Raw genomic sequence first — 115,343 nt, 5'->3', positions numbered from 1 at the left:
AACCCGTGCCAAGCTGGAATCTTTAGTGGAAGATTTAATTCAGCGCACTATCGAGCCGCTGAAGCAAGCGCTGAAAGATGCTGATTTAAGTGTCGGTGAAATTGACGATATCATCCTGGTTGGTGGTCAAACGCGGATGCCAAAAGTACAGGAAGCGGTAACGGCTTTCTTTGGCAAAGAGCCACGTAAAGATGTTAACCCGGACGAAGCGGTAGCAGTAGGTGCAGCAATTCAGGGCGCGGTACTGTCAGGTGATGTGAAAGACGTATTACTGCTTGACGTTACGCCATTGTCACTGGGTATTGAAACCATGGGCAGCGTAATGACGGCGCTGATCGAGAAAAACACCACTATTCCGACCAAGAAGTCACAGGTGTTCTCAACAGCAGAAGATAACCAGTCTGCGGTAACTATTCACGTGCTGCAGGGCGAGCGTAAGCGCGCGTCAGACAACAAGTCACTGGGTCAGTTTAACTTAGAAGGCATTCGTGCCGGTCGTCGTGGCGAGCCGCAAATTGAAGTGGTTTTCGATTTAGACGCCGACGGTATCTTGCATGTATCTGCTAAAGATAAAGATACCGGCAAAGAGCAAAAAATCACTATCAAGGCTAACTCTGGCTTAAGCGATGAAGAAATTCAGGCCATGGTACGTGATGCTGAAGCGCATGCTGAAGAAGACAAAAAGTTTGAAGAGCTGGTACAAACCCGCAACCAGGCTGATGCGATGGTACATGCTACCCGCAAACAACTGGAAGAAGTGGGCGACAGTCTGGCTGCCAACGACAAAGAAGCCATTGAAACTGCAATTAAAGAGCTGGAAGCTGTGTTAAAAGGCAGCGACAAAGCCGCGATTGATGAGAAGTCTCAGGCACTGATGCAGGCGTCACAAAAACTGATGGAAGCAGCACAGGCCAAGGCACAACAGGGCGGCGCTGATGCTGGCCAGCAAGCTGACAACAGCAACGACGATGTCGTTGACGCTGAGTTTGAAGAAGTGCAAGACGACAAGAAGTAATCTGGCTGAAGTATAAGGGCTGGCCTGGTGCCAGCCTTTTGGCATTAAGACATTTACTGAGCGGGAACTATGTCCAAGCGTGACTATTATGAAGTACTAGGTGTCGCCAAAGGCGCCGACGATAAAGACATCAAAAAGGCCTATAAACGCCTCGCCATGAAATTTCACCCGGATCGTACTCAGGGTGATAAGGCCATGGAAGAGAAGTTTAAAGAAGTGCAGGAAGCCTACGAGGTGTTGTCGGATGAACAAAAACGCGCCGCCTATGACCGTTTTGGCCATGCCGGGGTAGATCCGAACCGTGGTGGCGGTGGTGGTGCCGGCGGTGCTGATTTCGGTGATATATTCGGCGATGTGTTCGGCGATATCTTTGGGGGGGGTGGCCGCCGTGGTCAGTCACGGGCGCAGCGCGGTTCAGATTTGCGCTATAACCTGGAATTGAGCCTGGAAGAAGCGGTACGCGGCAAATCAGTCGACATTAAAGTACCGACTATGGTCGGTTGTGATAGCTGCGACGGCTCTGGTGCGAAAAAAGGCACTTCAGCCAAGAGTTGTCCTACTTGCCATGGTGCCGGCCAGGTAACCATGCGCCAGGGCTTTTTTGCGGTACAGCAAACCTGCCCAACCTGTAATGGCCGCGGTAAAATTATTCCGGATCCGTGCAGCAAATGCCATGGCGAAGGCCGCATAGAGAAAACCAAAACGCTGTCGGTGAAAATTCCGGCTGGTGTGGACACTGGTGATCGTATTCGTTTAACCGGCGAAGGCGAAGCGGGTATGCATGGTGCGCCGGCGGGCGATTTATATGTACAGGTACATGTAAAAGAGCACCCAATCTTTGTCCGCGATGGCAACAACCTGTACTGCGATGTACCACTGAGCTTTACTACTGCTGCCTTGGGCGGTGAAATTGATGTACCAACACTGGATGGCCGCGTTAAGCTGAAAATACCGGCAGAGACACAAACGGACAAAATGTTCCGTCTGCGTGGCAAAGGTGTGAAGTCTGTTCGGGGTGGCGGTATCGGTGATTTAGTCTGTAAAGTTGTAATTGAAACGCCGGTTAACCTGAGTGACAAGCAAAAAGAATTGTTACGCCAGTTGGACGACAGCATGGTGGGCGACGGTGAAGCTAAACACCGGCCGAAATCGAAAGGCTTCTTCGATGGTGTGAAAAAGTTTTTTGATGATTTAACCAGTTAATTCTGAATGAAAAACCACCTGCGGGTGGTTTTTTGTTTTTCAGCAGATACAATAAAACCTAAGCTTGATTTCTGCCGGCGCAACAAAAATAAGGATATACCGATGTTGAAGAAGTTGTTTGTTACCAGTGCCTGTATTTTATTAATGGCAGCCTGTGCCCAGTCACCTACCGGCCGGCGCCAGATCATGCTGTTTAGCGATGCGGAACTGGGCAAAATGGGCGCCCAGACGTTTGAAGCGATGAAAGCAGAAACGCCACTGGCAAAAGATGTTGAGCTTAACCGCTATGTAAAATGCGTTGCCAATAGCTTATTGGCGGTTACGCCGGATAATTTACGAGCCCAAAGCTGGGAAGTGGTGTTGTTTGATGCTGACCAGGTTAATGCTTTTGCGTTACCTGGCGGTAAAATAGGCGTTTATACCGGCTTGCTAAAAGTGGCACAAAATCAGGAGCAGCTGGCAGCAGTTGTCGGCCACGAGATTGCACATGTTATCGCCGGCCACAGTAATGAGCGGTTATCATCTAATCAGGGTATACAAACAATACTGGCATTAGGTGATGCAGGCATGAAAGCTTACGGTGTTAAATATCAGCAAGAGTTAATGACGGCGTTTGGCCTTGGAGCGCAGCTTGGTGTGGCGTTACCATTTAGCCGCGCACATGAAACCGAATCCGATATTATTGGTCTGGAGCTGATGGCAAAAGCCGGTTTTGAACCACGGCAGGCGGTCAATTTATGGCAAAATATGGCGGCATTGGGCGGTAGCGGCACACCGGAATTTATGTCTACCCACCCACTACCAGAAACGCGGATTAAAGAACTACGTGAAAAATTGCCAGCGGCAATGAAGTTGTATAACGAACGTAAGGCTGGTTCGGCGTTGCCGCAATGCAAGCGTTAGTTGTCAGCTTGTTTTACAAAATGCGCAGTTTGCTGCCGGTAGCAATATTAAAATATGCTTGAAATCATTGACTTGCTTTGATGGAGTGATTTTTGCATAATTTTGCTTAGGTAAACTGTAATCAGTCACAAAATTGTGTGCTTTGGGAACTGCTATGGAAATGGATGACAATAAGCAAGTAGAACAGACCAGCGGTAGCCGCAGAGACTTTTTAGTTAAAGCGGGTTTAGCCAGCGTGCCGTTATTGATGTCGTTTAAAAGTCGGGCAACCTGGGGCTCGTCAACGCTTAATTGTGGCTTAAGTGCTACTGCGTCACAAATTGCCTCGATGACGGCGCAAAGCGGAAAAAAATGTAAAGAGCACGTCTCGCACAAAATTTGCGATGTAGATTATTTTGGTAGCCCACACGGCTGCTTTAAAAAGCCGTCGCATACGGTATATAAATTTAATGGCAAACAAATACATCAGGATACCCGGTTTAAAGATGTTTTTGGTGGCGGCAAAACCAGGAAATTAAGCAGCTGTATTAATGACAGCCCGGATAATTTTGAGCGCAACATTAGTTATTGTTTTTTGTATGCCTTGTACATGGACAAGGTTGTGCGCAGATCGGGCGAATTTCCTTTACCCGATGACTTTGTATCAGCCTACAAGTATGCAGGTGGGCAGGCCAGAATAGATTTAATTAACTTGGTAGCTTTCTATGTAAATGGCTATTAAGCTGTTATGTCACTTTTAACCTGGCTTTGTTAACTTTGCAGTTATTAGATTTAATGCCTCCTGATGTAACCTCAAGCTATGCTGACTGGCTGCTGTGGTGTAATACCGCAGCAGCTGGTTATATTCAAAGTGAATTTGAAGTTGTTGCTGAAGATACAACACTAAGCTACGTGTTGATGTTTGACCCGGTAAGCCATGATACCACTTTGGCTAGCAAAGCCGATCTGCTGCAAAACGCTAAAGCCGGCGTATGAGTGCTTATAACTTTGCTATTCATTGCCAGCCGTTTTCGGTCGCTGTAGTTAATTCATCACGCTATTTATATCAGGCGATACAACAGCTCTATCCGGCAACGGTGTTTGGCCCGATTAACGCTAATCTGGTTTACGATTTTGATCTGACTGTAAAGCGTCGCTGGGCTGATCTGGCCGGCGAGTATCTGGTTGGCTCCGCGTCTGAGCATTTTCGCATGGCAGAGCAAGCGCATTTACCGGCTATTTTTGAATGGGCGTTTAACTGGAGCGTGGCGTCTTTTCAACATTATTATTTGGCTTTTCATGCCGCAGTGGTGCAAAAGGGTGATTTAACTCTGGTATTACCGGCTGAACCCGGTTCAGGTAAAAGCACGTTAAGTGCAATGTTAATGTTGCAGGGCTGGCGCCTGTTATCTGACGAAAGTTGTCTGCTGGATATGAATACCGGTATGGTGGTCCCTTGTGTCCGGCCTGTTAGTCTGAAAAATCAGTCACTGAGTGTTATTCGTCAACGTTATCCTGAGGCCGCATTACGGTTGCAAATTGACAACACTATTAAAGGCACCGTCGGTTATCTGTTACCGTCCGAGGCCAGCTGGCAGGGGTATGACGTGCCATGTTACGCCAGCCACATTATTTTCCCACAGTACTGCAGTACCCAGCCAAATACCGTGTTTGAACCAATTGCAGCAGAGCAGGGGATCTTGCGGCTGATACAAAATTCGTTTAATTATTCAGTGTTGGGCGCCGAAGGCTTTACCGCCCTTAGCCGTTTAGTGCGCAGCGTTAAACTGATGCAATTACAATACGCCGATACCGATGAGATGCTGTCACTTATGGAGCAGCTTAAGTGAGGTCGCAACTGCTGGCTTTGTTTCAGGCCCCGGCTGATTATGCCAGGCAGGCCACTGCGGCTGATTGGACCCTGCTGCTGGCTCAGCTGCGTAAACATGGCCTGCTGGCAAAAGCGTATTTTAAATTGCAGCAAACGGCTGAGCTTGACCGGGTGCCGCTGCAGGTTAGCCGTCAGCTGCAATCAGGGGCGAAATACGCCGCCAAGCAACAGCATTCATTGTTTTATGAGTTACAACAACTTGAGCCAATGCTGCAGCAACTGACTTGCCCGTGTTTGTTGCTTAAAGGCGCTGCCTACCGGGCGTTGGCACTGCCGGTAAGCCACGGCAGACTGTTTTCTGACATTGATATACTGGTGCCGGCATCCTCAGTTAGCGAGGTGAAAAACAAGCTGTTTTTTTGCGGCTTTTATGAGCCCGAAATGGCGGAGTATGACCGGCAGTATTATCTGCGCTGGTCACATCAGCAGCCACCGCTGCATCACTTTGAGCGCGACAGCGTAATTGACTTGCACCATCATATTTTTCCGCCAGCTTCGGCCAGACAGCTAAATATTGCCCCTTTGTTTGAACAGGCGGTGGCGATACCGGGCTCAGGCTTTAAAACGCCCTGCCTGCAGCATTTATTTGTGCATGCTGCAGTGCATTTGTTCTGGCAGGAAGAAACCCATCGCAGTTTAAAAGACATTATTGATCTGAATGACCAATTTTCGGTGTTAGCTGAGCAGGGCTTGCTGACGTCTTTGTCTGAGGAAGCAATAAAAATAGGCGCGGCACAAGCGGTAACCAATGTGGTGTATGTTCTGACGCAGTTATTCCCATCCGACTCAGCCCGCGCCTACTTACAGCAGGCTAGGGTAGCGGCACCGCAACGGCTGCTGTGCCACTGCTTTATTAACACCTTGCAAGACAAAGGCGTTATGCCGGCAATGTGCAAGGCCCTCTGGTTTGTCCGCGGCCACCGTCTGAAAATGCGCTGGTCTATTTTGCTGTACCATATGCTGGCTAAGCCTTTATCTTTGCTCAGGCGCTAGCGCTGGATGCTGTCTGTTTGGCTTGGATGATTCGGCCGGATGACAATAATGGTAATAGCCACCAGCAGCAAAATCAGACAGTAATAGCTTTGCGTTACCACCTGCCACGGCGAAATACCGAAGCTGGCTCCCAGCAACAAGGCCTGGGCACCATAAGGCACCAGCCCCTGGCTGATACAGGCAAAAATATCCAGCAGGCTGGCGCTGCGTCTGGCAGTGATGTGATGCTGCTGCGCCAGCGTTTTGCTGACGTCACCAGTTAGTACTATCGCCACCGTATTATTGGCAATACACAGGTTACTGATAAAGGCTAACGCCGCTATGGCCAGTTGCTGGGCTTTATTGCCGGCCAGCTTCAGACCGTTTGCGACATGCTGAATGTTACCGGCAATCCACTGCAAACCGCCTTGCTGTTTAATAAATTCACTTAAGGCACTCACCAGCATTGCCAGCAGGAAGATTTCCTGCACATTGGCAAAACCGCTGGCGATATCTTTACCCAAGTTGGCCATAGCGTAGTTGGCAAACACCGCGCCCTGCAATGCAGCCAGTACTATGCCCAGCAGCAACACCACAAAGACATTTAGTCCCAGTACTGCCAGCAGTAGGATCGCCGCATAAGGTACTACACCTGTCCAGTTGACGGCGTCAATTTGCACCGGCGCTCCCTCTGTCGCCAGCACGATATATAACAGCAGCGTGATCGCCGCTGCGGGCAGGGCAATTTTAATATTTTCACGGAATTTATCTGCCATTTGCGCGCCCTGAGTGCGGGTAGAGGCGATAGTCGTGTCAGAGATAATAGATAAGTTGTCACCAAACATGGCACCGCTTAGCAGCACACCAGCCACTAATGCCTGATCCAGCCCGGCCTGGTTGGCCAAACCAACGGCTATTGGCGCTAAGGCACCTATAGTGCCCATGGAAGTACCCATAGCGGTAGATACCAGAGCGGCAATAACAAACAAGCCCGGCAACAACCAGGGGGCAGGTACTAAGCTCAAACCGGCATTAACGGCGGCATCGACGCCGCCGGTGGCAGTAGCCACGCTGGCAAAAGCGCCGGCCAGCAGGTAAATAATGCACATGGTAATAATATTGCTGTTACCGGCGCCTTTGATCATTACGTCAATAGACTGCTGTAGCGGTGCTTTGTGCAACCAGATAGCCAGTACCAGTGCAGGAATGATGGCGACATGACCAGGCAATTGGTAAAACGCATAGGCCACATCCTGTTGATGTAAATACAGGCCTGTGCCAAGAAACAGTGCGACAAAAAATAACAACGGTAGCAGCGAGCGTTTAGCGCCGGGCGCGAATTCAGTCTGTTCGGTCATATCTCATCCTGTCGGGCCAACGGCGTTTGCTATGTCAGCTTGAGTTGGCAAATGGACGCGCACTATATAGATGGCTGGACGTCCTGTCAATTTGTCTAAGGTTAGTTTTCGTACTGGTATAAGCTACCTGAGTTTATTATGCTGGCAACTGTTTTTCTTGTTGTCTGATTTGCACGGAGTGCTGATGTCGCCACTTAAACTGATTGTATCGCGTCGTTTTTTGCCATTTTTTTTAACGCAGGCCAGCGGTGCCTTTAACGACAACGTGTTTAAAAATGCGCTGATGTTAATATTGGCTTTTACCGCGGCTAATGCATTGCCGTGGGATACCGATTTAACCATGAACCTGGCGGCAGGCTTGTTTATTTTGCCGTTTTTATTGTTTTCGGCCACTGCCGGCACCCTGGCCGATGCGGTGTGCAAAACCCGTCTGATCCGGGCGTTAAAACTGCTGGAAATTGGCCTGATGCTGTTAGCCGGCCTGGCGTTTTATTTCCAACAGTATCTGATGTTGCTGGGGTTGCTGTTTTTAATGGGCAGCCAGTCGGCGTTTTTTGGTCCGGTAAAATACGCTATTTTACCGCAGCTGTTAACCGACAAAGAGCTGCTGGCTGGCAATGCCTGGGTTGAAATGGGTACCTTTGTGGCTATTCTGCTCGGTACCATTACCGGAGGTTTATTGGTCGGGCTGGCCGATGCGCCACTGTGGATTGCTGGCGTCGTCGTGCTGTTTTCTGTGCTGGGTTATCTGGTAAGCCGGCATATTCCGGCAGTAGGGCAAGTGGGTAACGCTGACAGGTTTCGTTTTGCACCCTGGCAACAAACCAAAGCAACGATCAGTATCAGTTACGCTAACCGCACCCTGTACTTATCTATTATGGCCATTAGCTGGTTCTGGTTTTTAGGTGCCAGTTATTTAACCCAGTTTCCTAACTTCACCAAAACCGTGCTCGGCGGCGATAACACTGTTGTTACAGCGTTATTAGTGGCGTTTTCAGTGGGCGTAGGTATTGGCTCTATGTTGTGTGAACGCTTATCCGGTGACAGGGTTGAGCTGGGTATAGTGCCTATCGGCTCGGTTGGTTTAACGTTGTTTGGCGTCAGTTTGTATATTAGTAGCCCGGCAGAGCTGCCGGCGCAGCTACTAAATCTGCCGCAGTTTTTAGCAACCCCTTTTGGCTGGTGGGTGCTGACAGATTTAACATTGATTGGCGTATTTGGTGGTTTGTTTATTGTGCCGCTGTATGCCTTGTTACAACAACGGGCCGAGCCGCAGCAGCGGGCGCGGGTTATAGCCGCCAACAATATTTTTAATGCGCTGTTTATGGTGGTGAGCGCCATTGCCGGCATAGTGTTTTTAACCGTACTGGATTTAGCCATACCAGAGTATTTTCTAATTCTGGCGATTATGAATGCAGTGGTGGCATTGTATGTCTACAGCCAGTTACCGGAATTTGCCCTGCGTTTTGTTATTTACTTGCTTAGCCATACTATGTATCGCGTGAGCAGCCGTGGCCTGGAGCATATTCCACCAGAAGGTGCTGCAGTGCTGGTAGCCAATCATGTCAGCTATGTTGATGCTTTGCTGATTGCCGGTGCGGTGCGCCGGCCAGTGCGTTTTGTGATGGAAAAAGCCATCTATGATTTGCCGGTAGCCAATTGGCTGTTCAAAGCTGCCAGGACTATTCCGATTTGCTCAAAACAGAAAAACGAGCAGGTCTATGAAGCCGCTTTTGCTGCTATTAAGCGCGAGCTGGAGCAGGGCAATCTGGTGTGTATTTTTCCGGAGGGGCGTTTGACCAAAACCGGCGATATCGACAGTTTTCGCCCCGGTATAGAGCGTATTCTGGCGGAAACACCGGTGCCGGTGGTACCAATGGCGCTGCAGGGCCTGTGGGGATCATTCTTTAGTCACCATGGCAATGGTGCTTTTAAGTTTAAAGGCCGGTTGTGGTCTAAAATTAACCTGCACGCCAGCGAGGCATTGCCTGCAACTGCTACGGCGGCAGAGTTGGAGCGACAAGTCCGTCTGCTGCGTGGCGATTTGGCGTAAACATTGTGTGATTTAACGCAATAATGGCGGCCAGGCTTGAACCAGTATCAGGTTGGCCGCATAACACTTGTCTAATGTTGGCAAATGCCACTACTTTGGAGACAAGATGCTTAATTTTTCCTATCAAAACCCTACCCGTATTGTATTTGGCAAAGACCAATTGGCGCAGTTAACTAAACTTATTCCGCCTGGTAGTAAAGTACTACTGACTTACGGTGGTGGCTCTATCAAGCATAACGGTGTCTATCAGCAGGTGGTTAACGCCTTAGACGGTTTTGACTGGCAGGAATTTAGCGGTATTGAACCTAATCCAAGCTTTGAAACCCTGATGCGTGCGGCAGATCTGGTGCGGCGCGAGAAAATTGATTTCCTGTTACCGGTTGGCGGTGGCAGTGTTATAGATGGTACTAAGTTTATTGCCGCTGCCGCCATGTTTGCCGGTGATGCATGGGATATTCTGGCTAAAGGTGCCAAAATCAGCGCCGCTGTTCCACTGGGCTGTGTACTAACCTTACCGGCAACCGGCACCGAGAGTAATGGCAATTCAGTGGTTACCCGTTATGAAACACAGCAAAAGTTGGCATTCTCCAGTGCGTTGGTTTATCCGCAGTTTGCCATTTTAGACCCTACAGTCACCTTTAGCCTGCCGCCCAAACAGGCTGCAAATGGCGTGGTAGATGCCTTTGTGCATGTAATGGAACAGTACATGACGTATCCCGTTAATGCGCCGGTGCAAGACCGCTTTGCTGAGGGCTTGTTGCATACCCTGATTGAAGAAGGCCCAAAAGTACTAAATCAGCCGGATAACTATGATGTACGTGCTAACGTAATGTGGGCAGCGACCATGGCATTAAACGGCCTGATTGGCCAGGGCGTGCCGCAGGATTGGGCTACCCATATGATTGGCCATGAGATCACCGCACTGTATGGTTTAGATCATGCGCAAACTCTGGCAATAGTATTACCCTCCCTGTTACAACAACAACGCGGACCAAAGCGCGACAAGCTGCTGCAATATGGCCGCCGCGTCTGGCAATTACAGCATCAGGATGAAGAGCGCTTGATTGACGATGCTATTAATCATACCCGCGCTTTTTTTGAACAAATGGGTGTGCCAACCCGCTTAGCTGACTACGGTATTAAAGCGGATGCAGTCGATAAGCTGGTAGCGGCATTGCAAGCCAATGGTATGGTAAAACTGGGTGAGCATGGTGATATTAACCTGGATGTGTCGCGGCAGATTTTGCAACGCGCGGTGTAGTGATAAATATTAGCCATTAAGATGGCTATTTTGCTTCCCCCTGTCGGCGGCTTTTGCTCTAATAGCCGCCATTGTTAACGTTATCCTGAGCAAAAATATGTCAACTATCGGAATTTTTGGTGCTAACGGCCGGATGGGCCGGGCGTTAATTACCGTTGCAAAAGAGCAACAGCTAAAGCTTACCGCTGCTACTGTGCGCAGCAGCTCAGATCTTATCGGTGTCGATGCAGGTGAGTTAGCCGGTGTTGGCAGGCTTGGCTTACCACTGAGTGCCACCGGCACCGACAGTATCAATCAAGCCGGTATTTGGGTCGACTTTACTATGCCCGAAGCCATGCTGGCGCATCTTGAGCTGGCGGTTGCAGCCAAAAAAGCCATGGTGATAGGTGTTACCGGTTTAACCGATGCCCAGTACCAGCAAGTACAGCAAGCCAGTGCACATATTCCGATTGTTTGGGCACCGAATATGAGCGTAGGGGTAAACCTGCTGCTGCATTTGGTGCAAACCGCCGCCAAAGTAATGGGCCAGACGGCAGATATTGAAATTATTGAAGCGCATCACCGCTTTAAAAAAGATGCGCCATCGGGCACGGCTATGGCAATTGGAGCCAGCATCGCTAAAGCGTTGGAGCGTGATCTTTCTAAGGTTGCTGTCTATGGCCGTGAAGGCATTACCGGCGAACGGCAGCAGCAAACTATTGGCTTTGCTACCGTGCGTGGCGGAGACATTATTGGTGACCATACCGCCTTATTTGCCGATTTAGGTGAAAGGCTGGAAATTACTCACAAAGCTTCCAGCCGTAACACCTTTGCTCAAGGCGCACTGCGTGCTGCTCTGTGGTTGCAAAATAAACAGCCAGGACTTTATTCTATGCAACAAGTGTTAGGTTTGGCAGATTTAAGCTAGATTTTTGCGCTATTAAGGTTAAAAACAGGCTAAAGCAGCCATTTGTAATAAAAATCAAAAAAAGCATAGCTAATCCAGCGCTGATCGCCTAAAATAGTCAGGTTTGCCTAGCGCAAATCCGGGTATCACATTTTGGGTCAAAACGGGTTGTAAAACAGTGTCAGTTTTCACCCGTTTTTTGCTGTTTGGAGGTTATCTTGACTAAGTCCGCCCTGCTCGTACTGGAAGACGGCACCGTATTTCGCGGTACAGCCATTGGCGCTGAAGGAGTTTCTGTAGGTGAGGTAGTGTTTAACACTTCCATGACCGGGTATCAGGAAATATTAACTGATCCCTCATACGCAGAACAAATCGTTACTCTCACTTATCCACATATTGGCAATACCGGCACTAATGCCGAAGACGAAGAGTCTGGTCAGGTTTGGGCCCGCGGCCTTATCATTCGTGACCTTCCTCTCCTTGCCAGTAATTTCCGTAACCAACTCTCACTTAGTCAATATTTAACACAACATAATATTCTTGGCATCGCCGATATCGACACCCGCAAGTTAACCCGTATTTTACGCGAGAAAGGCGCGCAAAATGGCTGTTTAATGGCTGGCGATAATCTGGACGAAGCCAAGGCACTTGAGCTGGCAAAAGGCTTTCCGGGATTATCCGGCATGGATTTAGCCAAAGAAGTCACAGTAAAGACCGCTTATCAGTGGACTGAAGGCAGCTGGCAGCTGGGTGAAGGCCATCGTGCGGCAGCGCCACAGCAGTTTCATGTTGTTGCCTATGACTTCGGTGTAAAGCGCAATATTTTGCGCATGCTGGCCGATCGCGGCTGTAAGCTGACAGTAGTACCGGCACAAACGCCAGCTAGTGACGTACTGGCGATGAACCCGGACGGTATTTTCTTATCGAATGGCCCTGGCGATCCGGCACCTTGTACCTATGCTATTGCGGCCATTAAACGCTTTTTAGATACCGACATTCCTATCTTTGGTATTTGCTTAGGCCATCAGTTACTGGCACTGGCCAGTGGTGCACAAACGGTGAAGATGGTGGTTGGCCATCATGGTGGTAACCATCCGGTGCAAAACCTGGACACCAAACGAGTGTTAATCACTGCGCAAAACCACGGTTTTGCCGTCGATGAAGCCAGCTTACCGGCAAATTTACGTGCTACGCATAAATCGCTGTTTGACGGCACCTTACAGGGCATCCATCGTACCGATAAGCCGGCGTTTAGCTTTCAGGGCCATCCTGAAGCCAGCCCAGGCCCGCACGAAGCCTCTGAGCTGTTCGACCACTTTATCGAACTGATGCAACAAGCCAAAGCCTAAGCGACGAGAATTACGGAGATATAGCAGCAATGCCAAAACGTACCGATTTAAACAGTATTCTGATCTTAGGCGCCGGCCCTATCGTGATAGGCCAGGCCTGTGAGTTTGACTATTCAGGTGCCCAGGCCTGTAAAGCCTTAAAGGAAGAAGGCTTCCGCGTTATTCTGGTGAATTCGAACCCGGCCACCATTATGACCGATCCGGAAATGGCCGATGCTACCTACATTGAGCCAATTCATTGGCAGGTAGTAGAAAAAATTATCGAAAAAGAACGGCCTTGTGCTGTGTTACCCACCATGGGCGGCCAGACTGCACTGAACTGTGCGCTGGACTTAGAACGCCACGGCGTACTGGCGAAATACAATGTTGAGATGATTGGCGCTACTGCCGATGCCATTGATAAAGCTGAAGACCGTAGCCGCTTCGATAAAGCCATGCGCTCTATCGGCCTGGCCTGCCCACGCGCCGGTTTAGCCCACTCGATGGAAGAAGCCTACCAGGTGCTGGAAGACATTGGTTTTCCATGTATTATCCGACCGTCGTTCACTATGGGCGGCTCGGGCGGTGGTATAGCCTATAACCGCGAAGAATTCGAAGAAATCTGTACCCGCGGCCTGGATTTATCGCCGACCAAAGAGCTATTGATTGACGAGTCGTTAATCGGCTGGAAAGAATACGAGATGGAAGTGGTACGCGATAAAAACGATAACTGCATTATCGTGTGTGCCATTGAAAACTTCGACCCTATGGGCGTGCACACCGGCGATTCTATTACCGTGGCGCCAGCGCAAACCCTGACTGATAAAGAATACCAAATCATGCGTAATGCCTCTTTGGCGGTATTGCGTGAAATCGGCGTAGAAACCGGTGGCTCTAATGTGCAGTTTGGTATTAATCCGGTAGATGGCCGCATGGTAATCATTGAGATGAACCCACGCGTGTCGCGCTCATCGGCGCTGGCCTCTAAAGCCACCGGCTTCCCAATCGCCAAGGTAGCAGCCAAGCTGGCCATAGGTTATACGCTGGACGAGCTGGCGAACGATATTACCGGTGGCAAAACGCCGGCGTCGTTCGAGCCCAGCATCGATTATGTCGTTACCAAGGTGCCACGCTTTAACTTTGAAAAATTTGCCGGCGCCAATGACCGTCTGACCACCCAGATGAAATCGGTTGGTGAGGTGATGTCTATCGGTCGTAACCAGCAGGAGTCACTGCAAAAAGCGCTGCGCAGCCTCGAAATTGGTGTGTGCGGCTTAGATCCGGTTATTGATATAACGCTGCCTGAAGCGAACGATAAAATTGTTCGTGAGTTAAAAGAGCCGGGTTCACACCGTATATGGTACATCGCCGATGCCTTCCGCCTGGGCATGAGCATGGATGAGATTTTCAGCCTGACCAATATCGACCGCTGGTTCCTGGTGCAAATTGAAGATCTGGTAAAAGAAGAGCTTGCTCTAAGCAAAGACGGCTTTGCGGCGCTGGATAAGGCACGGATTGCCCGCTTAAAACGCAAAGGCTTTGCCGATAAACGTATTGCTGACGTGTTAGGCGTTAGCGAAAACGAAGTACGTAAAAAGCGTTACAGCTTTAATATTCACCCGGTTTACAAAAGGGTGGACACCTGTGCCGCCGAGTTTGCGTCTAATACGGCGTACATGTACAGCAGCTACGACGAAGAATGCGAAGCCATGCCGACCAACCGCGATAAAATTATGATTATCGGCGGCGGCCCGAACCGTATTGGTCAGGGTATCGAGTTCGACTATTGCTGTGTGCATGCGGCATTGGCGCTGCGCGAAGACGGTTATGAAACCATCATGGTAAACTGTAACCCGGAAACCGTATCGACCGATTACGACACATCAGACCGCTTATACTTCGAGCCCATTACGCTGGAAGATGTGCTGGAAATTGTACGCAAAGAGCAGCCTAAGGGCGTTATCGTGCAGTACGGCGGCCAGACGCCACTGAAATTAGCCCGCGCACTGGAAGCGAATGGCGTGCCAATTATTGGTACTTCACCAGACGCCATTGACCGCGCAGAAGACCGCGAGCGTTTTCAGCAAGCGGTTGAGCGTTTAGGCTTAAAGCAGCCGAAAAATGCCACGGTAACCAGTTTGGAAGAAGCCATTACCAAGGCGCCGGAAATCGGTTTCCCGATGGTCGTGCGGCCATCTTACGTGCTGGGCGGCCGGGCCATGGAAATTGTCTATGACGAGCAAGACTTACGCCGTTATATGACCGAAGCGGTAAGTGTCTCGAATGATTCTCCGGTACTGCTGGATAACTTCCTTGATGATGCGATTGAAGTCGATATCGATGCTATCTGTGATGGCAAAGAGGTGGTTATCGGCGGCATTATGGAGCATATCGAACAAGCCGGTGTGCACTCTGGTGACTCGGCCTGTTCACTGCCGCCACACAGCCTGGGTAAAGATATTCAGGATGTAATGCGCGAGCAGGTGCGTAAGCTGGCGCTGGAGCTGGGCGTAGTTGGTCTGATGAATACCCAGTTTGCGGTAAAAGACAACGAAGTTTACTTAATTGAAGTCAACCCACGTGCAGCCCGCACCGTGCCTTTTGTGTCTAAGGCAACCGGTATTGCTGTGGCCAAAGTTGGCGCGCGCTGCATGGCAGGTAAATCACTGGCAGAACAAGGCGTAACCAAAGAGATTATTCCACCGTTTTTCTCGGTAAAAGAAGTGGTGATCCCGTTTAACAAATTCCCGGGCGTTGATCCAATTTTAGGCCCTGAAATGCGTTCGACCGGTGAAGTGATGGGGGTAGGTGATACTTTCGAGCAAGCCTTTGCCAAAGGCCAGCTTGGCGCCAGCACGTTAATTCCTACCGGTGGCCGTGCCTTGCTTTCAGTGCGCGACAGCGATAAAGTGCGCGTAATTGAACTGGCAAAACGCATGGTTGACAAAGGTTTTGAACTGGATGCTACCGGCGGTACCGCTAAAGCATTACAGGCTGCCGGTATTGATTGTCGCAGAGTGAACAAGGTGTCAGAAGGCCGGCCGCATATCCTCGACCGCATTAAAAATGGTGAGTACAGTTACATTGTTAACACCACTGATGGTCGTCAGGCTATTGAGGATTCGAAAATTATCCGCCGCGGTGCGCTGCAGTATAAAGCTAACTACACCACGACATTAAATGCCGCTTTTGCTACGGTAATGTCAAACGCTGCCAGTGCTTTTGACAGCGTAGCCTCGGTGCAGGAACTACATAAGAGAGTAAACGGATGAGTGCAATACCGATGACAGTGCAGGGCGCAGAACGACTGCGTGCTGAACTGCATGAATTAAAATCAGTCAAGCGGCCGGCCATTATCCAGGCTATCGCGACGGCGCGTGAGCATGGCGATTTAAAAGAAAACGCCGAGTATCATGCCGCCCGCGAACAGCAGGGCTTTTGTGAAGGTCGCATTCAGGATATTGAAGCTAAGCTGTCTAATGCGCAGATTATCGATATCACTAAATTGCCCAATACCGGCAAAGTGATCTTTGGTAGCACGGTCACTATTCTGAATCTGGATACAGATGAAGCCGTGACCTATCGCATAGTGGGTGACGATGAAGCTGATATTAAAAATAATTTAATTTCGGTAAATTCACCTATTGCCCGCGGCTTAATCGGTAAGTCTGCCGATGATGTGGTTAATATCACCACACCAAAAGGCGTAGTAGAGTTTGAAATTACCGAAGTACAGTATCTGTAATCGGGGTTGAAGAAAAAGCAATGCCAGTCATCCGACTGGCATTTTTTTTGGCTGATCTGATATGGTTATAGCCTGGCAGTAAAAATAGCTGCTGTAATCAGCATCTAGAGGTGGATATGAAGCACAAAGCCGCATTTAGCCTTAACTTAAACCAGCAGGTTCTGCTGGTGACGGCGCTGGGCGTCTGGACTATAGCGGATGCAAAAGATTATGTACGCCAGCTCAGGGCTTTAGTTCAGCCAATAGTAGCGCAATCCTGGGCTATTATAATGGACACCACGTGCTGGAAAATGTGTCCGGCCGATGTATTTGCATTATTACAGGACAATACCCGCTGGTGTTTTGAACACAATTTGCTGATGGCGGTAACGATATTGCCAGACGATCAGTTATTGCAGTGGCAATTTAGCAAGGCTACAGCGATTGCCAAGCCTGAGGGGTTTATCAGCAAGACGGCTGCCGACTTGGTTACTGCCCGGCAGATGATCCGGGCAGCAGGCTATAGCTTGTCAGATTAGCCGCGTGGCAGGGTAATCTTTTTGTCTTCACCCTGACGGAATAACACCAGAGTTTTACCGATCACCTGAACTTTATCGGCTTTGGTTTCACGGATAATGGCATCCATGATCAACACCTTTTGTTCGCGATCTTCAGTTGGCACTTTTACCTTAATTAATTCATGAAAGTTAAGGGCATTATCTATTTCTGCTACTACACCTTCGGTCAGACCATTGCCACCTAGTAAAACCACCGGCTTTAATTCATGGGCTTTGGCTTTTAAAAATTGTTTCTGTTTGTTGGTTAAACTCATAAAATACTTATTTCCGCAGATAACGCTTGAATTTGCGTTATTGTAGCGCCATCTAACGCATAACACTAATCAAGAGTGACGGCATGACCAAGAAAAAGCGCTCGGCCAGTTCAACCCGCTGGTTGAAAGAGCATTTTGATGATCACTTTGTGCAAAAAGCACAAAAACTCGGTTTGCGTTCGCGCGCAGCCTTTAAACTGGAAGAGATTAATCAGAAAGACAAACTGATAAGAAACGGCATGACAGTGGTCGATTTAGGCTCTGCGCCAGGCAGTTGGTCGCAATTTTGTGTTGGCCAGGTCGGTGGCAGCGGTACCATTATTGCTTGCGATATATTACCAATGGATGCGATAAACGGCGTTAGCTTTTTACAGGGTGATTTTCGTGAAGAAGCCGTTTTAGAGGCGCTACTGAGCCGGATTGGCGGTCAGAACGTAGATGTAGTACTGTCGGACATGGCACCTAATATGAGCGGTAATGACACGACCGATCAGGCCCGCTCAATGTATCTGGTTGAGTTAGCCTTGGATATGTGTCACAAAGTGTTGAAGCAAAATGGCAGTTTTGTGGTCAAAGTATTTCAGGGCGAAGGCTTTGAGCAGTATGTAAAAGATGTGCGTGCGGCCTTTACGGCTGTAAAGATCCGCAAGCCAGATTCGTCCCGTGCCCGCTCTAGTGAGACATATATCGTGGCGACGGGCTTTAAAGTCTAGTAAAGTAGACAGATACTTATCTTATTATCGGTATGAAGAGGTTATAACCTTGAGTGACATGGCAAAGAATCTGATTGTCTGGTTAGTGATCGCCGTCGTATTAATGTCGGTGTTCAACAGCTTTGGTCCTGGTGACAACGTGGATCGGCAAACCAGTTACACTCAGTTTATCAAAGAGGTAAATCAGGGCCAGATCCGCGAAGTAAAAGTGGAACGTACTGGCGTTATTACCGGTGTAAAGCGCAGCGGTGAACGTTTTGAGACCGTGATCCCAACAGGTTATGACGAAAAGCTGCTGGACGACTTAATTAAAAACGAAGTCAGCTCCTATGGCAGCAAGCCGGAAGAAAGTAGCTGGCTAACCACTATCTTTATTTCCTGGTTCCCAATGTTGCTACTGATAGGCGTATGGATTTTCTTTATGCGTCAAATGCAGGGCGGCGGTGGCAAAGGTGCTATGTCGTTCGGTAAGAGCAAAGCCCGTTTAATGGGTGAAGATCAGATTAAAACCACTTTTGCTGATGTGGCCGGTTGTGATGAAGCCAAAGAAGAAGTGACTGAACTGGTAGATTATTTGCGCGACCCATCACGCTTTCAAAAATTGGGCGGTAAAATTCCAAAAGGCATTTTGATGGTAGGTCCACCGGGTACCGGTAAAACCTTGCTGGCTAAAGCCATTGCCGGTGAAGCCAAGGTACCGTTTTTTACTATCTCGGGTTCAGATTTCGTTGAAATGTTTGTCGGTGTCGGTGCCTCCAGGGTGCGCGATATGTTTGACCAGGCCAAAAAGGCCGCTCCTTGTATTATCTTTATCGACGAGATTGATGCGGTTGGTCGCCAGCGCGGCGCCGGTTTAGGCGGTGGTCATGATGAGCGCGAGCAAACGCTGAATCAGATGCTGGTAGAAATGGACGGTTTTGATGGTAACGAAGGCGTAATTATTATTGCGGCTACTAACCGTCCCGACGTATTGGATGCCGCCTTATTGCGCCCAGGCCGGTTTGACCGTCAGGTAGTGGTTGGTTTACCAGATGTACGTGGCCGTGAACAGATTCTTAAAGTGCATATGCGTAAAGTACCGCTGAGCGAAGATGTTAAAGCCAGTGTTATAGCACGCGGTACGCCGGGTTTTTCCGGTGCCGATTTAGCTAACCTGGTTAACGAAGCCGCATTATTTGCTGCGCGCGGTAATCGTCGTGTTGTGAGTATGGAAGAGTTTGAACGCGCCAAAGATAAAATCATGATGGGGGCAGAACGCCGCTCTATGGTGATGTCGGAAGCCGAAAAAGAAATGACAGCTTATCATGAGGCTGGCCATGCCATCGTTGGCTGTCTGGTGCCAGAACATGATCCTGTGCACAAGGTGACTATCATTCCTCGTGGCCGGGCGCTTGGGGTAACGTTCTTTTTGCCGGAAGCGGATGCGATAAGCGTCAGCCGGCGTAAGCTGGAAAGCAAAATTTCCGTCGCTTACGGTGGACGTTTGGCCGAAGAACTTATTTTTGGTACTGAGAGTATCTCCACCGGCGCGTCACAAGATATTAAGTATGCGACTGCAATAGCCCGCAACATGGTAACGCAGTGGGGCTTTTCCGATAAACTTGGCCCGCTGCTGTACGCAGACGAAGAGGGTGAAGTGTTTCTGGGCCGTAGTATGGGCAAATCGAAGCAGATGTCTGATGAAACTGCCAGCCTGATCGACACTGAAATTAAAACCATCATCGATCGCAACTACAGCAGAGCTAAAACTATGCTGGAAGAAAATATGGACATATTGCATGCGATGAAAGACGCATTAATGTTATATGAAACCATTGATTCTAAACAGATTGAAGATTTAATGGCTCGACGCGAAGTGCGTCAGCCAGACAACTGGGAGCCACGCGACAAGCCAGGTTCAGATGATAAGCCGGACGCTAAGACCAGCAAAGATGACAGTGTCGCATCGGCTAAGCCATCCGAAGGCAATTTGCACTAACACTCAGTTAAATGACTCATTCAAGCCCCGGTTCTGCCGGGGTTTATTTTTAGCGGCGCTAATCTGCCTGTCTTTACAGGAGCGACTATGTTGTTGTCTTTACCCCGTCAGCGTGAACTGGCTTTAACCCGGCCGGTGGTGATGGGTATTTTAAATGTGACACCAGATTCATTTTCTGATGGTGGACAATATAACCGGCTGGATGCGGCCTTGTATCAGGCCGAACAAATGCTGAATGACGGCGCTTTGATACTGGATATCGGTGGAGAATCGACCCGCCCCGGCGCGGCAGATGTTACTGAGCAGGAAGAGTTGAGCCGTGTTGTACCGGTCATTGCGGCAATTCGTCAGCGCTTTGACTGTGCAATATCAGTGGATACCAGTAAAGCCAGCGTGATGTCAGCCGCGGTTCAGGCTGGTGCTGACATGATCAATGATGTCAGGGCGCTGCAGGAGCCTGGAGCACTAGAGGTTGCCTTGGCTGCCAGGGTACCGGTGTGTCTGATGCATATGCAAGGCGCACCAAGAAGTATGCAGCATGCACCTGACTATCAAGATGTGGTGGCTGAGGTTAAACAGTTTTTGCTGCAGCGGGCACAGCTGTGTGAGCAAGGCGGTATGCGTAAGCAGGATATAATTCTTGATCCGGGCTTTGGCTTTGGCAAAAGTTTGTCGCACAACTATATGCTGTTACAACAGTTGCAACAGTTTGCCGATAGCGGCTATCCGCTGCTGGCAGGCATGTCACGTAAATCTATGGTTGGGCAGTTGCTCGATATTCCTGTCAGCGAGCGTTTGGCAGGCAGTCTGGCCTGCGCTACTATTGCAGCCATAAAAGGTGCCCGTATTATCCGGGTGCATGATGTTAAAGAAACCGTGCAAGCCGTCAGGGTAGTGACAGCCATGCAGTATGGAGTAGAAGGATGAGCAGAAAATATTTTGGTACCGATGGTGTACGTGGTCGGGTTGGTGATTTTCCGATAACGCCGGAATTCGCAATGAAGTTGGGCTGGGCAGCGGGCCGGGTGTTATCGCAGCGTGGTACCCGTAAAGTGTTAATTGGTAAGGATACGCGGATATCTGGCTATTTACTTGAAACCGCGTTGGAAGCCGGCTTAATTGCCGCTGGCATAGATGTGCGCTTGTTAGGGCCTATGCCGACACCTGCGGTAGCCTACTTAACCCGTACTTTTCGCGCTGAGGCCGGTATAGTAATCAGTGCATCGCATAACCCTTACTATGATAACGGCATTAAGTTTTTTTCCGCTGACGGCACTAAGTTACCAGACGAAGTAGAACTGGCGATTGAGTATGAGCTGGAACAGCCTATGCTGTGCCAGCCGTCAGACAAACTGGGTAAAGCCACCCGCATAGACGATGCTGCCGGACGCTATATAGAGTTTTGTAAAAGTCATCTGCCCAATCACATGTCGCTTAATGGCTTAAGCATCGTTATAGATTGTGCCCATGGCGCAACCTACCACATAGCACCGGCGGTATTTAAAGAGTTAGGGGCCGCTGTGACCGTAATAGGTGCTACACCAGATGGCTTTAATATTAATGATCACTGTGGTGCAACCCATACCGAGTTGTTACAAAAAACGGTGCTGGAAACCAAAGCAGACTTAGGTATTGCCTATGACGGCGATGGTGACCGGGTCATGATGGTAGACCACAGTGGCCGGGTGATAGATGGCGATGAAATTGTCTATGTTATTGCCCGCGCCGCGAAAGCGCAGCATAAGTTACAAGGTGGCGTCGTCGGCACCTTAATGAGTAATCTTGGCTTAGAATTGGCGTTAAAAGAGCTGGATATCCCATTCGCCCGCAGTGCTGTAGGCGATCGTTATGTGATGGAGCTGCTGCGGGAAAAAAATTGGCGCATTGGCGGTGAAAACTCAGGCCATGTACTGAACTTAGATCATACTTGTACCGGTGATGGCATTATTGCCTCACTGCAGGTGCTGACCGCGATGATTGAGGCTGGCCTCAGTCTGGCAGAATTCAGTCAAGGCATGCATAAACTGCCGCAAGTACTACTGAATGTTAAGTTTGAAAAAGGCACAGCACCGCTGGAGAAACAGCATGTTAAGCAGGTTATTGCCCAAGTTGAGGCCGAGTTAAACGGCAGCGGCAGAGTATTGATCCGTAAAAGTGGTACAGAGCCATTAATCCGGGTGATGGTAGAAGGCGAAGATGAAACACAGGTTCGACAATATGCTGAACGTATCGCTGCTGCGGTAAAAATAGCCAGTTGATTGTCCTGTTGCGCCATTTTTACTTGTTTGCATCGGCGCGGTTAGTTAATATCGCGCCGGACTTAAAACAGGAAGCTTCAGCATGCAACGTACTCCCCTGATCGCCGCCAACTGGAAAATGAACGGTTCGGCCGCTTTGGTTGAGGAGATGACATCAGCGCTGGCTGGCGTAGCAACTGAGCAGATACAAGTGCTGATTTGCCCACCGGCCACTTTATTGTGCCGCTTTACGGCGCCGATAAATTTTGCTTTGGGTGGCCAAACGTTAAGCCATGAAGTAAGCGGTGCCTTTACCGGTGAATTAAGCGCGGCCTTGCTCATTGAAGCCGGCGCCAGCTATGTTATCGTAGGCCATTCTGAGCGGCGCAGCCTTAACGCTGAATCGGATCAGCTGATTGCGGCTAAACTGATGCGTGCTGTGGTCTCTGGCCTGACACCGGTACTTTGCGTTGGCGAAACACTGCAGCAGCGACAACAAGAAAAAACGCAGCAGGTTATTGCACGGCAACTTGATGCGGTGTATGCTTCGCAGCCCGAATTGCTGGCGAAATCAGTGATTGCATACGAGCCTGTTTGGGCTATTGGTACTGGCGAATCTGCCACACCAGAGCAGGCGCAGCAAACACATGCTTTTATCCGCCAACATTTGGCACAATATGATGCCAAGGCGGCAGAAAAGGTTAAATTGTTATATGGCGGCAGCGTAAATGCAGACAATTGTGCTGCATTATTTAAGCAAGCTGACATAGATGGTGCTTTAGTTGGCGGTGCCAGCCTGAAAGCCGCAGAGTTTGCGCAAATTTGTAGCAGTGCAAAGGAATAACCATGTACGAGATTTTAATTGTAGTTTATTTATTAGTAGCATTGGCGCTGATTGGCCTGGTGCTGATCCAGCACGGCAAAGGTGCTGACATGGGTGCTGCTTTTGGTGCCGGTGCATCGGCAACAGTATTTGGTTCTTCAGGTACAGGAAATTTTCTTACTAAGACCACCACGATATTGGCAACGATATTTTTTGTTGTCAGCATCATACTGGGTAACTACAGCACTGGCCAAAGTAAAAAAGTTGACGAATGGCAGGACTTGTCAGTGCCGGTTACTGAGCAGGTTGAGCAGAAAAAAGACGAAACCAGCGATATCCCTGTAGGTAACTAATCCGCTTAATTCAGCCGAGGTGGTGAAATTGGTAGACACGCTATCTTGAGGGGGTAGTGTCTTCGGACGTGCGGGTTCAAGTCCCGCTCTCGGCACCAAATATATCAACAGTTTGCCTCGGCAATGCTTGCGATAAACCAGTCAGCGCTATATAATAAGCGCCAATTACGGACGCGGGATGGAGCAGCCTGGTAGCTCGTCGGGCTCATAACCCGAAGGTCGTCGGTTCAAATCCGGCTCCCGCAACCAACTTTGCAGTACAAAATAGTTTAATTTTGTTTTAGTACTGAAGGTTGTCGGTTCGCTCTCAAACTCTGGGGCTCCCGCAACCAAATTTAGTTTCAACTAACATTGGCGATATGTTAGTTGATTGGATGCCCATTCGCCCCGCTAGTTCGGGGCGTTTTCGTATCTGCAGACTCAGTTTTACGCAGTATTGGGCTAAGCAGCCCTTTTTTTATTTGCTGTTGTTGCCAGCGTTACCGGTGCGGTAGCAGGCGAAAACAGCTTTTCCGGAGGTCGCGTTGAACAAGCAAGAACAGAAACTGACAGAGCTATTACAGCCCACTGTTGAAGCCACCGGCTTTGAATTATTGGGTTTAGAGCTGGTACAGGCTGGTCGTCATTCAACATTACGTTTGTATATTGATCACGCTGATGGCGTCAATGTGGATAACTGTGCCTTGGTTAGCCGTGAAGTCAGTGCGATTTTAGATGTCGAAGATCCTATCACTAACGAATACCTGTTAGAGGTGTCGTCACCTGGTTTGGATCGGCCACTGTTTACCGCTGCACATTTTGCGGCGGTAGTCGGGCAAAAAATTGAAGTAAAGCTGGCTATCCCCCAGGATGGCCGGCGTAAGTTTAAAGGCGTGCTAACAGCTATTGAAGACGATATGTTGATAGTGGAAGTAGATGGCAAACCCTTTAGTTTGCTGATGGACAATGTAGATAAAGCAAACGTGGTACCGGTGTTTTAAGGTATCGGGGCAAAGCGAGGCAACACACAATGGCAAAAGAAATATTATTAGTTGTTGATGCGGTTTCAAACGAAAAGTCAGTACCACGGGAGAAAATCTTCCAGGCGCTTGAGTTTGCGTTGGCGGCAGCCACTAAAAAGAAAAACGAAGGCGATATTGAAGTTCGCGTCAACATTGACCGTAAAACCGGCTCTTATGAAACCTTCCGTCGCTGGCAGGTTATTCCGGATGATCAGGTGCAGGAGCATCCGTACCGTGAAATGACGTTATCTGCTGCCCAGTATGATGATCCGTCAGTTCAGGTTGGTGATTACTACGAAGAACAAATTGATTCGATCGAATTCGACCGTATTACAACCCAGATGGCCAAACAGGTTATTGTACAGAAAGTACGCGAAGCTGAGCGGTCACAGGTAGTTGAAGCTTACATCGATCAGGTGGGTGAGCTGGTTACCGGTGTGGTTAAAAAAGTTAACCGTGACAGCATTATTGTCGATTTGGGAAACAATGCTGAAGCCATGCTGGGACGCGATGAAATGTTACCCCGTGAAACTTATCGCCCGGGTGACCGTATTCGTGCATTGCTGTTTGAAGTAAAACCAGAAGCCCGCGGAGCCCAGCTGTTTTTAAGCCGCTCACGGCCGGAAATGCTGCTGGAATTGTTCCGCATTGAAGTGCCTGAAATCGGCGAAGAAATGATTGAACTGCGTGGAGCTGCGCGTGATCCGGGAGCCCGCGCCAAGATCGCGGTTAAAAGCAACGACCGCCGCATCGATCCGGTAGGTGCTTGTGTCGGTATGCGTGGCTCACGCGTACAGGCAGTATCGAACGAATTGGCTGGCGAGCGGGTAGATATCGTGTTGTATGACGATAACGACGCTCAGTTTGTGATTAACGCTATGGCGCCGGCCGAAGTGGCTTCTATCATCGTTGATGAAGACGCGCATTCCATGGATATCGCGGTAGAAGATGCCAACCTGGCAATGGCGATTGGCCGTAACGGTCAGAACGTGCGCCTGGCCAGCCAGCTTACCGGCTGGGAGCTGAACGTGATGTCAGTGTCAGCCATGAAGCAAAAACATCAGGAAGAAACGGCTAAGGTTCGTCAGGTGTTTGTTGATGCACTGGAAATAGACGAAGACTTCGCTGATGTGCTGGTTGATGAAGGTTTTGCCACACTGGAAGAAGTTGCCTATGTACCTATCAGCGAGCTGTTAAGCATCGATGGTTTGGACGAAGCAACAGTTGAAGAACTGCGTAGCCGGGCCAAAGCGGTACTTACTACCCGCGCCCTGGCCAGCGAAGAATCGCTGGAAGATGCGCAGCCAAGCGAAGCACTGTTGGCGCTGGAAGGATTAGATACCCACATGGCTTATGTACTGGCCAGCAAAGGGGTAACAACGTTAGACGACCTGGCTGAGCTGGGTGTCGATGATTTACTGGATATTGCCACCCTGTCGGAACAACAAGCCGCCGACCTGATCATGGCAGCCCGTAACATCGTTTGGTTTAGCGAAGAAAATAAGTAGTCAACGGAGGTAACAACACAAATGGCAGAAGTCACTATAGAAAAGCTAGCCAGTGATGTCGGTACTACTGTTGAACGGTTAGTGCAGCAATTCGCTGATGCCGGTATCAGTAAAACAGCCGGTCAGGTAGTCAGCGAAGATGAGAAAAAATCCCTGCTCGAGCATCTAAGCGCGCAGCATGGCGGCAAGACTGCAGAGCCTTCACGCTTAACATTAAAGCGTAAAGAAAAAACCACGCTGAGTGTTTCAGGTGGTGCAGGTCGTAACCGTGAAATTCAGGTAGAAGTGCGTAAGCAAAAAACTTACGTGAAAAAGCCAATGGTCGATGAAGCAACGTTAAAAGCGCAGGAAGAAGCCCGTTTGGCAGAAGAAAAAGCCCGGGCCGATGCTGAGGCTGCGCGTCAGGATGCTGATCGCAAAGCTAAAGAAATTGCTGCAGCTAAAGCCAAAGAAGAAGCCGAGCGTAAAGCGGCTGAAGCTAAGCGTCGTGAAGAAGCCAAGCAAGCACAGTTATTGAAAGACGATCCGGAAGAAGCGGCGCGCCGTGCGGCAAAAGAAGACGCGCGTAAAGAAGCAGAGCGGATCCGTCAGCAGCAGGAAGCTGAAGCATTACGTAAGCTGGAAGAAGAAGCGGCTAAGCAGGCTGAAGCAGCACGCAAACTGGCCGAAGAAAACAGCGAGCGTTGGGCGCAGGAAGAAAAAGCCAAGCCAGCTGACACCGATGACTATCACCTGACCAGCAATGAGTTTGCAAAACAGGCAGAAGACGAAGTCGACGCGAAAGAAGAGCGTGCCGGCCGTCGTGGTGCTGGTAAAAAAGCCCCTGTTGTTAAAGGCAAAAAGAAAGATGACGCCAATGACAAAGAAGCTTTTAACCGTGCCAACCGTCATGCGAAAAAGAAAAAAACGCCTACCAGTATGCAGCACGGCTTTAATAAGCCTGCTCAACCAGTAGAGCGCGAAGTTAAAATTGGCGAAACCATTACCGTGGCAGAATTAGCCGCTAAGATGGCAGTTAAGGCTTCAGAAGTTATTAAAACCATGATGAAAATGGGCGCTATGGCGACCATCAATCAGGTAATTGATCAGGAAACTGCGGCCATAGTTTGTGAAGAAATGGGCCACAAATTTACCCTGACCAAAGAAAACGAGCTAGAAGAAGCGGTAATGTCTGACCGTCAGGGTGAAGGCGAGCTGGAGCCACGCGCACCTGTTGTTACGGTAATGGGCCACGTTGACCACGGTAAAACCTCGTTACTGGATTACATCCGTAAAGCCAAGGTAGCGGCGGGTGAAGCGGGTGGTATTACCCAGCATATCGGTGCTTACCATGTTGATACTGACCGCGGTATGGTGACCTTCCTTGATACACCAGGCCACGCAGCCTTTACCTCAATGCGTGCGCGCGGTGCTAAAGCGACGGACATCGTTATTTTGGTGGTCGCGGCTGATGATGGCGTAATGCCACAAACCAAAGAGGCTATCCAGCACGCTAAAGCTGCCGGTGTACCGCTGGTGGTTGCTGTCAACAAAATGGATAAGCCGGAAGCTGATCCTGAGCGGGTACGTAACGAGCTGTCGCAGTACGATGTTATTTCGGAAGAGTGGGGCGGCGATGTGCAGTTTGTGCCGGTGTCAGCAAAATCAGGCATGGGTATCGATGACTTACTTGAAGCCATTTTGAACCAATCTGAATTGCTGGAGCTAAAAGCGGTGAAACAAGGCCTGGCTCGCGGTGTCGTGATTGAATCGCGCCTGGATAAAGGCCGCGGCCCGGTTGCGTCTATCCTGGTTCAGGAAGGCACGTTAAAGCAAGGCGAAATTGTACTTTGTGGTTTTGAATACGGCCGTGTACGGGCAATGCGCGACGAGAACGGTAAAGAAGTCAAAACTGCCGGTCCGTCTATTCCGGTTGAGATCTTAGGTTTATCCGGTGTACCACAGGCAGGTGACGAAGTCACAGTTGTTAAAGACGAGCGTAAAGCGCGTGAAGTAGCCTTGTACCGTCAGGGTAAATTCCGCGATATTAAACTGGCACGCCAGCAGAAGTCGAAGCTGGAAAACATGTTTGCTAACATGACTGATGGCGACGTATCAGAACTGAATATCGTACTGAAAGCTGACGTACAGGGTTCAGTTGAAGCGATAACCGAGTCGTTGATGAAGCTGTCGACAGACGAAGTGAAAGTGAAGATTGTTGGCTCAGGTGTAGGTGGTATCACTGAAACCGACGTAACATTAGCTGCAGCGTCATCGGCCATTGTTATCGGCTTTAACGTACGGGCGGATGGTACAGCGCGTAAACTGGTTGAAGACGAAGGCCTCGACTTACGTTACTACGGCATCATTTATGAGCTGTTAGACGAAGTGCGTGCTGCGATGACCGGTATGTTAGCGCCTGAATTTAAGCAACAGATCATTGGTCTGGCGCAGGTGCGTGACGTGTTCCGTTCACCTAAGTTTGGTGCGGTTGCCGGCTGTATGGTTACTGAAGGTGTTATCAAGCGTAACGCACCGATCCGGGTACTGCGTGACAACGTGGTAATTTTCGAAGGTGAACTGGAATCGCTGCGTCGCTTTAAAGATGACGTTAGTGAAGTCCGTAACGGTTTTGAATGTGGTATCGGCGTGAAGAACTACAACGATGTGCGCGAAGGCGATCAGATCGAAGTGTTCGAAGTGATACAGGTTGAACGTACCCTGTAACAGGCAACGCAATATTAAAACAGGGGCCTTGGGCCCCTGTTTTGTCTGCAATAGACAATGGAATTAGAATGATGAAAGAATTCTCGCGTGTCGACAGACTGTCGCAGCAAATGAAAAAAGAAATGGCCGTGATCCTGCAGCGTGAAATTAAAGATCCGCGCCTGCACAGTATGATCACGGTATCGGATGTGGAAGTATCCCGCGATCTGTCGCATGCCAAGGTGTTTGTCACCTTTTTGGGCCTGGCCGATGAAAAGGTAGAAGACAATTTAAAGATCCTCAATGATGCTTCCGGTTTTGTCCGCAGCTTAATTGGCAAGCGTATTCAGGCTCGCATTGTGCCGCACATCCGCTTTGTGTTTGACGAATCGCTCAATGAAGGCATCCGCATGGCTACTCTGGTTAGCAGCGCGCGGGCCGAAGATGACCGGCGCCGGCTTGAATCTGGCCAGGCACTGGATGAAGTTGCCAGTGACGATGCGGCAAACAGTGATACGAACGACAGCGACGAGCCGGCAAACTAATGGCGCGCAAAAACGCCCGGGCGGTTAATGGCATTTTGTTGTTGGATAAGCCACTGGAAGTAAGCAGTAACGGCATTTTACAGCGGGTGCGTTGGTTATATCAGGCGCAAAAAGCCGGCCATACCGGCGCACTGGATCCGATGGCATCGGGCTTGCTACCGATTTGCTTTGGCGAAGCGACTAAGTTTAGCCAGTTTTTGCTTGATACCGACAAAACCTATCTGGTAACAGCGGTGTTTGGCGTGCGTACCAGCACCAGTGATGCTGAAGGCGAGATTATAAGCGAAAAGCCGGTGCAATTTAGCCAGGCTGAACTGGAGCAGGCATTAACAGCATTTCGTGGTGATATTTTGCAGGTACCCACCATGTTTTCGGCGCTGAAATACCAGGGCCAGCCGCTATATCGCTATGCCCGTCAGGGCATTACCGTGCCGCGTGAAGCCCGGCCTATCAGTATTTTTCGCTTTGAGCTGCTCAAGTTTAACGGTGTGACGGCAGACTTTATTGTGCACTGTAGCAAAGGCACTTATATCCGCACCCTGATTGATGATTTAGGTGAGGCATTGGGTTGTGGTGCTCATGTCGGCGCCTTGCACCGCACCCAGGTAGGGCCCTTTTTGGCAGAGCAGATGATTACGCCACCACAACTGGATGCGCTGGCAGAACCTTGTCATGCAGCTAATGATTTTAGCGCTATGGATGCCCTGTTACTGCCGTTGGACGCCGGTATTGTTAGCATGCCTAAACTGCTGTTGACTGAGCAGGAACAACACCGTTTACAACATGGGCAGCATTGTCAGGTCAGTGCGGCAGATATCACTGCTATTAAACTGCATGGTCCGGATGACCGCTTCTTTGGCGTTGGTCAGGTAGAACAAGGTGTACTGAGTTCACGTCGTTTGCTCAATACCGCTGCTGTACAATAGCCCGACGCAGAAACGCCTTGTAAATCGGCTGGGAAATGCTATCATACCGCGGATTTTTTGGGGTCTGCTGGATGAGTGATCGGCGATACCCTTACCCTAGTTCACTCAGATTTGGAGCTAAATATGTCTTTAAGCGCTGCTGTAAAAGCAAAAATTGTTGCTGACTATGCTGTAAAGCAAGGCGACACAGGTTCACCAGAAGTACAGGTTGCCCTGTTAACTGCATCTATCAACCACCTGCAAGGCCACTTTGCCGAGCACAAGCATGACTTCCACTCACGTCGTGGTCTGCTGCGTATGGTTAGCCAGCGTCGTAAATTACTGGACTACTTAAAAGGCAAAGATCAGAGCCGTTATGCGACTCTGATTGAGCGTTTAGGTCTGCGTCGTTAAGATGCGAGACAAAAAAGGGGCTTAGCGCCCCTTTTTTTATGCCAAAGATTATTTTTAGCTTAAGTTCGCATTTGACTGAACTATCTTTTAGCTCTGGTTACAGAGTATACTAGCGCGGTATTAAATGAAGAAAATGTCATCGCAATCAGGCGATCAAGTTAAGGAAACAAACACGTGACTCCCATCGTAAAATCATTCCCATTCGGCCAACACACTTTTACTTTAGAGACCGGCGTAATAGCCCGTCAGGCAGACGCCGCAGTGCTGGCCAGCCTGGGTGATACCTCAGTTTTAGTAACGGTAGTAGGTAAGAAAGAAGCTAAGCCTGGTCAGGACTTCTTCCCGTTAACGGTAAATTACCAGGAAAAAATGTATGCAGCCGGCCGTATTCCGGGCGGTTTCTTTAAACGCGAAGGCCGCCCAAGTGAAGGCGAAACGTTAACTTCACGTTTAATCGACCGGCCAATTCGTCCGCTGTTCCCGGAAGGCTTCAACAATGAAGTTCAGGTTATTGCCACTGTAGTTTCAGTACAACCAGAAATTCAGCCAGACATCGTTGCTCTGATTGGTACTTCTGCGGCGCTGGCTTTATCTGGTATTCCGTTTGCCGGTCCTATCGGTGCGGCCCGCGTTGGTTATATCAATAACCAATACGTACTGAACCCGTCAGAAGAAGAGCTGAAGAGCTCTAAGCTGGACTTAGTGGTAGCCGGTACTGCCGGTGCGGTATTAATGGTTGAATCTGAAGCCGGTATTCTGTCTGAAGACGTAATGCTGGGTGCAGTAATGTATGGCCATGAGCAAATGCAAACGGCCATCAATGCCATTAACGAATTTGCTGCCGAAGGTGGCAAGCCGAAGTGGAACTGGCAGGCACCAGCGAAAAACGAGCCGTTAATTGCTAAAATTGACAGCCTGGCACGTGCGCAACTGGGCGAAGCTTATCAGATCACTGAAAAAGCCAAGCGCTATGAGCGTATCGGCGAGATTAAAGCGGCGTTAGTAGAACAACTGACTGCTGAGCTGGCTGAAGGCGAAGAGCTAAACAAGAACGAAGTCGGCGAGATTTTCCACGAGCTGGAATCTAAAGTAGTACGTGGTCGTATCACTAAAGGTGAACCGCGTATTGATGGCCGTGATCCGGAAATGATCCGTGGTTTAAGTGTAATGACCGGTGTACTGCCACGTACCCACGGTTCAGCACTGTTTACCCGCGGTGAAACTCAGGCGTTGGTTACTGCCACTTTAGGTACGGCGCGTGATGCACAAAACATCGATGACTTGTTAAGTGCTAAAACTGACACTTTCATGCTGCATTACAACTTCCCGCCGTACTGTGTTGGCGAAACAGGCATGGTGGGTTCACCTAAGCGTCGCGAAATCGGTCACGGCCGTTTAGCTAAGCGCGGTGTATTAGCGGTAATGCCGGATTTCAATGACTTCCCATACACAGTGCGTATCGTGTCAGAAATCACTGAGTCTAACGGTTCAAGCTCTATGGCATCAGTATGTGGCTCGTCTTTAGCCCTGATGGACGCCGGCGTACCTATTAAAGCCTCAGTGGCCGGTATCGCCATGGGTCTGGTTAAAGAAGGCGATGATTTCGTTGTACTGTCAGACATCTTAGGTGATGAAGATCACTTAGGCGATATGGACTTTAAAGTAGCAGGTACTACCGACGGTATTACTGCACTGCAAATGGACATTAAGATCGACGGTATCACCAAAGAAATTATGCAAATTGCCCTGAAGCAAGCTAAAGCAGCGCGTTTGCACATTCTGAACGTGATGGACCAAGCGATCAGCGGTCACCGCGAAGAAATGTCTGAGTACGCACCGCGTATTTACACTATGAAGATTAATCCGGAGAAAATCCGTGAAGTAATCGGTAAAGGTGGTGCGGTAATTCGTCAGATCACAGAAGAATCGGGTACTACTATTGAGCTGGAAGATGACGGCAGCATTAAAATTGCCGCTACTACGGCTAAAGCCGCACAAATTGCTATCGACAAGATCAACGCCATCACGGCAGAGATTGAAGTGGGTGCCATTTATGAAGGTGAAGTGGTGCGTATTGTTGACTTCGGTGCTTTTGTAAACGTATTGCCGGGTAAAGATGGTTTGGTACATATTTCACAAATTTCTGATGAGCGCGTGAATAACGTATCTGAGCACCTGACTTTAGGCCAGAAAGTATCGGTTAAGGTACTGGAAGTCGACAAGCAAGGCCGCGTGCGTTTAAGTATCAAAGAAGCTAACGCTAAACCTGCTGCAGAGTCTGCGAATGCTGAAGCAAATGCCTGATAGGCTATTACGTAAAGCAGCGCCTTTGGCGCTGCTTGCGCTAATGCTGGGTGGCTGTGCATCACAGTCACCATCAGCAGCCCTGTGGCTAACACCTGAGCCTCAGCCTGTTTCCTACCGTACTGAGCTGGCTATTGCCCGTTTAAGCGAAATTTTACATCGTGCCGAGTTATCAGAAGAGCAATCTGCTCAGCTGTACTATGATCGCGGCGTAATGTACGACAGCGTTGGTCTGCGCACGTTGGCCCGGCTCGATTTTATGCGTGCCTTGCGCTTAAAACCGGATATGGCCGATGCGTACAACTTTGTTGGTATTCATCATACCGTCAGCGGCGAGTTTGACGCTGCTTACGAAGCCTTCGATTCGGCCCTGGAACTGGCACCAGAGCATGAGTATGCTTATCTTAATCGCGGTATTGCGCTGTATTACGCCGACAAAACAGAACTGGCTACCCAGGATCTGCAGCGTTTTCTGGCGTTGAAACCGGCAGATGCGTACCGGATAGTTTGGTTGTATCTGGTGCAAAGTGAGCTGTCGCAACCTGTTGCCAAACAACAATTAATACAACAGCTGCAACTGTTAGATGCAAATGATTGGGCGACTAATCTGGTACTGTTTTTTGCTGGCCAGCTAAGCGAAAAAGCGTTACTTGACTCTGTGCTGGTTGATTTATCCAGCCCGCAGTTGTTAGCCGAGCGTTTATGCGAAGTCTATTTCTATCTGGCAAAGTGGCATGAAACTCAAAACCGGCCACAGCAAGCACTGAGTTACTATAAAAAAGTGCTGGCGACCAATGTGTACGAGTTTGTTGAGCATCGTTATGCCAGGCTGGAAATGGCCAGATTACGTGGCGAAACACCAATAGATGCTTATGTTGATGAACCCTGAGTTCACCTGCAAATTACCAAACAAAAGCCGCTTAGCCGGCTTTTTTGTTTTTGCGCTGTTAACTGCCTGCAATCAGGCACCATCGCAGGACGCGCTGATTGCCAGAGCCCAAACCGAGCCGGCAGTTGCCCTAAGCCTGGCGGCACAGCGCCTGGCAAGTGCGGAACCCGAAGCTGCATTGCAGTTTTTCCAACTGGCTGCCACAGCCGGTGATAGCACAGCGCTAAGCCATGCGCTGGCATTGCAGCAGCGTTTGCATGGACGTTCAAGCGCGGCAAGCTGGCTGGCACAGCAATGGCAGCTTGGCTTGATAACAGCAGATGCAGTAAGCCAGGCGCAGCGCGCAGAATTGGGCTTGTGGTCGCAGCACAAGCCAACAGTAGACGCTTATGCGTCTGCTGCCGGTTGCCAGTTAACATTGCAACCGGTTGCCAGCCAGCAACAGGGCGTAGCGCGTTGGCACACGCTATTGCAGGCATGGCAGCAAGACGGGCAATTAGCATCGTTACCGGTGTGTTTTAACGCCTTGCACGTGATTAACAGCACACAACTGCGTTGCTCCGAGCAGAGTAACAGCCGCATCAGTTGTCACTATCCGGCGTTGCAGTCTCTGGTTAGCACAGGTGACTTTAGCCAACTGCTGGTGGTGGCCGGGCGCGGCACAGCCAGCTACAACAACGGTATCCTACAACTGCCTGATACCGCCAGCCTGGCGCTATTGCGGCATGAGTTTATGCATATCCTTGGTTTTATCGACGAATATGCGCTAGCTGACACCACAGCCACTGAGGTATGCCAGCCGGACAAGATCTATCCTAACCTGCTGATCCAGGCCGGGGCCGATGCCTATCAGCAGCAGTGGCAATTGCCCGACGCACCGCAGCTAACGGCTGTTGATACCTGTCAGGCCATGGGTATACAAGCTTACAGGGTTATTGCACAAGATAATCTGATGCGGTTTTATGAGCTGGGTTTACCTGCAGAGTACTTTGCGCTGGCACAGCAAATTCTGGCACAGCCGGACAAACTGATGCCGGTGCAATATTATTTTGCTTATCTGGCGCGGCAGCAACAAAACTGGCCGTTATGGCAGCAACTTATGCAACAGGCCGCAGAGCGGGGTTACCCCGACGCCAGTGCGGCTCTGGCGCTTTAATTAAAGCCGTTGTGCTGGCTCACTAGGCTACCAGCCTGCAGCTGATTAAATATCAGATGTGCTGCATTGCAGCTTTTCAGGCTGCAATGACCAAACACTGCTGCTTTCGCTATTTAGCATGCGCTTTTTGCAGCGTCGGGCGGCATAAAAAAACACAGCAGCAAACAGCAATGCCATCAAATCGACCGCTGCAGTGGCAGCAGTACTGTACCAATCTGCCCTGTACCATTGCAGATACAACGTTGCCAGGGGTAAAGCGGCACAACAATACGACAATCCCAGTAGCCCATGCCAGGCCGCAAGAGCAGCACCGCGCCAAAAGCTGTAGCATATACAGGCAAAAAAGCTGATGTAGTAACAGTATAAGTAAGCATAATTAGCGTTATCCAGCACAGGCAGTAGCAATTTACCCAACAGCATAGTCAGCGCAACGGCCAGCATAGAGCCAAGGCAAACGCCAATGGTTAACGCTGCCATCAGGGTGCAGCTGCGACTGGGGCCTCCTTGCTTTTTCATCCGCTTATGCAGCCACAATAAATTGCCACTGTAAAATAAAAATGCGCCCAGTAACCCCATGACAAAATAGCCCCAGCGGCCAAAATCGCCGGCAAAGGTACCGTAGTGTAGTGCAAATAATCCCATGACAAACTTACTGTAGCTGGCACCGTCCTGCGTGCTGAAGCTAAACGGCAGAATGTCCAGCGTATAAGGTTGCATAAACAGATAATCGGCTTCAGGCCCCCGAACCATACCATCAGGATTTATCATCTGAATGATAGCAACCGGCGCTGTGTTATTCAGCCGCATAAAGCTTAGTTTTACCGGTTTATGCGAAGGACTGTATTGGCTGGCCGCAGCAAGGTGCTGCTCTAAGGCTGGTAAATTTTCAAGGTCATAAGTTTGCGAGTTGGCTGCTGGCCGTTGAAACACCGGTTGTTCGCCGTAAAATACGCTAAGACCGTCATATATCAGATCATGAAATGCAAAGCCCACTACGGTCCAGGCAATAATGAAATGAAAAGGCAGACTGGCGACACCAACCAGATTATGGCTATCCAGCCAAAATCTGCTGGCGCCTTTGTCTTTGCGCAGTGCAAAGAAGCTTTTCAGCAAAGTGGGCAACAAAACCACTATGCCAGATACCAGCGCCAGAAAATACGCCACAGCGGCTATACCAAGCAAATATACGCCTGCCTGGTCATGGCCAATTTCACCGCCAATACCGGCACTGCGATGCAGATAATCAATCAAATCAGCAAATTTGTTCTCGTAGTTTTCACTGACGGCAATAGCACCCTGTTGATCCAGTCTGAGCGCAATAATTTTGTTATCCATATGCAGATCACGGGCACTTCCTTGACTGTACCAACTTAACACCGGGCTGCGGCTGGTTAAATCTATGTCAAAACCCTTGGCTAATTCTGTCGGGTAAGTAGCTAATGCTTTATCCAGCAAAACCTGCCAGTCGGCTGATGGCAAGGCTGTTTGTTGTACCTGCGGTATAGCAACTGCCGGTGGCGCTATCCACTGCTGCAATTCAGCTTTAAACATCGTCAGGCTGCCGGCATAAAAACCAATGAATAGCAGTAGTCCTGCCGTGATGCCGGTCCAGGTATGCAGGCTTTGGTAAATACGCAAGATGTCAGCCCTGACTTTCATACAACTCTCCGCAATAAAAAGAAACTGCAATACAACAACGCTGTAACTACTCCTAACACCAGCCAGGCCTGGCGTGCACTGCGAAATAAGAACACCAGGCTTAAAATACCAAACCACAGCGGCATCAGTAGCCACATGTTAAATTGGCTTTTGTCTGCTGAACTGATACTGCCCGGGCCATACCAGGCATAGAAACCAACACAAACAAAAGCAATAGCTAAGCCCAGCACAATGCCCGCCAGTGTTTTTCCAAGCCAATCAGGCTGTATGGCTTTAAGTCGGCCGGTCATGGTGGATTTTTTCCTTTTTAAGCAGGGTAAGCAGCGGCAGCAGTATGCAGCTCAGCATGAGAAACAAAACCAAAAAGAACACCGTGGCCGACCAGGATAACTGTTGTACCGCTAAGACAGCTGCGGTAGCCAATAGTACAACCGACAGAATACGCCATTGTTTTGAAATAGCTTTGCTGAAAATGCGTTGATGTTTATTGCTGAAGTAACAAAGCGCAACAGCCAGAGTCAGCAACGACAGCGTAAGTAATAAATTCATGATTGCCTTGTTCCGTTAAATGCTCCGCCACTTTAATTTAAATAGAAATGATTATCAATTGAGTTGTGAATTTTTTTGTGCTAGTTTGCTGCCGCTTTTGTTAGTGATAGCAGGCGCGGGCTTTAACTTACTACTACGGGATTGAAAATAATGGAAAAGATCAGCATAAAAACCACACTGCTGACGCAGAGCTTGATGCTTGCGCTGGCCGGTGCCTCGATACAGCTGCAGGCAGAAGAAGATAAAGAGCAAAGCGCGCGCAAATCAATTGAAGTGATAGTGGTAACCGGCGAAAAAATTCAACGCTCTATCAAAGATACTGCCGCCTCGGTTGCCGTTATTAATCAGGCGCTGCTGGAAAGCGGCCAATTAGCGTCGATGTCGGATGCCTTGGCTGACATCTCGAACCTGGTAGTGCTAACAGGTGCAGTGCCGGATATACGCGGTGTGTCAGGCAACGGCTCTGCAACCGGCTTTAACTCTTTTACCGGCGGCGCCAGAGCTCGTGTCAGCAGTTTGGTTGATGGTGTCGCACAGCCTTTTGTGGCAGATCTAACCGGTGATACTGGCCTTTGGGATATCGAGCAGGTTGAAGTGTTTCGTGGCCCACAATCTACCAGTAATGGTCGCAACAGTATTGGTGGTGCTGTGTATATTAGCAGTAAAAACCCAGTAATGGACTGGGAAGGTGCCGTTCGCCTTGGCTATCGCAATCAGCATAATTTTTTTGACAGTGCAGCGGTGCTGTCCGGTCCGATAATTGATGATGAACTGGCTTTTCGTATTGCCAGCCAATGGATTGACGGTGAAACCTATTCAAATCCAATAAACTATCCTGCTAACCCGGCACAAAAAAGTTATAACGAGCTGGATACCAGTAATACCAGAGCAAAACTTCTCTGGACACCTAAGCAGTTTGCCGATTTGGCAGTACTGTTTAGCTATCAGCATTATCAGGAAGAAGGTAATGCCGGACGCTTATATTTTGATGCCAAAGATCCTGCCGCGCATCAACCTGTGCAGCAGCGCTATCTGACGACAAGGGCCGATACCAGCAGCGTCAAACTTGACTACCAACTGTCGCCGCAGTTTTCGTTACAAACGCTTGTTGCCTATATGGACTATCAGTGGGGCGCAGCAGGGTATGAAGCCACTGCTGCCGCCGAGTCTGATGTGTTGATGCAACAAACTGAACTGACATTTGACACTAAATTGAATTATGGCACGGCGGCATCTGAGTATGCCGGCTTTATCGGGCTGGCTTATTTTAAGCGTAGACAAGACTTCCAAAGCGTTGGCGCTACTCATTACTTCGGCGATGACGCCAGTGATTCGAAAGCTGTCTATGCTGAAAACAGGCTACGTTTGGATGATAACTGGAGTATCACCACAGGTGTACGAATAGAGCGTGAGCAGCAGCAACGTGATTTCAGTATGTTGATGCGGGGGGCCTGGGTTAATGCGCAGTTGGAGCAAGGCAAAACGTTCACGCTGCCAAAACTGGTGTTGCAATATCAACTGGCCGATCATACAACTTTGTCAATCAGCGCCAGACAAGGCTATAACGCCGGTGGTGGTGCTTTTAATGGTATGACTACGGCTTACTATTACTACGACTCTGAACAAGTGAATACTTATGAACTAAGTTCACGTAGCGTGTTGCAAAGTGGTAACACCAGTATCAGCGTTAATGTATTTTATAACGACTTCAGTGACTATCAGGCACTAAGCAGTACCCGTACCATCACAAATATCGAGCAGGCGCATAGCTATGGCCTGGAGTTGGAAGCTTACACGATGTTGGGCAATGATTGGCAGCTGCACAGCAGTCTTGGTTTATTGGAGTCTAAAATTGACAAGGCTGCAGCTGGGTTTGAACAAGCTGTTGGTAATGAGCTGAACTCGGCGCCGTCTGTAACTGCCTGTCTGGGGTTAAGTTACTGGTTAACCGAGCAGTGGAAACTGGATATTAGCAGCAATTATGTCGGCGAGTTTTATGGTGACTTGAACAACACGGCAGAACGCTCGGCGGGCGACTATGTGTTAACCCGGGCCTCGGTAAATTACAGTGCGGATAGCTGGATGCTCAGCGCCTACGTCAATAATGCTTTTGATGAGGCCGGTATGACAACCCGCGATCCAGCCAGTCCTGCGTATCCAAATGGCTATGTCGCTATGGTAAATCCGCGTACATTGGGGGCTTCGGTCACTTACCGTTTCTAATAGCGAACGGGAATATTGTTAAGTAGCCAGTGTCTGTTTACAGATGCTGGCTGCTGAGATGCGAGCCGATTATTCGTGCTCGCTAAGCTCGGTCAGCTCGCGGCTAAGTAGCTCGGCATCGCCAAGGTTTAGTTCCAGCAGGCGGCGCAGGTGCGATACGCTATCAATGTCAATTTTTTCACAGTGCAAGCCAACAGTCGTAGCTGACTGATGCGCTACACTGACTTCCATCACCAGTTCTACCGGAAAGTCGTTCAACGAAATACGTAATTCCATCACTTTTGGTAAAGAGCGCGGCCAGTCTGCAGGCTTTTTAATCAGCGCACCTTTCAGTGACAGATCTAATACTTCTGTCGCGCAGCTATGGCTGCCAATTTCAAGATGGGCCTTGCCTTTAAAACTCACCCGGCTAAATCGTCTGTGTTCCATCGCATCCCCCAATAGTGCTGTAAGAAGCATAGCGGTTTTTCGCAGAAAAAGCAGCTATGCTGCAAAGTGATCCAACAGCAATTGTGGGTTACCGCTATCCGAGCTATTGCTGAAGTTCGACGAGGCAACTAACGCTTGATGATAACTTTTTTATTAAACTAATTTTGCACTTTGCAAGTCATCCCATCTTTGGTTGCGCCACAAGTTACCCTCGGTGATGTTCCTCTTACTGAACGTCCACGCCCAAATACCTGAATAACAACAAAGCTTTGACGGTATGTTGTGCCGTTCATGCTCCACTGCACATCACCGCTTGATCTACCAAGTTCAGTTAGTGATCGGGCGATATCATAATCATAGATTAAGGGATCAAGTTCACCAGGGATTGTAATTACCAAGTCTTCTGATGTTGCCTCGGTTTGCAAAGACGGGACGCTGATGCTGTACTTTTTATTAAAGTACATCTGCTCATAAATATTGTATTCTGCCAGGCCAATGTTTAACGATGTTGCTACAGCCATCTTACGTAGTACAACCAGCTTCGCCTGTGCGTATTCTTCCTGGCGCATAGCTGCTTTAGCGTCTGCATCCAATAAGGTGTAGTCCTCCAAAAAGTCGTTATACGTTAAAACGGTATCAAGGCTAAAATAATTTACATCCTGATAAACTTCATCGGCAATTGCGGCAATCGCCTGCATAGTTTGCTCGGAGTAAAAGAAACAAGCTGTTGAGTAGCAATTGTCAATTTGTAAGGGCCAGGCTTGTGTTGAGGTATTGCTTGCCTGAAGTGGCAGAGAAAGCGTAGCCATAACAAAAGCCAACTTAAAACTTTTATATTTCATCGTGAATCCTTTTACTGATATGTTAAATAAATATTATTTATGTTGCATAAAAGACTTTATAGAGCGATATGTTCTAAGTCAATAGATAAGACGTATACGTGGTTTGTTTGATTTTTACGCAGGATCACCGCGATATAAATGCGAAAATAGCTTATGTGAATACTAAAAATGCGCCATAAGGCGCATTTTTCAAGTATGAACACATGGTAGCGTTGATTAGCCTACTTCTTCACCGGCGGCCTGACGGTCGGCGTGATAGCTGGAGCGCACGAAGGGCCCGCTGGCTACGTGTTTAAAGCCAAGCTCGTAAGCGATGCGTTTAATCTCGTCAAACTCGGCCGGTGGCATATAGCGTTTTACCGGTAAATGGTGTTTGCTTGGTTGCAAGTACTGGCCGACCGTTAGCATATCGACATCGTGCTCGCGTAGATCTTTTAATACTTCTATCAGCTCTTCGGTGGTTTCACCCAAGCCGACCATTAAACCCGATTTGGTGGCGACATTAGGGTGAGCGGCCTTGTAGCGTTTTAGCAGCTGCAGTGACCATTTGTAGTCGGCACCCGGCCGTGCCAGTTTGTATAGGCGTGGTGCAGTTTCCAGGTTGTGGTTAAACACATCTGGTGGCGTCTGTGTCAGGATATCCAGTGCTGTGTCCATCCGGCCACGAAAATCCGGCACCAGCACTTCAATTTTTATGCTGGGGTTGTGCTTGCGAATTTCGCTGATGCAGTCGGCAAAGTGCTGAGCGCCGCCATCACGCAAGTCATCGCGGTCAACCGAGGTTACTACCACATATTTTAGCTGCATATCGCGAATGGTCAGTGCCAGCTTTTCCGGCTCTTCGGCACTGGGGGGCAGTGGCCGGCCATGGGCAACGTCACAAAACGGGCAACGGCGGGTACAAATAGCGCCCAAAATCATAAAGGTAGCGGTGCCGTGGTTAAAACATTCGGTCAGGTTTGGGCAGGCAGCTTCTTCGCATACTGAGTGCAAGCCGTGTTTGCGCAATGCCCCTTTGATCTGGTCGATGCGTTCTGAGCTTTTTGGCAGTTTGATTTTCAACCATTCTGGCTTGCGCAGCATTTGCTCCGGTTCAGTTGGCAGAACTTTAATCGGAATTAACGCCATTTTTTCAGCGTCGCGCAGTTTAACGCCAGGTTCCATACGTGCAGTTTTAGTCATTTTGCCAATCTAACCCTGTTTTATGTTGCAGTGAACTTACTTTCAACGCCTGTTGAAAACACTGCAGTATTCGTTGTTTGGCCTCGGCAATACTTTGCGGGCCACCTACATCTTTGCTTTGGATCATTTGCATACCGGCATAACCACAAGGGTTAATACGCGAGAATGGTGCTAAATCCATATTGACGTTTAACGCCAGGCCATGAAAGGTGCAGCCTTTACGCACCCTTAAGCCTAATGAGGCGATTTTACTGCCGTCTACATAAACACCAGGCGCATCCGCCTTGGCATAGGCAGTAATGCCGTAGTCTGTCAGCAAGTCGACCAGCACTTGCTCAATAAGTGTTACCAGTGTTCTTACGCCCAGATCGCGCCGTTTTAAATCCAGCAGCACATATACCACCAACTGGCCCGGACCATGATAGGTAACCTGGCCGCCGCGATCGACTTTCACCACAGGTATATCACCGGGAAACAGCAAATGCTCTTCTTTACCGGCCTGGCCTTGGGTAAACACGCTGTGGTGCTCCAGCAGCCAGAGCTCGTCAGCGGTATCACTGTGACGCAGATCGGTAAACTGCTGCATGGCATGCCACACGCTGGTGTAATCCTGTACACCCAGATCGCGGATAATAAGTTGTTGTGTAATGGCTGTTGGCACCTGTAATCCGGCTTGCTGAGAAACGCTGTACATTATACCGCCCTTTACATCGAATACGACAGGCTAAACTGCAGGTACTACCTCAGAGTACGTAGCGTACCAGCTCAATTTTGCCAAGCTCAGTGTACAGCAACTCAATATGCTGCTTGCTGGTGACGGTGACACTGACCGAAACGGAGTGATAATTACCTTTGCTGCTTGGTTTTACCGCCGGGCTGTAGTCGCCGGCGTCGGTATGCTGGCGCACAACTGTCATGACCTGATCAACCAGATCGTCATGTGCCAAACCCAGCACTTTAAAGCTGAACTGGCAGGGAAACTCCAGATACTCATCAAATTTGGTGTTTTTTACTTCGTTTACCATTGTTGTCTCACTGCGCTGTTAGCGGGCCTTAACCGTTAATATGGCAATTGTAACAAAAAGTCCCGGACTTTGCCGGGACTTGCTGCGTTAAAACTACACGGTTGCCGGTTATATAAATTTCATTTTAATGTAGTCGACCATCCGGCTGAAAAAGCCACCTTCGGCTACATCTTCCAGCGCTACCATTGGGTAGCTGGCAATGTCTTCGCCATGCAATTTCAGGTACACGGTGCCAACTTGCTGGCCTTTCGAGATGGGGGCGATAAGCTGCTGATTCAAGGTGAAGTCAGCTTGCAGGTTTTTTTGCTGGCCACGCGGTATGGTGACTTGTACAGCGTTTAAAATACCCAGCTGTACATTGTCTTTATCACCTTGCCAGATACGCTGTTCAGCAAATTTTTCACCGGCCTGATAAGGGGTAATGGTTTCAAAAAAGCGAAAGCCGTACGTTAATAATTTTTTGTTTTCTGCGCTACGTGCCTGCTCACTGGCTGTGCCCATAACCACAGAAATTAACCGCATATTATCGCGGCTGGCTGAGGTAACTAAACTGAAGCCGGCTTCGTCAGTATGGCCGGTTTTAATACCATCGACGTCCAGGCTGCGATCCCACAGCAAAGAATTACGGTTGTATTGGCGGATATTATTGTAGCTGAACTCTTTTTCGGCATAGAGGGCGTATTCTTCCGGCACATCACGGATCAGCGCGGCAGACAAGGTAGCCATATCGCGTGGCGTGGTATAGTTTTCAGCGCTGGGTAAGCCGTGGCTGTTACCAAAACGGCTGTTATGCATACCAAGGCGCTGGGCATGGGCGTTCATCAGGTCAACAAAAGCGCCTTCGCTGCCGGCTATGTGTTCTGCCAAAGCGACACAGGCATCATTGCCCGATTGAATAATAATGCCCTTGTTTAAATCAGCTACCGATACTTTAGTGCCTACTTCGATAAACATCAGTGATGAGCCGGGAAAGTTTTTCGCCCAGGCTTTTTCACTAATGGTGACCATGTCGTCGTTTTTAATATTGCCGTTTTTCAGCTCAGTACCAATAACGTAGCTTGTCATCATTTTGGTTAGGCTGGCCGGTGCCAGTGACATATCGGCGTTGTTTTCAGCCAGCACTTTACCGGTATCAAAATCAATAAGAATATGGCCTTTAGCGGCAACGGTTGGGGCTTGTGGCATAACCGTTTGTGCCTGAGCTGTCAGGCTGATACTGGCAACGGAAAGGGCGGCGATAGAAAAAATATGACAATACGTATTCATAAGACCTGTTCTTTTATTTTAGTAATGAGTGAAAGTACCACGTTAACTACATAACTGGCTGTTGGCATAAAAAGCCGCTGGAAAATTACCGCTGCGCAACTGCTGTAACCACTGCTGCGCCTGTCGTTTATCCCGGGTTGGACCAACCCGCAACCGGAAAATTCCGCTGCCGGAGTGAATTTCTGCCGGAAGGGCCTGTTGCTGCTGCAATTGTTGCAGTAACTGCCGCGCTTTGTTGTCGTCCGCGCTGGCAAATACCTGTATATAGCAATCTGCAGGTTGCTGTTGCGCCAGCATCGCCGGCGACTGTAACAACTCTAACTGAACTCTGGCTGTACCCTGTTGCAACATGCCAATTTTACTGGCGGCAGAGTACGACAAATCAATAATGCGATCGCGGTGAAAAGGGCCGCGGTCATTTACCCTGACTATAGCCGCTTTGCCATTGTCCAGATTAGTTACTTTAACATAAGACGGTAGCGGCAGGGTTTTATGTGCCGCCGTCATGGCAAACATGTTGTAGGTTTCACCATTGGACGTCAGATGGCCATGAAATTTATTACCATACCAGGACGCTATGCCCATTTCGGTATGCACAGTGGCATCGGTCAGTGGCGTATAAGATTGGCCAAACAGCCGGTAGGGGCGATTGCCTCCCGGACTTAAAGGTTCGGCTTTCGGTGCCGGATCTGTCATCTCCAGTAAGGTAGGCAAGCGCGCCGGCGTGCTATCTTTTGTCTGGCTGTAACGTCCGGCATTCGGTTGCACCTCAATGCTGCTGCAACTGCTTAGCACTACAAGACTACTGAGAAGTAAAGCTCTTATCATGGCGTTGCCAGGATCCTCTTATGGGTACCGACTGACATTATTACACCAAAAGCCGCCATCAGTGTCACCATCGAAGTACCACCATAACTGACTAAAGGTAAGGGCACACCCACCACAGGTAACAGGCCAGACACCATACCAATATTAACAAACACATAAACAAAAAAAGTGAGGGTAAAGCTGCCGGCGACCAGTTTACTGTAGTTATCCTGCGCCTGGGTGGCGATGTGCATACAACGGCCAATGATAAACAAATACAGCCCAAGTAAAATAAGCACCCCCATCAGGCCCAGCTCTTCACTTATTACGGCGAAAATAAAGTCAGTATGGCGTTCAGGCAAAAATTCCAATTGAGATTGAGTGCCATGCAAATAACCTTTACCTTCCAGGCCGCCAGAGCCAATGGCAATTTTTGACTGGATAATATGGTAGCCGGCGCCGAGCGGATCGCTTTCCGGGTTTAAAAAGGTCAGTACGCGCTGACGTTGGTAGTCGCGCATTAAAAACAGCCACAATACCGGTAAAAAGGCTGATACCGCTGCAGCAACAAAGGCAATAATGCGCCAGCTCATGCCGGACATAAACAACACAAAGACGCCGGCCGTCAGGATCAGGATTGAAGTGCCCAAATCAGGCTGTTTGGCAATGAGCAAGGTTGGAATGATACAGGCGAGAAAGCCCAGCAACAGATGCCATAACCTGGGCGGCAAACTATGTTGGGCAATGATCCAGGCAACCGTCATCGGCACTGCCAGCTTCATTACCTCAGATGGCTGAAACTTCATAAAACCTAAATCTAACCAGCGCTGCGCACCTTTGCCGACGTGGCCGACCAATAGCACGGCAATCAGCATAACCAGGCCGGCCAGAAACACTGGCAGTGACCAGCGTCGCAAGGTTTGGGGCGTAATTTGGGCTACCGCGACCATGACCGCCAGTGCAACGCCCAGGCGCACAAGTTGCGCTTTCATCATAGCCGGGCTTTGGCCCGAGGCACTGTATAAAATAAACAAACCAAAGATCAGCAGTGCTAACAGGCCTAACAGCAAAGGGCCATCAATGTGGAAGAAGTTCAGCCGGCTACGCCGGGTGTGGCCGCTAAAATGCTCATTCATGCTGGTTTACTCCTGCGGCAAAATAGTAATCCATCATTTGCCGGGCTATAGGCGCGGCATTGGCGCTGCCACCGCCGGCATTTTCCAGCGCCACAGCGATTAAAATGCTTGGCTTGTCATAAGGGGCATACCCTATATACATTGCATTGTCGCGCAGCCGCTCGTCTACTTTTTCAGCGACGTATTTTTCTTCCTGGCCAATAGCGAATAACTGCGCCGTGCCGGTTTTACCGGCAGAGTCATAGCTTGCACCGACAAAGGCGTTGCGTGCTGTGCCACCAATTTCTTTTACCGTGCGGTGCATGCTATCCATTACCGTATCCCAGTTGGCCGGGTTTACCACTTCAATGGCCTGGCTTATTTGCGGTTCCAGTGCTGTTTTGCCGTGCTCGTCACTAAAATGGGTCACTAAATGCGGTTTAGCCAGCCGGCCCTGATTTAGCAGTACTGCTGTTGCTGCTACCAACTGCAATGGCGTTGTTGTCCAATAGCTTTGGCCAATACTTAATGGCACAGTGTCGCCCTGATACCAGGGTTGGTTATGCCGCGCTCTTTTCCAGCCACGCGATGGCATAATGCCGCTGCTTTCTTCCACAATATCAATGCCGGTTTTTTCACCAAAACCCATTTTGCTCATGTAGTCAGAAATGCGATCTATGCCCAGCTTAACACCCAGCTCATAAAAGTAGGTATCGCAGCTTTTCATCATGGCGGTATACAGATTTATCCAGCCATGGCCAAAACGATAGTGATCACGATAGCGGTGATCGACATTAGGCAACATAAAATAGCCCGGATCCCAAATTTTGGTCTCAGCGGTAATGGTATTGGTTTCGAGGCCGAGTAGGGCCAGATGCGGCTTAATGGTTGACGCCGGCGGGTAGGTGCCTTGTGTGACACGGTTAATCAGCGGCTTATCACGCGAATTAAGCAACGCATTGTAATTGACTGAACTGATACCATGCACAAACAGGTTAGGGTCGTAGCTGGGGTTGCTGTAAAACGCCAATACAGCGCCATCGCGCGGGTCTATTGCCACTATAGCGCCGCGTTGTTGTTGCAGCACTTGTTGAGCGGTGAGTTGTAATCCGACATCCAGTCCCAGATGTAAATTCTGGCCGGATACTGCCGGCACCGAGCGTAACACGCGGATAGAGCGGCCACGGTTGTTAACCTCAACTTCCTGATAGCCCATGGTGCCGTGCAACTGCTGCTGATAGAAGCGCTCCAGGCCTATTTTGCCGATATCACGGCTGGCGGCATAATTGGCCAGTTCACCGTCTTGTTCTAACTGCTGCAATTCGCGGCTGTTGATCCGGCCGATATAACCCAGCGCATGGGTAAATAAATCGGCAAAGGGGTAGTGCCGGCTCAGTCGTGCCTCAACAGTAACACCGGGAAATCTGTGCTGATTGGTCGCCAGTATGGCCACTTCAGTGTCATCCAGCTGCTCTTTCAGCGCTATGCTGTTAAAGCGCCGCTGCGTTTTAACCTGAGCTAAAAAGCTGTCCTGTTGCTCCGGCGTAATTGTAATAAGTTGCGCCAGCTGCCCCAGTGTTTGTGTCATATCCTGCACTTGCTCTGGGATCAGCTCAAGTGAAAATACCGGCCGGTTTTCGGCCAGCAAAATGCCGTTGCGATCAAAAATAAGCCCGCGATTGGGCGCGACCGGCACCACTTTAATCCGGTTGCCTTCTGAGCGGGTGCGGTAATCCTGATACGACACCACCTGCAGTTGATACTGGTTGTAAATAATTAAACAAAACAGCAGTGCTACCCCGGCCAGCGCTACCACAGCCCGCTGGTTAAACAGTCGGGATTCTGCGGCAAAGTCCTGAATAGCAACGCGTTTTTTTAACATCTTTACTCGCGGTGATAAGGATGGTTAGTACAAATACTCCAGGCGCGGTACAGGCTTTCAGCCAGCACTACCCGTACCATAGGATGCGGCAGTGTCAGCGCTGATAGCGACCACTTGGCTTCACTGGCTGCAATGCAGGCCGGCGCTAAACCTTCAGGCCCACCAACTAATAAGCAAACGTCACGGCCATCCCGCTGCCAGTCGGTTAGCCGGGCAGCCAGCTGTGGGCTGCTCCAGTTGGCACCGGTAACTTCCAGCGTGACTATGCGGCTGCCTTTAGGTACCGCGGCCAGCATCTTTTCGCCTTCAAGCTCCAGAATACGCTTAATATCGGCGTTTTTGCCGCGTTTGCCAGCAGGTATCTCAACCAGTTCCAGCGCTAAGTCACGCGGAAAACGCCGGGCATACTCGTCATAGCCACTTTGTACCCAGGCCGGCATCTTACTGCCCACGGCGATAAGAATTAACTTCATCGCGGCTCAGGCGCTCCAGAGCTTTTCCAGCTGATAGAAACCACGGGTTTCTTCCAGCATTACATGCACTACTACGTCGTTAAGATCCAGCAGCACCCACTCGCCTGACGCCTGGCCTTCTATGCCCAGAGTTTCAATGCCGGCTTTTTTTACTTCAGCAGCGACATAGTCGGCAATAGATTTGGTATGTCGGTTAGAGGTACCAGAGCAGATCACCATAAATTGGGTGATGCTGGATTTGCCACGCACATCCAAGGTTACGATATCGCGGCCTTTTAAATCGTCAATTTTGTCCTGAATAAAACTTACCAGCTCGGTTGTTTGCACCCTAAGTCCTCTGCACCTGAAAAAAGCAGCATTTTAGCATAGTTTAGCCCTGGTGTTAGCTATAACGCCTGATAGAGTCTGTGAGTTTGAATATAGTTCAATACGGCTGGATCTAAACTGTCTGCCGCCAGTGTATGCTGCTGTAATTGTTGCCGAATCGCCGTGGCGCTGATGCCGGTTAACGGATTGGGTAGCAGCAGAATGCCACCGCTGTCTGACTGGCGCAAACTGGCAAGATCTGGCTGGCCAAACTGGCGCAAGAGTTCAGGTGCATCGCCGCTTTGCTCACTGTAACCGGGACGCTGGCAAACTAGGATATGCGCCAGCTGTAAAATCTGTTGCCAATCTTTCCAGCTTTTAAAATAACCCAGCGAGTCCATGCCAATAATAAAATACCACTGCACTTCTGGTTCACGCTGGCGCAGCAATGTCAGGCTGTCGACGGTATAAGACGGGCTGGTTTTTTCCAGCTCCAGCGCTTCCAGTGCCAGCCCGTTATGGCCAGCAATTGCCAGTTGTACCATAGCAGCACGGTGCTGTGCACTTACACCTGGGCTGGCCCGGTGCGCCGGCAGATGGCAAGGCATTAGTCTGACACTGTCAAGCTGACAATATTGCCGCACAAAACTGGCGCAGCGGATATGGCCCGGATGTACCGGGTCAAAAGTGCCACCGAAAATACCGATATGTTTAGTCATGGCTAAGTTGATGGAGTGAAAATACCTTGCCAACCGGGTGCATAAACAAGGTCACTAAATGGGCTAGCGCCAGCACGCTATTGTCAAGTTGGCCGCTTTTGTACAGGCGGTCGAAGGCGGCCAGCTCTGCCAGCAGATAATCCAGCCAGGCCAGATTTAACCGTTTAAGCGCCTGTTGGTAAAGCGGTTGACGTTTAGGCCAGATTGCCAGACGTTTAAACACGTCTGAAAGTGGCTGATTATCCTGCTGTGCCTGTGCCATTTCGCGCAGTGCTAACGCTTCTTTTTGCAGTTGCCAGGCAATAATTACCGGCTCGGTATCCTGCTGACACAGCCGTTGTAGTCGATGTAATGCGTCGTCGCTGTGGGCGGCTAATATCGCATCCAGCAGTTGAAACACGGTAAAACTGGAATGATCAGCCAAAAACTGGCTGAGCGCATTGGCATCCAGTGCGGTCTGTATATTGCTCAGCGCCAGTTTTTCCAGCTCTTGCCGTGCGGCCAGTAAGTTACCGGCGCAATGCTGCTGCAGCAAGGCCAATGCATCACTGCTCAGTTGCAGCTTTAGCTGACGCGACCGTTCACGCAACCATTGCAGACTCTGGCGTTCATCCAGCGGGTACACCGGTATTTGCACCGCCTGGGTTTGCAGTTGTTTAAACCAGGCCAGTTTGCTGACGTCGCTGTGGCTGCGCTCGCCATGGATTAACAAAATCACATCGCTGTGTAATTGTTGCGGCAATGCTTTTAGCTGATCATTGGCTTGGGCCGACAGCTTTTGTTGCACCAGCTCCAGTTCAATCAGGCGCTTGTCGGCAAACAACGACATGGCATTCAGTTCGTTGCTTAATTCCTGCCAGTCAAACTGGGCGTCGGCACTAAAGCTGAGGCGCTCGTTGTAACCCTGTGCTTTTGCTGCCAGCCGTATGGCGTCTATCGCTTCGAGTTTTTGCAGCGGCTCTTCGCCAAACAGCAGGTAACAGGGTGCAAGCTGAGTTGCCAGGTGTTGTGCCAGCTGATTGGCATAGAGTTTTTGCATCAGGGGTGCCGGTCGTGCATCAGTGCAGTCTGGCCAGCTGGCGAAGTATGCGGTTGGCTGCCTGCTGGCGCAGCTCATCCAACATCAGCTCCAGTTCTTTGGCTTTGGCCAGGGCCTGGTTCGGGTCATCCTGGTAATCGCGGTATAGCTCAAACTGATAGGGCTGGGGTTCACTGCCGGGCATACTCACCTGATAGCGGACTTTATAAATCAATTCGTACTCGGCGACCTGGCCATTAGGAAACAGTGACAACGTGCGCCGCTCTAACGAGTCGCTTAGCAGTTGCAGCGCCGGTGCCTCGCTTTGATAACTGGACAGCACCTCAACCTTGTTATAGCTAAGGCGCTCACTGACCAGGGCCGCTAACTCAGAGTGGCGCTCACTTTGAATATACATTGCCGGAAAGTGGCTCAGCGGCAAATCGCCGCGCAATTGAAAGCCACAGCTGCTTAGCAGTAAGCAGCTAAGCAGCAATACTACAGCGCGGCGGGCCATCTTAGCCCACCACCAGGTTTAGCAATTTGCCCGGCACATAAATCACTTTGCGCAAGGCCAGACCTTCAAGATGGCGGTTAACGTTGTCGTCAGTTTTTGCTGCAGCCAAAACGCTGTCCTGATCAGCATCAGCGGCTACGGTTACCTTACCGCGCACCTTGCCATTTACCTGTACTACCACCAGTTTTTCGTCTTCAACCATGGCGGCAGCATCGGCTTGTGGCCAAGGCGTCTGTTCAATAGTCTGGCTCTGGCCCAGTTGTGTCCACAGATACTGGGCCACATGCGGTGTTATCGGGTTTAGCATCTGCAGCAGTGCCAGTACGGCTTCCTGCATCACGGCCCGGTCCAGCTCAGTAGCCAGGCTGGCTTTTTGCAGCTTATTGCTCAGTTCCATAATGGCGGCAATGGCAGTGTTGAAGGTGTAACGCCGGCCAATATCGTCAGATACCTTGGCGATAGTTTTGTGCAGCTCACGGCGCAGGGTTTTCTGCTCGTTGTTAAGCTGCGCAATATCAAGTTGGCCAATAGTACCTGCTGCCGAGAAATCGCTGACCAAAGTGTAAATGCGCTTAATAAAGCGGTGCGCGCCTTCTACTGCCGAGTCAGACCATTCCAGGGTTTGCTCCGGTGGTGCGGTAAACATCATAAATAACCGTACCGTGTCGGCACCGTACTGATCGATAACTTTTTGCGGGTCGATACCGTTGTTTTTCGACTTGGACATTTTGCTCATGCCGGATGACACCACCGGCAGGCCGTCGCTGTTTAGCACGGCACTGACAATACGGCCTTTTTCATCGCGTTGCACGCTGACATCGGCCGGCGAAAACCACACTTTGCCGCCGTTGTCGCTATCGCGGTAGAAGGTTTCAGCCAGAACCATGCCCTGACACAATAAGCGTTTAAATGGCTCGTCAGATTGTACCAAACCAACATCACGCAGTAATTTGTGGAAAAACCGGCTGTACAGCAGGTGCAAAATAGCGTGCTCAATACCGCCAATATACTGATCTACCGGCAGCCAGTAATTGGCTTTGGCCGGGTCCAGCATGGCTTTGTCGTAATCCGGACTGCAGTAGCGGGCATAGTACCAGCTTGACTCCATAAAGGTGTCAAAGGTGTCGGTTTCGTGGAAAGCTTCGCTGCCGTTGTAAGTGGTTTTTGCCCACTCCGGATCGGCTTTAATTGGCGAGGTGACGCCATCCATTACCACATCTTCCGGCAGGCGCACCGGCAGTTGATCTTCGGGTACCGGTACCTGGCTACCGTCAGCCAGGTTCAGCATAGGAATAGGGGTGCCCCAGTAGCGTTGGCGCGATACGCCCCAATCACGCAGGCGGTAGTTTACTTTTACCTCACCGCGGCCGATAGCCGCCAGCTTGCCGGCAATGGCGCTAAAGGCGGCATCAAAGTCTAAACCGTCAAATTCAGCCGAGTTAACCAATACACCTTTTTCGGTATAAGCGGCCTGTTCCAGCGTTACTGCACTGCCGTCTGCAGCGCTTACTACCTGTTTAATTGGCAGCTGATACTTAGTAGCAAATTCGTAATCGCGCTGATCATGGCCAGGAACCGCCATAACCGCACCTGAGCCGTAATCCATCAGCACGAAATTGGCTACCCATACCGGTACCTGTTCGCCGGTTAACGGATGCACGGCAAAGATGCCGGTGGCGCAACCTTTTTTCTCCATGGTGGCCAGCTCAGCTTCGGCCATTTTGCCGCCTTTGCAGTCGTCAATAAAGGCTGCCAGTGCCGGGTTAGTGGCTGCGGCTTGCTGTGCCAGCGGGTGTTGTGCGGCCACGGCAACATAGGTTACACCGTAAAGTGTATCCGGCCTGGTGGTGTATACGCTTAAGCTGTCAGCTGCGCCGGCAATATCAAACCGGATTTCGACGCCTTCTGAGCGGCCAATCCAGTTTTTCTGCATGGTTTTTACTTGCTCCGGCCAGCCGTCTAACTGGTCTAAATCGGCCAGTAGCTCTTCAGCATAGGCGGTAATTTTAATAAACCATTGCGCCAGTTCACGTTGTTCTATCAGCGCGCCCGAGCGCCAGCCGCGGCCATCAATAACTTGTTCATTGGCCAGCACGCACTGATCGACCGGATCCCAGTTTACGGTGGCCATTTTTTTGTACACCAGGCCTTTTTCGTACAGCTTGGTAAAAAACCATTGTTCCCAGCGGTAGTATTCCGGCTTACAGGTGGCCACTTCACGGCTCCAGTCGTAACCAAAGCCTAAGCGCTTTAACTGGTTTTTCATGTAGTCGATGTTTTCGTAAGTCCACTTTGCCGGGGCGGTTTTATGGTTTATCGCGGCATTTTCTGCCGGTAAACCAAAGGCATCCCACCCCATAGGCTGCATAACATTTTTACCCTGCATGCGCTGAAAACGGCTGACTACGTCGCCAATGGTGTAGTTGCGCACATGGCCCATATGCAAGCGCCCGCTCGGGTACGGAAACATCGACAGGCAGTAAAATTTTTCTTTGCTGGCGTCTTCTGTCACTTTAAAGGCGTTGGTGTGTTCCCATTGCTGCTGCAGTGCAGTTTCAATCTGCTGCGGGTTGTATTGTTCTTGCATTAAGGTCTTCCGAAAAGGAGGTTAGTACAGCTGCCGGTAAGCAGGCAAAAAAGTGGCTATAGCATACCGCAGAGCGGTTTTGACAACAACAAGCAGCGCATTGTCTATACTGGTTTTACACTCGAGGAGACGTTATGGCAGATTTTCTGAAGAAGTATCAACAGTGGTTGGCTGATTTTAACCGCAGCCTTGAGCAATCGGAGCGGCGTCAACTGGATAATATAGTAAGTTTTGTCGAGCAATTGCAGGCTTATCTCAAAGCGGGTAAAGAGCTGAGCGCCTATGAAACGGCGTTGTTTATCGAGACATTAAAACGCCAATGGCAGGATCAGCAAGCGCAGCAGCAGGCAGATGACGAGGCGGCAGCGCCGTCATTATGGCCGGAAGCCTTGTGGCAGCAGCTTAGTAGTCTCACTGATAAAAGCCAACTGGAATGGCAGGAACTGACCGCCGATTTTAAACACCAGGGCATCTATTTTCAGGGCGAAGTGGTGGGCATGGGCCGCTACCGCTGCAGCCAGTGTTTGCAACATATCGATTATACCCACCCGTCCGAGTTACTGGCGTGCAGCCATTGTGGCGCCGTGCAGTTTTTCCGTGAGGGCCTGCCGGTGTAAATAATGGCGGTTTAAAGGCTGTAACGTGCTTTAACTTTTTGTTAGAATCCAACACCGCCCAGAGTCGCCTGCCGCTTGCACCTATACCACTAAGGTTGAATAGCGCTTTTGCTGCTTTTCGCTAAGCTGTGCCCGCTGCTGCAGATACAAGACTTAACGGGTAAATCAGGCCGGCAACCAAAGATGAGAACAACATGACAACGCAAGTACTAGCCTGTATTGATGCATCACCTTATGCCGAAGCCATTTGCGATTATGCAGCCTGGGCGGCCAGACAACTGTCAGCACCCATCACCCTGTTGCATGCGCTGGACAAGGCTCAGCACACCCAGACCCCCGATTTAAGTGGCAGCATTGGTTTAGGCTCGCAGGAGCTGTTGTTGCAACAGTTAGCCGAGCTGGACGAAAAACACAGTAAGCTGGCGCTGCAACGTGGGCGCAGTATTTTAACCGCAGCTAAAGAGCGCGCAGAGCAAGCCGGCGTGACAGCTGTCGATACCTGCATGCAACATGGCCCGTTACCACAGATCCTGGCCGGGCTGGCTGAAACCAGCCGTTTGCTGGTGCTGGGCAAACGCGGCTTTAGCAGTGCTGATGCCCATGGTCATATGGGCGTGCACGTTGAACGGGTTATTCGTACTGTACAGCGGCCGGTGTTATTAACCCAGCAGCATTATAAAACGCCACAACGCATTATGCTGGCCTATGACGGTAGCGCCACCGCGCAAAAAAGCTTGCAAATGCTGGCTGCCAGCCCGTTGTGCAGCGGTTTGCCAGTGCATTTAGTGATGGCCGCTGCCGACAGCGAAAGCAGCCGCGGCGAACTAAATAACGCCGCTGAGATAATGCGCAGCGCTGGTTTTGATACTAAAACCGCGATAGTAGACGGTGAGCCTGAGGTAGTATTGCATCAATACCAGCAGGAGCATGTTATAGACTTACTGGTGATGGGCGCCTATGGCCACTCCCGTATCCGGCAATTTATTGTTGGCAGCACCACGACTGCCATGATCTGCAAAGCCAAGTGCTCATTGCTGATCTTACGCTAAACCCAAAACCCGGCCAGTGGCCGGGTTTTTTGTACCCGTAACGTTAACCAGGAAGTGTTGTTACTATCATGCAAAAACAAAAAATGTTGCTCTGGCCAGGCTTGTTGCTGGCTATGTTCGCACCAGCAGCCCATGCTGCAGTGGGTGCGGTGGATTTAACCACCAGTGTTACCGGCTTTGTCGCTATCGGTATTTTTGTGCTGGCTTATGCGCTGGTGATGGCGGAAGAAAAAATTCACCTGCGCAAGTCTAAACCGGTGCTGGTCGCTGCCGGTATTATCTGGGCGCTGATCGGCTGGCAGTATGTGCAGGCCGGTATGCCGGAGCAATCGGAAGCGGCGTTTCGCCATACTTTGCTCGAATTTGCCGAGCTGATGCTGTTTTTGCTGGTAGCCATGACCTATATCAATGCGCTGGAAGAGCGCCGGCTGTTTGATGTGCTGCGTAGCTGGCTGGTACGCAAAGGCTTTAGTTATAAGCAGTTATTCTGGATCACCGGCATCTTGTCATTTTTTATTTCGCCGGTTGCCGACAACCTTACCACGGCGCTGTTAATGTGTGCTGTGGTGATGAAGGTCGCCGAGGGCGACAAAAAGTTTATAAACCTCTGTTGTATTAATATTGTGGTAGCCGCCAATGCCGGCGGTGCCTTCAGTCCGTTTGGCGACATTACCACCTTAATGGTATGGCAGGCCGGCTTGCTTAATTTTGCTGAGTTTTTGGTGTTGTTTGTTCCGTCGCTGGTTAACTATCTGATCCCGGCTGTGATCATGAGCTGTTTTGTTGAAAAACGTAAACCGGCGGCACTACAAGATGATATCGAGTTAAAACGCGGAGCACTGCGTATTTTAACGCTGTTTTTATTAACCATTGCCACAGCAGTTGCCTTTCATACCGTGCTGCATTTACCGCCGGTACTGGGCATGATGACCGGCCTTGGGTATTTACAGTTTTTTGGTTATTTCCTGCGGGTTACGCTGCCGGGGTCACTGGCGCGCAAAAGGGCGATGGCCGAGCGCGAAGGCGATCAGGAACGGATCCGGGCGCTGGGGCAGGTAGTACCCTTCGATGTATTCAGCCGGGTATCGCGGGCTGAGTGGGACACCTTATTGTTTTTCTACGGCGTAGTGATGTGTGTCGGTGGCCTGGGTTTCATCGGTTATTTAGCACAGATGTCAGACGTGCTGTACACCCAATGGGATGCTACCTGGGCCAATGTGGCCTTAGGCATTATTTCTGCAGTAATAGATAATATTCCGGTGATGTTTGCGGTATTAACCATGCAGCCAGACATGTCGCACGGCCATTGGTTGTTAATTACCTTAACCGCCGGCGTCGGTGGCAGCTTGTTGTCTATCGGCTCTGCTGCCGGTGTGGCTTTAATGGGCCAGGCCCGGGGTTATTACACCTTTGCCGGCCACTTAAAATGGGCGCCGGCAATAATGCTGGGCTATATCGCCAGCGTGCTGACACATTTATGGCTAAATAAAGCCAGTTTTAGTGTTTTTGGCGTAAGCTGAGTAAATATTCTAATCAACTTGCTTTATACTGTGCGCCCGGTGTCCGCCGGGTGACACTCTCTGTTAACTGAGGACAAAATTGTGAAGCAGTCTTTGCTGGTGCTGTTGTGCCTGTTGTTTTCTCCTGCTGTGTTTGCCGCTACCGGCAATTTAAATTTAACTCTGTCTCCTGTTGGTATTATTGCTCTGCTGCTGTTTGCACTGGCCTATGTGCTGGTAATGGCGGAAGAAAAAATTCATCTGCGTAAATCTAAACCAGTGTTGGTTGCCGCCGGTGTGATCTGGGCACTTATCGCCTGGCGCTACATGCAGGATGGCATTACTGGTGTAACTGCTGAGGCGTTTCGCCATACCTTGCTTGAATTTGCCGAGCTAATGCTGTTTTTGCTGGTGGCAATGACGTACATCAGCGCACTGGAAGAGCGCCGGCTATTTGATGCGCTGCGCGCCTGGATGATCCGCAAAGGTTTTAGCTACCGTAGCTTATTTTGGATCAGTGGTGTGCTGGCGTTTTTTATCTCGTCTTTTGCCAACAATATGACCACCGCTATGCTGATGTGCGCTGTGGTAATGAAGGTAGCCGAAGGCGACAAACGCTTTATCAATTTGACCTGCGTTAATATCGTGGTGGCGGCCAATGCCGGTGGCGCTTTTATACCCTTTGGCGACATTACTACGTTAATGGTATGGCAGGCCGGTATCATTACCTTTAACGATTTCTTTACCTTGTTTATCCCGGCGGTAGTTAATTACCTGGTGCCCGCCATTATTATGAGCCTGTTTGTTGAACGGCGTTACCCGGCAGCCCTGCAGGAAGATGTTGAGCTGAAACGCGGCGCACTGCGTATTCTTACCCTGTTTTTAGCCACCATAGCACTGGCGGTGTTGTATCACTCCTGGCTGGATTTACCGCCGGTACTGGGCATGATGACGGGCCTTGGCCTGCTGCAGTTTTTCGGTTTCTTCCTGCGTAAAACCCTGCCCGGCTCGCTGGCCCGTAAAAGGGCAATGGCCGAACGTGAAGGCGACATCGAGCGGGTGCGGGCACTGGGCCAAATTGTACCCTTTGACGTATTTAACCGTATTGCCCGCGCCGAGTGGGACACCTTATTGTTTTTCTACGGCGTGGTAATGTGCGTTGGCGGCCTTGGCTATATTGGCTATCTGGAAATGCTGTCAGCCAGCTTGTACGGCAACGGTAACCCCACTATTGCCAACGTGGTATTGGGCCTGATGTCGGCGGTAGTGGATAACATACCGGTAATGTTCGCCGTGCTAACCATGCAACCGGAGATGTCGCACGGCCAGTGGTTGCTTATTACCTTAACGGCCGGTGTTGGTGGTAGCTTGTTGTCGATAGGCTCCGCCGCGGGTGTGGCCTTAATGGGCCAGGCCCGTGGTTACTATACCTTTGCCGGCCATTTAAAATGGGCGCCGGTAATACTGCTGGGATACGCTGCCAGCGTGGTGACGCATTTATATTTAAACGCAGAGCTGTTTCAGATTTTCGGCAGCCCGGCTGCTCACTAAACCGCTGGGTATTAAGGAAGTATTATGTCTAAAAAAGTGTATTGCATTGCGCAGTTTCAACCCAAGCCGGGTAAGGCCGATGAATTATTCAAAGTGCTGCAAAGCCTAGAGCCAAACAGCAACCGTGAAGACGGCTGCCTGCAGTATATCGTTACGCGGCAACTAGCCAGCCCCTTTGCTGAAGGTAAAAGTTTCCCCATTGCCTTTAATGAAATCTGGGCCGACCTGGCAAGCTTTGAAGCGCACTGCCAGCGTGCAGAAATTAAGCAGTTCTTTGAAACTTACTGTTTAGCCGAAGACGGCTTAGCCGCCGACTGGAATGTATGTATTTACACCGACGAGCCAGCCAATTTCGACGCACCCGTCGTAGGCTGATTCAGCCGGTGACTTAAAAAGCCCTGTTTATCAGGGCTTTTTACATTCTAATGGTTTGTTTTGTGTATTCCGGGGCGTCATACAACGCTATAGCCTGCTAAACCGTCACTATAAGCCGTTGAAAATAGGCTTAAATCGATGTAGTGTCATCAACGCAAAATTTACAAAAGCGCAAAGTCTTTGTTTAAATACAGCTTTTCTGCCGAATAAGCGTGAGGCATTAAATAGGAAGTCGCCATGGATGAAAAGTTTAAGTTCGCTGAATCTGTAGAGATTGAAAAGCGCAGCCGGGAAGTACAGCTACTGGTAAACATTGTAGAGCCAGATCCTGAATATCAGCCGTTCTTTCTTTCCGATGATTCTAATTTTTATGATGTTAGCGGTAAAGATGGAAGTGAAATAGAAGCGGATATCAGGCATTATTTTAACGGTGATTTGCCCGGCAAACTTGGCATGCCCTTATGGCAGTTTATCGACCTCGTCAAACAACGTTATCCCGGCTGGCCTGATGACTGGCCCCCTGAGCACTGAATATGGTTACATTTAGACCGGCTGAAGATTTAGCAAAAGCAGCACATTTTACGTTGTCGAATATGCGGCCGTATTACCAACAATACTCGGTAGATTGGGATCAAACCCAGATTGAGAAAATGACGCAAGGTCTTGTTAACTTAGATATTTTGCTTCAGGGAATGCTGGTTGGTGTAATGAGGTTATCTTTTGACTCTGCAGAGTGCTGGTTACGTGATTTGCAAGTTGCGCCGGGTTATCAGAATCAAGGTATTGGCGCAATTGCTCTGGCTGAGGCAGAGCGATGTGCTAAAGAGCGCTGTTGTCAGAATTTAAAGCTTCGAGTGTTTAAAAATAGCCCGGCTGTTCATTTATACCAGCGGCAAGGCTTTGGTTTAACCAGTGAAGACGAGCGGTTTTACTACATGAGCCGTGCCGTTTCCTGATCATTGACTATTATCGCCAGTAAACAGCATCGGCTTTGGCGCTGCCACGTCCGGGCCTATTGGCTGGATTTTTTGTTATCAGCGTATTGACGCTAGCAAGTGCGCTTAATGGTTAGCGAGGTTTGATATGAATTGTATTTTTTGCGACATAGTTGCCGGGCAATCACCCTGCCATAAGGTTTGGGAAGATGACGAGCATCTGGCGTTTTTGTCTATTTTCCCAAATACCAAAGGCTTCACGGTGGTGATCCCGAAACAGCATTACTCCAGCTATGTTTTTGCTCAGGATGACAACGTTGTTGCCAAACTTACCCTCGCCAGCAAGAAGGTTGCCTTGCTACTTGATAAAGCCTTGGATGGCGTAGCACGAACAGGTTTAGTGTATGAAGGTTACGAAGTTGACCACTTACACAGCAAACTTATTCCTATGCATGGAACCGGCAATGATTCTACCTTCCGGGCGATTGACGGTACTTCCGGCCCCTTTATTTTAAAATATGAAGGTTTTTTATCTACCCATGATTGCGAGCGGGCAAATGACGCTGAACTTGCAAAACTGGCGGCTCACATAAGAGCTTGTGCATAACAACCCATTTTACTGTGGTATAGCTGCCAGAGTGGCTTGCCGCCGGTAACATTCTGCAAAGCATTCGAGGAAAAAATGAATTCTAGCAACAATAAATACCTTTGGGCGGCGGCAATCTGCTGTGCTGCAGCAGCGCTGGCCCATCTTGGCTGTATCGTGTTCGGGGCAGACTGGTATCGCTTTTTTGGTGCTGGCGAACAAATGGCCCGGATGGCAGAGCAGGGGCTGTGGTATCCCACTGTTATGACGTCAGTTATTGTTGTACTGCTGGTTATCTGGGCGTTGTATGCGCTGTCCGGCGCCGGCGCTATTAAGCGTTTGCCGCTAACAAAGTTGGCGTTGCTGATTATCAGTGGGATCTTTATTCTTCGTGGCGTTTCCTTTGTAGGTTTAATGCCGATGTTCCCCGAGAATAGCCTGACATTTTGGTTAGTGAGTTCAGGTATTTGTTTGGTTATCGGCAGCCTGTTTGCTACGGGTTTGTATCAGCAATGGTCTGAATTGGGTGGTAAATTACCAAACAGGCGGTGACGCTGATCTTCTAAACGACATTTTTTCCGCTACATTTTAGCGCTGTAGATAATTGGGGTTATATGCATATTTGGCACACGGACGTCATTGCGAAAAAGTTGGCACGCGACGAAATCGATCAGCGTCAGAAAACGAAGTATTTTATTGCGTTATTTTACTTGCAGGTGTTCGGCACTGTACTGCCGATGTTTCTGTTGGGGCTAACCTTTTCAATTAGCTTGTTTACTTTTGCTTCTTATGTGACCACATTATTTATATATCACCTGGGCGCAGTTAAAGTGTATCGGGCTTGTGCCGTGCATAAAAAGGCCAGTGTATTAGATACACTTGTGGTTATCAGCCTGCCGATTTGTTTGAAAATTCAACTAGGCTATTGGGCGTCCTTTGTGTTGCTCAATTGGCCAATGCAAGCAATGCAAGTGTCTGTCTATTCCTGGGTTATTTATGGGTTTATTACGCTGCCTATTATGGTTTGGCTGCAGTTTCATTTAATTAAACGGGCGGTAGACAACAATTATGTTTAGCAAACTAAAGCAGCGAAGTTATACAGCAATTGGGTTATATCAATGAAAGACGCAGTTTTGGTTGGTCTTGGTGGCGCTTCAGGTTCGGCTGCTTATCAAATATTAGTGCATGGATTTGGCCAAACAGAATGGCATAGAGCTATATTGGTTGGTGCCTTTACGATGGTTTTTTACCAGCTGTTCGACGCAATCAGGCGCCGTTTCTTACAACACAACCAAAAGTAAGTTTATAGCGACTGGATTAGATACATTGAGTTTTGGCATCTTGCCTAATGGCAGAATGGATTTTAGGTTTTTTGTGATTGTAAAATATATAGTCAACCGTCAACAGGGTTGGCTGGTATCTAGTTTAAAGTCTGCCACGCTTACGCTAAGCGTAGCCATTCCGCTTGCGATCATGTTAGGCAGCCTATTCCCCGGCGCTCAAACCTTTGACGTAAATCCGCTGAACGATTGGTTCTTCTTGGTGTTTTTCGGGCCTCTTGTAGAGACATTCATACTGACCGGTATCATGCTATTGCTTAAGTTGGTTAGTAAAGATCCGATGACTAAATGCCTGATAAGCGTCGTTATTTGGGCAGTAATACATGGTGTTTCTTTTCCAATCCAAGGCGTGGTTAACTTTTTTAACTTTCTGATGTTCTCAATTGTGTTTCTTGTGTGGCAGGAAAAGTCATTTTGGACTGGCTTTAATATGACACTGTTAGTACATGTGCTTCACAATTCCGGGGTTTTTGTTGTGGTAATGGCAAGTGAGAGTTTTTTTTGATACAAAACCCTCTTACTAAGGTTTTGCCAATGGTGCTGTAAAACGGAGCGAAGCGCAGGCGCTGGAAAAATATGAACCTGAATAAGCAAGGTTACCTACGAGGTAGTGTTTTGCTTTTGGCAGGTTAAACAATTGCAGACGAAGTGCTTTTACGCCATGTTAGCTATCTGGCAACTATACGGAGTCCAAAGATGAAAACCATTGGCCTGATTGGCGGTATGAGCTGGGAGTCAACTATCCCGTACTACCGCTATTTAAATGAAGGGGTTAAAAGCCAGCTGGGTGGTTTGCACTCTGCCAAATGCATTTTAGTCAGTGTCGATTTTTATGAAATTGAGCGCCTGCAGCAGGCTGGCGACTGGGATGCTGCCGGTGCAGTGCTTGGCCGTGCGGCGCGCACGCTTGAGGTTGCCGGTGCCGATTTTATTGTGCTGTGTACCAACACTATGCATAAAGTGGCCCCGGCAATTGAGACGGCAGTGGCTATTCCGCTGCTGCATATCGCCGATGCCACTGCGGCAGCGATAAAGCAGGCCGGTGGCTGCCGTGTAGGGCTGCTTGGCACCAAATTTACCATGCAGCAGCCGTTTTACCGTGAGCGGTTAAGCGAGACCCACGGCATAGAAGTGTTGCTGCCGAATGAAACGGAACAAGACAGCCTGCATCAGATTATTTATCAGGAGTTGTGTCAGGGCATAATTAATCCCGAGTCTAAGCAAGCCGTACGCAAAATGATGGCAGGCCTTGCCTGGCAAGGTATAGATGGCATTATTCTCGGCTGCACCGAAATTGGTCTGCTGGTGGGTAAAGCCGATGCGGCTGTGCCGCTATTTGATACCACGCTTATTCATGCCAAAGCGGCGGTTGAGCTGGCGCTGGATGGCAGTAAATGATATTAACCGAACAATCTGCAGCGCCAGCCATTTTGCTGATTTACGATAAAGACTGTCCGGCGTGCAATGCCTATTGCCAGCTGGTGCGTATTCGTCAAAGCGTGGGTGAATTGCAGCTGATTAATGCCCGTGAAGACAGTGTTGTAATGCAGGAAATTACTGCTCTGGGGTTGGATATTGATCAGGGTATGGTGCTGAAAATGGGCACCAGTCTGTATTATGGTAGTGATGCAATTTATATGTTGTCTTTGCTCAGTAGCCGCAGTGGCGTATTCAACCGGTTGAATTATCATCTGTTTAAATCGCGCCGGCTGGCAAAATGGTTGTACCCGCTGTTGCGGGCTTGTCGCAATGCGCTGTTAAAGCTGTTTAGAAAGCGCAAAATTAATAATCTTGGCATCAGCGGTAATGACCGTTTTTAGCCGCAGAGACGTAATATGAACCCGAGCTATCTGGAATATGCCGCTAACGGCTTTTATTTGTTGGCGGTGTTTTTGGCCGCCCGTAACAGCATCCATACCTGGTGGCTGGGCATTATTGGTTGTGCGCTATTTGCGCTGCTGTTTTATCAGGTACAGCTATATGCCGAAGTGCTGCTGATGCTGTTTTTTATTGCCACTAACGTTATTGGTTGGTATCAGTGGGGCAGAGCCAGTGGTATTAAGCAGGTAAGCAGTACGCCTTTACCGAGGTTGGCCGGTTACGGCGCGTTGGCGCTGCTGGTAACAGTGCTGTACGGTTACATGCTGCACCGTTTAACCGATGCGTATGCACCCTTTGTTGACTCCGCCATTTTAATGTTCAGTGTTATTGCCCAGTTTTTACTGATGAACCGCAAGCTGGAAACCTGGTGGTTCTGGCTAATTGTAAACACCCTGGCGGTACCGCTGTATCTGTCGCGCGAGTTACAGCTTACCGCCCTGGTATATACCGGTTTTTGGTTTAACGCCTGGTATGGCCTGTACCTGTGGCGTAAATTAACTGCCGCTAAACCCGGCATTGTCTAAATTGCAGCAGTTAGTCAGACGTCAGTTGCGGTTGAAATTGAAAACCTGCCGCGATGCGGTTCCAGGCGTTCATGGTGACAATTACCGCGCTTAGGTTAACAATCTCCTGCTGACTAAACTGTGCTGCCAGTTCGCTGTATACCGCATCTGACACCGGCTGGCTGGCCAGCAATGTCAGTGCTTCGGCCCAGCGCAGAGCCGCGCGCTCACGGGCAGAGAAAAAGGTGGTTTCCTGCCAGGCGGCCAGCACGTCCAGCCGTTGCTGTTGCTCTCCGTCTTGGCGGGCCTCGGCTGCGTGCATATGCTGACAAAAGGCACAGCCGTTAAGCTGCGATATGCGCAGGTGCAACAAATGCACCAGCGGTGCTTCTATGATCTGTGCGGCAGCTTCGCCCAGGTTACTCAGCGCTGTGACTAAGCCAGGCTGCAGTTTAAACACAGCAGTACGATCTATACGTGGCGACATCTTGTGCTCCTTGTAGTGGTGGAGCCGCTATGGTGCCGTTTAGCGTTAAAACAGAATTGTATTTTTACGACATGGCCGGTTGAATTTGTTTACGGCGACGATACTGACCCGGCGTCTGGCCGGTAACACGCTGAAACTGGCGGATAAAATGCGCCTGATCATAAAAACCGCTACACAGGGCAATATCAGTTAATGCTTGCTGCGGCGCCAGGTTAATTAACTGCCTGGCATGGCGCACCCGTTGCAGCAATTTTAGCTGGCCCGGTGTCAGACCCACCTGTTGTATAAATATACGTTCAAACTGGCGCCGGCTCAGGTTAACGGCTGTGCTTAGCGCGTCAACTGTCGGTGTAACCAGCTGTTGTTGCAGCAACAGCGGCAGGACTTGTTGCACGTGGCCGCGCTTAGCATCATGCTGCTGCACTTGCTGTAGTAACCACTGCTGCAGATATTGCAAGCGTGTCACGCTATGCTGTGTTGTAGCAAGTTGTTGTTGCAACTGCGCCAGGCTGCGCAGGCCTAAATCAGCAGCGTCAACGGCATCGTGTTGCAATAGCGGGATGTCAGCACCAAGCAGCTGAAAAGCACCGCCGGGATAAAAGCGGACACCCATCACATCTTGTGCGCCCCTTAGCAGTATGCTGCTGCGGCTTTGGCTGTTGCTAAATTGGCAAAGTGGTGGCTGGCCGGGCTGAAAATAAAAATTCAGGCTGCTGCCGCCGTCCGGATACAGGCTTTGTTGGTAGCCAGCTGCGGGTAACGTTGTTTGCCGCATGATCCAGTAACACTGCACCCAGGGCGTCAGGCCAGGGGGCGGCATAAAGGCCTGCAAACCCAAATGCTGCAGATTGCCAACCGGCGCTATCGCAGCGGCGGCAAGTTCGGGCTGCATAAGTGTCTGCATTCAGGCGGAAAAGATCAGCTTATCGCTGAGCTTTTGTGGCAATTGCTGCAAATCGCTGGCATTGTCGCTGACGATAATCACATTAGCCTTTGCCATTGCCAGGGTTAAGCCGCGGTAGCGGCTGTCGGCAAAGTCACTGACAAATTGCAGCCCGGCATCTTTTGGCACGACAAACACCGTGGCATAACCGCTGGTGGTTTTTACTGCCAGGTGCAGTGAGCGCACGCCCTGAAAGGTGCAATAACGGGCGTAGATAATCTCATCCTGCCAGTCTTGCAGGCTGGCGCTGAAGTCAGCCAGTTTCAGATTTACCTCGTGCAGTGGCTGCAGCTGTGCATGTTGTTGCAAATAGTCATGCTCATGATAGACATGGGCCAGCGCATGGCTGCCAAGATCGGTGGCGAAACTGCTTTGATACAGCTGTACACCCAGTACCGATACCAGCGCAATGCTGGCCGCCAGAGCCAAAGGGGTAAACCAGCGCCGGCGCGATGGGGCCGCGTGTTGTGGGATCTGCAGCAATTGCTCGGCCAGCATAGGGGGCACCGGTACGTGCAGGGCGTCGTCCAGTTCGCGCTGCTGTTGCTGCAACTGGTAAGCAAATTGCTGTAAATCAGGGTCTTGAGCTAACGCCGTCAGCAGTGCCGGATGCTGGCTAAACGGATCGGCCAGCAAGATGCGTTCTAATTCAGTGTTATCCATGGCGGGGCTCCCCCAGTACTTCAAGGTGGTTACGCAACAGTTTACGGGCCCGAAACAGCCGGGTATTGACGGTATTGACATTAAGTTGCAGCAGGCTGGCAATTTCATCGCTGTTAAAGCCGCCCAATGCCTGCAGCACTAAAGGCTCACGGTATTCAGCCGGCAGAGCCGCTATCTGTGCACGCAGCTTGTCATTGTCACAGTCTTGTTCGGCGCTGGTCTGGCTGGTGTCGGCCAGGCTGTCCTGTTCGGTAGCGTCATCATAATCAAACTGTTTACGTTCAAAACGGCGGGCATTTTCGCGGCGTAATATGGTTATAAGCCAGGCTTTGGCTGCATTGGCATCCAGCAGGCTGTCCAAATGTTTCCAGGCGCGTAAAAAGGTTTCCTGTACCAGATCCTGCGCGATGTCGGCATCTTTACACAACCAGTAGCCATAGCGGTACACGTCGGCGTGGTAATGCTTAACCAATTGCTCATAGCGTCGGGTTTTACTGTCGCTAAGTTGAAACACTGCGGCAGCTGGCGGCGTTGGTGTGGCATTAGCAGGCGCAGTTTCGGCTTCGGGCATCAGGCTGGTTTGGCTGGTGGCTAAATTGCTGCTTAGCCTAGCGCGATTTGGCGGCGTTGGCAAAATATGAATATTGCTCATGCTGCGACACCCTGGGCGCGTTGCCGCCACAGCCAGAAATCCAGGCTGGTGTAGCGACCACCACCGCTAAAAAGCAGGCTAAGCAACATAACAAAATAGGTGGCGGCAAACTCTATACCGTTATTGAGTACAACAAAATTGCCATTGCTGGTTAGCCAGTCGTAGTTACCGTGTTGCTGTAACAGACTTTTGGCCGCGTTTAGCTGCTGTGCTGAGTTAACAACCCGCTCATTGGCCAGCCAGCTGCTGCTATCGGCAATTGCCAGCCAGCCATTGGGGCAGTGCACAGCAAAAATTGCCACCAGCATGGTGATAAGCAGAGGAATACAAATCAGCCGGGTTAACAGGCCCAGTGCTAACAGCACAGCTCCGCCAAGCTCGGCAGCTATCGCCAGCCCCGCCATTAATGATGGCAGCGGCAGGCCCAGGCCCCAGTCAGCATTGCCAAACCAGGCGACTGTGTTGTCAAAGTGCAGGTATTTGTTCCAGCCAGCTTGTGCCAGCACCGGTGCAAGATAAAGCCGCAGTAATAAAGGGGCGATACCGGAAAATGACTGGCTGCGTACAACCGCAGAGTGATAACAGGAAAACATAGCTTGCATTTGACTGCCCGAAACAATGAGATATTGGGCAATAAGAACGGTGAGACGGTAAAAATATTTCAACGCAGCGTTAAAACGCCGCGCTGAAGCAATGCAGGACAGTGATAACGCTTAATGAACCCGGTAAAACCGACAGAAGAAATCGATCACCGCGTCGGCGTCCAGGCTGGAGAAGCGTACTTTACGTTGTTCTACAATCGCCTGACCCAGGGTTTTTAATGTGTGCTCCAGCGGTAAACCGGCCGGGCGTGCCAGCTGATAATCGGCAAACAAAAAATTCAGTGCGGCGCTGGTGTAGGATACTCCCGGTGTAATAGACAGCAGCTCCAGCTCTTGCAGGCGTACACCCAGGTTACGGATTTTCTGTAAGCGGTAAGTTTCGTTCATATCTGGCCCCGGTACTGTTTTGTTGCATAGCCTTGTATCGGCGTTGCGGCAAAAATCTTTAGCCGGTTCACTAAAATTGACCAGTACAGCAGCGGCGCTTTTTTGCTAGTATAGCGCCAATAACCGCTGTTTAAGCCAAGGCAATACATGACATCACACCCACATCCACTGGCGCTGACTGTACAGCAACTGGGGCCGCAACCTGATAGCAAACTGATTAAACAGGCGCTGGAGCAAACGACATTGATCCCGGCTTTTATTGGCCAGGACAGGGCTAAATCGGCACTGGCCTTTGCCATAGGCATGGATATGCCCGGTTACAATCTGTATGTCGCCGGAGAGCCGGCGCTGGGCCGCTTTACGCTGGTACAGGATATACTGCAACTGGCTGCCAGTGAGAAGGCGACACCGCAAGAGTGGTGTTATCTGAATAACTTTGATGATGAGCGGGTACCAAACACGCTGCGTCTGCTGCCGGGTGAAGGCAAAATTCTGGTGAAGAAAATCGAGGCGCTGATTGACGAGCTGCTGGATACTTTTCCGGCTGCTTTTGATAACCCGGGTTATCAGCGCAAGAAAAAAGCCATAGCGCGTGAATTTGATGACAAATACGAACATGCTATCGAGCTGGTAGAGAAAAAAGCGCTGGAAAAAAATGTCGTACTGTATGAAGAAAACGGCGCAGTGAGTTTTTCGCCGATTATTGACGGCAAGCCACTGGATGATCAGGAGTTTAGCAAGCTAACTGAAGAGCAGCGGCAGTATTTTTATGGCCTGGTCAGTGAGTTGGAAACGGTACTGAACGAGCAATTGCTGGAGCTGCCACAGTGGAAGCGTGAGCTGTCGGAAAGCCTGCGCGCGCTGCGCAAAGACACCATAGAGCAGGCGATTAAGCCGCTGCTAAAACAACTGGAGCACGACTACGCCGCCGAGCTTGGTGTGCAGCGTTACATCCGTGAAATGCGCAGCCATTTAATTAAAGCCGTGCTGGAGCTAATGCCGGATGAGTCGGACGGCGAAAAGCAGGAAGAGAACGACAACCGCGAAATTTTTATCGAAGAGTTTGTGCCCAATGTGCTGGTGCATTACGAAAGCATGTCGGGCGCACCTATTATTTTTGAACCCAACCCCAGTTATGGCAACTTGTTTGGCCGGGTAGAGTACAACTCGGCCAGTGGCTCGCTGTATACCAACTACCGCATGATCCGCCCCGGCGCTCTGCACCGGGCCAACGGTGGTTACCTGATTTTAGATGCCGACCGTTTACTGACCCAGCCGGCGCTGTGGGATGCGCTGAAGCTGGCGCTGAAATCCGGTGAGTTGCAAATAGACACCTTGTCTGAGCATGCGGTAACCAACTCCACCATTATTACGCCTAAAGCGATACCACTGAATGTCAAAGTGGTGCTGCTGGGCTCGCGCGATCTGTATTACCTGATCCAGGATGTCGACGATGAGTTTAACGAGCTGTTTCGCGTACTGGCAGACTTTGAGCATTACCTGCCGTACAGCACTGAAACAGTGAGCTATATGGCGATGCAGGTGCGGGAACAAATGCGGCTGCTTAATATCCATGAGCTGACAACGGCTGGTTTTAAGCAGTTGTTATTATTTAGCTTTCGCCAGGCTGAGCATCAGCGCAAGCTCTCAGCCCGCTTTGCCGATGTGTTAGAGCTGGTGCGTGAGGCGTGTTTTTATGCTTCGCAACAGTTAAGTGACAGCCTGGGTGCCGAGCATGTGCAACTGGCCTTAAAGGGCAAACAACACCGTACCGGCCGCATAAGTGAGAGCTTTCTGGAGGATATTCAGGAAGGCCAGATTTTAATTGATACTGACGGCCTGGCGGTGGGCAAAATTAACGGTTTAACAGTACTGGAAATTGGTGACACGGCCTTTGGTACGCCGGCTCGCATTAGTGCTACGGTATTTGCCGGCAGCAGTGGTGTGATTGATATTGAGCGTGAAGTGGAACTGGGCAAAGCCATTCACTCCAAAGGGGTGTTATTACTGACCGGCTATCTGGGGGCTAAGTACGCCCGTGAGTTTCCACTGACGTTGTCGGCCAATATCGCTATGGAGCAAAGCTACGGCCATATCGACGGCGACAGCGCCTCACTGGCGGAAGTGTGTGCTTTGTTATCGGCTATTACTGATATTCCAATCCGGCAAAGCCTGGCAGTAACCGGCTCTATCAACCAGCATGGCCAGGTACAGGCTATAGGTGGTGTAAACGAGAAGATAGAAGGCTATTTTCGCTTGTGTCAAAGCCGCGGCTTAACCGGTGAGCAAGGCGTTATTATCCCGGCCAGTAATCAGTTAAATCTGGTGCTGAATGATGAGGTGGTTAATGCGGTTAAACAGCATAAATTCCATATTTATGTGGTGAAAACCGTTGATGACGCCCTGGCACTGTTAACCGGTGTTGAAGCCGGTGCCAAAAACAGCCGTGGCCAATACCCGAAAAAATCCATTAATGGCCGCGCTATGGCCAGACTTGCCGACATCGCCGAAATAGTTAATGGCGCGATGGATGAAGACTAGTAGCTTGTGAGGCCATGGCCAGGTAGCTATAGCCGCCTGGCCAGTGGGAGCGCAAATGTTGATTAAAACTCAGATAATTTCCTGCACACCAGGCAGGACCTCGTCTGAGGTTATATGAAAATCAAAACCGTCGTAGCGCTCGGTACAAAACTCGATACGGCACAATGATAACCTGCTGACGCAGATATACACTTTAAATTTTTTGTGTGGAAAACTCAGCCGCAACTCGGTTTTAAGTTTAGTAGCCAGTGCCCTTGCAATGCCCGGTAGCAGGTCAAGTTTCATCGGCTTTAAGCCATGAATGCCAGCTAACTTTTGATACAACTCGTCATAATGCTCGGACGGCTTAAGCATTTCCCATAGTGATAATCTGTTATACAGCGCTTCCTGCTCTGAATCAGTGTACAGCGGTAACCGGCGTTCAGACTTAAGATAGATACCACCGTCTTTTTCAACAAATTCAGGGCTAAAGCCATTAATTATCTGCTCAAAGTCGGCAATGGACAGTGTCGTTGCCTGCTGTTGCAGTAGCTGTTCTTCTGTCAGTGCCTGTCGCATTGCTTGCTCTTTTTCATACAGCTCATTGGCCAGGCTTAGTTCATGCTCAACACGTTTTTGCGCTGCCTCGCCCATAATGGCGCTAACGTCGGCCAGAAAATCTTCATGGCTGCTATCTCCGGCCTGCAACGTGATTAAACCGCCTTGGGCGATATAGTCGTGCATGGCGGGGTGGCTTACCGCCTTTTTAAGCTCGTTGATAACACAGGCGTGAATATTATGCTGGATGTGTTCGATCTCGGCATCGGACTGGTCGAAATTGTCATTGTCAAAGTCGTATAGATCATCACAGTATTCGGCTAACGCTTCCAGCGCTTCTTGTGTCTCTGGCATCATGTATTCCAGTGCTTCATCACTGTGATGAGGTGAGTCACAAGGGCTCCAGCGCAATTGCTGCTTAATGTCTGCAACAGCTAACATAGAATGAACAGCATAAGCCTCGGCAGCACGGGCTAACCCCGCTTCACTGGCGAGAGTCGGGAGGCAATAAGACCAGCTACCGGCAGCGTAATATAGCCCGATATTGTAGATCCGGTGCTGATGGTTTTCTTTAAGCAGTGTGCTCAATGCCGCTGGCACTTCTTGCGCCAGAGTACTGCTTAGCCTCTCAAGTAACATGGCTAAGGTGGTTTCGGTTTTTGTTTGCATTATTGTTATATCACTTCAACGTTATAGACAGAGCACTGTTAATTGATCGGGAGCTGATAGCTGGCTTAGCTGCTGATGTGCAATGCAGGCTTTGCTGCAAACCTCTGTTCCGGTTTAACCAGCACCTGCAGGCTTTTACCCTATCGCTGGTTATGCATGCTGCAGCTTGATATCTAAAGGTTAACAAGTGGAAAAATAATGGTGAATTTTCGTGGCTAATACAAAATTTGTCAACCGGAAATAGTACTGCAGATTGCATGCTATTACGGCAGAGAGGTATTACAGCGCTGCAAAAGCAGGGTGATACAACACCTGGCCACTTTGGCCACTTAGCGCAGCAGGGTTAAGAGGCAGCAGCATAAAGGCGTTATCCGGTACCTGCCAGGGACAGCGGATATTAAAAACACTGGCCGGGGTAAAGCCAAAACGCGGGTAGTAAGCCGGATGCCCCAGCACCACCACTGCCGCTATACCGCGCTTTTGGCACAACTCTAAACCGGCGCGCACCAGCGCCGAGCCAATACCCTGATGTTGTAAAACATTGCGCACTGCCATTGGCGCTAACGCCATTAGCTGAACGCCTGCTGCGTTATCCAGTGTTGCCGGCGAAAACATAATATGGCCGGCTATCTGGCCATGTTGCTCGGCCACCAGCGAAATATAGTCGTGACACTGCTGGCGCAGGCTGGCTATCAGTTGTGCTTCGGCAGTATTGTTAAAGGCGGTTTGCGTCAGTTCGGTTATAGCGGCGTAATCAGCAGCGGTTTCAGCGCGCACTGTGGTGTCATATCCCAGAGCATGCCAGGTACTGTTGCGCCGCCGCTGCAGGGTGCGGGCAATATTATGCAGTAAAGTCATCACAACTCACTGGTAACCTGAATAGATGTTAACAGTGTAACTGAGCGACGCTGTCAATCAAGCCTTAGTTTGCCACAAACGCTTTTGTAATTGCAGGCCGGCACTGAATAGCAATACCGCAGTGCTGAGCAGCCACAGCCACAGATCGCCAAAGCGGGCATAAGGGGTTTGGCCAGAACTTAGCTGCACGGTATCCTGCAATACGGTTTCGCTAAATTGTGCCGCTATTTTGCTAATTCTGCCATCGGGTTTGACCACAGCAGTAATACCGGTGTTAGTGGCGCGCAGCAGCGGCCGGCCAAATTCCAGCGCGCGCATTTGCGCGATCTGTAAATGCTGGTGCGGGCCTATACTGTCGCCAAACCAGGCGTCGTTGCTAACCGTTAGCAGTAATTGGGTATCTGTGGTCATATTGGCGGCGATTTGCGCCGGAAAAGCAATTTCAAAACAAATCGCCGGCAGCAGGTGGTAACCATTGGCAACCAGATTGGGCTGTACATAGGCGCCGCGGCTGAACGAGCTCATCGGTAAGTCAAAAATTGGTGCCAGTTTTCTCAGCCAGCTTTCAAACGGCACAAATTCACCAATCGGCAGCAGCTGGTGTTTGCTGTAGCGGTTGCCATGGCCATAAAAATAATCGCCATCGCTCGAGTCGGCGTAGCGTTTACCCAGCACGATCAGGTTATTCCAGGCTTGTTGGGTTTTAACGTTGTAATCTAAAATACCGCTGATGATTGCGGTATCAGCATACAACGCCGCGCGGTTTAAGTTATCCAGATAGCTTTCTGCCAGTGGCTCTAACTGCGGAATGGCAGCTTCCGGCCAGATAACTAAATCGGTTTGAAAATGCGGCCGGGTCAGGTCCAGATATTTCAGCATGGTGGGCCATTCCTGCTCCGGTGCCCAGCGCAATTCCTGCTTAACATTTCCCTGTACCAGCAGCACGTCTAAGCTGTTGTCGGTGTAGTTCCAGCCTTTTAGCGCGTTGAGCTGAGGTGCAATGACAAACAGCAATCCGGCTATCAGCACATAACCATAGCGGGCTAATGCAGCTTGTGGGCGAGCCAACTGCGCCAGTGCCGCAGCGCTAAACACCAGCACAAAACTGATGCCGGTTTCGCCAATCAGTGGGGCAAAATTGTGCAGGCCGTACTCTGTTTGGCTGTAGCCCAACGACAGCCAGGGAAAGCCGGTAAGCATGACACTGCGCAGCCATTCCGCCAGTATCCAGCAACTGGCAAACACCAGCGGTAGCAATGCAGGCCGGGTTAAACGGAATGTCAGGTATGCCGCCAGTGCAGGGTACAGTGCCAGATAGCCTACCAGCAAAGCCATCAGGCCTAAACTGCCAGCCAGTGGCAGGCCGCCAAATTGGGCAATGCTGACATGCACCCAGCTGACGCCAACGCCAAACCAGCCCAAGCCAAAGCTAAAGCCGGCCAACAGTGCCTGGCGGGCGCTGCTGGCACGCTGTACGGCCATTACCAACAACGCGACGCTCAGTAGCGGCAACCACCACAATGTATAAGGTGCGTACGCCAGTGTGGTCAAGCCACCGGCCAGCAACAGCGGCAGTTGCTTTAGTAACGGACGAAAGCGGGACAATACAGCGCGCACCGGTTTAGCTGGCGTCCACGCTAACCGGCTCTTTAGCCCGGATCACCTGCAGCTGCACCAGGCGACGACTGTTGGCTTTGCTGACTTTAAACGTCAGGCCCTTCAGTTCAATGCTTTCACCGCGCGCCGGCATATGGCCAAAGGCATGCAGCACTATGCCGCCGATAGTGTCAGCGTCTTCTTCATCAAAGTCGGTATCGAAGCTTTCGTTAAATTCGTCAAGCGGTGTCAGTGCGCTGACCTGAAACACCCGTGACGCCATTTTTTTGATGTCGTGTTCTTCTTCATCGTCGTGTTCATCTTCAATTTCACCGACGATCTGCTCGAGAATATCTTCAATGGTAACCAGGCCGGATACACCACCATATTCATCCACCACCACGGCCATATGATAGCGTTTCTGGCGGAATTCTTTTAACAGCGCATCGACGCGTTTACTCTCGGGAATAATCACCGCCGGGCGCAATAGATCGCGCAGGTGCCAGTCGCTGACATTGGGGTCAAGCGCATATTGCAGCAAGTCTTTTACCAGCAGGATGCCTTCGATATGGTCTTTGTCTTCATTAACGACCGGATAGCGGCTGTGGTTGTTTTCCAGCAGTATTGGCAGCATGTCGGCCACGCTGTCGTCGATATCTATGGTAGCCATTTGTGAACGGGGCACCATAATGTCGCGGGCCCGCATACTGGACACTTCCAACACGCCCTGCAGCATGCTTTGCGTATCGGCATCAATCAGTTGCCGGTTTTGCGCTTCGTTAATGATGTCCTGTAAATCTGAGAGGTCTTGTGGCTCTGCGTTAAAAATACTGGCTATTTTTTCCAGCCAGGATTTACCGGCAGAACCGCTTCTAGAGTGGGGATGGTCGTCACTCATAGGTGAACTGGTGCTCCATAAAAATAAAAAAACCTATTCGTTATCCAACAAATAGGGGTTAGTGAAGCCGAGTTGCTGCAAAATGGTGATCTCTTCGGCTTCCATTTGCTCGGCATCGTCGTCATTTATATGGTCAAATCCCAATAAATGCAAGCTTCCGTGTACAACCATATGTGCCCAGTGCGCGCTAAGCGTTTTGCCTTGCTCTGCCGCTTCAGCCTGTACTACCGGCGCACAGATGACTAAATCGCCCAATAACGGCAACGTTATACCCGGTGGGCACTGAAACGGAAAACTCAGCACATTGGTCGGCTTGTCTTTACTGCGGTAGTCAAAGTTAAGCTGCTGGCTTTCGCTGTTATCAACAATCCGCACGGTCACTTCAGCTTCTGCCTGAAACGGCAAGATGGCCGCTTCCAGCCATTGTTGGAATTGCTCTGCAGTGGGTAAGTTGTCTGCGCTGCTGGCCAGCTGTAAATCAAGAATAATCGCCATTACTGGCCCTTAGCCGCGCTATCAGCGGCCAGTTTCGCCGCTTCAAAGGCTTCATAGGCCATAACAATACGCTGTACTATCGGGTGGCGCACGACGTCTTTGGCGGTAAAGTGATTAAAGCTGATTTCATTCACGTCGCTTAATACGTCTATGGCATGTTTTAAGCCGGAATACTGGCCGCGGGGTAAGTCTACCTGGGTGATATCACCGGTGATCACCGCTTTTGAGCTAAAGCCAATCCGGGTTAAAAACATTTTCATTTGTTCAACGGTGGTGTTTTGGCTTTCATCGAGAATGATAAAGGCATCGTTCAGTGTGCGGCCACGCATATAGGCCAGTGGCGCGATTTCAATAATGCCGCGTTCGAGGTATTTCTCGACCTTTTCAAAGCCAAGCATTTCAAACAGAGCGTCGTATAAAGGGCGCAGATAAGGGTCTACTTTTTGTGCTAAATCACCGGGTAAAAAACCGAGTTTTTCACCGGCTTCTACCGCTGGCCGCGTCAGTACGATGCGGCGCACCAGATTGCGCTCCAGCGCATCAACAGCGCAGGCCACCGCCAGATAGGTTTTACCGGTACCGGCCGGGCCAATGCCAAAGCAGACATCGTGGTTAAGCACGTTTCTAACATAGCTGGCCTGGTTCGGGTTGCGCGGTTTAATTAAACCCTTTTTGGTTTTCAGGCTGAAATCGCGCGGCTCGCCATCGGCTTGCTGGTATTGAATGTCATAGTTTTCACTGATCAGCAAATGTACCTGCTCCGGTGTCAGTTCCGCATTAGGTGCAGCGGTCAGGGCGTACAGTTGTTGCACTATATCCAGCGCAGCGGCGACATTGTCTGCCGGGCCGGCCACTTTCAGCTGATTGTCGCGCTGGCTGATATCAACCAGTAAGCGGCGCTCCAGATGCTTCAGGTTATCGTCGAACGGGCCGCAAAGCAGGGTTAGCCGGCGGTTATCTGCCCCTTCCAAAGTTATATCTGCAGTATGTAACGGAGTGCTCAAATGCCTGCCTCAGTGCAACGGGGCCTTTGGGCCCCCGGGTTTAATTACGGAATATAACTGGTTACACCCAGTGCGTCTGGTGCCGGTTCAGCTTTTTGCCGTGCCAGGATTTGTTGCGGCGCTGTATCGCGGCGCAGCCCCATATCGCGTTCGGTGCGCAGTAAAGTACCGCGTAAAGAATTGCTGAATACATCAGTGATTTTGACATCAACAAACTGGCCGATCATATCCGGCGTGCCTTCAAAATTGACTACCCGGTTGTTTTCTGTACGGCCGGTCAGCTCCATAATATCTTTCTTTGATGGGCCTTCAACCAGAATGCGTTGTTCGGTGTCCAGCATACCGCGGGCAATCTTCAGTGCCTGTTGGTTAATCCTATCCTGCAGGATATATAAACGCTGCTTTTTCGCTTCTTCGCTGACGTCATCCGGCAAATCGGCGGCTGGCGTACCGGGGCGGGCACTGTATATAAAGCTGAAGCTCATATCAAAGTTAATGGCGGCAATTAAATCCATTGTTGCCTGAAAGTCGCTGTCGTCTTCACCGGGGAAACCGATTATAAAATCGGACGACATGCTTAAATTCGGCCGGATTTTTTTCAGCTTGCGAATTTGCGCTTTGTATTCCAGCGCGGTGTGGCCGCGTTTCATCAGGTTCAAAATGCGATCTGAACCGCTTTGTACCGGCAGGTGCAGGTGATCAACCAACTCGGGTACGTCACGGTAAACTTCAATAATATCGTCGGTAAACTCAACCGGGTGCGACGTGGTGTAGCGAATACGGTCAATGCCATCGATAGCGGCAACTAAGCGTAATAACTCGGAAAAATGACAGATACTGCCATCAAATTTTTCACCACGGTACGCATTTACGTTTTGTCCCAGCAGGTTTACTTCGCGTACCCCTTGCTCGGCCAGCTGGGCAATTTCAAACAGCACGTCATCTAACGGCCGGCTGACTTCTTCACCGCGGGTGTAAGGCACCACACAGAAGGTGCAGTATTTTGAACAGCCTTCCATAATAGAAACAAAGGCCGTCGGGCCTTCAGCGCGTGGCTCCGGCATACGGTCAAATTTTTCAATTTCCGGGAACGATACATCCACTACCGGCGACTTATTGCCGTGAACTGAGTTGATCATCTCTGGCAGGCGATGCAAGGTTTGCGGGCCAAAGACGATGTCGACGTAAGGCGCGCGCTCGCGAATAGCCGCACCTTCCTGTGAGGCAACGCAGCCACCGACACCAATGACTAAATTAGGATTTTTTTCCTTTAGTGGACGCCAGCGACCCAGCTGATGGAATACCTTCTCCTGGGCTTTTTCACGAATAGAGCAGGTATTTAGCAAGATTACGTCTGCATCTTCTGCTTCTTCGGTCAAGGTATAGCCATGAGTGGCGTCCAGCAGGTCGGCCATTTTTGATGAATCATATTCGTTCATCTGGCAGCCCCAGGTTTTAATGTGCAGCTTTTTGCCCATTGCGTGTTGTTACCTGTATTGTCACTTGGAAAAAAGGGAGCGTATTTTAGCCTGTTCGGGCCTGCGTTGCCAGCACTGGCTGCAATTGACTAAAGTAGCCTTTGTCGGGTAGTAATATAGCCGGCGTAGAAAATCACCAGCACGCCGCCAAACCAGGCCAGCGTTACCGGTTCCTGCCAGAACAGATAACCAAATAAGCCGGCAAAAATCACGCTGCTGTATGTCCACATACCAATATCACTGGCCGGCGCTATGGCGTAGGCGCGGGTCATGGCTAACTGGCCGATAGCTGCCAGCACGCCCATAGCAATAAAGGCCAGCCAAACCTCGTTGTTAAGCGGTTGCCAGTAAAATGGCACCGGTATTGCCGATAACACTGCGGTTAGCAAAGAAAAATAAAACACAATACGCACCGCCGGCTCGGTGTCAGACATATAGCGGATAGTGGTTTTGGTTACTGCTACCAACACCGCTGATAGCAGCGCTACCAGCATCACTGCCTGAAAACCACCGCCGGAGGGCAACGCCAGCATCACGCCAATAAAACCTAATAAAATACCAAACAGGGTTAAGCGGCTGGGCCGCTCTTTTAACCAGAAACGGGCAATAACCGGCACAATAAACGGCGATAACAACAACACCAGCATACCTTGTGCTAGCGGCAACCTGGCCAGCACATAGAAAAAGCAGTACATGGAGATAATGCCGGTTAAGGCGCGGCTTAGGTGCAAATACCAACGCTTGGTTTTTAGCAGGCTAAAGCCATGGCGGTATAAAAACGGCAGCATGAGCAATAAGGCAAAGAAATTGCGGAAAAATACCACCTGCACTTCTGAAGCGGTGGCGCTGGTAAACTTAACGATAGCACCAATACCGGCAAAGCAGGCTTCTGCTAACAGCAGTAATAACGCACCTTTAACAAGAGGTGATAGCATAATAACTCGGCGCAGAGCGTGGACGCGCTAGTATAACAGAGAGCCCGCTGTCAGGTTGGCGTAACCTGTCGCAGCGCAGCTTGTTTCTGACGAGGTTGGGTCTGGATTTAGTGCTCTTGTAATAAAAATTCGGCCATTTGCGCTGCTGGCATTGGCCGGCCAAACAGGTAGCCCTGGATCAGATAGCATTGGCGGCGGCTAAAAAATGCCAGCTGTTGTTCAGTTTCTACGCCCTCGGCGATGCAGTACATGCCCAGACTGTTAGCCATCGACAGCATGGCTTCAATAATGGTTTCATCGCTGCTGTCGATACCTATGTCCTGTACAAAGCTGCGGTCAATCTTGATGCCATCTATCGGCAGCTCTTTAAGGTATTTTAACGATGAGTAACCGGTGCCAAAGTCATCCAGTGCCAGCTGCACGCCCAAAAAGCTTAGCGACAACATGGTTTCTATAGCGCTTTCATGATCGCGCATCAGACCGTTTTCAGTAACTTCAAAGCGTAGGTAGCTGGCTGGGATATCGTATTTTTTCAGCAACTGGCGGGTATGTTCGGCCAGCGACAGCTGTTCAAGGTGTTGCGGCGATATGTTCACCGACAAGTAAATTAAATGGCCGTTTTTATGCCAGTGCTGCAAGTCACGTAACGCCCGCTCTAACAGCAGATTGGTCATATTAATAATTAACCGTAGCTCTTCCGCCAGGGGGATAAACTCGGCCGGCGAGATTAAGCCGTCTGCACTTTGCCAGCGTAACAGCACTTCAGCGCCAACCACTTGCCGGGTCAGGCTGTTGACAATAGGTTGATAGTAATTAATAAACTCGTCGTTTTTCAGCGCACTGCGCAGCCGGGTTTCGCGTGCCAGCCGCATATGGGCTTTTTCGTTCATTTCGGCTGTGAAAAACTGAAAATTATTCCGCCCGGCTTCTTTGGCGTGGTACATGGCGACGTCGGCATGTTTTAACAGTTCAGTGGCGTTGAGTGCATCTTCGGGGAAGACTGCTATACCAATACTGGGTGAAATGCCGACGGTATGGGTACCAAACTGCATTGGCTCACTGACAACAGTTAACATTTTACGCGCAACATGGCTGATATTGTCCTGCGCTTTATAGCCTTCCAGTAATACCACAAATTCGTCGCCACCCAGCCGGGCTACCGTGTCGCTGTCGCGTAAGGTTAACGTCAGGCGACGGGCGACTTCTTTTAACAGTAAGTCGCCAATGTCGTGGCCCAGCGAGTCATTAATTTGTTTAAACTTGTCCAGGTCGATAAAACACAGCGCCAGCGAGCGTTTATCGCGCCTGGCCTGATCAATGCCATGATAAATACGGTCCATCAGTAAGGCGCGGTTTGGCAGGCCGGTTAGCGCATCGTAATTGGCCAGATAGCGCAATTCGTCTTCGGCCAGTTTTTGCGCGGTAATATCGGTAAAAACCAGCACATAAAAGGTCGGTTGGTCTGGTTCAGCAATAGCGCTGATATTGATCAGTGTCGGGCGCTCACGGCCATCGGGAGTGATCACCAGCTCTTCACCCTGCCAGTGCTCGCCGGGTGCCATATCTCTGAGCAAGCCGGTATAAAAACGCCGCCGCACCAGACTAATACCCAGATGATGAGTACGCGGCTGGTCAAGATACAGCTCCATATTGGCAAAAGCGCTGCAAAACGATTGGTTGGCGGTCATAACGCGCTGCTGGGTATCGAGTATGACCACCCAGTCGCGGGTTTGCTGAAAGGCTTCGCCAAACAGCCGGGCTTTTTCCTGATTGGCACGGGTTTCAGTGATATTGCTGTAGGTACCAATCATCTGCAACGGCCGGTTAGCACTGTCAAGGCTGGTGGCTTTGCCCTGATCTCTGAACCAGAGCCAGTGGTCTTCACGGTGCTTTAAGCGGTAGGTACAGTCAAAGCCTTGCTGTGGATCCTGCATAAAACGCTGCCAGCGGCTGTGATAGCTGTCGACATCGTCCGGGTGAATAAGGCTGATATGCTGTTGCATGGTTAACATATTCATATTTTCGGCATAGCCGAGCATATTGTGCATGCGGACTGCAAACAGGCTGTTGTGCTGCGCTTGCCATTCAAAGGCTCCACTGTCTACCGACGCCAGTGCTTGTTTTAAGCGCTGTGCGCTTTGTTTAACTTTGTCATGTGCTGCTTTTATTTCACGCTGTTGCCGTTGCCTGAAGCGATAAAAGCGGAACACTATCAGTGACGATACCAACAGATACAACGCTATAGCCCAACCTGACAGCCAGGGCGCCGGTTTTATGGTTAACGTCAAACTGGCTACCGGGCTTTCCTCACCGGTTTCGGGTGAGACTGACACCACATTAAATTGATAACTGCCGCTGTCTAATTGCGGAAACACCACAGTGCCGCTGCGCTGCGTTGGATAGGTCAGGTCGCTGCTGCCGGTTAACCAGTAGCGATATCTGAGCTTGTGGTTGCGACTGAAGTTCATCGCGCTAAATTGCAACGTGATGCCCTGATCCTGATGTGACAAGCTAAGATGGCGGTTATTCAGCTTGGTATGCAGGGGTTTAAACTGACCGTTCAGTACGGAAATTCCGGTAATAATGACCGGGTTATCATTGCGTTGTGGTTGTAATTTATCGGCGCTGACAAAGGTCAGGCCACGCATTGAGCCATAAACCAGCTGACCGTTGTGATGGATGGCAGCGGCGCCGCTATTGTATTCGTGAGTGTCCAGGCCGTCATCCCGGCTAAACAGTTCAATTTGCAGCGTCTGCGGGTTTAACCGGCCCAGGCCCTGATGCGACGAGAACCACAGGTCGCCATTGGCCGCAGCCTGCAGATCATAGATGGCGTCGGGTACCTGTTGCTGGCCCGGCAGCAATTGGTGTTGTAGCTGCAGTGTGGTTAGATCAAACCCGAGCAAGCCGACACCGGGCATACCAAGCCACAGCCTGTTGTATTTGTCTGTCACTGCCGTATCGGTAAGCCGGTTCAGGTGCGGCTGATAATCGTTGTGGCGGTAAAGTAAACGGCTACGCTGGCTGTCGGGCTGCCATAACCATATTTCGTCGGGTTTGCTTAACAACAAACCACCGCCTGGCCCGGCCAACTGATGAAAAATCAGAGTGTTGCTGTCAATGGCAACATCTGGCAAAGCGGCTGTGATCTGACTGATCTGATAAGTGCCGGTATGGTAGCGATACACCTGGCCCTGACGAAAAAAGTACAGCTGCTGACCGTATAAAAAGTACGAGTAACTAAAATGGTCTAACAAAGTCTGGTTAGCGCTATCGTGCAGCGGCGGGGCAGACTGGGTAAGAGTTTGCTTGTCAAAATAGCGCAAACCAATGCCGGTGTGCAGCCACAAACCGTGCTCGCCTGCAGGCAAAATAAGATAAATAGCGCCCTGATGTTGTAGCGATTTAGGATCGTCAGACACAAAAAACGCCGAATTGCTGTCTGGTTGTGCTGGCAGCCGGTTTAAACCGTTGGCGGTAGCAACCCATAATACCGCACCATCCTGATACAGACTGTAGACTTTATCGCTGCTGAGCACGGCCGGATCAAGCCGCCGGCTTAACTGGCGAAAGGCTTCACTTTGCGGATGCCAGTAATACATACCGTCGTCGCGGGAGGCCAGCCAGAAACCGCCATCTTTATCGGCAACAACATCTATTATGCTGTCTTCGAATAAGCCCAGCCCGGCCTTACTAAATTGCAGTAAGGTTGTCACTTCACCGCTTTGTGGCACGTAACGCAACAAACCACGCTCGCTGGGTATTAATACTGTATCGCCTTGCCACAGCAGCTTCCAGACATTTGGCTCGGCCAGTTCAGTTTTTATGGCATAAGATCTGCCGTGCTGCAGGTAAGCTTCTACGTCGGCCAGGTTGATGCTGTATAATCCGGCCACAGTACCAACCCAGAGCCGGTCCTGATGCAGGTTTAGCACTTTAACGTGGCTGCTGTCGGCATTTTCGCTGCCGGCCGGTAAATGTGGCAGGTACTGCTGATGGCCACTTTGCGTATCGTAAACAATAATACCGTTAAATGCTGCCAGCATTACATAATGTTGCCAGACCAAGAGCCCGCGCAGCCAACCCTCAGGATGGCCCAATTCCGCTAAGCTAAAGTGTTTTACCGCCTGTCCGGTTTGGCTGGATACCTGATACAGTGTATTTCGGGTAGCGACCAAAAAACTGCTGTCGTCATACTGCACCATGGCACTGATAAAGGGGTGTAGTAAGTTTTCATCCTGCTGTTTTAATTGACTAAAAAGCTCCATCTTACCGTCCAGCTCCTGGTAACGGTAAATGTCGCCCCCGGCGGTAGCGGCAAAAATTTGTTGATTGTTGTCAAGTAACAGGCGGGTAAAGCTAACTGCATGCAAATTATGCTTGGCGGTGCCGGGCTGGGTTACCCGGGTGCCATCAAAACGGTTCAGGCCGCCGGCTGTGGCAACCCAGAGAAAACCATCCTGATCCAGCAGTACATCATAAATGCTGCCTTGTGACAGCCCCAGATCCGGGGTTAGCGGCCGCAATAATGGTGCAGCTGGCACGGAAATGCTCAGCCAGAGCAAAAAAAACGCCGCATAACGCCATAATTGTGGCAGAAAGTTCACTACATCTCCCATCCGGTAGCTTTGTTAATATTTTTGGTGCTACGCCAAGTTTGCTGAAAAACATATAACGAGAACCGTTCAGAGTCCAGCCTTGTGTTAAAAATTAGCTAAGTTAGTAACTAAGTAACCAGGTCAGTTGCAGCAGCACTATGACTGCGGCCAGCGTCAGCACGGCCAGATGGTTTTGCCGGGTTAATTTAAGCGTTCTGGTTATGTCGGCGGCGGCGGGTTCTTGTATTAGTGTTATCCGGCTGCGGCTGAGTTTTACCTCGTCATAATACACCGGCCCGCCCAGACTGCGGCGCAAAGCCGCAGCGGCACAACACAGCAAGCAGTATGGCAGGGCGCCAAAGTTTCGCCGCTGCTGTTTAATGCGCCACTCAGCTGTGCGGTATAGTCGCCAGCAACGTCTGATACCGTAATGTAATGCCAGGCTGATGCAGCTAAATAGCAGTGCCGGGGCTGACAATAACTGCACTAACAACGATACCGGCCGGCCAAAGTGGCGGCCGGCAATGGTTTTGCTATTCCACTGTTGCTGCAACACCAACAACAAGCGATAGCTGAGCGCAGCCAGACCGCCGCCGACCAAAAACCACAGCAAGGTGGCTATCACTTCACTGCTGCTGCGCAGTATTAACGACTCGCACAGCGCTTTGCTAAGCCCCATGCTGGTTAAATTATCGCGCCGGCGCAGTAGCAAAGCTGCGGCTTGCTCCCGTGCCAGCGCCAGTTGGTTACGCTGCAGTGTTTGCTGTATCTGAAGTGCAGTACTGCGTCGCTGTTGCCAGTCGAGGCAGGCAAACAACAACAGCGCATCAAACAGTTGCGGTAATTCGGAAAACTGCAGCAGACTGTAAACTAAAGCCAGTAACGGCACGGTAGCAACCAGTAGCGCCAGCGTACCGGAGATATACAGTTGTTGGCGTGGCCGGTTCGGATCCGGATTAACTTTGTGGCCCAGTGCGCGGGCGAAATAGCGGTATAAGGTTAGCGGGTGATACTCTGCAGGCAGCGGCAGCAGCACACTGGCTAACACCACCACCAGTAACAGCAGTGGGTTGAGCCAGAGTTCTTGTGGCCAGTGCAGGTTATAAAGCAACGCTGGCCAGACGGGTTAACAGCTGCTGTACCATGGCAGAGCTGTGCTTTGACGCTACCTCAAGATACGCCTCAAATGATTGCGGCGACTCTTTACCGGCGATATCGCTCAGGCTGCGGATCACCACGAAAGGTGTCTTTAACATAAAGCAAACCTGGGCAATGGCGGCGCCTTCCATTTCAACCGCTAACATTGTCGGAAACTGTTGGCGGATCACAGCAATACGGGCCGGATCGCAAATAAAGCTGTCGCCGGTGGCTATTAAGCCCTTCTTGGTTTTGCAGTAACCCAGCGCCTGAATACTTTGTTCGGCTGCAGCCACCAGTGCCGGGTGTGCGCTAAACGCGGCCGGCATTTGTGGCACCTGGCCGATTTCATAACCGAATGCGGTGACATCGACATCATGGTGGCGCACCTCGGTGCTGATCACCACATCACCCACTTCCAGCTCCGGGTCAAAACCACCGGCCGAGCCGGTGTTGATAATAGCATCAGGTTTAAACTGCTGAATAAGTAATGCTGTGGCCAGGGCGGAAGCCACCTTGCCGATACCAGATTGCACCAGCACCACTGACATACCTGACAGCTTGCCGCTGTAGAAGGTGTAGCCACCCAGTTCTGTGGTGCTGACATCATTGATTTGCTGGCGCAACAGCGCCACTTCTGGCTCCATGGCGCCGATAATACCGATTAATTGCATGCGGATACTCTGTACTGACAACAAAGCCGTCAGTATAAAACGCTGCGACAGGAAAATCCCGTTTTTATTGCGCCAGTGCTATGCTGCCTGCCGGCTGATCAGACGTCAGCTTGCCTTGCTGATAGTCGCTGATGGCTTGCTCAATCTCCGCTACGCTGTTCATCACAAAGGGACCGTATTGCACTACGGGCTCGGCAATAGCGGCAGCCGCCAGTACCAGTAAGCGACAAGGCTGTAAAGCGTGCAGGGTCAGGCTGTTGCCGTGGGTTAATACCGCGGCATGATGTTCTGGCACTGTTCGGATATCGGCGTCATCCACTACCTGAACTGCAGCGCTATAAGGATACACCAGCGCATTATGGGTTGGTGGCAATTGCAATGTCAGCGTTTGGCCAGCATGCAGGCTGATATCGTAGTAGTGCGGATCGGTACTCAGGCCCTGGATGGGGCCGCCCAGTTCCAGGTCAGCTGTACGCAACATACCGGCAATCACTTTGATGCTGCCTTGTTCCAGCTGCTGCAGCGGAATATGCTCCGGCGCGATATCGACATAAGCGGCCGGTTTCATTTTCTCCGCTGCGGGCAAATTAAGCCATAACTGAAACCCCTGCATCAGGCCTTGCTCTTGTTGTGGCATTTCTGAGTGGATAATGCCGCGGCCGGCTGTCATCCACTGTACGCCGCCCGTTTTTAAATGCCCTTTGTTGCCCAAATGATCTTCGTGCAGCATATGGCCTTCCAGCATATAGGTTACGGTTTCAAAACCGCGATGCGGGTGCGGCGGAAAGCCTTTAATGTAGTCATCGGCTTTATCAGAACCAAAAAAATCCAGCATTAAAAACGGATCCAGCCGGGTATGCTGGTTTTGTCCCAGGCTACGGCGGATACTGACGCCGGCACCATCAGAGGTGCTTACTGAGGGAATTAAGCGTTGTACATTGCGTGCGGTCATACAGGCCTCCATTAAGCTTTTGCTTATTAAATGTCAGAAGCAATGGCAAGAAAAGGGCGAAATTTGCTACTAAACAACACATAAAATCGAATGGTTAGCTGTCGTTTCAGTTCAGCCGCAGTTAAGACGTGGCAGCTAAGCTGGCCACATCTTTTTAGCATAAAGCCGGCCCGGCGCAATAGTGCAGGCCGACAAGGAGTAGCTCTGATGAAAAAATCTGTTTTAACCTTAACCACCATAGCACTGGCGTTTGCTGCCGGAGCTCAGGCTAATGTGCGTTGGGACTATGTCGGCGCGGGCTATACCGATGCTGCCGGCGATGGCCCTTACATTGAAGGCTCTTACCGGCTGGATGGTAACTGGGTGGTAGATGGCTCTTTTGCCCGTTTGTCTGACGGACCTTTCGACGTCAATTTGCTGCGCGGCGGAGTAAAATATCTGACTGGTTTTAAACTGGATTTCTCGCCAGTAACACAGACGTATATTCTGGCTGGTTTTGAGCATGCATCAGCCGATGCTGACGACAGCGGTGGCTATGCCGGTTTAGGTGTGCGCCATCCATTGACACCGCAGGTAGAATTGTATTCAGAGGCTAGTTATCATTCTATCGGCGATGATCACGGCAGTTTCTCTGGCGGTATTGCGTATTACCTCAGCCCGGATTGGGCCATCCGCAGTAATATTGCGTTAAACAGCGGCGACACCAAAAACGAATTCCGCTTCGGTGTCAGCTATCAGTTCTAAGCTGTTGAACAACGATCTCAGAACAGCGCCTGTTGGCGCTGTTCGTGTTGTAGCAACCAGGCTTTTTTATCCAGGCCCCCGGCATAGCCGGTTAAAGTGCCATTAGCGCCAATTACCCGATGGCAAGGCACCACTATGGCAATAGGGTTACGGCCGTTAGCGGCGCCAACCGCGCGTACAGCTTTGTTATTGCCAATACGCCCGGCGATGTCGGCATAACTGCAGGTCGCGCCAAAGGGCAGGGCAGACAACGCCTGCCACACCTGCTGCTGAAATGGCGTGCCGCAGGCGGCCAGGGGTAAATTAAATTGCCGCAGGCTGCCGTTAAAATAGGCCTGCAGCTGCTGCGCTGCCAGTTCTGTTAACGGGGATGGGGCATTTTCACCTGGCGTATCGCCAAACAAAATTTCACTGATACCAAAAGGCGAGGCACTGATTTTGATTGCTCCTAATGGACTATCGATAAACTGCACAAACATTTTAGCCTCCTAAACTAAACCATAACTGAAAAGTGGCGTAACTGCGCCATGGCGACAAACTGTCGATATTGGCGCTGGTTCCGGCTTTGGCTAATGCTTTTTGCACGCCTAAATCTCCGCCAAGCCAGATATCGCTGTCGGATAAGCCGCGCAAACAGGCATAGTTAACTGTCCAGGGGCCAATACCTTTAATTGCCAGCCAATGTTGTGGCGGTGCATCAGGCTGCGCCATGACATATTGTGCCAATGCCGTTAACGTCGCCCGTCTGGCCTGTGGCACTTTGATCATTTGTAAATCACTTTGCGCCACCGCCTGCGGGGTGGGAAATAAACGTTTATGCTCTGACAGCGGCTGGCCTAACGCCTGTACCAGACGGTTTAGCTGAGTTCGGGCTCCGGCGACACTGACTTGCTGGCCCAGTATGGCCCGGACACCTGCTTCCCAGGCATTCCAAACGCCGGGAATACGCAAGCCACTGACAATACCGGCGTTAAACAGCGGATGGGCGCTCAACTGCTGTTCAATCTGCAGCATATTGGCGTCCAGATCCAACAAACGCCGCAAATGACGAATCAGGCTGAACAAGCCTTGTTTAGCCGGCCAGTGCAATTGCAGCGTTAAATTATTATCCGCCGCCGGTGCTACTTCAAACCAGCCATCTTGCTGCATAAAGCTAAAACTGCGGCCATAACGTTGCCCGTTTACCCAGTCGATGCCGTCCAGCGTACGGGCGCGCCAAAAGTCCAGCATTTGCGTCCAGGCCAGTGGCGGGCGGTAACTCAGTGTTAGCTGCAACATAGCGCCGCTGTCTTTAGGGTGGCGGCGTATATCACCGGGGCACAGTTTAAGCTGTTGTTTAAACGCATCATTAAAGCGTCGTACACTGTTAAAACCGGCATGAAACGCAATGCTGCTAATGGGCAAGCGGGTTTCGTGCAGCAGCTTTTTGGCAAACAACACTTGTTGTGCTAACGCATACTGTTTTGGTGCTAAGCCCAGTTGTTGCTGAAATAATTTACGTAAATAGCGCTCGCTGATACCCAGCCGGCTGGCCAGTTCAGCCTGTGTTTGCTGTTGTAACACGCCATCGTCTATCAGTCTCAATGCGCGCTGTACTGTGGTATCTGTGCCTTGCCAGGCGGCTGAACCAGGAGCACTGTCCGGCCGGCAGCGCAAACAGGGCCGGTAGCCGGCGGCGCTGGCTTCGGCTGCAGACTGGTAATAGCTTACTTGCTGCTCAGCTGGCGGCCGGGCCGGACAAATGGGCCGGCAATAGATGCCGGTGCTTTTTACGGCGGTAAAAAATAAGCCGTCAAAGCGGGCATCGCGGGCCAGCCGCGCTTGCTGGCAGGTTTCTGCATTAATCATTTCGTGCTCCGCTAGCTTGGTATGGCCAGAGTATATCAGCGCACAGCGGCACAATTAGCCGGATCCGGCACTGAATAACAAATTTGTCATGGCCGACCTTGGTCTTATTGCGTCATCAGGCCGGCAGGGCGTAGTATTAAAGCATTCATACAAGGTAGTTAAATGGTCACAAGCCGGAGTTATTATGTTGGAGCAGTTTTTTATTCAGTTAAGTACTGAGCCCGAAACCATCAGTTTTGAGCAAAGCATCGCGCTGATTGATGCGCTTTATCAGTTTAGCCCCAGCGCATTTCACAATGGCGAATTATACAATGCTGCCGGTGAAAACTCTGGATCCTGTAAAATACTGGCGTTTGGTTTATTACATCAGTTATCGGCGCCGCAAACTTTGTTTTTATTCGGTGACTATTATCGAATGGTGCTGGATAACCCCAAAGGCACAGATCATCAGAATATCCGTAATTTTATCCGCTCCGGCTGGGATGGTGTCAGCTTTGAACAGCCGGCACTGACGGCTAAACCGCTTTAAAGTCTGTTAGCTTAGCGCTGCCAACGCAGCTTGCATGCTGCTTATCCTGCCTTACTTTGCACTGCTGCTGCCCTGTGTTATTTTGATGCCTGCTTAAATGTCGTAATAATCTTAATTCAGGGCGTCCTATGCAAGAAAGCAGTGTACTGATCACCAATGATGCGGTGGTGCTGGGGTTAATGGCCATCATTCTTGGTGCCGTATTTTACACCAGCCACAGCGACAACCCGTTTTTCAAAAAGTTTTACACCTATGTGCCAGCCTTGCTGCTGTGTTATTTCATTCCTTCTCTGTTTAATACCTTTGGTGTTATCGACGGCGAAGGCTCGTCGCTGTATAAAATGGCGTCGCGTTATTTGCTGCCGGCAAGTTTGGTGTTACTGACGCTAAGTGTGGATTTTAAAGCCATATTAGGCCTTGGCCCCAAGGCGTTGATTATGTTTTTAACCGGTACCGCCGGTATTGTTATCGGTGGCCCGATAGCATTGGTCAGCATGGGCTATTTTTTTCCCGAACAGCTCGGCGGCGATGTCTGGCGCGGTATGACCACTATTGCCGGTAGCTGGATTGGCGGCGGTGCCAACCAGGCGGCAATGAAAGAAGTGTTTAATGTCGATGGCAGTATTTTTTCAGTCATGATTACCGTCGATGTGCTGGTGGCCAACGTCTGGATGGCGGTACTGCTGTTTATTGCCAGCCGCGCTGAGTTTTTCGATCGCAAAAATGGCGCCGATACCCGTGGTATTGTCAATTTACGGCAAAAAATGGAGCAGTACGAAGCGGAAAACGCCCGTATCCCCAAGTTAAATGACATTATGCTGATTGTGGCAGTGGCCTTTGGTGTCACCGGGTTTTCGCATCTGCTGGCGGATATTGTTGCGCCCTGGATTGCGCAGGTTGCCCCACAGCTAGCGATGTACAGCTTAACCAGCACCTTTTTCTGGCTGGTGGTCACCGCGACGACGATAGGTTTATTTTTGTCGACCACCAAAGTACGTAAACTTGAAGCCGTAGGCGCGTCCAAAGTGGGCTCGGCGTTTTTGTATATCTTAGTTGCAACTATTGGTATGCATATGGATGTGACTGCGATTCTTGATTATCCGCTGATGTTTTTAGTCGGTATCGTCTGGATGCTGATACACGCCGGATTATTGTTAGTGGTAGCGAAACTGATTAAAGCGCCAATGTTTTATATGGCAGTAGGCAGCCAGGCTAATGTCGGTGGTGCAGCGTCAGCACCTGTAGTGGCGGCGGCGTTTCATCCGTCTCTGGCACCGGTTGGTGTGTTGTTGGCGGTGCTCGGCTATGGTTTAGGTACTTATGGTGCCTATATTTGCGGCTTAATTTTACAGCAGGTTGCACCTTAAACTGTCGGACAAGGAGTGGGTGATATGAATGGATTTAAGACAGAATCGCGTCACTATGTGCTGATAGGGGCTTTATTGCTGGCGCTGTATGCCAGCTACTTGCTGGTGGCGCCTTATGTCGGCGCCATAGTGCTGGCATTTGTGCTGTCGCTGCTGTGTTTTCCGGTGCATCAGTTTATTGAACAAAAGATGCCGGGCCGGCCAAATTTGGTGGCGAGCATTTCCTGTTTGTTGCTGGTAGTGGTGATCCTGGTGCCGGTATCGCTGGTGTTTATGGCGATAGTGCAGCAGGGCATCGCCTTTACCAAACAAAGTTATATCTGGTTAAACAATGGCGGTGCTGAACAACTGATCCAGCATCCGTTATTGCAAACTGCACTGGAAAAAGTCAACCAGGTGCTGCCTTCAGCCGAGATCAGCGGTCAGAGTCTGGTACAGCAACTGACAGAATTTGCTGCCGGTTTTGGCAAAGAATTGCTGAATTTAAGTACTAAGGTTGTTGGCGATGTCACCGGCCTGGTATTCAGCTTTATCTTAATGCTGTTTATTCTGTTTTTCTTACTGCGCGATCATGAAAAAGTGGTCAATACGCTGCACTGGGTGCTGCCCTTGTCACGTTCACAGGAAGAAGCGCTGCTGGATGAAGCGAAAAAAGTGGCGCGCTCTGCGGTGATGGGCTCGTTTTTAACTGCACTTGCCCAGGGCATTGTAGGTGGTATTGCGATGGCGATTGTCGGTTTACCGGGCTTGTTCTGGGGCACCATGATGGCATTTGCGTCTTTTATCCCGGTAGTAGGCACGGCGTTAATCTGGGTTCCGGCCAGCTTGTATTTACTGTTGATTGGTGACTGGCCCTGGGCGCTGTTTATGGCACTGTGGGGCGCGATAGTGGTTGGCTCTATCGATAACTTCCTGCGGCCGTTATTAATGCAGGGCAGCGCAGGCATGAATACGCTGCTGATTTTTCTGTCGTTAATTGGTGGTATTCAGTTATTTGGCTTAATTGGTGTGATTTACGGCCCGATTATTTTTGCCCTGACGCTGGTGCTGTTAAAGCTGTACACCATTGAATTTCAGGACTTTTTAGAAAAGCAGGATAAAAGCTAATCCAAAGCTCGCTTTGAAAACGAGGTAAGAACCGGTTTACCCTAAACCAACCGTTGAAGGCATGGATGCCTGAATCGAGCCTACATGGACGTATTCACGGCGTGTTGGTGTGGGTAAGCCGGTTCTTGCGTTAATTCATGACAGAGCTAAACCACCAAATCAATTTGCTGCACCAGTACCGGCTTGGCGTCGTCAGTAAACGCCAGGCCGCTGCGCTGAATTTCGCCGGTTTTTTGCTGCTGTTTATCCAGCAGTGGCATTGGCGTGGCGGCAGAACTCACCGAAAACGCGCCCAGTTTGGCGTCAGTCATGCTAAGCAGCTGCTGTTTTGGCCGCCATAAATACAGGTACTGCCAGATATCATCGCCCGGATCGATAAAACCATTGCCATTGTCATCAAACTCAGCCAGCTCAGCAAAACCCTGGCCGCTTTGGGGGCCAAACAGCTCAGTACCGTTGTTTACCTGTTTATCGTTGTTGCGATCGTAGGCCAGATAAAACTGCTGTGCCGCCAGTTGTGGCAGCTGCACGCTGCTGCCATTGCTAAGCAAATCAAACTCAGTGTGGCTGTCGGTCAGTTGCGCCGGCTGGTTGTCCAGGCTAACAATTAACGGGTCCTGCAGCGGCTGCTCGGTGTAGCTGTAGCGGGCCCAGCTTACCTGCATGCTAAATTCAAAGGCAAAGTTGATACTGCTGCCATCCTGCATTTGCAACTGGCCGCTAAAGCTGGCCTGCACTGCCTGATAACCCAGTTCCCACTCGGTGGTTGCCAACCGTTGCCCCGCCGTACTTTGTTGCTGGCTTGCACTGATAAACAGGCTTTCACTGCTAAAGCTGGCGGCAAAAGTGGCGCTTTCAACTGAGCTGTTGATACGACTGTTGCTGTGCCCGGGTGGGGTAGCGTTGGCTGGGAGTTGCCAATCACTGTGATGCTGGCCCAGTTTTGCCAGCAGGTGTTTTACCATGCCGAAGGTTTGATAGGCATTAAACAGGGTGCCATCGTCGGCAGTAAAGTCGTCTTCGGTCAAGGCTGCACTCTGCGCTGGCGCGGGTACAACTGGCGTTTGGCTGGGCTCGTTGCTTATTAACTGCTGTTTGCGACCATAAGCAAGCTGTTTTTGTTCGGCAACCGCAAACTGTTGCGAAGCAGATGTAATATTCATCTTAGGCTCCACAAAGGTATTTCAGTTAAACGGTTATCGGTAAGGTTTGATTAAAACTTGAGCACTTTTTTCGGCCGGGCCATTAACACGTTGATCCGGCTGAAATTAAAGTTTTATTAATTGTCAGCGTTGAGGCTAAATTGATAACTGTGACGCTGAAGCGGCGTGGCAATACCGGTTTGGTAGGTATCTACCTGCATTATGCCATCGTTGCTTAGGCTAAACAGGCGGAACATAGCAGTATGCTGGGTTTCATCCGGAATTTTAGTGCGCTCCAGGGCCGGTATATGCAGATAATGCACCTTGCCCAGCTGTTTTGAATGTACAACGCGGTCCATATCCATATGTAAATCGCCGGATATCACCGCAGCCAGATTAGGTTGTGCAATCACATCGGCAAAGCCCGGATGGCTAATACCTTTGTCAGCGTTTTCCGGATAAACGCCGGTTTGGGCGCCATGCACAATTAACAGTACCGGTTTGGGCGCTAACTGAGTCAGCTGACTCAGCATCCAGGCGATACCGCTGTCATTAAAGTCGCGGCCATGATCGGGTGAGGCAAATACCAGTGCTACCGTATCAAACTCCAGCACATAGCTGGGAGCATCCAGCATTATTTTACCGGCGTTCCAGCTATTGGCGTACTGCATAAAGCGCTCAACGGTACTGCCGTGTTCTTCATTTCCCATAATTGGATAGAACGGCAGCGTTAGTTGCTGCAATACCGGCGTGACATTGTCGTATTGCACTAAAGCGCCTTTGTGGGCAATGTCACCAACGCCGACAACGAAATCCAGCTTGGTTTGTGTTGCCAGACGATTGACATCGGCCACTGCTGCAGCCAGATGCGGAAACTGGGGCTCAGGTTTGGGCTCGGCATCGCCCAGCACAGCAAAGCGCAGCACTACTTTGTCGGGTGATGTTTTCGATTGTGCGGTTTTCGCCGGCTCAGCCGGTGAGCATGCGGCCAGCGCAATGCTAAGTAGCAGCGTCAGGCTGACAGGGATAATCAGTTTCATCAGGTGTCCTTGTTAGATATTGTAGGGTTAATTGCAATGAAATAAGCCTTTAAAGTCGCTGGGGATCAGTCCGGTCCAGCGCTTAAAAGCACGGCGAAAGTTATGCTCGTCTGAATAGCCCAGTTTCTGTGCTAATTGACGGTTGGAGTAAAGGCCCTGTTGCAGCAAGGTGCGGGCGGCATCGCGGCGCACCTCGTCAAGCAGCGTGGCAAAGTTAGTGTTATGTTGGCTTAGTTGGCGTTTTAAGCTGCTGCTGCTCAGGCCGAGGGCGGCGGCAACCTGGTCCTGATTCAGCAGTTGTGGCAGCGCGCGGCGCTGCAGCCGGCAAATGCTTTCCGGTAAAGCACGTTGTTTAGGTAGTACCCGGTTTAGCTGACGACAGGTGCGGCGTGCGGCGTTAAACCGGCTTGCATCGGCATCAATAAAGCTTTGTTGCCATAACGACTGCGCAATACTTATGCTGTCACAAGGTTGATTAAAGCTGACATCACAGCCCCAGTACAGTTGATGTTGCAGCGGCTGACCACTGGCGTTTTGTTGCAACTGTATGCTTACGCCGTGACTGTCGCCCAGTTGCTGCTTGATTAAACTCAGCAGCAATGAACACAGCATACTCAGCATAAAGCCGTGCTGAGCCCCCAGGCCCAGCGCCGGTTTAACTTCAATAAGGATACGTTGCTGCTGTTGATACAAGCGCGCATAGAGGCCGGGAAACAGCTGATGGCGAAAGTACAGCAACTGTTGCAGTGCCTGGCGCAGGTTTTGTGCGTACTGCAGGCTTTGGCACAGTGAAATATAACGGTTGTTCAGTAACGCTGTGCCCAATAGAAACGGCAATTCCGGGCTGTTTAACTGTTGCTGGCAATTTTGCAGCAGTTTTAACCAGTCGCTGTGGTGCAGGCGGCCATGTGGTTTAGTTAAATCCTGCTCAAATATAGCGGTGCCGCTTAACAGCTTGTGCAGTAAGGCTCCGCGGCGCTGCGCTAAGGCCAGCAGTTCGGTGCTGCCATGTTGCAGCAACAGCACCTTATCCTGGTAACCGAAGCAGCGCCTATTCATCAGACGTGCTGCAAATTGAGTGCAGCGGTTTGCTTGGCTAACGCCAGCGCCGCATCTGCCGCTTGCAGTGCGCTATCGGCGCTGTCTTGTTGCACGGCGATGTTTGCCACAGTTAATTGCGGTTGGTCGTGTGCGCCATCGGGGGCGCAAAGCTGTTGGCGTAACTGCTGGCGTAAATGCTGCGCCATGATCTGTGCCTGCGGTAAGGCGGTATTGGGCAGTAGCGCAATAAAACGGTCACCGGCATAGCGGCATACCACATCACTGTGCCGTAGCTGGTTGCTGAGTAATTCACTTACCCGGCTAAGGTAAGCGTCACCGGCTGCCATGCCGAAACGACGGTTAAAACCGGCAAAATTATCAATATCTAACACCAGTAAGCTCAGGGCTTTATGCTGACTTTTATGCAATTCAATTTCGCGCTGCAATACCGCTCGCAGGTAGTCCATGCCGTAAAGTTGTGTCAGCGGGTCAATCAGCTGGTGATCGCGTAAAAACAGCTCCCGGCCACGTAACTGGCGGTTAATGGCCCGTTGTTCGCGGTGCCAACCAACCAGGCCATAGGTTAGCACCAGCATGCCAACCGGTGCGGGTAAGGATTCCAGCCAGCTCATAAGCCGGACATGTTCCGGATAGCGGATAAACTCATCGAGCAAATCAAGAAAATAAGAAAATACCAGCAGTAAGCTGCCGTAATACAACCACTCGGTTACCCGGCCGGCAGGGCGGCTACTGATGATCAACCCCAGCCAGCCGCACGCGACCAGCAGGGTCGTGCCTTCCCCCAGTATATCCAGTGCGTCAAGTTCAATCTGGGGTTTAGCATCGCCGGCATTAATGGCCAGCAGCAAGCCGCCAGCCAGCAGTAGCAGGCTCAGCAGTATTTTATAGCGGTGTTGTCGCCACATAGTCAGGTAATTCCGGCAAATAAAGGCAATTTTCCGCTGGCTGTATGACAGCTACATGACAGGCTTTGGCCTTTCTGCCAGAGCGCTGCGCTGTTAAGACCCGGGTCAGAACAGCGCAACGGCTGTTGTTAACAAACGGCGTTTTGTCACAGAAGCACGGCAGACTTTGCTGCAACTATTCGTATTGACGAGAGAGCCAGCAATGAAAAAAAACACAACTAAACCTTGTTCCCTGAGCCGTGTTGCCTGTGCTGTCAGCCTGGCATTTAGCAGCGTTGTTACGCCGGTGTTGGCGGAGGCTGATGTGCAAGAGTATATTGAGCATATCGAAGTCGTGGGGCAGTCAGGTGCAGTTAGCAAAGCATTGAACCGTCAGCGCAATGCTGCAGGCATTATTACCGTTGCCAGTACTGATGAGCTGGGGCAGTTTCCGGATAGTAATGTCAGCGAAGCCTTGCAGCGCTTGGCTGGGTTATCGGTAGAACGTGATCAGGGCGAAGGCCGCTTTGTCCGGGTGCGTGGTTTAGCGCCAGACTACAACGCTGTTACTTACAACGGCACTCAGTTGGCTGCGCCGGAAGCCGGGCGTAGGGCCGTTGCGCTGGATGTGATCCCATCCGAATTGTTAGAGTCGGTTGAGGTCAGCAAAACCCTGACCCCTGATATGCCTGCCGGTTCTTTGGGCGGTACCGTCGAGATTAAAAGCTTATCGGCGTTTGACCGTAGCAACGATTTTTACTCCTTCAGCGCTGAGGCGGGCTACAACGAGCTGCAAAGCAAAACCAGCCCTAAATTATCCGGTGTTTTTAGCAAGATATTAGACGTAGCCGGTGAAACTGACAGTTTAGGCGTGGCGCTGGCGGCAAGTTTCGCCGAGCGTAAATTTGGCTCCGACAACGTTGAAACCGGCGGCAGCTGGGATTTTGACGAGGGGCTGGAAGAGTTTGAACTGCGTGACTATAGCATCAGCCGTAAACGCCTGGGGCTGGCGCTGAATGTAGATTATCGGCCAGGTAACAACAATGAATATTACCTGCGTACGCTATACAGTGAGTTTAGCGATGATGAAACGCGTCAGGGTTTAGTTGTTGAGTTGGCAGAGCCGCAGTTTGCCGGTGCGCTGGGGGAAGCCGAATTACTGCGCTCGCTAAAGCAGCGTGAAGAAACCCAGACTATCAGCGCAGTAGTTGTTGGCACCAAACAAATTTCCGGCAACTGGCAATGGTCGCTCGAAGCCGGCGTCAGTAAAGCCGATGAGGATACGCCCTTTAATATCGCCGCGGCTGACTTTGAGCAGGAGTTTGACGCAGGTGTTGGCTTTAACGGCAGCAGGATATTGCGCCTTGCTGCACCGGCAGAGGCCTATTTGGGCGATGGCTATGAGCTGAAAGAAGTGGAAATGGGTGATACCTACGCCAAAGAAACCGAACGTAATATCCGTTTTGACGTCAGCCGTGAAATTATGCAGGCCAAGGGCAGTTTAACGTTAAAAACCGGTGCTAAATTCAGCCAGCGCGAGAAAACTGCCGCCGAAGATGTCTGGTTGTTTGAAGACTTCGAGGATGCCGGCATCAGTGCATTACGTCTGGCTGATTATGCCGGCGGCAATATCGATTACAGCCTGAGTAATATGGGGCCGGCAGTTAACAGCAACAGTATTTATCAGCTGGTCAACACACTTAACCGTGATGATTTTATTGATGAAGTTGAGTCACAAATTAATGACTATCAGATTGATGAAGATATCAGTGCTGCCTATGTTATGGCACAGTGGGAACGCGACAACTGGCAGCTAATTGGTGGCGTACGTTTTGAACACGAAAAGCGCGATGCCGCAGGTAGCCGGTATGATGCCATTAACGAAGTCTTCAGTGCCAACCAGGTCAGTAGCTCTGACGACTACTGGTTACCTGCTGTAGTTGCACGCTATAACCTGTCTGAGCAAAGCATTCTGCGGGCGGCGTTTAGCACCGGTCTGGTAAGGCCTAACTTTGAACAGCTGTCGCCAGCGTTTATTTTGGAGGAAGATGACGGTGAGCTTGAAGCTGCCTTTGGTAACCCACAGCTTAAAGCGCTGACGACCAACAACCTGGACCTGGGTATTGAACACTATGCCGACAAGCTTGGTGTCGTGTCTGCAATGCTGTTTTATAAAGAGATAGACAATTTTATCTATGAAGCAGACTTGGCTGGCCGTGGCGACTATGTCGATTTTGCCAAAGCTGAAAGCTTTGTTAACGGCGGCAAAGCCGAATTATATGGTCTGGAACTCAACGCTATTCATAAGCTATCCGGTTTTGGCAACTGGCTGGATAATCTGTTGCTGTCGGCCAATTTAACGCTGACCGATTCTGCCGCTGATATCGCATGGTTTGACGAGGGTACCTTATTTAGCCGTGAAGTAGCGTTGCCGAGCCAATCAGATAAAACTGCAAACCTGAGCCTGGGGTATGAAACTGACAGCATCAGCCTGCGGCTGGCAGCCAATTATAAATCCAAATATCTGGCAGAAGTGGGCGACATAACGGACAGCGCTTATGATGTGTACTCAGACGATCATCTGCAGTTGGATTTTACCGCTAAGTGGACTTTTACCCGCGGCATGCAGCTGTATTTTAATGTGGTTAACCTGAATGACGAGCCGTATTACGCCTACACAGGCCGTAAGCCCTATAACTTCCAGTACGAACAATATGGCCGCACTGTGGTGCTGGGCGTGCAGATCACCAATTGGTAAGCAAGGACAGCATCATGTTAGTAGCGAAAAAGTTAGCCACGAAAAATACATTTATACGCAGTGCTGTCAGTTTAGTGCTGGCCGCATTGCTCGGTGCATGTCAGGCCGGCAAGCCCGCCTTGTCGCAGTCAACCGAGGCGGCATATAGCGCGCAGCCTTTAGCCATCAACGCCAGTCATTACCATCAGATACAGCTGGCCGGGCAAGATTATCAGCTGTTTACCACAGCAACAGCCTTGCAGATCCATACCGCAGAGCGCGAGTTGGCGCACCAGAGCGGAAAGTTCAGCCGTTTAACGTTGCAGCGATTAGACAGCGATGTCGTATTGCTGGCCGCGATGGACACAGACACTAACCGCTTATATCTGTGGCGTTTTGCACCGGACGAAGCGCCAGAGCTGCAACTTATGCATCAGCAGCTGATCAGCAGCCGGGTGGTAGAGGATTTGTGCTTTTATCACAGCAGTGAAAATCAGCAGCTAACGGTATTTTTACTGGGTGATCGTGGTGGTGCCGACCAGTTGCTGTTACAACAGCAGGCGAATTGGCTGACGCAACCTGTGGTGATCCGCCAGCTTAATATTCCTTACGACGCCACAGCCTGTGGCGTCGACCAGCAAAACGGCGCCCTGTATATCGCAGAAGCCGATCGCGCTATCTGGCGCTATCAGGCTGAGCCTGAAGCTGATGAAGGCCGCAGTCTGCTGCAGGTTGCTCAGCCTTTTGGCCAGTTGCAAGGCGAGGTTAAAGCACTGCAGCTGCTAAATGATGGCAGCGTGCTGGCGCTGGAAGAGCAGCCGGCGCGCTTGCTGCAAATCGGTAGCAGCGGTGTGGTATTAAACGCTGTCGCTGTGCCGGCTGTTGCTGAAGCCAGCGGTTTAACCGTGCAGCAGCAGGCTACTCGTGTCACGGCCTATATCAGCAGCGAACAGGCCGACGGCGTACAGCAGCTTAGATTAGCGGTACCGGCTAACACAGTGCCGGCCAAAAAAGCCGCCGTAGTGCAAGTTATGCCAACCCGGCAAACTGAAGCGGCCAGTCAGCGCGGTGATGTGATGGACGACCCGGCGGTATGGCATCATCCGGCAGAGCCGGCACTTAGCCTGATACTGGCCACCGATAAACGCGCCGGCCTGGATGTGTATTCCATGCAGGGGAAGCGCGTGCAGCAGCTTAGCGTGGGCCGGTTAAATAACGTTGACGTGCGCTATGGCCTGCAATGGCAGGGCAGTGCGCATGATATCGCCGCAGCCAGCTTACGGGATGATAACAGCCTGCAACTGTTTGCGATTGATAACAGAGGTAAGCTACACAATGCCGGTAAGGTTGCCACAACTATGGCTGATATTTATGGCCTCTGTATGTACCAGAGCAGTAAAACCGGCGCACACTTTGTGTTTGTTAACGATAAATCCGGCCTGATCCAGCAGTATCGTATTGATAGCGATGGCGATAATTGGCGGGGCAGCTTAGTGCGTCAATTACAGCTACCGTCACAACCTGAAGGCTGTGTGGCCGATGATAACAGCGGTGTACTCTTTGTTGGTGAAGAAGACGCGGGCATCTGGCGTTTTGCCGCTGAGCCTGAGGCAGCCGGTACGGGTGAGCAAATTATTCTGGTTGATGGCACAACCCTGGTTGACGATGTAGAAGGCCTGGCTTTGGCAACGCACGGCGACAGTCAATACCTGGTAGTGTCCAGCCAGGGTAACGACAGCTATGTGGTGTATGACGCTGTTGCGCCTTATGCGCTGCGCCTGCGTTTTCGTGTTACCACTAACCCGCAGCTGGCGATAGATGGCAGTTCAGAAACCGACGGTCTGGAGGTCACTACACGCTCATTGGGGCCGAGCTTTGAACAAGGCGCCTTAATCGTGCAGGATGGCCGTAACCGCATGCCAGAGCAAGGGCAAAACCTGAAGTTAGTGCCCTGGGCGGATATACTGCAGCAACTAAAATAGCCATAACAACAGAGGCCGCGTTAATCGCGGCCTCTGTCATTTACGCTCTGCATTTTGTATCGGCTAATTCAGCTTTGCTGCCAGGCAACGCTCGACAATATTTTTAATTTTTAATGGTGAAAATGGCTTGGCAATAAAACCGCTGGCACCGGCGGCAATACTTTGCTGCACGTTATCAATAGAATTATGCGCAGTAACCATGACGACATGGGTTTTGTCGGCCTGGGTTTTAATTTGTTGCAGTAATTGCTGGCCATTGATGTCTGGCAATTCAATATCTAAAAACACCAGATCATGCTGGTGCTGATTAAACACAGACAGGCCGCGGCTACCACTGGACGCTTCATGCACCTGAGTAATACCTAAGTGCATTAAGGTCTGGCGCAGGTATTCGCGCACTGTGTAGGCATCGTCAATAATCAACACCGAATATTGTTGCCGGGTCATCGCAGGTCCTTTGCTGTAATAGCCAAATCATCAAAGTGTAATGCATATCGGTCGCAATGCCGAGATGGCGGCCAATTTTAGGTACTTTTGCTGAACGACAGATGAATTTGCTGTTCAGGTTAGCGGTATAGTTGTTGAGTCGGCATTACTTTTTGTTTCAACTTTATTGCCATATTGTAGGTAGTTGCTATTTTTAGTCTGTACCTTTAACAAACTCAAACAAGGATTTAGTTGCTATGCGCCGTAATATGCCGGTTACAAACACAGAACGCACTTTTCCACCGAACCAGAAGTTAATTTCCAATACCGATTTAAATGGCAATATCCGCTACTGCAACGATGCCTTTATTGAGATCAGTGGTTTTACCAAAGCTGAGCTTGTCGGCCAGCCCCACAATATAGTTCGGCATCCGGATATGCCGCCTTTGGCCTATAAAATTATGTGGGAGCACTTAAAAGCCGGTAAACCCTGGATGGGGCTGGTAAAAAACCGCAGTAAAAATGGCGATTTTTACTGGGTAGATGCCTATGTTACCCCGGTTACGGAAAGCGGTAAGGTGGTTGGTTATGAATCCGTGCGCTCTTGTCCGTCACGTACCGATGTACAGCGTGCTGACAAACTCTATGCCGCCATCAATAATGGCAAATTTAAAGCCAGCCGTTTTCATCTGCATTATTCGGCGGCAGCCTTTGTTGTTGCGCTGATAATCTCCTGGTGGCTGAATGCGCAAGGTTATCCGGCAGCTGGTATGGGGTTAATGACGCTATCGGCGTTAGCCTTTGCAGTATGGGCTGTTACGAGTAAAAAAAATGCGCTAAACAGTGTCAAAACGTTGCTGGCAAATGCCTTTAGCCATGAACTGGCGGTAAAAACCTTTACCGATGATGCGCAAGATGTCGGTGAGTTAAAAGTGGCGGTAATGAGTTCTAAAGCGCATTTAGGCGCAGTACTCACCCGGATGGAAGACTCGGCCAGAAGCGTGTCGCGACAATCAGATCTTGGTTTGGAGCTGGCGCAATCGTCAATCCAATTAATTCAGCGCCAACAGCAAGAAACCGAACAAACCGCGGCAGCCATGCATCAAATGACGACTACCATTGCTGAAGTGTCAAAACATGTGCAGGAAACGGCTGAGCGGGCAGAGCAATCGAATGAACTGGCCGGGCGTAGCCGGCAAACGGCAGCGGTAACCCGTAAAGCCATTGAAGAGCTACGCCAGACCGTCACTGAAATTAGCAATTCAGTGAGCGAAGTGTCCGAACAAACCAAAAAAATTGCCACCGTGGCGCAAATGATTGAACAAATTGCCGAGCAAACCAATTTACTGGCATTAAACGCGGCAATTGAAGCGGCACGGGCTGGGGAGCAGGGGCGTGGTTTTGCCGTCGTGGCCGATGAAGTGCGCAACCTGGCGCAACGTACGCAAAATTCGACAAAAGAAATTCACCAAATTATCAGTGATTTAACCAGCCGAGCCGATACAGCTGTGCGGGTGGCGCAAAACGGTACTGCCGGGGCGGAAACGGGCCTTAGCCGGGTTAAAGAAACCGAAGAAATGCTAAATGGTATTTCCGACGCCGTTGGCAGTATCGCGAATATGTCTATTCAAATGGCCGCCGCGGTAGAGCAGCAAGCCAATGTGGCCGAAGAGGTAAATCAGCAGGTCGTCAACATTTCAAATCTCGCCAAGGACAGTTTAACCGAAGCGGGCAATTCCGCTGACAGTATTGAGAAACTGCAACAGATATCGAATGAGCTGCATGAGTTGGTAGTGCGGTTTGCCCGATAGCAATTAAGACAAATAAAAAGGCCAGCTTAAGCTGGCCTTTGTCGTTGCAACAGTAAATATCTGTTAAACCATGATATTAATGTTTTGTCCCAGATTACCTACCGGCGAAGACGCCTGAATTTGTGCTGAGCTTTGCGCAGCACCCTGCAGTAATGTCATTGCCATCTGAGCTTGCAGGTTTTGCTGCTTCTTAGCCATAACGGCGCCAAGTACCTCAAAACCCTGGGCTGCTGACGCAGCGCCAACGGATTGACTCATAGTTACCTCCTATGCCAATTCCTCAAGACTGTAGCGGCAGCAGGAAACATAACTTTAGCTATTTTTTTATTTTTGCTGAAAAAAGCCGCCAATGCAGGCGGCTTGTTGATGCCAGCCAAGAAAGGCTAGGAAGCCTGGATCAGCGCCGTTTGCTGGGCTTTAATTTGTGAGTGTGATAACGCTGGCACCGGCAAGGTGCTGCCGCTGTTTGCCGGTTTTAATGAGCGTACCGGCCGGGTAGGGCCTTTTTTCACTAATCCTTTAAACATTGGCTCTGGTTTGGTAACGGCTTTACCCAGGCGGGCAGCGATAGCGGCCTGAATATCGGCGGCTGTGTAACCAGCTTTTATTTTCATGCGCAGATAGGGCACACCAGCGGCATCTAAGGCGCCATTAACAAACCAGTCTGGTACCGCCTTGTGGCCTTCTTTACTGGAATTATTCACTAAATCCAGTACCGCTACGACGCTAAAGTCTGCCGGATCGCATAAGACAAAATCGAGGTATTTGGCATTGAGCTTTAGCATAGTGCTGGCGCGGGTTTTGCCACTGATGCCGCCTTTAAGCTCCATTACATCTGCCAGTTTTACCCGGTTGAGGATTTTATATTCTGTTGCTACAGCTTTTTCCAGTAACTGCATAAAGCTACGTTCGACCGGGCTGAACAAACTGGATTTTTTCTGTAACGGAAACGGATTGCCGCTTTCAGTAAAGCGATGCGCAACCAAAGCAACCACAACCACCAATAGTAAAATTAACAGCAGGACAAATTCCATGCGTACCTCCGACAGAAAATTGACACGGCGTCTGACACGCCACAACACTGTGATTTTTAAAGCATAGGTTGTGCCAATGTTGCGGGAAGAATTTCAACCTTATCATTTATGTTGCGAATGGCTGGCATTGTTTGCATTGATGTATTTTATGACTAAAAAGCGCTTATAGTAACAAAGTACCCCCTGATCCTTTGCTGCTGTATTAGCAGTAAAGGCTTTGGCAGCAAAAAAGGACAACCTTATGACAGCAAGTATCAGCCGTGCCGGTTTAACAATTAACGCGCCGCTACATGATGGCTATGACACTATTTTAACCGAGCAGGCCTGCGCCTTGCTGGTTGAACTAACGCGCGAGTTCCGGCCGCGCTTAACTGCGCTATTAACTGCGCGTCAAAGCACACAGCAGCGTTACGACGACGGTGCTTTACCGGATTTCTTGCCACACACGGCTAATATTCGTCAGTCTGACTGGCAGGTAGCGCCGATCCCGGCCGATTTGCAGGACCGACGGGTTGAAATTACCGGACCGGTCGATCGTAAGATGATCATCAATGCGCTAAACGCCGATGTAAAAGTGTTTATGGCCGACTTCGAAGACTCGCAGGCACCAAGCTGGGCCGGTGTAATTGAAGGCCAGATAAACCTGCGCGATGCCAACCTGGGCACCATCAGTTATACCGATGAGCAAAGCGGTAAACACTATGCTTTAAAAGATAATCCGGCATTGTTAATTGCGCGGGTACGTGGCTTGCACTTGTGGGAAAAACACCTGTTAGTTGATGGCGAACAGATCCCGGGCGGTTTGATGGATTTTGCCTTGTATTTTCTGCATAACTACCAAACCCGGCTGACTAAGGGCACGGGTGTTTACTATTACCTGCCTAAGTTGCAAAGCCATTTGGAAGCCCAGTGGTGGGACGAGGTATTTCGATTTACTGAGCAGAAGTTTAATCAGCCAATAGGCACAGTGCGTGCCACGGTATTAATTGAAACCCTGCCGGCTGTGTTCGAAATGGACGAAATTCTGTACATGCTGCGTGAGCATATCGTGGCGTTAAATTGCGGCCGTTGGGACTATACTTTTAGTTATATCAAAACGTTAAATAACCATCCGGACCGTATTTTGCCAGATCGGCAAGTGGTTACGATGAAGCAGCCGTTTTTAAATGCTTACTCGCGTTTACTGATCAAAACCTGTCATAAACGTGGCGCGCTGGCAATGGGAGGCATGGCGGCTTTTATTCCGGCCAAAGATGCTGAGCAAAATGCGGCAATTCTGGCCAAAGTGACTGCAGATAAAGAGCTGGAAGCCAGTAACGGCCACGACGGTACCTGGGTAGCGCATCCTGGCCTGGCCGCTACTGCAAATGCGGTATTTGCCAAATACCTGCCCGGCAGCAAGCCAAATCAGCTGGAAGTTAGCCGCAGTGATGATGAAGAAATTACTGCAGCCCAGCTACTTGCGCCCTGTGACGGTGAACGCACTGAAGCAGGTATGCGCACTAACATTCGGGTAGCGCTGCAATATATAGCCGCCTGGATCAGCGGTAAGGGCTGCGTGCCCATTTATGGCCTGATGGAGGATGCCGCCACGGCAGAGATTTCACGTACCTCAATTTGGCAGTGGATTAAACATGGTAAAAGCTTAAGCAATGGCAAACTGATCAGTAAGGCGCTATTTGCCTCCATGTTAGCAGAAGAAGCGCAAGTGGTTCGCTCAGAGGTAGGTGAAGTACTGTGGGCAGAGCAAAATTTTGCCCGGGCGCAAACTTTACTGCTTGATATTACGACTTCTGATCAGTTGGTAGATTTCCTAACCCTGCCAGCCTATCAGCTGCTGGACTGAACCTCAGTCCAGAGCAACAAGACCAAGGCGCTGTAATACGGACAGCGCCTTTTTCCAGCCAGCTGGCCACATTTAGTAATAATTTATTGCGGTTATTGCGGTAAAGTTACAGTTGTTATGCTCAGCGCTGCATATTAAGATACATGCCGTTCCAATTCTGTTAAACCACATATAACTGGCATCAAGATAGCCTGTCTTATTACAACAAGGAGTTTTTAATGCGTAAAACGCTGATCGCCGCAGCTGTTATAGCCGCCGGAGCTTTTGCCTATTACCAGCTGAGCGGTGCCGGTACTGAAGCGGCTATACCTGAGCTGGACTATGTGCCGGCCGATACGGTAATGTTTTCTGGTCAATTTAAACCGGTTAATGTAACCGACTATCTGAAAAGTATCGGTTTTGGCCCACAATATTATGCAAACCCTGAATTCGACCAGGTGTTACAAGACCTGGTTGACAGCGCGGATAATGCACCCCAGGTTAAATTTCTGGTGGCTTTATTGCGCGATTATCTGGCGATGCTATCGTCAGGGCAGGATTTTAGTGCTAAATCCGGCTTTAAAAATGACATGCGTAATCTGATGTATATGGTTGGTATGTCACCGGTGTTGCGAATGGAAGTCTCTGATACTAATGCTTTTTTAGCGATTTTTGACCGGGCAGAGCAAGAAAGTGGATTTAGCCACCAGCCAGTGAGTAATGCCGATGTCAGTTACCGGCGCTACCGTTTTGAGCATGAAGCTGTGCAGCTTGATTTACTGGTCACGGTAAAAGATGGTTGGGGCACCCTGGCGATCACGTCTGACAGTTTAGCGTCGGCTAATATCAGCCAGTTACTGGCCGTTGCTAAGCCGGCAAAAAATTTCAACTCTGAGCAGGTATTAACCAAGCTGGCGGATAAGTATAACTTAAGCCAGGATGCCATTGGTTTTATCAGCTTTACCGAATTAGCGAAAGGCCTGACGTCAGCAGATGGCAACCGTCTGGCGCAGGATATCCAAACTGTTTTTGCCTCCGAGCTGGATGCTATCGCTGACTGGCGCAGTGCCGAGTGTCAACAAGATGTTGGCACTATTACACAAAACTGGCCGGGTGTATTTTTTGATGGCGAGCTGGATTACAGTAGTAGCAACGTTGCCCGGATCAGCAGCAATATGCTGTTGGCCAGCAGTAATAAAACCGTGCTTAGCGCCTTATCTAGCTTACGCGGCTACTTACCGCCACATATGCAAAGCAATAGCAATGCGGCAATGTTTCATTTCGGCCTAGGCTTGGATCCGGTACAGCTAAGCTCTGCTGTTGGCAAAGTCTGGTCAGAAATGACCGAGCCGGCATACAGCTGCCAGCCATTGGCTGAGTTGCAACAACAACTGAAGCAATCTAACCCGGTGGCAATGTTGGCGATGGCCGGCATGGCGAATGGCGTGCAGGGTATGTCGGTAACGATAAACAACCTGGCGCTGGACAGCGCGACTATGCAGCCGACTGCAATGGATGCCTTAGTGAGCGTGTCAGTGGCGAATGCCAGAACCTTTATCAGCGGTTTAACGGCGCTTAACCCGGAGCTGGCCGATATAGAGTTACCGCAAGTTGGCGAAGAAGCCGAGCTGGCTCAGTTTGTGCCGCAGGCGGCGATGTTTGGCGTTGAGGCAAAACTGAAGCTGGCAGATGACCATGTGTTAGTGTACAGCGGCAGCACAGCCAAGCAACAGGCCGATGCTGTGGCAGCAAGTAAGCTGGAGAAAAATGGTTTGTTCAGCATGGGGCTGGATTATGCTGCGTTCTTCCAGACGCTGGCTCAGGCCATGGAAAGCTCCGGCCAGCCGGTACCGGACGACTTTAAAGCCTTACAGCAAATGGATATGGCGCTGACGATGTCGGTTGACATAACTGAGCAGGGTATTCAAACGAAAACCCATATGGAAATTGGTTCAACAGCGCAATAAGGTTTCTGTTACCTGTATCCGCACAAGCCCACTGCAGAAGTGGGCTTTTTTAATCCAACTCGGCTGCCGTTTCGACGATCAACCGGCGAAACCAGATATGGCTGGCATCCTGATGTAACAATGGGCTCCAAATCATCTTCAGTTCAATCGACGGTATGGCAAAGGGCGGGTCCATAATGGCCATTGTCGGGTCTTTATCGTATAACCGTGCTGCGCGGCTGGGTAATGTAGCAATCAAATCGATGCCTACCGCTAAGTGCATAGCAACATGATAGTTACGGGTAAATACCGAAATATTGCGCTGCTTACCCAGTTTTGCCAACGCTTCATCCACCCAGCCCAGTTTTTGCACATCTTTAGGGTCCATGCCGACACCTACGCCAAAACCGGTTTTACTTACCCAGATATGTTGCGCTTTTAAGTAGCTGTCTAAATTAAAGTTTTTCAGTACCGGATTATTTGCATTGATCAGGCAGGAAAAACTGTCACGCCAGACCGTTTTTTGATGGAACGATTGCGGCAGTTGGTCAAAACGGTTAATCGCCATGTCGACTTTGCCGTTTTCAACATCATGAAAGGTCACATCAGACGGTGTCATTATGTCCAGACTGGTATGGGGGGCCAGTACCCGCATTTTTTTTAATAAGGCCGGTATTAAGGTCGAAGCGGCATAGTCGCTGGCCATAATACGAAACACGCGCTGGCTGTGCAGCGGTTCAAAGTCTTTGTTTGGCTGCAGGGTTTCTTCCAGCGTTAACAATACACCGCGTACTACCGGAGCCAGCTCACGGGCGCGCTCGGTTGGCACCATGCCATCTGAAGTACGCACTAAGATAGGATCATTGAGTAAATCACGCAGCCGTTTTAACCCATTGCTCATCGCCGGCTGGGTAATATTCAGCTGATTGGCGGCACGGGTTACGTTTTTCTCCCGCAGCAGCACATCTAAGTACACCAGCAGGTTTAAATCCATCTTATTAATATTCATCAGTTTAATAGCCTGAGCTCTTTTCATCACTATTCTGAATCATAGCATTGCTAGTCGGGCGCTCGTCAAGCCAACTTTGCTATTAATGCTGTGAATGGCCAGCATCACAAAAATCATCTTTATGAATTATGAAAATGAAACCTATAGTGTAAGGCAACAGGTAGCACATCAGCCTGGGAACAGTCAGCGTCCGGCAAGCCGGGCATCAAGCAAAAAGAGGATACTGCTATGTCAGCTTACCAAGATGCAATACAACAAATCGCCAGCTTACGTCAGCAAAACGGTGACGCATGGAGTGCGATAAACCCCGAGTCTGCTGCCAGGATGCGGGCGCAAAACCGGTTTCATACCGGGCTGGATATTGCCAAATACACGGCAAAAATTATGCGTGCTGATATGGCCGCTTATGATGCTGACAGCAGCCAGTATACTCAATCATTAGGTTGCTGGCATGGCTTTGTTGGGCAGCAAAAACTGATCGCCATTAAGAAACATTTCGGTACTACCAAACGTAAATACCTGTATTTATCCGGCTGGATGATAGCGGCACTGCGTTCTGAGTTTGGTCCGCTGCCGGATCAGTCCATGCATGAAAAAACGGCTGTGCCGGCATTGATTGCAGAGTTGTATACCTTTTTAAAGCAGGCCGATGCCCGTGAACTGGGCGGATATTTCCGTGAGCTGGATGCGGCTAAAGCGGCCGGCGACAGTGCTAAAGCCGCGGCCGTGCAAAGCAAAATTGATAACTTTGAAACCCACGTCGTGCCAATTATTGCCGATATTGATGCCGGTTTTGGCAACGAAGAAGCCACCTATTTGCTGGCAAAAAAAATGATTGAAGCCGGTGCCTGTGCCATTCAGATTGAAAATCAGGTGTCGGACGAAAAACAGTGCGGCCATCAGGACGGCAAGGTAACAGTACCTCATGCTGACTTTCTGGCGAAAATTAACGCGGTGCGTTACGCCTTTTTAGAGCTTGGCGTGGACGACGGCATTATCGTCGCCCGCACTGATTCATTGGGCGCCGGTCTAACCAAACAAATTGCCGTGACCAACGAGCCGGGCGATCTGGGTGATTTATACAACAGCTTTTTAGACGGTGATGTCATAAATGGTGCGGACGATATTGCCAATGGCGATGTAGTGGTAAAAGCCAATGGCAAGCTGCTTAAGCCAAAACGCTTAGCCAGTGGGTTATTCCAGTTTAAACAGGGTAGCGGTATTGATCGGGTGGTTTTAGATTGTATTACCTCGTTGCAACACGGCGCCGACTTGTTGTGGATTGAAACTGAGAAGCCGCACGTTGGCCAGATCGCAGAAATGGTAAACCGCATTCGTGAAGTGGTGCCTAATGCCAAACTGGTGTACAACAACAGCCCTAGCTTTAACTGGACGTTAAACTTCCGCCAGCAGGTCTTTGATGCCTGGCAAGCCTCTGGCAAGGACTTGTCCGCTTACGATAGAGCTTCGCTGATGAGCGCCGAGTACGATGCTACAGAACTGGCGCTGGAAGCGGATAACCGTATCCGCACTTTCCAGGCTGATGCGGCGCGTGATGCTGGTATTTTCCATCATTTGATTACTTTGCCAACCTATCACACAGCGGCACTGTCTACGGACAACCTGGCAAAAGAGTACTTTGGCGCAGCGGGCATGCTGGGTTATGTAGAAGGAGTACAGCGCAAGGAGATCCGTCAGGGTATTGCCTGTGTTAAACACCAGAATATGTCAGGCTCTGATGTCGGTGACGACCATAAAGAATATTTCTCTGGTGAAGCGGCGTTAAAAGCCGGTGGTGCGCATAACACCATGAACCAGTTCTAACGCGTTACGCTACGTGGTCAGGCAACTGACAGTTTGGGCAGCCATTGGCTGCCCTTTTTTTAAAATTTCATAAATAATTCATCATTGCTTTATTTTTAATCACACTATTTGCAATAGTGTGCTTGTAGTCTGACTGCTGTAGCCAGGACTCTACGTTTATAACAACAACCTTGAGAATAATAACAATGCATAAAAACAGCGTTTCACTTTGTTTGCTTGCCGGTTTTTGTTTTACCGCACAAGCAACAATATTAAATGGTGGCTTTGAGCAATGGAGCGCCAATCAGCCGCTCGATTGGAGCCTGATTGACAGTGGCATTACGCTGAGTCCATCTACCACTATAAAGCTTGTTGGCGATAAAGCGGCTGCCATTACTGTTAACAGCAGTGATCAGGCCAATACCGATATGCGACAGTCAGTGAGTGTCAGCGCCGGTCAAACGTATAACTTCAGCACTGCGGTTCACCACACTGAAGGCAATGTCCGCGCCAGGCTTTATGTCAATGGCTATCAGGGCTACTCTAATGAGAACCTGACCGGGCAATGGCAAACGTTAAGCTACAGTTATACGGCAAGTAGCACTACCACGATTGAAGTGGGACTGCGGTTTTATGACGTCAGCGGTTTTGACGGCAGCGAGTTGGTGTATGTTGATGACTTCCAGCCAAGCACCACGCCGGTTGAACCACCGCCCACAGGTTGCGCGGCAACCACGGCAACCTTTTCGTTAACCACAGACGGCTATGCCAGTGAAACCAGCTGGCAACTGACAGATAGCAATAACCAACAGCCCTATGCCAGTGGCAGCCTGAGTAACAACAGCAGTTACACCGAGCAGTGGTGCCTGGCTGACGGTGATTATAACTTCCGCATTGATGACAGTTACGGTGATGGTATCTGTTGTAGCTATGGCAGTGGTAGCTACAGTTTGAGCATAAACGGTACTGAAGTGTTCAGTGGCGCTGATTTTACCTATCAGCAAACCCATGCCTTTACAGTGGGCAGCAGTGGAGGTGGTAACGGCACCGATCTGGATGCGTATTACGCCGATGCGGCAGGGCTAACCGGCTATACGTTAAAAACTGCTTTGCATAATATTATTAAAAGTCATACGGCGCAGGGTTACAGCGCCTTGTGGACGTTTTATACCGTTAATGAGCTGGACAATTACTACGAGCAAGACGGCTCTATTTTAGATATTTACTCAGAAAACCCGGCGGCAAATGATCCTTATGTTTATGCGGCTAGCGTTAATCAGTGTGGCACCTACAACAGTGAAGCTGATTGTTATAACCGTGAGCATTCGTTTCCACGCAGCTGGTTTGGCGGTGCGGTAGAACCGATGAACTCAGATGTACATCATATCTTTGCCACTGACGGTTTTGTTAATTCAAAACGCAGCAGCTTTCCGTACGGTAACGTCGGCAGCGCCAGTTACACCTCGGCGAACGGCTCTAAACTTGGCACAGCGTTAAGCAGCACTGGCTATAACGGCATAGTGTTTGAACCAATTGATGAGTTTAAAGGCGATATTGCCCGGGCGTATTTCTATATGGCGACCCGCTATCAGGATCAGCTAACGGCGTGGCAAAGCAACAGCACTGAAGCCAATGCTGCCTTAAATGGTACCAGTACTCAGGTATTTGAAAGCTGGCTACTATTGCTGTTAAAACAATGGCATCAGTTAGATCCGGTTAGCCAGAAAGAACAAGATCGCAACGAGGCGGCCTATCAATATCAGGGCAATCGTAACCCCTTTATTGACCATCCGCAGTTTGTCAGCGCGATCTGGGGAAATTGAAGCAATCGAAGCAAAACTAAAACGCCAGCGTAAAGCTGGCGTTTTTCCAGTGCGCTACAGAGCTTAGTAACGCTGCTGCACATAATTAACCACATCCTGATATTTATCCTGCATTAAGCGGATATGCTCATGTATGGTCGACCAGTCGCTTTCTTCGGCGGCTTTTTCCAGCTTTACCGCCTGCTCGGCCAGGGCTAGCGCTCCGGCACTTTTTGCCACCGATTTAAACTGATGGGCCACCGCCCGCACAGCGCTGCGATCCTGATTATGCAGATGGCTGTTAAGTTGCTGCAGTAAACCAGCCGCGTGGCTTACAAAGAAGTTCAGGTGTTCTTCATGCTTGGCCGGATCATTGCCAAGATAGTTGGCAATAGTGGTAAAGCAGATGGGGGAGCCTTGCTGGTGGTGATCCTGCAGCGCCGCTGGCTGCTTTTTGTAATCGGTAAGCGGTAACCAGCGCGACAAGATGCTTTCCAGCGTTGCCAGTTCTATCGGTTTTGTAATGTAACCATCCATACCGATACTGAGGCATTTTTGTTCTTCGCCTTTCAGAGCATTGGCGGTAACGGCCACAATACGGGTAAATGCTATGCCTTCTGAGCTATGCAGGCTCTCTTTGCGTATGGCCTGCGCCAGATCATAACCACTCATATTCGGCATATGTAAATCAGTCAGGATCAATGGATAATGGAAACGACGCCATTTTTCCAGCGCGATAGCGCCATCATCAGCCACTTCGACGGCATAACCCAGAGCATTCAGCTGGTCGACGATAACACGTTGATTCATTAGATTGTCTTCGGCCAGCAACACCAGCCGGCCTTCTTTACGAGCCTGCTGAATAGAAGGCGCTGCCGCCGTGGGCGATTTTTCACCGGCGTAAACCGGTTTGGCTTTGCGCTTGGCGGCAATGAGTACCGCATCATACAGATGGCTGCGGCAAATCGGCGAGCTGTGCAGATAATAGACTTTCTCACTGCTTTGCTCGGTCAGTTCTACCTGATTAGTGATAACAACAAACTGTACCTGATTCATTGTAGGCAATTGTAGCAATTGCTCTATTTCTGCTGCGGAAATTTGCTCATAGGTGGCGTCTAATACCCAGACTGCAGCTTGCTTGGGCGGTAAAGGCTGCATTGCCTGAGCTCTTTTGTATAAGGCGTCGAAGCTGTTGGCAATTTCAAGATCGGCACCGGCAAAGCTGAAGTAAGCCTGCAAATGAGTTTGATTATGTACATCAGTAGTAAACAGACACAGGTGTATATCGCGCAGCAGTTCTTTGTCCAGATAGGCAATTTCATCTGAGCGGCGCATCGGTATACGTACGCTGAACTCGGTGCCTTTATCAACCTGGCTGTTAACATTAATGTCGCCATACATCAGTGTGGTTAAGCGCTGACAGATAGATAAACCCAGGCCGGTGCCGCCAAATTTACGTGTAATAGAACCTTCTGCCTGGTTAAATGGCTGAAACACATAACTTATTTGGCGTTGCGTCATGCCCTTGCCATTGTCGGTAATGCTGAACTGGATCTGGCTGAAGTCCATGTTCTCTTCCAGCTGCTCTGCTTTAATCAGCACCAGGCCGGTTTTTTCCGGCGTAGTCTGGGTAAATTTAATCGCATTACCGGCCAGATTGTACAATATTTGCCGCAATCGCACCGGGTCGCCAATCAGGCCATCCGGAATACGCGGGTCAATAAATAACTTAAGATCAATTTGTCGCTGATAAGCCACCGAAACTAAAATGCGGCCAACGGCTTCAATGATATCTACCAGCGATAACGGAATGGTTTCCAGTTCCAGTTTGCCGGCCTCAATTTTCGAGAAATCGAGAATATCATCCAGAATACGTAGTAACGAGAAGGATGATTCGCGGATGGTGTCGGTCATGCGAAATTGCGATGTCGACAGCTGGGTTTTACGTAATAAGTCGATAGTGCCGATGATGCCATTCATAGGTGTGCGAATTTCATGGCTCATCGTTGCTAAAAAGGTCGATTTTGCCTCATTAGCTTTTTCTGCTGTCAGCTTGGCGGTTTCCAGTGCGTCTGTACGTTCTTTAATACGGGTATCGACTTCCTGTTTCAGTGTTTTGATATTTTGCTCAGAATCAAGTAACGCCTGCTGTGATTGCTCTATTTTGCGAAACAGTTGGTTGATATGGCTGCCCAGTACTCCGTAACTGTCACTGTTGTGACTTTCCAGGCTGGTATTAAATTGTTGCTTGCCCAGAGCGTGGTCAGTGCCGTCCAGCAACGGTTTTAACCGCCGGCTAAAAAAGCCCGATATAGCGCTGGCAAAAAAACCACTTAACAGCAGGCCAAGTAATAAACTGACGCCAAAAGCCGCGCCATAAGGCCACATCGCTTTTATTTCCAGCTGCTGTACTTGTATAAGTAGCGCTTTGCGCTCGGCATTCAAGCTAATTATGTGGTGTACCACCAGAAACTCGCCATCCAGCTTGCTTTGCTCCTGCCATAAGGGTTGTGGCACATAACCCTGCACGCTTTGCGTATTGGCAACCAGCTCGGCGTCTTGCCGATCAGCCTGGCGGTAAAGGTACGTCGCCCGGGTCACATCGCCATTGCGGGCTTGGGCCAGCATTTGCTCGACGGCAGAGAAATTACTTTGTGCCATCAGAGGTTGTACAACCCGGCCTAGTAACTTGCTATCGGCTACCAGCCGGTCGAGCTTCTTTTCAGCAAATGCCGGATCAGACTGTTGTAACAGCATGAACAGTGCCGCCTGTACCAGCAAGGTAAGGATTGACAGCAATGCCAGGCGCTTAAAAATCGGTTTACTAAAGGAGGTATTTTCCATTCGCGTTCCAATACTTTACTGCAAGCGGGGCAGTTTGATTATTATTTGGCTTATTGTAACAACTTTTTAGGCTTTAAGCAGGCGGCATCTTTACACCTGTTATTAGCGTTTTTTTTCGACATTAAGCTGCTAATTTCGGCAGTTTGCTTAGTTAATAAGCTAACGCGCTATCGCTTTTAAAATATCTGTTGACTTAAGATCGCAAAATCCGTTTAATACGACCCGCGTTGCCCAGATAGCTCAGTCGGTAGAGCAGCGGATTGAAAATCCGCGTGTCCCTGGTTCGATTCCGGGTCTGGGCACCATTAAATTTTGGTGCTAAGTTGTTGCAAATTAACAGATTTAAACAGCTTTTGCCACAATGATATGCCGCTTTAGCTCAGTTGGTAGAGCAACTGACTTGTAATCAGTAGGTCATCCGTTCGACTCGGATAAGCGGCACCA

General features: G+C 50.1%; 106 protein-coding genes and 4 tRNA genes (1 of these 110 running past the window's edge). 61 read left to right on the top strand and 49 right to left on the bottom strand.

The window, feature by feature from the left end:
* The 7 genes from dnaK to MN202_RS06135 all read left to right on the top strand — a co-directional run.
* Nucleotides 1-1,015, top strand: the 3' portion of a protein-coding gene (gene dnaK / locus MN202_RS06165) for a molecular chaperone DnaK (RefSeq protein WP_335735220.1). Its footprint begins 899 nt before the window's first position; 1,015 of the gene's 1,914 nt are visible here — the last part of the coding sequence; its start codon lies beyond the left edge, outside the window; the stop codon is at nt 1,013-1,015.
* Between the two features lie 69 nt (nt 1,016-1,084).
* On the top strand, nt 1,085-2,218 hold the full coding sequence (dnaJ, locus tag MN202_RS06160; RefSeq protein ID WP_335735219.1) for a molecular chaperone DnaJ: 1,134 nt from the start codon (nt 1,085-1,087) through the stop codon (nt 2,216-2,218).
* Nucleotides 2,219-2,320: 102 nt separating this feature from the next.
* Complete coding sequence (locus MN202_RS06155; protein WP_335735218.1) at nt 2,321-3,121, top strand: M48 family metallopeptidase; 801 nt, start codon at nt 2,321-2,323, stop codon at nt 3,119-3,121.
* Between the two features lie 154 nt (nt 3,122-3,275).
* Nucleotides 3,276-3,842 carry a hypothetical protein gene (locus tag MN202_RS06150; protein WP_335735217.1) on the top strand — a complete coding sequence of 189 codons (567 nt, stop codon included), beginning with the start codon at nt 3,276-3,278 and terminating at the stop codon, nt 3,840-3,842.
* A gap of 35 nt (nt 3,843-3,877) precedes the next feature.
* Nucleotides 3,878-4,096: a hypothetical protein gene (locus MN202_RS06145; RefSeq protein WP_335735216.1), complete on the top strand. Its 219-nt coding sequence runs from the start codon at nt 3,878-3,880 to the stop codon at nt 4,094-4,096.
* The gene (locus MN202_RS06140; protein ID WP_335735215.1) at nt 4,093-4,950 is read left to right on the top strand and encodes an HprK-related kinase A; all 858 of its coding nucleotides are present in this window, start codon (nt 4,093-4,095) and stop codon (nt 4,948-4,950) included. Before MN202_RS06145 ends, MN202_RS06140 begins: the two co-directional genes overlap by 4 nt.
* The gene (locus MN202_RS06135) at nt 4,947-5,984 is read left to right on the top strand and encodes a nucleotidyltransferase family protein (protein WP_335735214.1); all 1,038 of its coding nucleotides are present in this window, start codon (nt 4,947-4,949) and stop codon (nt 5,982-5,984) included. Before MN202_RS06140 ends, MN202_RS06135 begins: the two co-directional genes overlap by 4 nt.
* On the opposite strand, the gene MN202_RS06130 is transcribed toward MN202_RS06135, so the two are convergent.
* Nucleotides 5,981-7,321: a Na+/H+ antiporter NhaC family protein gene (locus MN202_RS06130; protein ID WP_335735213.1), complete on the bottom strand. Its 1,341-nt coding sequence runs from the start codon at nt 7,319-7,321 to the stop codon at nt 5,981-5,983. The two genes, MN202_RS06135 and MN202_RS06130, sit on opposite strands and share 4 nt — an antisense overlap.
* A gap of 184 nt (nt 7,322-7,505) precedes the next feature.
* Here MN202_RS06130 and MN202_RS06125 point away from each other — a divergent pair, with 184 nt between their 5' ends.
* The 7 genes from MN202_RS06125 (at nt 7,506) to MN202_RS06095 (ending at nt 17,112) form a co-directional block, all read left to right on the top strand.
* Nucleotides 7,506-9,374, top strand: coding sequence for an MFS transporter (locus tag MN202_RS06125; protein WP_335735212.1), 1,869 nt, complete (start codon nt 7,506-7,508; stop codon nt 9,372-9,374).
* 106 nt (nt 9,375-9,480) lie between these two features.
* Nucleotides 9,481-10,635, top strand: a complete 1,155-nt coding sequence (locus MN202_RS06120) for an iron-containing alcohol dehydrogenase (protein ID WP_335735211.1) — start codon at nt 9,481-9,483, stop codon at nt 10,633-10,635.
* A gap of 97 nt (nt 10,636-10,732) precedes the next feature.
* The gene (gene dapB, locus MN202_RS06115) at nt 10,733-11,542 is read left to right on the top strand and encodes a 4-hydroxy-tetrahydrodipicolinate reductase (protein ID WP_335735210.1); all 810 of its coding nucleotides are present in this window, start codon (nt 10,733-10,735) and stop codon (nt 11,540-11,542) included.
* Nucleotides 11,543-11,739: 197 nt separating this feature from the next.
* The gene (gene carA / locus MN202_RS06110; protein ID WP_335735209.1) at nt 11,740-12,870 is read left to right on the top strand and encodes a glutamine-hydrolyzing carbamoyl-phosphate synthase small subunit; all 1,131 of its coding nucleotides are present in this window, start codon (nt 11,740-11,742) and stop codon (nt 12,868-12,870) included.
* Nucleotides 12,871-12,899: 29 nt separating this feature from the next.
* Nucleotides 12,900-16,121: a carbamoyl-phosphate synthase large subunit gene (carB, locus tag MN202_RS06105; RefSeq protein ID WP_335735208.1), complete on the top strand. Its 3,222-nt coding sequence runs from the start codon at nt 12,900-12,902 to the stop codon at nt 16,119-16,121.
* Nucleotides 16,118-16,594, top strand: coding sequence for a transcription elongation factor GreA (gene greA / locus MN202_RS06100; protein ID WP_335735207.1), 477 nt, complete (start codon nt 16,118-16,120; stop codon nt 16,592-16,594). The genes carB and greA overlap by 4 nt, the downstream gene beginning before the upstream one ends.
* Before the next feature lie 116 nt (nt 16,595-16,710).
* The gene (locus MN202_RS06095; RefSeq protein WP_335735206.1) at nt 16,711-17,112 is read left to right on the top strand and encodes a hypothetical protein; all 402 of its coding nucleotides are present in this window, start codon (nt 16,711-16,713) and stop codon (nt 17,110-17,112) included.
* Here MN202_RS06095 and yhbY read toward each other — a convergent pair.
* Nucleotides 17,109-17,405, bottom strand: coding sequence for a ribosome assembly RNA-binding protein YhbY (yhbY, locus tag MN202_RS06090; RefSeq protein WP_335735205.1), 297 nt, complete (start codon nt 17,403-17,405; stop codon nt 17,109-17,111). The genes MN202_RS06095 and yhbY overlap by 4 nt on opposite strands.
* Before the next feature lie 83 nt (nt 17,406-17,488).
* On the opposite strand from yhbY, the gene rlmE reads away from it, so the two are divergent.
* The 17 genes from rlmE to MN202_RS06005 all read left to right on the top strand — a co-directional run bounded on the left by rlmE (nt 17,489) and on the right by MN202_RS06005 (nt 34,916).
* A complete protein-coding gene (gene rlmE, locus MN202_RS06085; protein ID WP_335735204.1) occupies nt 17,489-18,118 on the top strand; it encodes a 23S rRNA (uridine(2552)-2'-O)-methyltransferase RlmE in 630 nt (209 codons plus the stop codon).
* Nucleotides 18,119-18,176: 58 nt separating this feature from the next.
* On the top strand, nt 18,177-20,096 hold the full coding sequence (gene ftsH, locus MN202_RS06080) for an ATP-dependent zinc metalloprotease FtsH (protein ID WP_335735203.1): 1,920 nt from the start codon (nt 18,177-18,179) through the stop codon (nt 20,094-20,096).
* Nucleotides 20,097-20,183: 87 nt separating this feature from the next.
* Entirely contained in the window at nt 20,184-21,023 is an 840-nt protein-coding gene (gene folP / locus MN202_RS06075) for a dihydropteroate synthase (RefSeq protein WP_335735202.1), read from the top strand.
* The gene (gene glmM / locus MN202_RS06070) at nt 21,020-22,354 is read left to right on the top strand and encodes a phosphoglucosamine mutase (protein WP_335735201.1); all 1,335 of its coding nucleotides are present in this window, start codon (nt 21,020-21,022) and stop codon (nt 22,352-22,354) included. Before folP ends, glmM begins: the two co-directional genes overlap by 4 nt.
* An 82-nt stretch (nt 22,355-22,436) precedes the next feature.
* Entirely contained in the window at nt 22,437-23,177 is a 741-nt protein-coding gene (tpiA, locus tag MN202_RS06065; RefSeq protein ID WP_335735200.1) for a triose-phosphate isomerase, read from the top strand.
* A gap of 2 nt (nt 23,178-23,179) precedes the next feature.
* The gene (gene secG, locus MN202_RS06060) at nt 23,180-23,509 is read left to right on the top strand and encodes a preprotein translocase subunit SecG (RefSeq protein WP_335735199.1); all 330 of its coding nucleotides are present in this window, start codon (nt 23,180-23,182) and stop codon (nt 23,507-23,509) included.
* A gap of 13 nt (nt 23,510-23,522) precedes the next feature.
* A tRNA-Leu gene (locus tag MN202_RS06055) sits at nt 23,523-23,607 on the top strand.
* Nucleotides 23,608-23,681: 74 nt separating this feature from the next.
* Nucleotides 23,682-23,758 (top strand) — tRNA-Met (locus MN202_RS06050).
* Between the two features lie 275 nt (nt 23,759-24,033).
* Nucleotides 24,034-24,489, top strand: coding sequence for a ribosome maturation factor RimP (gene rimP, locus MN202_RS06045; RefSeq protein WP_335735198.1), 456 nt, complete (start codon nt 24,034-24,036; stop codon nt 24,487-24,489).
* A gap of 29 nt (nt 24,490-24,518) precedes the next feature.
* On the top strand, nt 24,519-26,018 hold the full coding sequence (nusA, locus tag MN202_RS06040; RefSeq protein WP_335735197.1) for a transcription termination factor NusA: 1,500 nt from the start codon (nt 24,519-24,521) through the stop codon (nt 26,016-26,018).
* 21 nt (nt 26,019-26,039) lie between these two features.
* On the top strand, nt 26,040-28,724 hold the full coding sequence (gene infB / locus MN202_RS06035; RefSeq protein WP_335735196.1) for a translation initiation factor IF-2: 2,685 nt from the start codon (nt 26,040-26,042) through the stop codon (nt 28,722-28,724).
* A 68-nt stretch (nt 28,725-28,792) separates the two neighbouring features.
* Nucleotides 28,793-29,248 (top strand): 30S ribosome-binding factor RbfA, encoded by a 456-nt coding sequence (rbfA, locus tag MN202_RS06030; protein WP_335735195.1) that lies wholly within the window; start codon nt 28,793-28,795, stop codon nt 29,246-29,248.
* Complete coding sequence (gene truB / locus MN202_RS06025; RefSeq protein ID WP_335735194.1) at nt 29,248-30,174, top strand: tRNA pseudouridine(55) synthase TruB; 927 nt, start codon at nt 29,248-29,250, stop codon at nt 30,172-30,174. The genes rbfA and truB overlap by 1 nt, the downstream gene beginning before the upstream one ends.
* Before the next feature lie 123 nt (nt 30,175-30,297).
* The gene (rpsO, locus tag MN202_RS06020) at nt 30,298-30,567 is read left to right on the top strand and encodes a 30S ribosomal protein S15 (protein WP_335735193.1); all 270 of its coding nucleotides are present in this window, start codon (nt 30,298-30,300) and stop codon (nt 30,565-30,567) included.
* 174 nt (nt 30,568-30,741) lie between these two features.
* Nucleotides 30,742-32,871 (top strand): polyribonucleotide nucleotidyltransferase, encoded by a 2,130-nt coding sequence (gene pnp, locus MN202_RS06015; RefSeq protein ID WP_335735192.1) that lies wholly within the window; start codon nt 30,742-30,744, stop codon nt 32,869-32,871.
* Nucleotides 32,852-33,760: a lipoprotein NlpI gene (gene nlpI / locus MN202_RS06010; protein ID WP_335735191.1), complete on the top strand. Its 909-nt coding sequence runs from the start codon at nt 32,852-32,854 to the stop codon at nt 33,758-33,760. Before pnp ends, nlpI begins: the two co-directional genes overlap by 20 nt.
* Nucleotides 33,744-34,916: a hypothetical protein gene (locus MN202_RS06005; RefSeq protein WP_335735190.1), complete on the top strand. Its 1,173-nt coding sequence runs from the start codon at nt 33,744-33,746 to the stop codon at nt 34,914-34,916. Before nlpI ends, MN202_RS06005 begins: the two co-directional genes overlap by 17 nt.
* Before the next feature lie 45 nt (nt 34,917-34,961).
* Here MN202_RS06005 and MN202_RS06000 read toward each other — a convergent pair whose 3' ends face one another.
* The 3 genes from MN202_RS06000 to MN202_RS05990 are packed head-to-tail and all read right to left on the bottom strand — an operon-like array spanning nt 34,962 to nt 37,124.
* Complete coding sequence (locus MN202_RS06000) at nt 34,962-36,575, bottom strand: PepSY-associated TM helix domain-containing protein (protein WP_335735189.1); 1,614 nt, start codon at nt 36,573-36,575, stop codon at nt 34,962-34,964.
* A complete protein-coding gene (locus MN202_RS05995) occupies nt 36,572-36,865 on the bottom strand; it encodes a hypothetical protein (protein WP_335735188.1) in 294 nt (97 codons plus the stop codon). The genes MN202_RS06000 and MN202_RS05995 overlap by 4 nt, the downstream gene beginning before the upstream one ends.
* A complete protein-coding gene (locus MN202_RS05990) occupies nt 36,849-37,124 on the bottom strand; it encodes a hypothetical protein (protein WP_335735187.1) in 276 nt (91 codons plus the stop codon). Before MN202_RS05990 ends, MN202_RS05995 begins: the two co-directional genes overlap by 17 nt.
* A gap of 150 nt (nt 37,125-37,274) precedes the next feature.
* On the opposite strand from MN202_RS05990, the gene MN202_RS05985 reads away from it, so the two are divergent.
* On the top strand, nt 37,275-39,347 hold the full coding sequence (locus MN202_RS05985; RefSeq protein WP_335735186.1) for a TonB-dependent receptor: 2,073 nt from the start codon (nt 37,275-37,277) through the stop codon (nt 39,345-39,347).
* A 69-nt stretch (nt 39,348-39,416) separates the two neighbouring features.
* Here MN202_RS05985 and MN202_RS05980 read toward each other — a convergent pair whose 3' ends face one another.
* The 15 genes from MN202_RS05980 to leuS form a co-directional block, all read right to left on the bottom strand.
* Entirely contained in the window at nt 39,417-39,776 is a 360-nt protein-coding gene (locus MN202_RS05980; RefSeq protein ID WP_335735185.1) for a PilZ domain-containing protein, read from the bottom strand.
* Between the two features lie 158 nt (nt 39,777-39,934).
* Complete coding sequence (locus MN202_RS05975) at nt 39,935-40,618, bottom strand: hypothetical protein (RefSeq protein WP_335735184.1); 684 nt, start codon at nt 40,616-40,618, stop codon at nt 39,935-39,937.
* Between the two features lie 216 nt (nt 40,619-40,834).
* Nucleotides 40,835-41,800: a lipoyl synthase gene (gene lipA / locus MN202_RS05970; protein WP_335735183.1), complete on the bottom strand. Its 966-nt coding sequence runs from the start codon at nt 41,798-41,800 to the stop codon at nt 40,835-40,837.
* Nucleotides 41,793-42,494 carry a lipoyl(octanoyl) transferase LipB gene (gene lipB / locus MN202_RS05965; protein ID WP_335735182.1) on the bottom strand — a complete coding sequence of 234 codons (702 nt, stop codon included), beginning with the start codon at nt 42,492-42,494 and terminating at the stop codon, nt 41,793-41,795. Before lipB ends, lipA begins: the two co-directional genes overlap by 8 nt.
* 49 nt (nt 42,495-42,543) lie before the next feature.
* Nucleotides 42,544-42,825 (bottom strand): DUF493 family protein YbeD, encoded by a 282-nt coding sequence (ybeD, locus tag MN202_RS05960; RefSeq protein ID WP_335735181.1) that lies wholly within the window; start codon nt 42,823-42,825, stop codon nt 42,544-42,546.
* Nucleotides 42,826-42,933: 108 nt separating this feature from the next.
* On the bottom strand, nt 42,934-44,091 hold the full coding sequence (locus tag MN202_RS05955; protein ID WP_335735180.1) for a serine hydrolase: 1,158 nt from the start codon (nt 44,089-44,091) through the stop codon (nt 42,934-42,936).
* A gap of 42 nt (nt 44,092-44,133) precedes the next feature.
* A complete protein-coding gene (locus MN202_RS05950; protein WP_335735179.1) occupies nt 44,134-44,919 on the bottom strand; it encodes a septal ring lytic transglycosylase RlpA family protein in 786 nt (261 codons plus the stop codon).
* Nucleotides 44,916-46,034: a rod shape-determining protein RodA gene (gene rodA, locus MN202_RS05945; RefSeq protein ID WP_335735178.1), complete on the bottom strand. Its 1,119-nt coding sequence runs from the start codon at nt 46,032-46,034 to the stop codon at nt 44,916-44,918. The genes MN202_RS05950 and rodA overlap by 4 nt, the downstream gene beginning before the upstream one ends.
* Nucleotides 46,027-47,895 (bottom strand): penicillin-binding protein 2, encoded by a 1,869-nt coding sequence (gene mrdA, locus MN202_RS05940; RefSeq protein ID WP_335735177.1) that lies wholly within the window; start codon nt 47,893-47,895, stop codon nt 46,027-46,029. Before mrdA ends, rodA begins: the two co-directional genes overlap by 8 nt.
* A gap of 2 nt (nt 47,896-47,897) precedes the next feature.
* Nucleotides 47,898-48,368, bottom strand: a complete 471-nt coding sequence (gene rlmH, locus MN202_RS05935; protein ID WP_335735176.1) for a 23S rRNA (pseudouridine(1915)-N(3))-methyltransferase RlmH — start codon at nt 48,366-48,368, stop codon at nt 47,898-47,900.
* A 6-nt stretch (nt 48,369-48,374) separates the two neighbouring features.
* A complete protein-coding gene (gene rsfS / locus MN202_RS05930) occupies nt 48,375-48,680 on the bottom strand; it encodes a ribosome silencing factor (protein ID WP_418334103.1) in 306 nt (101 codons plus the stop codon).
* Between the two features lie 74 nt (nt 48,681-48,754).
* On the bottom strand, nt 48,755-49,393 hold the full coding sequence (gene nadD, locus MN202_RS05925; RefSeq protein WP_335735174.1) for a nicotinate-nucleotide adenylyltransferase: 639 nt from the start codon (nt 49,391-49,393) through the stop codon (nt 48,755-48,757).
* Nucleotides 49,386-50,432 (bottom strand): DNA polymerase III subunit delta, encoded by a 1,047-nt coding sequence (holA, locus tag MN202_RS05920; RefSeq protein WP_335735173.1) that lies wholly within the window; start codon nt 50,430-50,432, stop codon nt 49,386-49,388. The genes nadD and holA overlap by 8 nt, the downstream gene beginning before the upstream one ends.
* 19 nt (nt 50,433-50,451) lie before the next feature.
* The gene (locus MN202_RS05915) at nt 50,452-50,928 is read right to left on the bottom strand and encodes an LPS-assembly lipoprotein LptE (protein WP_335735172.1); all 477 of its coding nucleotides are present in this window, start codon (nt 50,926-50,928) and stop codon (nt 50,452-50,454) included.
* A gap of 1 nt (nt 50,929) precedes the next feature.
* Nucleotides 50,930-53,515, bottom strand: a complete 2,586-nt coding sequence (gene leuS, locus MN202_RS05910) for a leucine--tRNA ligase (protein ID WP_335735171.1) — start codon at nt 53,513-53,515, stop codon at nt 50,930-50,932.
* A gap of 134 nt (nt 53,516-53,649) precedes the next feature.
* On the opposite strand from leuS, the gene MN202_RS05905 reads away from it, so the two are divergent.
* The 15 genes from MN202_RS05905 to pnuC all read left to right on the top strand — a co-directional run bounded on the left by MN202_RS05905 (nt 53,650) and on the right by pnuC (nt 63,872).
* Complete coding sequence (locus MN202_RS05905) at nt 53,650-54,132, top strand: zinc ribbon-containing protein (protein WP_335735170.1); 483 nt, start codon at nt 53,650-53,652, stop codon at nt 54,130-54,132.
* A gap of 194 nt (nt 54,133-54,326) precedes the next feature.
* On the top strand, nt 54,327-55,181 hold the full coding sequence (locus MN202_RS05900; RefSeq protein ID WP_335735169.1) for a universal stress protein: 855 nt from the start codon (nt 54,327-54,329) through the stop codon (nt 55,179-55,181).
* A gap of 68 nt (nt 55,182-55,249) precedes the next feature.
* Nucleotides 55,250-56,701, top strand: a complete 1,452-nt coding sequence (gene nhaD, locus MN202_RS05895) for a sodium:proton antiporter NhaD (protein WP_418334035.1) — start codon at nt 55,250-55,252, stop codon at nt 56,699-56,701.
* A gap of 81 nt (nt 56,702-56,782) precedes the next feature.
* The gene (gene nhaD / locus MN202_RS05890) at nt 56,783-58,231 is read left to right on the top strand and encodes a sodium:proton antiporter NhaD (RefSeq protein ID WP_335735168.1); all 1,449 of its coding nucleotides are present in this window, start codon (nt 56,783-56,785) and stop codon (nt 58,229-58,231) included.
* A gap of 24 nt (nt 58,232-58,255) precedes the next feature.
* Entirely contained in the window at nt 58,256-58,606 is a 351-nt protein-coding gene (locus tag MN202_RS05885) for a putative quinol monooxygenase (RefSeq protein ID WP_335735167.1), read from the top strand.
* 237 nt (nt 58,607-58,843) lie between these two features.
* Nucleotides 58,844-59,137 (top strand): hypothetical protein, encoded by a 294-nt coding sequence (locus MN202_RS05880; protein WP_335735166.1) that lies wholly within the window; start codon nt 58,844-58,846, stop codon nt 59,135-59,137.
* A 2-nt stretch (nt 59,138-59,139) separates the two neighbouring features.
* Nucleotides 59,140-59,562, top strand: coding sequence for a GNAT family N-acetyltransferase (locus MN202_RS05875; protein ID WP_335735165.1), 423 nt, complete (start codon nt 59,140-59,142; stop codon nt 59,560-59,562).
* Nucleotides 59,563-59,689: 127 nt separating this feature from the next.
* Nucleotides 59,690-60,148: an HIT family protein gene (locus MN202_RS05870; protein WP_335735164.1), complete on the top strand. Its 459-nt coding sequence runs from the start codon at nt 59,690-59,692 to the stop codon at nt 60,146-60,148.
* Between the two features lie 75 nt (nt 60,149-60,223).
* Nucleotides 60,224-60,679, top strand: a complete 456-nt coding sequence (locus tag MN202_RS05865) for a hypothetical protein (protein WP_335735163.1) — start codon at nt 60,224-60,226, stop codon at nt 60,677-60,679.
* A gap of 62 nt (nt 60,680-60,741) precedes the next feature.
* Nucleotides 60,742-61,203, top strand: a complete 462-nt coding sequence (locus tag MN202_RS05860) for a hypothetical protein (protein WP_335735162.1) — start codon at nt 60,742-60,744, stop codon at nt 61,201-61,203.
* A 42-nt stretch (nt 61,204-61,245) separates the two neighbouring features.
* A complete protein-coding gene (locus MN202_RS05855) occupies nt 61,246-61,428 on the top strand; it encodes a hypothetical protein (RefSeq protein WP_335735161.1) in 183 nt (60 codons plus the stop codon).
* A gap of 25 nt (nt 61,429-61,453) precedes the next feature.
* Nucleotides 61,454-61,972 (top strand): CPBP family glutamic-type intramembrane protease, encoded by a 519-nt coding sequence (locus tag MN202_RS05850; protein WP_335735160.1) that lies wholly within the window; start codon nt 61,454-61,456, stop codon nt 61,970-61,972.
* Nucleotides 61,973-62,163: 191 nt separating this feature from the next.
* On the top strand, nt 62,164-62,865 hold the full coding sequence (locus MN202_RS05845) for an aspartate/glutamate racemase family protein (RefSeq protein ID WP_335735159.1): 702 nt from the start codon (nt 62,164-62,166) through the stop codon (nt 62,863-62,865).
* A complete protein-coding gene (locus tag MN202_RS05840) occupies nt 62,862-63,287 on the top strand; it encodes a DCC1-like thiol-disulfide oxidoreductase family protein (RefSeq protein WP_335735158.1) in 426 nt (141 codons plus the stop codon). Before MN202_RS05845 ends, MN202_RS05840 begins: the two co-directional genes overlap by 4 nt.
* Before the next feature lie 15 nt (nt 63,288-63,302).
* The gene (gene pnuC, locus MN202_RS05835) at nt 63,303-63,872 is read left to right on the top strand and encodes a nicotinamide riboside transporter PnuC (RefSeq protein ID WP_335735157.1); all 570 of its coding nucleotides are present in this window, start codon (nt 63,303-63,305) and stop codon (nt 63,870-63,872) included.
* A 10-nt stretch (nt 63,873-63,882) separates the two neighbouring features.
* On the opposite strand, the gene MN202_RS05830 is transcribed toward pnuC, so the two are convergent.
* The 6 genes from MN202_RS05830 to MN202_RS05805 form a co-directional block, all read right to left on the bottom strand.
* Nucleotides 63,883-64,338: a carboxymuconolactone decarboxylase family protein gene (locus tag MN202_RS05830; protein WP_335735156.1), complete on the bottom strand. Its 456-nt coding sequence runs from the start codon at nt 64,336-64,338 to the stop codon at nt 63,883-63,885.
* A gap of 64 nt (nt 64,339-64,402) precedes the next feature.
* A complete protein-coding gene (locus MN202_RS05825; RefSeq protein ID WP_335735155.1) occupies nt 64,403-65,230 on the bottom strand; it encodes a helix-turn-helix domain-containing protein in 828 nt (275 codons plus the stop codon).
* 12 nt (nt 65,231-65,242) lie between these two features.
* A complete protein-coding gene (locus MN202_RS05820) occupies nt 65,243-65,944 on the bottom strand; it encodes a DUF3379 family protein (protein WP_335735154.1) in 702 nt (233 codons plus the stop codon).
* Nucleotides 65,937-66,596, bottom strand: a complete 660-nt coding sequence (locus tag MN202_RS05815) for a sigma-70 family RNA polymerase sigma factor (RefSeq protein WP_335735153.1) — start codon at nt 66,594-66,596, stop codon at nt 65,937-65,939. Before MN202_RS05815 ends, MN202_RS05820 begins: the two co-directional genes overlap by 8 nt.
* A complete protein-coding gene (locus tag MN202_RS05810) occupies nt 66,593-67,198 on the bottom strand; it encodes an HvfX family Cu-binding RiPP maturation protein (protein WP_335735152.1) in 606 nt (201 codons plus the stop codon). Before MN202_RS05810 ends, MN202_RS05815 begins: the two co-directional genes overlap by 4 nt.
* 111 nt (nt 67,199-67,309) lie before the next feature.
* The gene (locus tag MN202_RS05805) at nt 67,310-67,585 is read right to left on the bottom strand and encodes a hypothetical protein (protein WP_335735151.1); all 276 of its coding nucleotides are present in this window, start codon (nt 67,583-67,585) and stop codon (nt 67,310-67,312) included.
* Nucleotides 67,586-67,732: 147 nt separating this feature from the next.
* Between MN202_RS05805 and MN202_RS05800 the strand changes: the two genes are divergently transcribed.
* Nucleotides 67,733-70,126 (top strand): Lon protease family protein, encoded by a 2,394-nt coding sequence (locus tag MN202_RS05800; protein WP_335735150.1) that lies wholly within the window; start codon nt 67,733-67,735, stop codon nt 70,124-70,126.
* 69 nt (nt 70,127-70,195) lie between these two features.
* Here the strand turns inward: MN202_RS05800 and MN202_RS05795 are convergent, their stop codons facing one another.
* From MN202_RS05795 to MN202_RS05740, 12 genes are all read right to left on the bottom strand, one after another.
* Nucleotides 70,196-71,332 (bottom strand): DUF4303 domain-containing protein, encoded by a 1,137-nt coding sequence (locus MN202_RS05795; protein WP_335735149.1) that lies wholly within the window; start codon nt 71,330-71,332, stop codon nt 70,196-70,198.
* Nucleotides 71,333-71,611: 279 nt separating this feature from the next.
* The gene (locus MN202_RS05790; RefSeq protein ID WP_335735148.1) at nt 71,612-72,190 is read right to left on the bottom strand and encodes a GNAT family N-acetyltransferase; all 579 of its coding nucleotides are present in this window, start codon (nt 72,188-72,190) and stop codon (nt 71,612-71,614) included.
* 57 nt (nt 72,191-72,247) lie between these two features.
* Entirely contained in the window at nt 72,248-73,795 is a 1,548-nt protein-coding gene (lnt, locus tag MN202_RS05785) for an apolipoprotein N-acyltransferase (RefSeq protein ID WP_335735147.1), read from the bottom strand.
* A gap of 16 nt (nt 73,796-73,811) precedes the next feature.
* The gene (locus tag MN202_RS05780; protein ID WP_335735146.1) at nt 73,812-74,684 is read right to left on the bottom strand and encodes an HlyC/CorC family transporter; all 873 of its coding nucleotides are present in this window, start codon (nt 74,682-74,684) and stop codon (nt 73,812-73,814) included.
* Between the two features lie 33 nt (nt 74,685-74,717).
* Nucleotides 74,718-75,179 (bottom strand): rRNA maturation RNase YbeY, encoded by a 462-nt coding sequence (ybeY, locus tag MN202_RS05775; protein ID WP_335735145.1) that lies wholly within the window; start codon nt 75,177-75,179, stop codon nt 74,718-74,720.
* Entirely contained in the window at nt 75,179-76,183 is a 1,005-nt protein-coding gene (locus MN202_RS05770) for a PhoH family protein (protein WP_335735144.1), read from the bottom strand. Before MN202_RS05770 ends, ybeY begins: the two co-directional genes overlap by 1 nt.
* Before the next feature lie 44 nt (nt 76,184-76,227).
* Nucleotides 76,228-77,661: a tRNA (N6-isopentenyl adenosine(37)-C2)-methylthiotransferase MiaB gene (gene miaB, locus MN202_RS05765; protein WP_335735143.1), complete on the bottom strand. Its 1,434-nt coding sequence runs from the start codon at nt 77,659-77,661 to the stop codon at nt 76,228-76,230.
* Between the two features lie 89 nt (nt 77,662-77,750).
* Nucleotides 77,751-78,596: a DMT family transporter gene (locus MN202_RS05760; protein ID WP_335735142.1), complete on the bottom strand. Its 846-nt coding sequence runs from the start codon at nt 78,594-78,596 to the stop codon at nt 77,751-77,753.
* A gap of 107 nt (nt 78,597-78,703) precedes the next feature.
* Nucleotides 78,704-83,203 (bottom strand): EAL domain-containing protein, encoded by a 4,500-nt coding sequence (locus tag MN202_RS05755; protein WP_335735141.1) that lies wholly within the window; start codon nt 83,201-83,203, stop codon nt 78,704-78,706.
* A 112-nt stretch (nt 83,204-83,315) separates the two neighbouring features.
* The gene (locus MN202_RS05750) at nt 83,316-84,305 is read right to left on the bottom strand and encodes a cobalamin biosynthesis protein CobD/CbiB (RefSeq protein WP_335735140.1); all 990 of its coding nucleotides are present in this window, start codon (nt 84,303-84,305) and stop codon (nt 83,316-83,318) included.
* The gene (gene mtnN, locus MN202_RS05745) at nt 84,295-85,005 is read right to left on the bottom strand and encodes a 5'-methylthioadenosine/S-adenosylhomocysteine nucleosidase (RefSeq protein ID WP_335735139.1); all 711 of its coding nucleotides are present in this window, start codon (nt 85,003-85,005) and stop codon (nt 84,295-84,297) included. Before mtnN ends, MN202_RS05750 begins: the two co-directional genes overlap by 11 nt.
* A gap of 64 nt (nt 85,006-85,069) precedes the next feature.
* The gene (locus MN202_RS05740; protein ID WP_335735138.1) at nt 85,070-85,957 is read right to left on the bottom strand and encodes a pirin family protein; all 888 of its coding nucleotides are present in this window, start codon (nt 85,955-85,957) and stop codon (nt 85,070-85,072) included.
* A 207-nt stretch (nt 85,958-86,164) separates the two neighbouring features.
* Between MN202_RS05740 and MN202_RS05735 the strand changes: the two genes are divergently transcribed.
* Nucleotides 86,165-86,701, top strand: a complete 537-nt coding sequence (locus MN202_RS05735; protein WP_335735137.1) for an outer membrane beta-barrel protein — start codon at nt 86,165-86,167, stop codon at nt 86,699-86,701.
* Between the two features lie 17 nt (nt 86,702-86,718).
* On the opposite strand, the gene MN202_RS05730 is transcribed toward MN202_RS05735, so the two are convergent.
* Both MN202_RS05730 and MN202_RS05725 read right to left on the bottom strand, forming a co-directional pair.
* A complete protein-coding gene (locus MN202_RS05730; RefSeq protein ID WP_335735136.1) occupies nt 86,719-87,180 on the bottom strand; it encodes a methylated-DNA--[protein]-cysteine S-methyltransferase in 462 nt (153 codons plus the stop codon).
* Nucleotide 87,181: 1 nt separating this feature from the next.
* Entirely contained in the window at nt 87,182-88,549 is a 1,368-nt protein-coding gene (locus MN202_RS05725) for a DNA-3-methyladenine glycosylase 2 family protein (RefSeq protein WP_335735135.1), read from the bottom strand.
* Nucleotides 88,550-88,733: 184 nt separating this feature from the next.
* Between MN202_RS05725 and MN202_RS05720 the strand changes: the two genes are divergently transcribed.
* The 3 genes from MN202_RS05720 (at nt 88,734) to MN202_RS05710 (ending at nt 91,552) form a co-directional block, all read left to right on the top strand.
* The gene (locus MN202_RS05720) at nt 88,734-89,078 is read left to right on the top strand and encodes a HopJ type III effector protein (RefSeq protein WP_335735134.1); all 345 of its coding nucleotides are present in this window, start codon (nt 88,734-88,736) and stop codon (nt 89,076-89,078) included.
* 128 nt (nt 89,079-89,206) lie between these two features.
* Nucleotides 89,207-90,445, top strand: coding sequence for a DUF819 family protein (locus MN202_RS05715; RefSeq protein WP_335735133.1), 1,239 nt, complete (start codon nt 89,207-89,209; stop codon nt 90,443-90,445).
* A gap of 24 nt (nt 90,446-90,469) precedes the next feature.
* Nucleotides 90,470-91,552, top strand: a complete 1,083-nt coding sequence (locus tag MN202_RS05710; protein WP_335735132.1) for an AI-2E family transporter — start codon at nt 90,470-90,472, stop codon at nt 91,550-91,552.
* A 146-nt stretch (nt 91,553-91,698) separates the two neighbouring features.
* Here MN202_RS05710 and MN202_RS05705 read toward each other — a convergent pair whose 3' ends face one another.
* From MN202_RS05705 to MN202_RS05690, 4 genes are all read right to left on the bottom strand, one after another.
* Nucleotides 91,699-92,715 carry a hypothetical protein gene (locus tag MN202_RS05705; protein ID WP_335735131.1) on the bottom strand — a complete coding sequence of 339 codons (1,017 nt, stop codon included), beginning with the start codon at nt 92,713-92,715 and terminating at the stop codon, nt 91,699-91,701.
* A gap of 116 nt (nt 92,716-92,831) precedes the next feature.
* Entirely contained in the window at nt 92,832-93,734 is a 903-nt protein-coding gene (locus MN202_RS05700; protein ID WP_335735130.1) for a metallophosphoesterase family protein, read from the bottom strand.
* 27 nt (nt 93,735-93,761) lie between these two features.
* On the bottom strand, nt 93,762-94,793 hold the full coding sequence (locus MN202_RS05695; protein WP_335735129.1) for a helix-turn-helix domain-containing protein: 1,032 nt from the start codon (nt 94,791-94,793) through the stop codon (nt 93,762-93,764).
* Entirely contained in the window at nt 94,793-95,701 is a 909-nt protein-coding gene (locus MN202_RS05690; protein WP_335735128.1) for a GGDEF domain-containing protein, read from the bottom strand. The genes MN202_RS05695 and MN202_RS05690 overlap by 1 nt, the downstream gene beginning before the upstream one ends.
* A 202-nt stretch (nt 95,702-95,903) precedes the next feature.
* Here MN202_RS05690 and MN202_RS05685 point away from each other — a divergent pair, with 202 nt between their 5' ends.
* Together MN202_RS05685 and MN202_RS05680 are read left to right on the top strand one after the other, a co-directional pair.
* Nucleotides 95,904-98,438 carry a TonB-dependent receptor gene (locus MN202_RS05685; protein ID WP_335735127.1) on the top strand — a complete coding sequence of 845 codons (2,535 nt, stop codon included), beginning with the start codon at nt 95,904-95,906 and terminating at the stop codon, nt 98,436-98,438.
* Nucleotides 98,439-98,452: 14 nt separating this feature from the next.
* Nucleotides 98,453-100,399, top strand: a complete 1,947-nt coding sequence (locus MN202_RS05680) for a phytase (protein WP_335735126.1) — start codon at nt 98,453-98,455, stop codon at nt 100,397-100,399.
* A 63-nt stretch (nt 100,400-100,462) separates the two neighbouring features.
* Here MN202_RS05680 and MN202_RS05675 read toward each other — a convergent pair whose 3' ends face one another.
* Nucleotides 100,463-100,846, bottom strand: coding sequence for a response regulator (locus MN202_RS05675; protein WP_335735125.1), 384 nt, complete (start codon nt 100,844-100,846; stop codon nt 100,463-100,465).
* Between the two features lie 236 nt (nt 100,847-101,082).
* Between MN202_RS05675 and MN202_RS05670 the strand changes: the two genes are divergently transcribed.
* Nucleotides 101,083-102,636, top strand: a complete 1,554-nt coding sequence (locus tag MN202_RS05670) for a methyl-accepting chemotaxis protein (RefSeq protein WP_335735124.1) — start codon at nt 101,083-101,085, stop codon at nt 102,634-102,636.
* A 63-nt stretch (nt 102,637-102,699) separates the two neighbouring features.
* Here the strand turns inward: MN202_RS05670 and MN202_RS05665 are convergent, their stop codons facing one another.
* Both MN202_RS05665 and MN202_RS05660 read right to left on the bottom strand, forming a co-directional pair.
* Nucleotides 102,700-102,894 (bottom strand): hypothetical protein, encoded by a 195-nt coding sequence (locus MN202_RS05665; RefSeq protein ID WP_335735123.1) that lies wholly within the window; start codon nt 102,892-102,894, stop codon nt 102,700-102,702.
* 125 nt (nt 102,895-103,019) lie between these two features.
* On the bottom strand, nt 103,020-103,670 hold the full coding sequence (locus MN202_RS05660) for a DUF2726 domain-containing protein (RefSeq protein ID WP_335735122.1): 651 nt from the start codon (nt 103,668-103,670) through the stop codon (nt 103,020-103,022).
* Between the two features lie 241 nt (nt 103,671-103,911).
* Here MN202_RS05660 and aceB point away from each other — a divergent pair, with 241 nt between their 5' ends.
* Both aceB and MN202_RS05650 read left to right on the top strand, forming a co-directional pair.
* A complete protein-coding gene (aceB, locus tag MN202_RS05655) occupies nt 103,912-105,516 on the top strand; it encodes a malate synthase A (protein WP_335735121.1) in 1,605 nt (534 codons plus the stop codon).
* Between the two features lie 218 nt (nt 105,517-105,734).
* Nucleotides 105,735-107,462 carry a hypothetical protein gene (locus MN202_RS05650; protein WP_335735120.1) on the top strand — a complete coding sequence of 576 codons (1,728 nt, stop codon included), beginning with the start codon at nt 105,735-105,737 and terminating at the stop codon, nt 107,460-107,462.
* Between the two features lie 49 nt (nt 107,463-107,511).
* Here the strand turns inward: MN202_RS05650 and MN202_RS05645 are convergent, their stop codons facing one another.
* Nucleotides 107,512-108,450, bottom strand: a complete 939-nt coding sequence (locus tag MN202_RS05645; protein WP_335735119.1) for a LysR family transcriptional regulator — start codon at nt 108,448-108,450, stop codon at nt 107,512-107,514.
* Between the two features lie 228 nt (nt 108,451-108,678).
* Here MN202_RS05645 and MN202_RS05640 point away from each other — a divergent pair, with 228 nt between their 5' ends.
* Both MN202_RS05640 and MN202_RS05635 read left to right on the top strand, forming a co-directional pair.
* A complete protein-coding gene (locus MN202_RS05640) occupies nt 108,679-110,274 on the top strand; it encodes an isocitrate lyase (RefSeq protein ID WP_335735118.1) in 1,596 nt (531 codons plus the stop codon).
* A 185-nt stretch (nt 110,275-110,459) separates the two neighbouring features.
* Nucleotides 110,460-112,076, top strand: a complete 1,617-nt coding sequence (locus MN202_RS05635; protein WP_335735117.1) for an HNH endonuclease signature motif containing protein — start codon at nt 110,460-110,462, stop codon at nt 112,074-112,076.
* A gap of 63 nt (nt 112,077-112,139) precedes the next feature.
* Here MN202_RS05635 and MN202_RS05630 read toward each other — a convergent pair whose 3' ends face one another.
* On the bottom strand, nt 112,140-114,899 hold the full coding sequence (locus MN202_RS05630) for a hybrid sensor histidine kinase/response regulator (RefSeq protein WP_335735116.1): 2,760 nt from the start codon (nt 114,897-114,899) through the stop codon (nt 112,140-112,142).
* Between the two features lie 229 nt (nt 114,900-115,128).
* On the opposite strand from MN202_RS05630, the gene MN202_RS05625 reads away from it, so the two are divergent.
* A tRNA-Phe gene (locus MN202_RS05625) sits at nt 115,129-115,204 on the top strand.
* Nucleotides 115,205-115,267: 63 nt separating this feature from the next.
* Nucleotides 115,268-115,343 (top strand) — tRNA-Thr (locus MN202_RS05620).

Origin of the sequence: Rheinheimera muenzenbergensis (genome assembly GCF_036984005.1) — a bacterium.
Classification (GTDB): Bacteria; Pseudomonadota; Gammaproteobacteria; order Enterobacterales; family Alteromonadaceae; genus Alishewanella; species Alishewanella muenzenbergensis.
This window is presented reverse-complemented; position numbering and strand designations above follow the sequence as displayed.

Coding starts and splice junctions, on each gene's coding strand:
- yhbY (WP_335735205.1), bottom strand. CDS start 17,405: ATGAGTTTAACCAACAAACAGAAACAATTTTTAAAAGCCAAAGCCCAT.
- MN202_RS05875 (WP_335735165.1), top strand. CDS start 59,140: ATGGTTACATTTAGACCGGCTGAAGATTTAGCAAAAGCAGCACATTTT.
- MN202_RS05740 (WP_335735138.1), bottom strand. CDS start 85,957: ATGACCGCACGCAATGTACAACGCTTAATTCCCTCAGTAAGCACCTCT.
- MN202_RS06155 (WP_335735218.1), top strand. CDS start 2,321: ATGTTGAAGAAGTTGTTTGTTACCAGTGCCTGTATTTTATTAATGGCA.
- MN202_RS06140 (WP_335735215.1), top strand. CDS start 4,093: ATGAGTGCTTATAACTTTGCTATTCATTGCCAGCCGTTTTCGGTCGCT.
- MN202_RS05820 (WP_335735154.1), bottom strand. CDS start 65,944: ATGGATAACACTGAATTAGAACGCATCTTGCTGGCCGATCCGTTTAGC.
- MN202_RS05735 (WP_335735137.1), top strand. CDS start 86,165: ATGAAAAAATCTGTTTTAACCTTAACCACCATAGCACTGGCGTTTGCT.
- lipA (WP_335735183.1), bottom strand. CDS start 41,800: ATGACTAAAACTGCACGTATGGAACCTGGCGTTAAACTGCGCGACGCT.
- truB (WP_335735194.1), top strand. CDS start 29,248: ATGGCGCGCAAAAACGCCCGGGCGGTTAATGGCATTTTGTTGTTGGAT.
- MN202_RS05845 (WP_335735159.1), top strand. CDS start 62,164: ATGAAAACCATTGGCCTGATTGGCGGTATGAGCTGGGAGTCAACTATC.
- mrdA (WP_335735177.1), bottom strand. CDS start 47,895: ATGTTAAAAAAACGCGTTGCTATTCAGGACTTTGCCGCAGAATCCCGA.
- tpiA (WP_335735200.1), top strand. CDS start 22,437: ATGCAACGTACTCCCCTGATCGCCGCCAACTGGAAAATGAACGGTTCG.
- MN202_RS05660 (WP_335735122.1), bottom strand. CDS start 103,670: ATGGAATTTGTCCTGCTGTTAATTTTACTATTGGTGGTTGTGGTTGCT.
- MN202_RS05955 (WP_335735180.1), bottom strand. CDS start 44,091: ATGAATACGTATTGTCATATTTTTTCTATCGCCGCCCTTTCCGTTGCC.
- MN202_RS05950 (WP_335735179.1), bottom strand. CDS start 44,919: ATGATAAGAGCTTTACTTCTCAGTAGTCTTGTAGTGCTAAGCAGTTGC.
- rpsO (WP_335735193.1), top strand. CDS start 30,298: ATGTCTTTAAGCGCTGCTGTAAAAGCAAAAATTGTTGCTGACTATGCT.
- MN202_RS05680 (WP_335735126.1), top strand. CDS start 98,453: ATGTTAGTAGCGAAAAAGTTAGCCACGAAAAATACATTTATACGCAGT.
- MN202_RS05700 (WP_335735130.1), bottom strand. CDS start 93,734: ATGAAACTGATTATCCCTGTCAGCCTGACGCTGCTACTTAGCATTGCG.
- MN202_RS05825 (WP_335735155.1), bottom strand. CDS start 65,230: ATGCAGCCCGAACTTGCCGCCGCTGCGATAGCGCCGGTTGGCAATCTG.
- rodA (WP_335735178.1), bottom strand. CDS start 46,034: ATGAATGAGCATTTTAGCGGCCACACCCGGCGTAGCCGGCTGAACTTC.
- ybeY (WP_335735145.1), bottom strand. CDS start 75,179: ATGGCGATTATTCTTGATTTACAGCTGGCCAGCAGCGCAGACAACTTA.
- MN202_RS05630 (WP_335735116.1), bottom strand. CDS start 114,899: ATGGAAAATACCTCCTTTAGTAAACCGATTTTTAAGCGCCTGGCATTG.
- miaB (WP_335735143.1), bottom strand. CDS start 77,661: ATGGGCAAAAAGCTGCACATTAAAACCTGGGGCTGCCAGATGAACGAA.
- MN202_RS05855 (WP_335735161.1), top strand. CDS start 61,246: ATGAAAGACGCAGTTTTGGTTGGTCTTGGTGGCGCTTCAGGTTCGGCT.
- MN202_RS06095 (WP_335735206.1), top strand. CDS start 16,711: ATGAAGCACAAAGCCGCATTTAGCCTTAACTTAAACCAGCAGGTTCTG.
- rlmE (WP_335735204.1), top strand. CDS start 17,489: ATGACCAAGAAAAAGCGCTCGGCCAGTTCAACCCGCTGGTTGAAAGAG.
- MN202_RS05670 (WP_335735124.1), top strand. CDS start 101,083: ATGCGCCGTAATATGCCGGTTACAAACACAGAACGCACTTTTCCACCG.
- MN202_RS05865 (WP_335735163.1), top strand. CDS start 60,224: ATGAATTCTAGCAACAATAAATACCTTTGGGCGGCGGCAATCTGCTGT.
- MN202_RS05880 (WP_335735166.1), top strand. CDS start 58,844: ATGGATGAAAAGTTTAAGTTCGCTGAATCTGTAGAGATTGAAAAGCGC.
- nhaD (WP_418334035.1), top strand. CDS start 55,250: ATGCAAAAACAAAAAATGTTGCTCTGGCCAGGCTTGTTGCTGGCTATG.
- MN202_RS05800 (WP_335735150.1), top strand. CDS start 67,733: ATGACATCACACCCACATCCACTGGCGCTGACTGTACAGCAACTGGGG.
- dapB (WP_335735210.1), top strand. CDS start 10,733: ATGTCAACTATCGGAATTTTTGGTGCTAACGGCCGGATGGGCCGGGCG.
- MN202_RS05840 (WP_335735158.1), top strand. CDS start 62,862: ATGATATTAACCGAACAATCTGCAGCGCCAGCCATTTTGCTGATTTAC.
- MN202_RS05640 (WP_335735118.1), top strand. CDS start 108,679: ATGTCAGCTTACCAAGATGCAATACAACAAATCGCCAGCTTACGTCAG.
- secG (WP_335735199.1), top strand. CDS start 23,180: ATGTACGAGATTTTAATTGTAGTTTATTTATTAGTAGCATTGGCGCTG.
- MN202_RS05900 (WP_335735169.1), top strand. CDS start 54,327: ATGACAACGCAAGTACTAGCCTGTATTGATGCATCACCTTATGCCGAA.
- lipB (WP_335735182.1), bottom strand. CDS start 42,494: ATGTACAGCGTTTCTCAGCAAGCCGGATTACAGGTGCCAACAGCCATT.
- MN202_RS05685 (WP_335735127.1), top strand. CDS start 95,904: ATGAAAAAAAACACAACTAAACCTTGTTCCCTGAGCCGTGTTGCCTGT.
- MN202_RS05780 (WP_335735146.1), bottom strand. CDS start 74,684: ATGAGTGACGACCATCCCCACTCTAGAAGCGGTTCTGCCGGTAAATCC.
- MN202_RS05725 (WP_335735135.1), bottom strand. CDS start 88,549: ATGATTAATGCAGAAACCTGCCAGCAAGCGCGGCTGGCCCGCGATGCC.
- MN202_RS06125 (WP_335735212.1), top strand. CDS start 7,506: ATGTCGCCACTTAAACTGATTGTATCGCGTCGTTTTTTGCCATTTTTT.
- MN202_RS05795 (WP_335735149.1), bottom strand. CDS start 71,332: ATGCAAACAAAAACCGAAACCACCTTAGCCATGTTACTTGAGAGGCTA.
- rbfA (WP_335735195.1), top strand. CDS start 28,793: ATGATGAAAGAATTCTCGCGTGTCGACAGACTGTCGCAGCAAATGAAA.
- dnaJ (WP_335735219.1), top strand. CDS start 1,085: ATGTCCAAGCGTGACTATTATGAAGTACTAGGTGTCGCCAAAGGCGCC.
- leuS (WP_335735171.1), bottom strand. CDS start 53,515: ATGCAAGAACAATACAACCCGCAGCAGATTGAAACTGCACTGCAGCAG.
- holA (WP_335735173.1), bottom strand. CDS start 50,432: ATGCAAAAACTCTATGCCAATCAGCTGGCACAACACCTGGCAACTCAG.
- nlpI (WP_335735191.1), top strand. CDS start 32,852: ATGCTGAAGCAAATGCCTGATAGGCTATTACGTAAAGCAGCGCCTTTG.
- MN202_RS05715 (WP_335735133.1), top strand. CDS start 89,207: ATGCAAGAAAGCAGTGTACTGATCACCAATGATGCGGTGGTGCTGGGG.
- ybeD (WP_335735181.1), bottom strand. CDS start 42,825: ATGGTAAACGAAGTAAAAAACACCAAATTTGATGAGTATCTGGAGTTT.
- MN202_RS05665 (WP_335735123.1), bottom strand. CDS start 102,894: ATGAGTCAATCCGTTGGCGCTGCGTCAGCAGCCCAGGGTTTTGAGGTA.
- folP (WP_335735202.1), top strand. CDS start 20,184: ATGTTGTTGTCTTTACCCCGTCAGCGTGAACTGGCTTTAACCCGGCCG.
- greA (WP_335735207.1), top strand. CDS start 16,118: ATGAGTGCAATACCGATGACAGTGCAGGGCGCAGAACGACTGCGTGCT.
- MN202_RS05730 (WP_335735136.1), bottom strand. CDS start 87,180: ATGTTTGTGCAGTTTATCGATAGTCCATTAGGAGCAATCAAAATCAGT.
- MN202_RS05815 (WP_335735153.1), bottom strand. CDS start 66,596: ATGAGCAATATTCATATTTTGCCAACGCCGCCAAATCGCGCTAGGCTA.
- MN202_RS05980 (WP_335735185.1), bottom strand. CDS start 39,776: ATGGAACACAGACGATTTAGCCGGGTGAGTTTTAAAGGCAAGGCCCAT.
- MN202_RS06150 (WP_335735217.1), top strand. CDS start 3,276: ATGGAAATGGATGACAATAAGCAAGTAGAACAGACCAGCGGTAGCCGC.
- MN202_RS06000 (WP_335735189.1), bottom strand. CDS start 36,575: ATGAAAGTCAGGGCTGACATCTTGCGTATTTACCAAAGCCTGCATACC.
- mtnN (WP_335735139.1), bottom strand. CDS start 85,005: ATGCAATTAATCGGTATTATCGGCGCCATGGAGCCAGAAGTGGCGCTG.
- carB (WP_335735208.1), top strand. CDS start 12,900: ATGCCAAAACGTACCGATTTAAACAGTATTCTGATCTTAGGCGCCGGC.
- MN202_RS05870 (WP_335735164.1), top strand. CDS start 59,690: ATGAATTGTATTTTTTGCGACATAGTTGCCGGGCAATCACCCTGCCAT.
- MN202_RS05810 (WP_335735152.1), bottom strand. CDS start 67,198: ATGCAAGCTATGTTTTCCTGTTATCACTCTGCGGTTGTACGCAGCCAG.
- MN202_RS05720 (WP_335735134.1), top strand. CDS start 88,734: ATGTTGGAGCAGTTTTTTATTCAGTTAAGTACTGAGCCCGAAACCATC.
- MN202_RS06120 (WP_335735211.1), top strand. CDS start 9,481: ATGCTTAATTTTTCCTATCAAAACCCTACCCGTATTGTATTTGGCAAA.
- MN202_RS05915 (WP_335735172.1), bottom strand. CDS start 50,928: ATGGCCCGCCGCGCTGTAGTATTGCTGCTTAGCTGCTTACTGCTAAGC.
- MN202_RS05805 (WP_335735151.1), bottom strand. CDS start 67,585: ATGAACGAAACTTACCGCTTACAGAAAATCCGTAACCTGGGTGTACGC.
- MN202_RS05975 (WP_335735184.1), bottom strand. CDS start 40,618: ATGAAATATAAAAGTTTTAAGTTGGCTTTTGTTATGGCTACGCTTTCT.
- MN202_RS05830 (WP_335735156.1), bottom strand. CDS start 64,338: ATGTCGCCACGTATAGATCGTACTGCTGTGTTTAAACTGCAGCCTGGC.
- MN202_RS05885 (WP_335735167.1), top strand. CDS start 58,256: ATGTCTAAAAAAGTGTATTGCATTGCGCAGTTTCAACCCAAGCCGGGT.
- MN202_RS05645 (WP_335735119.1), bottom strand. CDS start 108,450: ATGAATATTAATAAGATGGATTTAAACCTGCTGGTGTACTTAGATGTG.
- MN202_RS05995 (WP_335735188.1), bottom strand. CDS start 36,865: ATGACCGGCCGACTTAAAGCCATACAGCCTGATTGGCTTGGAAAAACA.
- ftsH (WP_335735203.1), top strand. CDS start 18,177: ATGGCAAAGAATCTGATTGTCTGGTTAGTGATCGCCGTCGTATTAATG.
- rlmH (WP_335735176.1), bottom strand. CDS start 48,368: ATGAAGTTAATTCTTATCGCCGTGGGCAGTAAGATGCCGGCCTGGGTA.
- MN202_RS05985 (WP_335735186.1), top strand. CDS start 37,275: ATGGAAAAGATCAGCATAAAAACCACACTGCTGACGCAGAGCTTGATG.
- MN202_RS05990 (WP_335735187.1), bottom strand. CDS start 37,124: ATGAATTTATTACTTACGCTGTCGTTGCTGACTCTGGCTGTTGCGCTT.
- MN202_RS05710 (WP_335735132.1), top strand. CDS start 90,470: ATGAATGGATTTAAGACAGAATCGCGTCACTATGTGCTGATAGGGGCT.
- MN202_RS05650 (WP_335735120.1), top strand. CDS start 105,735: ATGCGTAAAACGCTGATCGCCGCAGCTGTTATAGCCGCCGGAGCTTTT.
- MN202_RS05675 (WP_335735125.1), bottom strand. CDS start 100,846: ATGACCCGGCAACAATATTCGGTGTTGATTATTGACGATGCCTACACA.
- MN202_RS05905 (WP_335735170.1), top strand. CDS start 53,650: ATGGCAGATTTTCTGAAGAAGTATCAACAGTGGTTGGCTGATTTTAAC.
- MN202_RS05760 (WP_335735142.1), bottom strand. CDS start 78,596: ATGCTATCACCTCTTGTTAAAGGTGCGTTATTACTGCTGTTAGCAGAA.
- pnuC (WP_335735157.1), top strand. CDS start 63,303: ATGAACCCGAGCTATCTGGAATATGCCGCTAACGGCTTTTATTTGTTG.
- MN202_RS05635 (WP_335735117.1), top strand. CDS start 110,460: ATGCATAAAAACAGCGTTTCACTTTGTTTGCTTGCCGGTTTTTGTTTT.
- MN202_RS05695 (WP_335735129.1), bottom strand. CDS start 94,793: ATGAATAGGCGCTGCTTCGGTTACCAGGATAAGGTGCTGTTGCTGCAA.
- infB (WP_335735196.1), top strand. CDS start 26,040: ATGGCAGAAGTCACTATAGAAAAGCTAGCCAGTGATGTCGGTACTACT.
- MN202_RS05860 (WP_335735162.1), top strand. CDS start 60,742: ATGCATATTTGGCACACGGACGTCATTGCGAAAAAGTTGGCACGCGAC.
- glmM (WP_335735201.1), top strand. CDS start 21,020: ATGAGCAGAAAATATTTTGGTACCGATGGTGTACGTGGTCGGGTTGGT.
- MN202_RS06130 (WP_335735213.1), bottom strand. CDS start 7,321: ATGACCGAACAGACTGAATTCGCGCCCGGCGCTAAACGCTCGCTGCTA.
- MN202_RS06005 (WP_335735190.1), top strand. CDS start 33,744: ATGTTGATGAACCCTGAGTTCACCTGCAAATTACCAAACAAAAGCCGC.
- nusA (WP_335735197.1), top strand. CDS start 24,519: ATGGCAAAAGAAATATTATTAGTTGTTGATGCGGTTTCAAACGAAAAG.
- MN202_RS05705 (WP_335735131.1), bottom strand. CDS start 92,715: ATGAATATTACATCTGCTTCGCAACAGTTTGCGGTTGCCGAACAAAAA.
- nadD (WP_335735174.1), bottom strand. CDS start 49,393: ATGACTAAACATATCGGTATTTTCGGTGGCACTTTTGACCCGGTACAT.
- MN202_RS05690 (WP_335735128.1), bottom strand. CDS start 95,701: ATGTGGCGACAACACCGCTATAAAATACTGCTGAGCCTGCTACTGCTG.
- MN202_RS05790 (WP_335735148.1), bottom strand. CDS start 72,190: ATGACTTTACTGCATAATATTGCCCGCACCCTGCAGCGGCGGCGCAAC.
- aceB (WP_335735121.1), top strand. CDS start 103,912: ATGACAGCAAGTATCAGCCGTGCCGGTTTAACAATTAACGCGCCGCTA.